Origin of the sequence: Sphingomonas sp. (genome assembly GCF_041661885.1) — a bacterium.
In the GTDB taxonomy this organism is placed as follows: Bacteria; Pseudomonadota; Alphaproteobacteria; order Sphingomonadales; family Sphingomonadaceae; genus Sphingomonas.
Map to the genome: position 1 here is coordinate 284,619 of NZ_JBAZTL010000003.1, position 113,573 is coordinate 398,191.

Below are 113,573 nucleotides of genomic sequence, written 5' to 3' on the forward strand. Positions count from 1 at the left end.
CAATCATGTGGATCGATGTCGCAGATCAACGGCGTAAGCCCTGCCCACAAGGCAGCCTGGGCGGTTGCGGCGAAAGTCAGTGCGGGCATCAGCGCATAGCGCCCCGCTGGTTGATCCCCCGCCGCTTCGCGCAGCGCGATCATCAGGCCGAGCGTGGCACTGCCAACCGCCAGACTGGCCCCGCGCCCGCCGAACAGCGTGGCGGTCGCTTCCGCTTCGAACGCGCGCACCTCCGGGCCGTTATTGCTGAACACACCCGATGCTTCGACGCGCCGCAATGCTTCGAGCTGGGTGCTCAGCCGGGGCGGGTTGGGGGCGATCAACGGATAGCGCATACGGGCGGGCCTGAATGGTGTGCGACCCCGCGGCTTGTGATGCACCGCCCCCTAAAATCTCGTTACGCCGACTGCACTTTTCAGGACGCTTGCGCCCGTGCGCCGCACCAATCAACCTTCGCGCGCCACCGCGAAACCGGCGAACGACTGGTTGACTGGCATCAGTTCCAGCGTGTTGATGTTGAGATGCGGCGGCAATTGCGCCACCCACAGCATCGTTTCGGCAATGTCGTCGCCGGTCATCGGGTTGACCCCGCCATAGAGCGCGTCGGACGCTGCCTGATTGCCGCCGGTGCGCACGACGGTGAATTCGGTTTCGACCATGCCGGGTTCGATCGAGGTGACGCGCACGCCCTTGCCGTGGAGGTCGGCGCGCAGTCCGAGGCTGAACTGGCGCACGAACGCCTTGGTTGCGGCATACACATTGCCGCCCGAATAAGGATAGGTCGCGGCGACCGACGACAGGTTGATGATCGCGCCCTTGCGCGCGATCAGCCCCGGCAGCAGCTTTCGCGTGAGCGTGACCAACGCCGAGACATTGGTGTCGATCATCGTCTGCCAATCGTCGAGGCTGGCCTCCTGCGCGGGCGCGGTGCCGAGCGCGAGCCCGGCATTGTTGATGAGCAGGTCGATATTGGCGAAGTCGGCGGGCAGGGAAGCGATGGCGGCGTCGAGCGCGGCACGATCGCGAATGTCGAAGGCAAGCGTGTGAACCGCATCCCCAAGCGATTCGGCCAAAGCGGCGAGCCGCTCGGCGCGGCGGCCGGTGGTGACGACGCGCCACCCGGCCCCGACAAAGGCGCGCACTGCGGCTTCGCCAATTCCGGCGGTTCCGCCCGTGATGAAGGCCGTGCGCATCACCATCTCTCCAACGCTGTGTGAGAAAATGGTGCCCGAGGGCGGATTCGAACCACCGACACTGCGATTTTCAGTCGCATGCTCTACCAACTGAGCTACTCGGGCACACCCGAAGTTGCTCGGGGAAGCGGCCTCTTAATCGCGCTCTGGCGTGCTGTCTAGCCCGTCTTGTTCTTCTCCGGGCGGTGTCGATACGGGAAGCGCGTAGCCTTCGCCCAGCCATTGCAGCAGGTCGCGGTCGCGGCAGCCCTGGCTGCAGAACGGCGCGTGCGCGGCCACCGGGGGCTTTCCGCACAGCGGACAGGGTTTGGAACGCGCCATCATGCCACCTCGAAGATCGGGGTCACGCCGGTACGCCGGGCAAGCTCGGCGATCCAGTGCGGATTGGCCGTCAGCACTTTTTGCACCACGACCGACACGCGGTTGTGTGCCGGAACCGGCGGCGGGGTGCGCTCGATTCGGCGGAGCAGCGCGCGCGCCTGCGCTGCAGCAGGATCGGCGCGGAGCAGTTCGGGCAGCGAGGCGCGCGGGCGGCGGCGGATGATCTGGACGAAGCCGAAGCCGTTCATCGCGGTGCGCTCGAACGGTTGTGGGAGGCCGGCGTCGAGTGCGGCATCGACGGCGGCGCGCGCGGCCTTGCCTTGCAGCGTCGGGAAATCGACCCCGATCGAGCCGCCAATGTCCATCCGCCCGATCGCGGCGGCAACGGCGCGGGCGGCGGCGAGCGCGAGCGGATCGAGCGGGGGGTAGCCATCGACATCGAACAGCGTCATCGCGGGCGTCGGGCTCATCCGGAGCGCGCCGCCGACGGGGCCGCTGAAGACGATGTCGCCGGTCAGCGCTTCTTCCAGCACCTCCGACCAGCCCGCCGCTTCGAGATGGTCGGGTTCATGCGCGTGGCAGATCCGTACCGGCACGCCGGTCGCGGTGATGCGCTCGAGCAGGGTCGGTCCGGCGCGTTCCGGCCCGTCGGCGGGGGCGCAGCGCGGGAGTTTGTGGCGGCCAGGCTCGGGGATCGCCTCGCGCACCAATTCGACCGTTAGCGCGGCGCCTTGGGTGATGCCGGGGGGCAGAGGCGAGAGCATCGCCTCGCCGCCGGGGAAGCTGACGCGGCCCTCGCGGCCCTTTGCGGTGATCTCGACCAGCCGCGCCGCCAGCACCGCGCCCAGCGCCGGGCCGGGGCGATCGGGGGCGAGTCGCGCTTCCAATATGGTGCCATGCTCGACCAAGGCGGCGCGCGCTTCGCCGATCCCGGCCTCATACAGCCATTCAGCCAAGCGCGAGTCCCGCCGCCAGCAACAGCGCGCGCGTTTCGAACAAGGGCAGGCCGATCACGCCCGAGTGCGAGCCCGACAGGAAGCGCACGAACGCCTCGGCGCGGCCCTGAATCGCATAGCCCCCGGCCTTGCCCAACCCCTCGCCGCTGGCGACATACGCCTCAATTTCGGCGGCGGACAAAGGCTTGAAGGCGAGGATCGTGTCCGACAGGCGCGTGCGCAGCGTGCCATCGGCGGCGATGACGCACACCGCGCTCAGGCAATGGTGGCGGCGGCCCGAGAGCATGCCGAGCATCGCGCGGACGGTGGCATCGTCCTCCGCCTTGCCGAGGATGCGGCGGCCAAGCGCGATGGTGGTGTCGCCCGCCAGCACGACTTCGCCCGGCGCACGCGCGACCGCCAGCGCCTTGGCGCGCGCGACCCGCTCGACATAAACGCGCGGCGGCTCGGCCTTGAGCGGCGCCTCGTCAACGTCGGGCGCGGCGATGCGGGCGGGCACTACCCCCAGCCGCGCGAGCAGATCGGCGCGGCGCGGGGAGGTGGAGGCGAGGACTAACTGCACGGTGTTCCTTCCCCGGCGTATTTCCTTTCCCCGGCGTAGGCCGGGGCCCAGTTGTACAGGTCGAGGTAACGGAGCGCAGCGGACGACTTCAAAGCGCTCGCGACTAGGCCCCGGCCTTCGCCGGGGAGGCGGATGAAATGGAAGTTCCCGCGCTTACTTAAACCGGTACGTGATCCGCCCCTTGGTAAGATCATAGGGCGTCAGTTCGACCAGCACTTCGTCGCCGACGAGCACGCGGATGCGGTTCTTGCGCATCTTGCCGGCGGTGTGACCGAGAATTTCATGATCGTTCTCAAGCTTCACGCGGAACATGGCGTTGGGCAGAAGCTCCACCACCTGGCCGCGCATTTCGAGCAGTTCTTCTTTTGCCAAACAAACCTCTGGGGATTTTGGGGGAATTCTTGAAGGGCGCGCCTTAGCCGATGATGCGCCAAAAGGGAAGCCGCGCGCAGGGTAGGCGGGTACGCGGCGCGTTTTACGCGTTACGGGCGGCCAGAGCGACCCGGGCGGCATCGGCGAGAAAGCCCGAACGATTGGGGGCGACACGATCGATGCGGGCGAGCAAACCTTCGTCGATCGACACTTGAACGCGTACCGATCGACCCGGCTGTTCACCCCGGACCAACATGCGCGCCGCCTCGACAATGTCCGGATCGGTGGGAATGGCGTCAAGGTCGCTCGGTACGGGGAAGACCGCGCCGTCCTCGGCCAACCCACTCAAATGCAGGTCGAGCGCTTCCTCGGCATTGCGCGCCGCGTCCTGGATCGTGGTGCCCGCCGACACGCAGCCGGGCAGATCGGGGAAGAACACGCCAAAGCCATGCTCCCCGCGCTCGATGATCGCCGGAAAATAGACAGCGGTCATCGCCGCGCCTTGCTCAGCGCAGTTTGACGCCCGATTGCCGCTCGATGCTCTTGAGCGTGCCGATCGGCAAATCGCTCTTGGGATGCGGCACGGTAACGCGCCCCGGCAAAGCGGGGTGCTTGAACTGCTTGTGGCTGCCGGCTTGGCGCACTTCGAACCATCCCGCCGCTTCGAGCCTCCGGATCACATCGCCGCTACGCATGGCGGCATCCGATGTGTATATAATACACAATGGCGGCGGTGCCAAGCATCCTCATTGACGCAACGACGTGGCCTTGATCCACTTGCCCCGGGTTTCGACCTCCCAGAAATTCCAGCCATTGGCATGTGTGCCGCCCGCAGCCTTCGCGGCGGGCGCGGGCTTCATGCGTCCGGTTTCTGCTGGGCGGCGTTTTTGCGAGCGACGCGCTTATTGGCTTTTACGCCGGTGGTGGCGAGCGGGTTTACCATTTTGGGATCCGAAGTCCTCGCCACGCTATTCCGGCAAAAAGCCAAGCCAGAAGACCAGGGGGCGAAGTTTTTCGGACAGCGCAGCGTAAGCCGCCTTCATTGGTTCGAAGTCGGTTAGTTCGGTATCTTGATACGCCTCAAGCGCGCGGCGGATTTGATACCAGCCAGCGTCGGGGCGGCCGAGCTTGAACTCGTCCCTGATCTTGCGCGGAAACTGCGTCGCGTGGAAACGCCGGAACAATGTGCGTCCTGCATCAAGCACGGCCTGCGCCTCGGGCGAGAACATCATGTCCGCCATGTAGCGGACCATAAAGTCGGACTCAAACCGCCCTTTCGCGCCGACTTCGCTTTCGGTAAAAGGGATAAAATGGTTGACGAGGCTCCAGTCGCGATCGTTCCAATGCAAGCCATCGGCACCGGCGGTGAGGTTGCTGCCGTTGAACAGCATCCAGACGAGGCAATCCGATTTGAAGTCGTCTGTTAGCGGTTGCGAGGGTTGGAGGAACTGATCACGGTCGTTAAGCCAAGTGGGCTTGATGAGCCTTCGGACGGCGAAGACGATCGCCGCTTTCCAAAGATTTTGGGGAAGAATATAAATTCCGCCACCGTTGCCTCCAGTGTAAATCGAAGATGTTATCAATGTTTCTATCGCGGAATGCTGAAGATCGTTGTTGCTTGCGTAAAGGTAACCGATCGATCCAGGATAGTCGCGCTTAGGTCTAGGATTTTTTGAAATTTTTAGAGAGTTAGATAAAGGTAGGGCTGGTCCGCCATTTGCCGGAGTTTTTGCGATCCATGTATTTAAAAGTAAAATTGTCGGGTGTGCTGCGTACCGTTTTTCCCCGATAAATACGCCATTGCGATTTAGGACCCCGACGTCTATCTCAGAAATAGATAATTTTTGACGGGTGTCCCAAATTAAGAAGCCAATCGGAAAATCTCCCTCTAAACTGTCGAACGCGCGACTATGCACGACGAATCCCTCAAGAAATTTCGCCTGCCAGACCCGACGAAAGGGCTCGAAGTTAGGAGCGTTTACATATTTAAGGGTGCTGAACATCGCTAGCGTAGCACTAGGCAATTCGCGCGCTATACGAACGAGAAACTGAACGAATAACTCCTTGCTGGCATATCCTACGTTCATCTCCCGCATCCAAGCGTTGATGCGGGTCTTCTCGACTCCAATCTTGTTCGTGTCACCTTTTGCGATTCCCGACCCGCTCTCCGCATAAGGAGGGTTGATCAGAACGAGGATAGACTTCGCGCCCTTCGTCCCTGATTTCGCGTCTGCGAGCGCCTGACGTAGGGCGGCAGGTAGCTTGTTCGACAGGCTGTAATCTATCTCTCCGAAATCGGTGACGTCGTCGTTCAGGTAATCGTACTGGAAAATCTCGGCACCTGCAAAGGCGGGATTGGACTTCATGATGGTCACGTCGGCCTGATCGAGAGTCGACATGAACACATTTCGCAAATTGCTGTGCTTTGCTTCGAGGTTGCCGACGCCCGCGCACATATCCCACACGATGTAGCGGTCCTGCCAATTGTCGCCGAGTGTTGCCTTAAGTTCATTATAGGCTTTGTCGACGATGTGCAGCGGGGTGTAATAGGCACCCTTAAATTTCTGCTCGTCGAGCGGGAGCAAGCTGTCGCGCCGTTCGAGCAGATAGTGGCGGTGCTTTACCTCGGGCGGGCGGTGATAGATCGCCCAGAAGTTGCGGTAGCCGCGTTGGCTCGCCAGTTCATATTGCTGGCCGTTCAGCAGGAACACTGGATTTTCGCCATTGAACAGCAACCGCGCGGGCAGGTTGGTCATCGCCTCATTGTGGCCGTCGTGCATGATGTCGGCGAAGAACAGCACGGCATAGTCTGATGGATTTACCGTGCCGAGTTCGCTGCCGATCATCTCAACCCAGCGATCGAACACCTGACGCAGATTGTCGGGCGTGATCGGCGTGCGGATGATTCGCCGTTCGCGGATCGCGTCTTTCACCGCCTTGATGAAGGCAGCCTCGTCGTGAGCGATCTCATATTCCACGATGTGGGTCTGGACATAGGGCGCGATCTGCGCGGCGAGCGGACGCCCCGCCGCCGACCCTGATTTGGGCCAAACGATGTTTTTGTCTTCGAGCAAGGGCAGCGCGCGCTCGGTTGGCATGATCGCGGCCTTCTCGCGATCGATCACGGCGAGAAAGGCCGGGATGGCTTCGCCACGCTTCTTCGCCGCGCGCACATAGACGAGCAGTTGCCCGAACATAACGATGGGCGGCGTTGGCGCGTCCTTCGCCTCGAACCACACTTCCTCGGTTTGGATGTCGACCAGTCCCTTGAAATAGGACTTCAGGCCGAGCGCCTTGATGTAGGCGTCCTTAACGTCCTCTTCGGTTCGCGTCCGCGCAAGGGCGTTTGCGAGGCTCATCGCGCTGGTTCCCAATAGTGGATGTGTCCTTCTTCACGAAAGAATTGAGAATGGACGCCGCTGGTGTCGTTGATGAGTGCCTTGCTGATGGTCCGTCCCCTGTCGGATCACGATGCGACAAGCGCTTGTGGGTGCGCAAGAAAAAAGGCCGAGGGGGCCAGTGCCGCAGCAAGGCCGCGTCCGTCGGCCAAGCTCACGCGCATCGCCGCCAGCGGTTGCTCCGTCAGCGACGGGCGCTCCTTCCGGGTTATACGTCTTTGTCGCCGATCGCCCATAAGGCGATGTGGGTATCCAGCAGCAGCCTCATTCGGGGCTCGGCACCGGCCAGAGCGGCCCCCCGTTGAACAAGGCGGCAGTCTCCGCATCGTCCTTGTTCCATTCCTCCAGCGAAGGGATGGCGTATTGGCCCTTGGCGAGCCCGAGCCGGATCGGTTTACGCGGGGCGACCGGAACCAGGCGCGCAACGGGCTTGCCGTTGCGGGCAATGACGATCTCGGTTTCGCTTCCGCTCTCGACGGCATCGACGAGCTGCGACAGCCGCGACTTGGCGTCATGCATGTTGACGGATTCCATAAGCGGCCTCCTGGCTAGACTTAGCTAAGGTAGCGTGTTGGGCGGTGGTCGGCAAGGAGGCCAGCGCCGCGGCGAAGCCGCGTCGTCGGTCGGATCGGGCGGGTAAGGCCCGCCCGTCCGCCGGCCGGGCTTGCGCTGATCCGCGACTAACGGCTGCGCCGTTAGCCTTGGGCGCTACGCCGGATTATGCTCCTTCAAAAACGCTTCCATCGCCTTCAGAAACTCCAGCCGGTCGGCCTGGCGGGTGAAATGGTGGTCGCCCAGCGGTTGCTCGATATAGACATAAGGCTTGCCCGCCGCCTTCAGCTTCGCCGCCATCTCGCGCGATTGCTTGACGGGGACGACGGTGTCCTTCTTGCCGTGCATGATGAGGATCGGCATCGAAAATTGCGCCGCGCCGTAAATGGGGGAAACGCCTTTCAGGTCGGGCGCCTGGTCGCGCAGATAATCCTTGCTGCGCCCGCCATTGAGGAAGGCACCGTCATAGCGCAGCATCGCCGGCATATCCGACACCCCGGCATAGGACACCGCGCAGCGATACACCGCGCCATCGCGCTGCGCCGCGCGGAACGCGGCATAGCCGCCATAGGAGCCGCCGATGATGCACACGCGCTTGGCATCGGCGATGCCGCTATCCGCCGCCCATTTGACCGCGTCGGTTAAATCATCCTGCATGGCCAGGCCCCATTGCCCGCGCCCCTTGTTGGTGAAGGCCTTGCCGAAGCCCGATGAGCCGCGATAATTGGGTTGCAGCACGGCATAGCCGCGGCTGGCGAGGAATTGCGTCCACCAGTCCCAGCTTTCATCGTCGCGGGCATAGGGGCCGCCATGCGGCAGCAGGATCAGCGGCAGGTTCTTAGGGTCCTTGCCGCGCGGCAGGGTGAGCACGGCGGAGATTTCGAGCCCGTCGCGCGCCTTGTATTTGATCGTGCGCACCGGGGCATAGGCCTTCAGCCCCAGCGTGTCGTTGACCATTGCGATCAGGTGCATCACGCCTTCTGCCGGGCGATACAGGTAATAGGCGCCGGGCCGGTCGGCACCACCGACCTGGAGGATCAGCACTTTGAAATCGCTGCTCCACGACACGATATGCGCGACGCGCGTACCGATGGCGGCATCGACCTTGGTCTGCACATCGGCGAGAACGGGGTCGATCCAGTGCGTGCGCAGGCGCGTGTCGGTATAGCGCACCCCGGCAAGGCGCGTGCCGCCATCGGTGGTGAGGATGCTGTCAATATCATAGCCCGGCACGCCGAACAGCTTTGGCCCGGTCTTGAGCGTCGCCAGATCGAGCGGATAGAGCGCGGTGACATCCTCGGCATCGTCATAAGCGAGCGCCTTGCCGGGTTCAGGCAGGAACATGGCGGGGGTGTTGCCGAGATCGGCATCCTTGCCGCGCGCGCGGCTGACGGTGCGGAAGGATTGGGCGGCGGTGTCGCGGTAGAGCAAGCGGTAGGAGCGCACGTCATCGTCATAAGCAATGCCGTAACGCACGGTGCCGGCCGGATCGGCATACCAGTTGAAGACATTTTCAGCCGAACTTTGTACGCGGACGTTCTTGCCGGTGGTAACATCGAAATCGCGTACCTCGGGCCAGAAACCGACATGGTCCGAATAGATCGAGGTTTGCAGCGCGATCAGGACGTGCGGGCGGCCATCGCGCGCAATCCACAAAATATCGTCGGCGGATTGCGCGGCAAGGTCGCGACCGAGAATGTTGATCTTCTTGCCATCGGCGCTGATGCCGAGCGTGCGGCGCAGATACCAGCTATCGCCCTCGACCGGTGCCGTCGTGCCGACAGTGGCCACCAACCAGTCATTATTGACCCACGCCCAACTGTTGAGATCGTTGGGGCCGGGGTCGACCTGCACGACCTTGTCGGGTGCATCGAGCGAGACGATGGCGAAGCGCTGTTGTCCGTTGATCGCGAGCTTGACCGCGACGCGCGTACCATCGGGCGACAATTCGGGGCCCTGCAGAAAGGGCAACGTGGCGAACGCCTCGGCGGGGATTTCGGCGGGCGTGGGAGCTGGGACGGGGGTTGAGGTGGGGGCCGGGGCAGGGGTTTGCGCGGACACAAAACTGCCGCACAGCGCGCCACCCAAAGCGAGTGCGCGCCAATAGCGTTGTAGTATCGTCATGATTTCCCCCAAAGATTGTGGGTACCATCATTGCTGGCGCTGGCGCTGGCAAGGGGACGGTGTAAAGAAAAAGGCGTCAACCGTCCGGCCGGTTATGAAGTAACGCAGCGGAAATGTCCCTTTGCCGGACCGATCACGCGGAAAGTCCGTGGGCGCGCTATCCTGTATTCGGTCGATCGGCCACCAACGGTGTTGCCGTTGGTGGCGGGCCTTCCGCTTACGCCGGGTTATGCTCCTTCAGGAACTTGATTGTTTCGGTCAGCACCTGGATGCGATCGGCCTCGCGCAGCAAATTGTGGGTGTTGAGCGGTTGTTCGATATAGACGAAGTCTTTGCCTTCGACCTTGCCCACTTTGCGCAGCCGCGCGACCAGATCGCGTGATTGGGCGGGAGGGACGCGTTTGTCGCGCGCGCCCTGGATGATGAGGATCGGCGTTGAATATTTCTCCGGATGGAGGCCTGGCGATGCATCGACCAAGTCGGCACTCGCGCTACCCAAGCCGGTCTTGGCGCCGTACCGGCCGAGATAATTTTTGTCGTAGCGGATCATCGCTGGAAGATCGTGGACGCCTGCGCCACTGATCGCGCAGCGATATTTGTCGCCGTCACGCTCGGCCGCTCGGCTCGCCGCATAGCCACCATAGGACCAGCCCATCATGCACACGCGCTTGGCATCGACGATGCCTTTGCCCGCCAAATATGGAATCGCATCGTTCAGGTCGTCCTGCATACGATAACCCCAATTACGATTCGCCGCCTTCGCCCAGCCGATGCCATAGCCGCCCGAGCCACGATAATTGGGCTGGATCACGACATAGCCTTGCTCGGCCAAAGCCTGAGCCCAGCCATAAGCATCCCAATCGGCGCTGTCGCGTACCCCCCACGGGCCACCATGCGGCAGGATGACGAGAGGCAGGTTCTTCTCGCTGGTGCGGTGGCGCGGCATCGTCAGCACCGCTTCGATCTCTTTGCCGTCGGAGGTCGGGTAGCGGATCACCGACACCGGGTTGAGCGGGGCGTCCTGTAGCGTATCGTTGGCATAAGCGATGCGCGCGATGCCGCCCTTGACCGTGTCGAACACATACCAGCTCTCAGCCTGGCCAGGCGCAGCAACCCTGAACACGATAGTTTCCCGCGCGGCGTCGGCGGTGGCGATATGGACATTACCCTTGCCGTAACTTTCCTCGAGCAGGCCCTGAATCTCCTTCATGCGCGGATCGAGAAAATGCTGTTCGGCACGGGCGCGAGTCACTTCGACCGCTTCGATCCTAGTGCGGTCGGGCGTCAGCGAAAGGCCGTCGATATCGTAGCCCGTGACGCCATAGACACGCTTGCCCAGCTTCATCGTGGAGAGATCGTATTCATAAACTGCGGTGAAACCGTCGGTGCGATTGGTGGTGTAAGCCTTGGAACTGCCGCTCAGGAACACCTCGGGCAGCGCCAACCCGGTCTCGCGGTCGGGCACTCCGCTGTAGATGGATTTAATCGGGCTATCGCGATCGGGACGGTAATAGACCTCGACCCTGCCCGTCTCACCATCGCGTTTCGAACCCATGCGGACGACACCGTCCTCGTCCGCAACCCAGCTTTCCACCTCCGCATTTGGGCGCATCACCGCGCGATATTTGCCGGTGTCCAGATCGACGTCGATTACTTCCGGCTTGTCCGCCAATTCGGTGCCATAATCGAGATTGCGGCGCTGGAGCAGAATGTGCGGCGGGCCGCTACGCGAATTCCACAGCGCCTCGGTGCCGGTAAACGCCTTGTCCCAACCGAGTGGAACCACCTTCCTGGTTGCGCGATTGTAGGCGGCGTAGCGGATGTTGTCGAACCACTCTCCGGCAAAATTGTCGCGCGAATCGATCTCGATCAGCAAATGATCCGAATCAACCCACCGATAACCGATAATTTGTTGTTCGCCCTGTTTGTCAGTGCTGAAATCGGCATCTCGAGCGATGATCTGCGGTGCGACGTTGGCCTGGCCAACGGCGAGAATCGCCAGTACTTGCTGTCCGTTTGCACGAACCTTAGTTGCAATCCACTTACCGTCCGGCGTAATGGTTGGGTCTGCGATCATCGGGAATTGTGCGAACACTTCAACGGGTACGGTCTTTGTCGTCCATGCACTGCTAGGCTTCCATTCAGCGGAGGCGGCGGTCGCCAGCATTGCGGTGCTGACGGCTAGAATCCTCAAATAATTATACAATTCCATCGTGATTTCCCCCCAAACCTTAACCGTAGTTTATTGTTCGTCGTTGCGCTGGCAAGGGGGCGTAAAGAAAAAGCCCTGCCCGGTGGTGCCGGGCAGGGCCATAAAGGTGTCTTTTAAATCGCCGCTATTATCCCGCCGCTGCCAGGGCCGCCAGCAACAGCAGTGCCACGATATTGGTGATCTTGATCATCGGGTTCACCGCCGGGCCCGCGGTATCCTTATACGGATCGCCCACGGTGTCGCCGGTGACCGCGGCCTTGTGCGCTTCGCTGCCCTTGCCGCCGTGATGGCCGTCCTCGATATATTTCTTGGCATTGTCCCACGCGCCGCCGCCAGACGTCATCGAAATCGCGACGAACAGGCCCGAGACGATCACGCCGAGCAACATCGCGCCCAAAGCGGCAAAGCCCTCGGCCTGGCCGGCGACCGCAGTGATGACGAAATAGACCAGGATCGGCGAGAGCACCGGCAGCAGGCTCGGCACGATCATTTCCTTGATCGCGGCTTGTGTGACGAGATCGACCGTGCGGGCATAGTTCGGGCGGCTGGTGCCCGCCATGATGCCGGGATTGTCGCGGAACTGCGCGCGCACTTCCTCGACCACTGCGCCCGCCGCGCGACCGACCGCCGTCATCCCCATCGCGCCGAACAGATAGGGGAGCAGCGCGCCGAGCAGCAGCCCGACGATGATATAGGGGTTGGAGAGCTGGAAATTGACCGTGAGATCGGGGAAATCGCGGCCCAAGTCCGAGGTATAAGCGTTGAACAGCACGAGGGCGGCGAGGGCTGCCGAGCCGATCGCATAGCCCTTGGTCACCGCCTTGGTGGTGTTGCCGACCGCGTCCAGCGCATCGGTGCGGTGGCGCACGTCATCGGGCAGGCCCGCCATTTCGGCGATGCCGCCGGCATTGTCGGTAACCGGGCCATAAGCGTCGAGCGCGACCACCATCCCGGCCTGCGCCAGCATTGCCGTCGCGGCAAAGGCGATGCCGATGACGCCCGCAAGCTGATAGGCCGCGATCACCGCGATGACGATGACGAGCGTGGGCAGAGCGGTTGATTCGAGGCTGATCGCCAGGCCCTGGATGACGTTGGTGCCGTGGCCCGTCTCCGACGCCTTGGCGATGCTGCGCACCGGGCGGAAGTTGGTGCCGGTATAATATTCGGTGATCCACACCAGCAGCCCGGTGACGGCGAGACCGATCATCATCGACCAGAACAACTTCATGCCGGTATAGGTGCCGGTATCGCCGAGAAAGGCGTTGCCGCCGATCGGCGCAGTCATGTCGCCCAGCGTATATTGGGTGGCGAAATAGATAGCGGGGATCGACAGGCCCACGCTGACCCAGAAGCCCTTGTACAGCGCGCCCATGATCGAGCCGCTGCTGCCCAGCCGCACGAAGAAGGTGCCGAGGATCGAGGTGAGGATGCACACCCCGCCGACGATGAGCGGCAATGTCATCACTTGCAGCAGATGATCGGCATTTTTGAGTGCGAGCGCGACCGAGATCATCGTCACGCCGATCGTCACCACATAGGTTTCGAACAGATCGGCGGCCATGCCGGCGCAATCGCCGACATTGTCGCCGACATTATCGGCGATGGTGGCGGGGTTGCGGGGGTCATCCTCGGGAATGCCCGCCTCGACTTTGCCGACCAGATCCGCCCCGACATCGGCGGCCTTAGTGAAGATGCCGCCACCCAGGCGCGCGAAGATCGAGATGAGCGACGCGCCGAACGCGAGCGCCGTCAGCGCCTTGACCACGACGGGTCCGCCCGCGCCGACGCCGTTCGCGCCCGCCAGATACCAGAAGGTGCCCGAAATCGCGAGCAGGCCGAGCCCCGCCACCAGCAAGCCGGTGACCGCGCCCGAGCGGAACGCCATCGTCAGCCCGCCTTGCAGCGACGTGCGCGCGGCCTCCGCCGTGCGGACATTGGCGCGCACCGAGATGTTCATGCCGACATAGCCCGCCACGCCCGACAGCACCGCGCCGAGCGCGAAGCTGACGGCGGAGATGGGCGTGCGCATCCCGTCGAGGAAGACCCACACCAAAGCGAGCACGATCAGCCCGACAATGGCGATGGTGCGATATTGGCGGCCGAGATAGGCCTTGGCGCCTTCCTGAATGGCGGCGGCGATGTCCTGCATCTTTTCGTTGCCGGGCGGCGCGCGGAGGACTTGGGCGCTGGTGATGATGCCGTAGGCGACGGCAATCAGGCCACAGATGATGGCGGCATAGACGATCGTCATGCATATCCTTTCCCATAGTTTCCGGTGGGATGGTCGCCCGGACTCACACGCCTTGCGCCCCCACGCTTGGCCGTCAGACTAACGCCGGGGAACGGCTTGGCAAGCGGCGGTTGTTATCCGTGCTGAAAGCCGAGCCGGGGCGGCAGTTCGACCGGCGTGCCGCCGTCGCTGAGGGTGAGGCCCTCCCCATGCGCGAAGGTGCCGATGCGCGTGGCGGGGACGGGGGGAGTCTGGTCGGGGGCAAGCGCGAACAGCAATTGATAATCGTCGCCTGCGGTGGCGGCGGCGAGGCGCGTGGGCAGCGTGTCGCCGCTGAAGGTGCGGTAAGAGTCGGAGAGCGGCACGGTGGCGAGGTCGATGGTAACGGCGAGGCCGCTCGCTTGGGCCATGCGGTGCGCATCGATCAGCAGGCCGTCCGACACGTCCATCATCGCGCTAACCAGCGGCGCGAGCGCTTGCCCCTCGGCGAGGCGCGGCTGCGGACGGCGATAGGCGGCGAGCAAATTGGCCGGGCCGGTTTCCCCGCGCGCGATGGCGAGCCCGGCCCCGGCATCGCCGATCGTCCCGGTGACGTACAGCGCATCCCCCGCCTGCGCGCCGCTGCGCGAGGGCGCGTGCGCGCTGTCGCCGAGCGCAGTGAGCGTGAGCACGCGCGGGGCGTGCGGCGGGAGCGAGACCGTGTCGCCGCCGAGGATGGGCGCGGCGAAGCGGGTGAGGGCGTCGGCGAGGCCGGTGAGGAAGGCGGTGTCCCAGTTTTCGACGGGTTCCTCCCCCCATTTCTCCTTCCCCTCATTTCCCTTCCCCGGCGCAGGCCGGGGCCCAGTGGCGACGGTGGTGATGGTCGCGCGCTGGCCTTCGCCATCAGCCGCCCACGACTGGGCCCCGGCCTGCGCCGGGGAAGGAGTAGGATTTCGCAGCGGATAATTCAGCATCACCCCGACCGGCACCGCACCCTTGGCAGCGAGATCGGACAGGTTGGTCGCGACCAGCTTCCACGCAACATCCGCCGCCGGATCGCTGGCGAGATAATGCACGCCCTCGACCAAGGTATCGCTGGTCAGCACCAACCGCCCGAGCCGCGCGGCATCGTCGCGCAAATCCTGCGCACCCGAATGCAGCGGCAGCGCGCGCAAGGCAGCGAGGAAATCGGCTTCGGTCATGTGGGACGGTTTAGCGGGGGCGGGGGCGGATGTCTGCCATGCGCTTGGCCACCTGCCATTCATGCCGGATCGACAGTCACCGCGCGGGTGGATGTCTGCGAGTGGTGGTTAGCTGCCACAACCAACCCTAGGGTCGCGTACCCCTGTTTCTTCTCACGCTTTCAGTAATTGCGACCACGATTGCGCTGATAATACCAGTAATGAACAGATACATTATAATCGCTATCGAATAGGTAGAGCCATGACGAAGCTCCGGGTAAAATATATAAAAAACTAGATGTGTCAATATGTTAGATGTAGCTATTGATGCTAGTATCGATGCCGTGGGACGAAGCCGCAGTCCGAGCGAAAAAACCAACGGAGTTGCCGCCGATGAAGCCAAAGCCGTATACATCTGTAAAGGTTCTATCATCCCGCGCCTCTTAAAATGGTTATTTACGCTATCCCGGCGACGTCGGCTATTGGGCGAGAGCGGACAATCGTCCTCGCTCATTCCCCCCGCTTCGCCCCGTCCAGTCCGCGCTCCAGCCGCGCTGCCTCCACCGCTGCCGCCTCGCGCTCGGCTTTGCTCCGCCCGAAGGCGGCGCGGTTGAGGGTGGCGGTGGCGTCCGCTGCTTTGCGGGTGTGCGCCTTGCGGGCGCGGCGGAGGTTGATGACCTCCGCCATCTCTACGCGCGCACGTCCTTGGCGATGGCGTCGAGCAGGCCGTTGACGAAACCCGCCTCGCGCTTGTCGAAGAAGGCGTGCGCGACATCGACATATTCGGTGATGACGGTGCCGACCGGCACGTCCGCGCGCGCCAGCAATTCATAGGTGCCAGCACGCAGGATCGCGCGCATCGCCTTGTCGAGCCGGGCGAGGTTCCAGCCCTTGGCGAGCTTTCCGGCGATGGCGGTGTCGATTTCGCCGAGGCGCGCCTCGGTGCCCTTTACGACATCGTCGAAGAAACCGACTTCGGCCTCGGCATATTCGGCATCCTCGATCGTCGCGCCGAGGCGGTGATTGTGGAATTCGTTGAGCAACTGCGCGACCGGCGTTGTTTCCATATCATGCTGATACAGCGCCTGGACGGCGGCGAGACGGGCGGCGGCGCGCGCTTTGGAGCGGGCGGCGGTGCGGGGGGTGGCGTGGGAAGACATTGCGCGGCCCTTAAGCGAAAAAGCGGAGAACGGGAAGTTGGGTGTTTTTGGGGGGCTTCTTGCCTCCCCTCCCTGGAAGGGAGGGGATTGAGGGGTGGGTTGGCCCGTAATTGGGCGTAACACTCGCCATCAGCCGACCCACCCCCAGCCCCTCCCTTCCAGGGAGGGGAGGAAGTGTGGAAGGGGAGGAATTTAGTCGAGCCGCAGCGCCACCGATCTGGCGTGCGCCGGGAGGCCCTCGGCTTCGGCGAGCGCCACCGCTGCCGGGCCGATCGCCGCCAGACCCTTGGGGTCCAATTGCAGGAAGCTCGTCCGCTTCATGAAATCGAGCACCGACAGGCCGCTGGCGAAGCGCGCGCGGCGGCCGGTGGGCAGCACGTGGTTGGGGCCGGCGACATAATCGCCGATCGCTTCCGGAGTATGTCGGCCAAGGAACACCGATCCGGCATGGCGCACCTTGTCGAACAAGGGTTGCGGATCATCACACGCCAGTTCGAGATGTTCGGGCGCGAGGCGGTCGACCAGCGGGAGCGCTTCCTCCAGCGACGCGGTGACGATGATCGCGCCGTTTGCATCCCACGCCGCGCGCGCGACCCTGGATGTGGCGAGCGTGGCGATCTGCGCGTCGACCTCAGCCGCGACAGCGTCGGCGAAAGCGGCGTCATCGGTGAACAGGATCGACTGGCTGGTCGGGTCATGTTCGGACTGCGAGAGCAGATCGGCGGCGATCCAGTCGGCGCGATTGTGGCCATCGGCGACGACGACGATTTCAGACGGACCCGCCACCATGTCGATGCCGACCACGCCGTAAAGCTGGCGCTTGGCTTCGGCGACCCAGGCGTTGCCAGGGCCGGTGATGACGTCGACGGGCGCGATGCGATCGGTGCCAAAGGCCAGCGCCGCGACGGCTTGCGCGCCGCCGATGCGCCACACTTCATCGACGCCGGCAATATGCGCGGCGGCGAGCACCAGCGGGTTGATCTCGCCATCGGGGGTGGGGGTGACCATGACGACGCGACCGACGCCCGCAACCTTGGCGGGGATGGCGTTCATCAGCACTGAGCTGGGATAGGCCGCGCGCCCGCCGGGGATATAAATCCCGGCATTTTCGATCGCGTTCCAGCGCGCACCCGTGCGGATGCCGTGCGCGTCGGTCAGGTCGCTGCCCTGTGGGCGCTGCTTCTCGTGATAGGTGGCGATGCGCTCAGCCGCGAGATCGAGCGCGGTGCGCAGATCGGGGGCGAGGCCGTCATAGGCGGCGCGCCATTCTTCGGGCGCGATCTGCCAGCCGGTCGAGTCGAGATCGTGGCGGTCGAAGCTTTGGGTGTAGGCGCGCACCGCTGCGTCGCCTTCGTCACGGACGCGGGCGATGATCGCGGTTACGTCGCGCGCGACATCGGCATCGGCTTCGCGGCGGGCATTGACCAACGCGGTGAAGTCGGCGGCGAAGCTTGGGGCGGTGGTGGTGAGCTTTAGCATTAGATCCTCCCCTCCCTGGAAGGGAGGGGCTGGGGGTGGGTTGGCTGATGGTGGAGGTTACGCCCGACTACGGGCCGACCCACCCCCGACCCCTCCCTTCCAGGGAGGGGAGGAATAGTCCCGCTCACGCCGCCACCTCCTGCGCAACCGCCCGCCTAAACGCCTCGACCAGCGGCACCACTTCACCGCGCGTCTTGAAGGCGGCGCGGTTGACGATCAGGCGGCTGGTGACCTCGCAAATCACTTCGACCTCGACCAGGCCATTTTCTTTGAGCGTGCGGCCCGACGACACCAGATCGACGATGCGCGGGGCAAGGCCGAGCAGGGGCGCGAGTTCCATCGCGCCGTTCAACTTGACGCATTCGGCTGAAACACCGCGCGCGGCGAAATGCGCTTCGGTGACGTGCGGATATTTGGTGGCGACGCGGACATGGCTCCAGCCGCGCGGATCGTCATTGGCGGCCATGTCGGCGGGCTCGGCGACCGACAGGCGGCAATGGCCGATGCCGAGATCGACCGGGGCGTAGAGTTCGGAATAATCGAATTCGGCCAGCACGTCCGACCCGACGATACCGAGCTGCGCGGCACCGTGCGCGACGAAGGTGGCGACGTCGAACGCGCGGACGCGGATCAGGTCGATGCCGGGATTGTTGGTCGAGAAGCGAAGCGCGCGCGAATCCTCGTCGCGGAAGGCGGCTTCGGGAACGATTCCGGCGCGTTCGAGCAGCGGAACAGCCTCGGCGAGGATGCGGCCCTTGGGCACGGCGATGATGATAGGATCGGCCATATCCGCGGGGCTTTACTTGCGGGCGGGGGTGGGCGCAACAACGGGGCCGACGATACCCCCGTTCGTTTCGCTCGAAACGAACGGACAGGAAAACGGAGATGGCAGATGGCGAGCGAGCAGAATAATCGCGGGGCGTTCCTGATCCAGCAGCATTATTGCGACGCCAATGCCGCGCCCATCTATGGCCGAATGTGCGCGGCGGTGGCGGCGGGGCTGACGCGCGACACCGCGATGGGCGCGCGCATCCTCGATTGGCCGGGTGAGCCGACGCGCGATGCGTTGCCGCTGCGCTTCTTTGGCGGGCTGCATGCGCTGGTGCAGGCGGGCAAGGATGACGGGCTGGCGGCGGTCTTTGCCGGCGTGGTGACCGAGCAGGCCGAGATCCTCGCCACGCTGGAGCGCGTGCTGGCCGAACACGAAGCGGCGCTGCTGCCGTGGCTCGACGGGCCGCCGCAGACCAATGAGCCGGGGCGATCGGCGGCGTTGCTGCTGGGGTTGATCGAGCTGGCGCGGCGGCATGGGCCGAGGATCGAGCTGCTCGAGATCGGGTCGAGCGCGGGGCTCAATGTGTTGATCGACCGCTATCGCTTCGATCTGGGCGGGAGCTTTTATGGGCCTGGCGACTCGCCGGTGACGATCACGCCGGTGTGGAGCGGGCCGCCGGCGCCGGTGGTGCCGCTGGAGATCGTGTCGGTGCGCGGATGTGATGTTCAACCACTCGATGCGACCGATCCCACGGTGGCGGCGCGGCTGGCGGCCTATGTCTGGCCCGAGACCCCCGAACGGCTGGTACGCGTGCGTGCGGCGGTCGCGATGCAGGTCGAACGCGGCGTCGATTTGGTGCAGGCCGATGCCGCCGACTGGATCGAGGCGCGGCTGGCCGAGCCGCAAGCGGCGGGCGTGACGCGCGTGCTGATGCATTCGGTGGTGTGGCAATATCTGCCCGAGCCGGTGGCCGAGCGTATCCGCGCCGCGATGAAGGCGGCGGGCGCGCGGGCGAGCGCGGAACGGCCACTCGGCTGGGTGATGATGGAGCCAGACCGGGCGCTGGGGCACCAGGTGGTGCGGGCGCGGTCGTGGCCGGGGACGGGCGAGTGGACCACGCTCGCGACCAGCCATGCGCATGGCACGTGGATCGATACGCGCGCGGAGACGGGCGATGCGGCGCCGCCGGTAGCGCTGCCCGAGGCGGCGGAGGTGCGGGTTTGATCCTCCCCGGCACGGGGAGGGTTTAGGCTTCCCACTCCCGGATTGCCGCTACGATCGCGTCAGGGTTTTCCCAGGGGACGAAATGCCCGGCATCGACCTTGACCAGCGTCAGGTCGGGCACGAGCGTGTCGAGCCCTTCGAGCTGGCTTGGCAGCAGTGCTGCGTCCTTCAGGCCCCACACCACCAGCGTCGGCTGCTGGATCGGCGGGAAGGGGCCGTCGAGAAAGGCGGGGCGCTCGGGCGTTTCATCCATTGCCGGGACGAGGATCGGGCTGGCACGATACCAGTTGAGCATCGCGGTGAGCGCGCCGGGCTGGCCCCATTGGTCAAGATAGATGGGCTTTTCCTCGGCCATCTTCGCCAGATCGGTGTGTGGGGCAAAGCTGCCGTCGAAGAACGCCGACAGGCCGATGCTGGCAACGTGCTTTTCGAAATCGGGATTGCGGAAGGCGCGGATATATTGGCTCGCCGCGCGCTGCGCCATGTCGTCGAACAGCGTGCGCTGAAAGACGAAGGGATGTGGCGCGTTGACGATGACGAGCCGCGTGATCCGCTTAGGGTTCTGCAGCGCCGCCATCCACGCGACCGCGCCGCCCCAGTCATGCCCGACCAGCGTGAAGGTGGTGAGGCCGAAATGATCGGCGAGCGCGAGCAGGTCGGCGACCATCTTGTCGGGGGTGTAATCGGACAGGTTCGCCGGCTTGGACGAGCGCGCGAAGCCGCGCTGGTCGGGCGCGATGACGAAATGATCGGCGCTGAGCTGCGGGATGACATGCCGCCAGGTGCGGTGCGATTCGGGGAAGCCGTGGAGCAGGAGGATCGGTGGGTGCGCCGGGTCGCCTGCGGTCGCGACGTCGAGCGTTACGCCGGTGGGGAGGGGGATATTGGTGAGGTTGAAATTGGGCATCTCTGTCTCCGTGTCCTCCCCTCCCTGGAAGGGAGGGGTTTGGGGTGGGTCGGTCTGAGGCTGGCGATTCGCCCTATTGCGGGCCGACCCACCCCTCGGTCCCCTCCCTTCCAGGGAGGGGAGGTACGTTACGGATAACTCACTGTCTTCGGCACGCCGGGGATCGGAATCCATTCCTTCTCATCCCCCGGCACCTTGGGAAATTCCCCGGCAGTCCAGGCGCGCTTGGCTTCTTCGATGCGGTCGCGGTTGGAGGAGACGAAATTCCACCAGACATGGCGCGGGGTGGTGAACGCCTCACCGCCGCACAGCATCGCGCGGGCACCGGTCGCCGAGCGCAGCGTCGCGGCGACGCCGGGTTTGAGTACATAGAGCGTCATCGGCTCCAGCGTCATGCCGTCGAGCGTCGCAGCGCCGATCGCGATGTAGATGGCGCGCTCGTCGGCCTCTGCGTCGATCGGCACCGCGCCGCCCGCATCGAGCACGATGTCGGCGTAGATGGTGCTGGCATAGGTGGTGGTCGGCGCGCTCTGCCCCCACAGGCTGCCCATCACGACGCGGGCGCGGGCGTTGGTGGCGTCGACCGTCGGCAGATCGGCCTTGGCGACATGTTCGAAGGCGGGATCGCGCTCTTCATCCGCCTCGGGCAAGGCAAGCCAGGTCTGGATGCCTGACAGTTCGGGGCCCGTCTCCCGCTCGGCGTTGGGCGAGCGTTCGGAATGGACGATGCCGTGCCCCGCCGTCATCAGATTGACCGCGCCGGGCTCGATCACCACGTCGCTGCCGATCGAATCGCGGTGGCCGAGCGCGCCCGCGAACAGATAGGTGACCGTGGCGAGATTGATGTGCGGGTGCGGGCGCACGTCGATGCCGGTGCCGACCTCCAGCCGTGCCGGGCCCATCTGATCGAAGAAGATGAACGGGCCGACCATCGTGCGCGGGCGCGACGGCAGCGTGCGATGCACCTTGAAGCCGCCGAGATCGTGGGTCGAGGGGGTGATCGTCTGCAGGATCAGATCGTCATTGGTCATGGCAGCACCTCCAGATCGGCGAGAAGGGCGAGCAGGTCGCTCGGGAAATAGGGTTCGCTCGCTTGCGTCAGTTCCGCGCGGGTGAACCAGCGCCAGCGCGTCATCACGCGCTGTTCGAGCGCGGTGTGACCGTGCGTCTCGATCCGGTCGTGCGGCGCACGGACGAGGAAATAGCGCTCGTCGGCGGTGACGGGAACGCCCTCGATCGTGATGAAATCGACTACGCGGCGTAGGATTTCCGGCCCGCAGTCGAGATCGAGCCCGGTTTCCTCCAGCAATTCGCGTCGGGCGGCGGCGGGGTAGTCCTCGCCCGGATCGAGCGCGCCGCCGGGCGTGCACCAAAAGGGCGGGCGATCGTCGGGATCGAAGCGGAACAAGAGGACGCGGCCCTCGGGATCGAGCAGCACGATGCGTGCGGCGGGACGCGGGGTGCGGGTCATGCGGCGTCGAGCTCGGGATAATGGCGGAAGATGCCGCTCTGCGAAAAGGGCAAGCGGCGCTCGCTCTTCAGATAGGCGCGGATGCCGGGCAGATCGGCGACGAGATCGTGGATGCGGATCAAGCCGGGATACGCAGACTCGAGCGCGGCCATGCGCTTGGGGAACATGTAGCGCAGCCCCTCGACCAACTGGAACAGCGAGGTGTCGGCATAGGTCCAGTGATGGTCGATCAGCCATTCGCCCGAACCGCTATTGGCCGCCTGTTCGAAGTGATCGAGGAATTTGGGCATACGCTCCTCGCGGAACACCCTGGCTACCGCGAGCGCGGTGTCCTTCTGCGCCTCATAGGTCAGCGACCCGGCGACCGGGTGGTGGACGCTGTGGACCTCGGTGACCATGTCGGCGATCGTCAATTGCAACTGGTTGAGCCACAACCGGTCGGCAATACGCGATGCGCCGACCTGGTGATGGTCGCCGAGAAAAAGCAGGATGTTGGCGACCTGCGCGATCACCATGCCGTCGAGTTCGAGATAGGGTGGAGCGAAGGGCCCGCGCTTGGTGGCATGTTCGGCCATATTGGCGACCAGGGCATCCGCACCTTTGACGCGTCCGCATTCGACATAGGCAACCCCTGCGGCCTCCAGCGCAAGCCGGATAAATTCGCCCCGGCCCTGGATTCCGGGCCAATACCACAGACCGTAGCGCATCGCTTATTCTCCCGGAGCCCGGGCGCGGATCGCGAGGGCGTGGATGCGGTCCCGCAGCAGGTCCGCCAGCGCCTGATTGACCAGACGCTGCCGCCCAACGCGCGACAGGCCGACAAAGGCCCCGGATTCAACCGTGACCGTGAAGTGCGATTCGCCCGTGCCGTCGTCGCCGAGATGTCCGGCATGTTGCGCGCTGTCGTTGGAGACATCGAGCGCGCTCGGGGAGAGGGCAGCGACGAGACGATCGCGAATCTCGTCGACGATCGGGCGCGGAATCGGATGGGGGGCGGTGGCAGGGTCTGTCATCGCGCCTATATAGACCGCTTTTGCATTTGAGGGAGCCGCGTGGCCCGCGACGACGACAAGAAAGATGGCGCGAGAGAGCGGCCTGCCCCGCGCTTCCACGGACGCGTGGAGGGAAGCGGGCGCGTGTGCGAGGAACCGGGCTGCGATGAGGCCGGTGAATTTCGCGCGCCGGCCGGCGACGGATCACGCTTCGGCGCGGATGGCCCGCGTGGCTATCGCTGGTTCTGCCTCGACCATGTCCGCGCCTTCAACGCGCGCTACAATTTCTTCAGCGGTATGAGCCCCGAGGAAATCCACGCGCAACAGCGCCCGTTCGCCGGATGGGAGCGCGAGACGCGCGCCTTCGCGCATTCGGGTGGCGACGTGCCGCCGAAATGGTCCGATTTCAGCGATCCGCTCGACGCGATCGGCGCGCGTTTCCGGCGCAAGATGGAGCCCGAGCGCAAGGACGGGCGGCCTTTGTCGGAGGTCGACCGGCGTTCGCTCAAGGTGTTGGGGCTCGCCCCCGATGTCGACCGGCGGGGTTTGCGCGAACGCTATGCCGAATTGGTGCGCAAATATCACCCCGATCGCAATGGCGGTGACCGTAGTTTCGAGAGCAAGCTGCAGGACGTGATCGCAGCCTACACGCAATTGAAGGGGGCTGCGGCGTTCGCGTGACGCGCCTCGCCCCGCGTCACGCGATCCGCCGGGCGACCTCCTCCAATTGCGCCGCGACCGTGCCCCAGCCTTCGGTAAAGCCCATCGCCTCGTGCTCCGCTTTGGCTTCGGCGCTCCAGTGACGCGCGCTGGCGGTGTAGCGCGTCTTGCCGTCCTCCTCGCTGAATTCCAGAATGCCGACGATGAACGGCCCGACCGGATGCCAGCCGTGGGTGAAGGCGTCGGTAAAGACGATCCGCTCCATCGGCACGATTTCGAGGAAGACGCCTTCCTGCGGCGATTTCTCGCCATTCGGCCCGCGCATGATCATCGCCGAGCGGCCACCGGGGCGCAGATCCTGTTCAACGATCTCGACCGTCCAGGGTTTGGGGCACCACCATTCGGCGAGATGATCGGTCCATGCCCGCCACACCGCCTCGCGCGGGGCATCGATCAGGCGGGTGATGCGCAACTCATGCAATGCGCTCGGGGGAGGGGGGCAACTCGCCATGCGTTTATCCTTGTATGGCCGCTTCGATGGCGGCGATGTCGATCTTGCGCATCGTCATCATCGCTTCAAAGCCGCGCTTTGCCGCCGCAGGATCGGGGTTGGACAGCGCCGCCATCAGCGTGCGCGGGGTGATTTGCCAGGACAGGCCCCATCTGTCCTGACACCAGCCGCACGCGTTTTCGCTGCCGCCATTGCCCACAATGGCGTCCCAATAGCGGTCGGTCTCTTCCTGCGTGTCGGTATAGACCATGAACGACACCGCGTTGCTGTGCGGATACCCCGGCCCGCCGTTGAGGCCGAGGAACGCCATGCCGCAGACGGTAAATTCCACCGTGAGCACGTCGCCCTTATGTCCGGCAGGATAATCGCCCGGCGCGCAGTGGACCGCATCGACGCGGCTGTCGGGAAAGGTCGCGGCGTAGAAGGTTGCGGCGTCCTCGGCGGTGCCGTCATACCAGATGCAGGGGACGATCTTGGTCATGCGCTTGCGGCCTCACCCGGTCCGACCACGCCGAAGACGACGCCGTGCGGATCGCTCGCGACGATGATGCGGTCGCCGCCGGGGACCTCGATCGGCCCCATCATCACGCTGCCGCTCGCCTCGGTCACCTTGGCTGCCGCTGCCTCGATATCGGGGGCGCGGAAATAGAAGCGCCAGCCGGGCGGCGGCCCCGAGCCGTCATGCCGCATCGTCGCACCGAAGGTCTGGTCGCCGACCGCGATGAAGCGATATTCGCCCATTGGCCCCATTGGCATCACGTCGGGATAATTCCAGCCGAAGACGCTGCGGTAAAAGGCGTCGCCGGAGTCCTGGTCGGGCGTAATCAACTCGTTCCAGTTGCACTTGCCCATGCCGGTGCGCTCATAGGCGGTGCTGCTCTCGTCGCTCTCGCCGCGCATGATGTAGAAGGGAATGCCTTGCGGATCGGTGATAACGGCCATGCGACCGACACCCGGCATGGTCCACGGGCCCATCAGCACCGTACCGCCCGCAGCCTTGATCGCTTCGGCGCTCGCGTCGGCGTCGTCCACGCCGATATAGAACAGCCAACCGGCTTTGGCCCCGCCAGCCTGCATTTCGGGGGTAAGCCGCATGATCCCGCCAACCGCGCCATGCCCGGTTTCGATGATACGGTAATCCATTGCAGGGGTGGGTTCGGCAATCGTCCAGCCAAGGACGTGATCGTAAAACGCCTTCGAGGCGACCGGATCGGCGCTCTGCAATTCATACCAGATCGGCGTGCCGTGGGGGTTGGTCATATCTCGCTCCTCTCGTGTCGGGTCAGGCGCTTGTCTCGGCAAGGGTTGGGTCCGTTTCCCCTCCGGCGTGCGTCGGGTCCATCCAGAACGGCCCGAGCCCGTGGCCGTCGGGATCCTCGATCCCGCGCGAATACAGGAAGCCCAGATCCTCGGCGCCGTGCGCCTCGTGTCCCCCGGCGGCGAGCGCCCTGGCCGCAAAGGCATCAACCTCTTCGCGCGTATCGAAAGGCAAAGCGAACAGCGCGCCGCTGGTCGTCTTTGCGTCGATAATCGTCTTGGGCGTGAAGCCTTGGTAGAAAGCATGGCCAAGCAGCATGAAGCTGATCGTATCCGACCAGATCATCGCCGAGGCGGCGTCGTTCGAGAAGCGCGCATCCCGGATGCAACCGATCGCTTCGTAAAAGGCAGTGGACGCCGCAACGTCGGCGACGGGCAAGTTGATGAAGACGGCCTTGGCCACGGCACACCTCTCTTTTTTTGCGACTCGCTGTTTGAGTTTGATGCCGCGTTAAGTTACATAAAACAACCATGAAGTTAGAAAAAGTGACCAATAGCGCGCCCGGCGTGACGAAGCGTTGGTATGACGATGCCTGTGGAACCGCGCTCGCGCTCGAATTTGTCGGGGAGCGCTGGTCACTGCTGATTATCCGTGAATTGCTGCTGGGGCCACGGCGCTTCGGCGAAATTCGAAGCGGCTTGCCGGGACTGAGCGCCAATGTGTTGACGCAGCGCCTGCAGGGGCTCGAAGCAGCGGGGGTGTTGACGCGCGAGACGCTGCCGCCGCCTGCCAATGTCCAGGTCTATGCGCTGACTCCGTGGGGGTATGAGGCCGAGCCGATCGTGATGGCGCTCGGGCGCTGGGCGTTGCGCTCGCCCGCGCATGATCCGTCGCTGCCCTTTTCGCGCGTCGCCCTGATGCTTGCGCTGCGAATGCTGTTTCACCCCGAGCGCGCCCACGCGTTCAGTGGCACGGTCGGCTTCGTGCTCGGTCGGGAACGCTACGGCGCGCGGATCGCGGATGGGGTGCTGTCGGTCTGCCGGGGCGAACGGGCGGATGCCGATGCGACGCTTGCCGGCGAACCCAACGCCTTTCTGCCCGCGCTGTTCGGCACGACGCCGCTCGAGGAGGTGGTGTCGTGGGGGCGGCTGGTGGTCAGCGGCGATGTTGCGCTCGCCGCGCGCTTCTGCACATTGTTCGAACTGCCGCCCAAGATCGGATGAAACTCACGTCTCGACTTCGCGCGATACGAACGGCTAGGGAGGGCGTAACCACCTTGCAGAGCATTCAGCAATGACCACGATTCCGAACACCCAGCCCGACAGTCGCGAGACCACGATCCTCGACGCGCCCGACCAGATGAAGAAGGTCCGCGACCTGTTCGGGATCGATTCGGACATGGAAGTCCCGGCGTTCAGCGAAGCCGATGAACGCGTGCCCGATCTCGACCCGACCTATGTGTTCGACAAGGACACTACGCTCGCGATTTGCGCAGGCTTTGCGCACAACCGCCGCGTGATGGTGCAGGGCTATCACGGCACCGGCAAATCGACGCATATCGAACAGGTTGCCGCGCGATTGAACTGGCCGTGCATCCGCATCAACCTCGACGCGCATATCAGCCGCATCGATTTGATCGGGCGCGATGCGATCGTGCTGAAGGATGGGCAGCAAGTCACCGAATTCCGCGAGGGGCTGCTGCCCTGGGCGTTGCAGACGCCGACGGCGTTGGTGTTCGACGAATATGATGCGGGCCGCCCCGACGTGATGTTCGTGATCCAGCGCGTGCTGGAAACCGAGGGCAAGTTGACGCTGCTCGACCAGAACCGCGTGATCCGCCCCAACCCCTATTTCCGCCTGTTCGCCACCGCCAATACGGTGGGGTTGGGTGATACCTCGGGCCTGTATCATGGCACGCAGCAGATCAACCAGGGCCAGATGGACCGCTGGAACATCGTCGTCACGCTCAACTATCTGCCCGCCGCGGTCGAGGCGCGGATCGTGCTCGCCAAATCGGGCGAATATGACCAGCCCGAGGGCAAGAAACAGGTCGAGAATATGGTGCGCGTGGCGGATTTGACGCGGCGCGGCTTCATCAACGGCGACATTTCGACCGTGATGAGCCCGCGCACCGTCATCACCTGGGCGCAGAACACGCTGATCTTCGGCGATGTCGGCTTTGCCTTCCGCCTGTCCTTCCTCAACAAGTGCGATGAAACCGAGCGTAGCCTGGTGGCGGAATATTATCAGCGCGTGTTCGGCAAGGATCTGCCCGAAAGCGTGGTGGCGCAGTGATGCTCGCGCTGCTCCTGCTCCAGGCGGCAGCGCCCGCCCCCGCCGCCGCGCCGGTCAGCGCACCCTGGGCGGTGCAGACTCACGCCAATGGCGGAAATACCTCAACGTCGAGTTCGGCGTGGTCGACCGACGCCAAGGCGCGTTTTGTCGTGCGCTGCGATGTGACCAACGAGAAGATCGTGTCGCTCCAGTTCATCCCCAAGCCCGGCTTTGCGGCGGCCTTGCCGCGCCCGGTGTCGATCAATGTCGATGATGGCGGCTGGCTTGGCACCAACTGGCAATTTCCCGGTACGGGTGCCTTCATCAGCAACGATGTGATCGTCAGCAATCTGGCGGTGACGATTGCGCACGGAAAGTCGATCCGTGTCCGCGTGATCGATCCCGAAGAAAAGGTGGTTGAGGCGCAGTTCGTCGGGCCGGGCGAAGCGCCGATCCGGCAAGTGTTGTCGGCCTGTGGCTATGAATTTGGCAAGGCCCCGCCGCGCGTGCCCGCCACCACCGCCACCGCAGCTCCGGCCAATCCCGACGCGACAGACGAATAACGCCGCCGTTCGAAAGGAACGATCGCCGATGACCGATTTCACGCTGGGGCGTCTCAACCATGTCGGGGTGGCGACCCCCTCGATCGAGCGTTCGATTGCGCTGTATCGCGATGTATTGGGCGCAACCCGTATCGGCGAGCCATTCGATTTGCCCGCACAGGGCGTGAAAGTGTGTTTCATCGACACGCCCAACACGCAGATCGAATTGATCGAGCCGTATGACGACAACTCGCCGATTGCGGGCTTTTTGCGCAAGAACCCGGCGGGTGGACAACATCATGTCTGTTTCGAAGTGCCCGAAATCCATGCGGCGGTCGCTGCGCTGAAGGCGAAGGGCGCGACGATTCTGGGCGAACCGCGCATCGGCGCGCACGGTACGCCGATCGTCTTCGTCCACCCCAAGGATATGGGCGGCGTGCTGGTCGAACTGATGGAGACGCCAAACAACGGCCATTGATACCTTGGCACCGCGTTGTGCCGGGGACAGGAGAGGAATGCCATGAGCTATACGATGATCGAGGCCGACCGGCGCGGCGATGTGCTGGTGCTGACGCTCAACCGGCCCGAGCGGCTGAACGCCGCTCCGCCTGAGATGTTCGTGGAATTGCGGAGCGCGCTCGGCACGCTCGACGGCGCCCGCGCGGTGCTCATCACGGCGGCAGGGCGAGGGTTTTGCTCGGGCGCGGATGTCGCGGGTGGCGCTTTGGGCAGCGAGGATCCGGGCAACGCCACCTTCAAGGCGCTGACCGAGGCGTATAACCCGACGATTGCGGCGCTTGCCGAACTCAGCGTTCCGGTGGTTAGCGCGGTACGCGGGCCGGCGGCAGGGATCGGGTGCAGCCTGGCGCTCGCCGCCGATTTCTGCGTGGGCTCCGAGACGGCCTATTTCCTGCAGGCGTTCGTCAATATCGGGCTGGTGCCCGACGGCGGCGCGAGCTGGATGTTGCCGCGCCTGATTGGGCGCGCGCGGGCGACCGAGATGATGCTGCTGGGCGAGCGCGTCACGGCAGCCAAGGCGCTCGACTGGGGCATGATCCACAAGGTTGTCGGCGACGACGCGCTCGAGGCGGAGGCGTTCGCGCTCGCCGAGCGGCTGGCGGCGGGGCCGACCGTTGCGCTGGGGTTGATGCGACGGCAAATCCGCCATGCCTATGAGGTCGATTATGCCACCGCGATGCTGCAAGAGGCCGAAAACCAGCGCACGGTGCGTGGTAGCGCGGATTCGATGGAGGGGGGCATCGCCTTTCTGCAAAAGCGCAAGCCGGTGTTCAAAGGGGCTTGAGTAAAGGGCGCTTCAGCCGGGTCTCGACTTGGCGGCCTGCCCGGGTCTAGGGGGAACGGCATGACCGAGAAACCGACGCTGGACGACTGGCAGGCGGCTGCCGCAAAAGAGGTTAAGGGAAAAGACCTTAGCTGGCACACGCCCGAGGGAATTGCGGTCAAGCCGCTCTATACCGCAGCCGATGTGGAAGGGATCGATCCGGGCCTGCCCGGCTTCGCCCCGTTCACGCGCGGCGTGCGTGCGAGCATGTATGCAGGCCGTCCGTGGACGATCCGCCAATATGCGGGGTTCTCGACCGCCGAGGCCTCCAACGCCTTTTACCGGCGCAATCTCGCCGCCGGGCAGAAGGGGCTGTCGGTCGCGTTCGATCTGGCGACGCATCGCGGGTACGATAGCGACCATCCGCGCGTGACCGGCGATGTCGGCAAAGCGGGCGTGGCGATCGACACGATCGACGACATGAAGATCCTGTTCGACGGCATTCCGCTCGACAAGATGTCGGTCTCGATGACGATGAACGGTGCGGTGATCCCGATCCTCGCTTTCTTCATCGTCGCGGGCGAGGAGCAGGGGGTGCGGCAGGATCAGCTCGACGGCACGATCCAGAACGATATCCTCAAGGAGTTCATGGTCCGCAACACCTATATCTATCCGCCTGCGCCCTCGATGCGGATCATTTCGGACATTATTGGCTACACCTCGGCGCATATGCCGAAGTTCAACTCGATCTCGATCTCCGGCTATCACATGCAGGAAGCCGGGGCGACGCAGTTGCAGGAACTCGCCTTCACCATTGCCGACGGGCGCGAATATGCGAAAGCCGCGATGGCAAGCGGGCTCGATCTCGACGTTTTCGCGGGCCGACTCTCGTTCTTTTTCGCGATCGGCATGAACTTCTTCATGGAAGTCGCCAAATTGCGCGCTGCGCGCAAACTCTGGCACCGCGTGATGACCGATCTTGGCGCGAAGGACGAGCGTTCGAAGATGCTGCGCACGCATTGCCAGACGTCGGGCGTGTCGCTGACCGAGCAGGACCCGTATAACAATGTGATCCGCACCACTGTCGAGGCGATGGCGGCGATGCTTGGGGGGACGCAGAGCCTTCACACCAATGCGCTGGACGAGGCGATCGCGCTGCCAACCGATTTTTCCGCGAGAATCGCGCGCAACACGCAGATCGTGCTGCAGGAAGAGACGGGGATGACCAAGGTCGTCGATCCGCTCGGCGGCAGTTATTATATCGAGAGCCTGACCGAGGAACTGGTCGATAAGGCGTGGGAGATCATCGAGCGCGTCGAGGCCGAGGGCGGCATGGCGCAAGCGGTCGCGGCGGGCTGGCCCAAGGCGATGATCGAGGAAGCGTCGGCTGCGCGCGCCGCGCGGGTCGACAAGGGCGAGGACGTCATTGTCGGGGTCAACAAGTATAAGCTCGCCGAGCAGGACCCGATCGACATTCTCGACGTCGATAACGTGGCGGTACGCGAGGCGCAGATCGCACGGATTGCGAAGGTGAAGGCCGGGCGCGATGAGGCGAAGTGCCAGGCGGCGCTCGACGCGTTGCGCGAGGGGGCGCGGGGCACGACGAATGTGCTCGCGCTCGCGGTCGAATGCGCGCGCCAGCGCGCGACACTTGGCGAGATTTCCTCGGCGATGGAGGATGTGTTCGGGCGCTACGACACCGTGCCGACGCCGGTTTCGGGCATTTACGGCGGCGCGCATGAATTTGACGCGGCGTGGCAGGGGCTGAAAGAGGGCGTCGTTTCGCTGGAGACGCGCAATGGCCGCAAGCCCCGGATGCTGGTCGCCAAGATGGGGCAGGACGGGCATGACCGGGGTGCGAATCTGGTGTCGTCGGCATTCGGCGATCTTGGTTTCGATGTCGTGCCGGGTCCGCTGTTCCAGACGCCGGCTGAGGCGGCTGCGCTGGCGATTGCGCGCGATGTCGATGTGGTCGGCGCCTCCAGCCTGGCTGCGGGACACAAGACGCTGATCCCCGAACTGATCGGCCATTTGCGGGGTGCCGGACGCGGCGACATCAAGGTCATCGCGGGCGGGGTGATCCCGGCGCAGGATTACCAGTTCCTGCGCGATGCAGGCGTACAGGGGATTTTCGGGCCCGGCACCAATCTGGTCGAGGCGGCGGGCGAGGTGCTCAGATTGCTGGGGCATAACATGCCCCCGGTTGAGGAAAGTGTGGAATGAACGAGACTTTGAATCTCCCCTCCCTGGAAGGGAGGGGCCGGGGGTGGGTTGCTCTCAATGAAGAGCCGACCGCGCCCAACGGGCCGACCCACCCCCAACCCCTCCCGCAAGCGGGAGGGGAGCAAGTCAGGAACGACTGGACCCGCGCGGAAATCGCGGCGCTTTATGACCTCCCCTTCGACGAACTGATGTTCCGTGCGCAGACCGTCCACCGCGCGCATCATGCGGCGGGGCAGGTGCAGCTTTGCACGCTACTGTCGATCAAGACCGGCGGTTGCCCCGAGGATTGCGGCTATTGCAACCAGTCGGCCAGTGCCGACACCGAGTTGAAGGCCAGCAAGCTGATGGACGTGCGCGCGGTGCTGCAATCGGCGGCGCAGGCGCGCGATGCGGGGTCGCAGCGCTTCTGCATGGGCGCGGCATGGCGCAACCCCAAGGACAAGGACATGCCCGCGATCATCGAGATGGTGCAGGGCGTGCGCCAAATGGGCATGGAAACCTGCATGACGCTGGGGATGTTGACGCCGACCCAGGCGGAGCAGCTCGCCGAGGCGGGGCTCGATTATTACAACCACAATATCGACACTTCGCCGGAAAAGTACGGCGAGGTTATCACCACGCGCACCTTCCAGGACCGGCTCGACACGCTCGATCATGTGCGGAGCGCAGGCATCAACGTGTGCTGCGGCGGTATCGTCGGCATGGGCGAGACGCGCGGCGACCGGGTCGGCTTCATCCATGCGCTGGCGACCTTGCCGCGCCACCCGGAGAGCGTGCCGGTCAATGCGCTGGTGCCGGTCAAGGGCACGGTACTCGGCAATATGCTGGCCGACACGCCGCTCGCCAAGATCGACGATATCGAGTTCGTCCGCACGGTGGCGGTGGCGCGCATCACCATGCCAATGAGCATGGTGCGGCTGTCGGCCGGGCGCGAGAGCATGTCCGAGGCGACGCAGGCCTTGTGCTTCTTGGGCGGCGCGAACTCGATCTTCACCGGCGACAAGTTGCTCACCACGGGCAATGCCGGGGACGACAAGGATGTGGCGCTTATAGCGAAGCTCGGGCTCGTGCCGATGACGGAGGCGGAACCGATGCGGGCGCTTGACGTAGTTACAGTTTTGTAGTTACATTTGTGGAGTGGGTCTGGGACGAGCGAAAGGCGACCGTGAATTATCGGAAGCATCGCGTTCGGTTCGAGACCGCGATGCTGGTATTCGACGATCCGATGTTCCTTAGTGTCCCGGACCCGCATCCCGATGACGACCGGTGGCGAACGATCGGGGTGGTCGGGTCGAGTGCTTTGTTTGTGGTCCACACGGTGATCGACGAGAACGGGGTGGGTCGGATCATCAGCGCGCGTCGGGCGACACCGATGGAAAGGGGAAAGGAGAGTGTATGAAGCGTCACGTGTCTAAGGGCATCACCCCCGAGATCGCCGCCAACCTTGCCGAAATCGAGGCGATGGATGACGCGAGCATCGACTTGTCCGACATGCCCGAGGTGACCGACTGGTCGAACGCCGTGCGCGGTAAATTCTATCGCCCGGTCAAGCAGCAACTGACGCTGCGGCTCGACGCCGATGTGGTGCATTGGTTCAAGACCCATGCCGACGGTGAGCGCGGCTACCAGACCAAGATCAACGCCGCGCTGCGCCGCTTCGTCGAGGACGAGATGGCGCGGGAGCGGGCGGCGTAATTCCCCTCTCATATGCGGGAAGGGGTTAAGGGAGGGGTGAACCCTTCCAAGCGAAATGACATCAACCCCCTTGCGGACAGGCCCTCCCCCCGGCCCCTCCCGCAAGCGGGAGGGGAGAGTAGAATGTTCAAGAAAATCCTCGTCGCCAACCGCGGCGAAATCGCCTGCCGGGTGATGCGCACCGCCAAGAAGATGGGGATCGCGACGGTTGCGGTCTATTCGGACGCCGATGCGCGCAGCCCGCATGTGCTGATGGCGGACGAGGCGGTGCGGCTCGGGCCGCCGCCGGCTGGGGAGAGCTATTTGCTCGCCGATCTGATCCTGCAGGCGGCGAAAGACACTGGCGCGGACTGCATCCATCCGGGCTATGGCTTCCTCTCCGAGCGCGAGAGCTTCGCCAAGGCGTGCGCCGAGGCGGGGATCGCCTTTGTCGGGCCACCGCCCGCCGCGATCGCCGCAATGGGTGACAAGATCGAATCGAAGAAGCTGGCCAAGCAGGCGGGGGTGAATGTCGTCCCCGGCTTCCTGGGCGAAATCGCCGATACCGAGGAAGCGGTGCGGATCGCGAGCGACATCGGCTATCCGGTGATGATGAAGGCGAGCGCGGGCGGCGGCGGCAAGGGGATGCGGCTCGCTTACTCCGAACAGGATGTGCGCGAGGGCTTTGAGGCGACCAAGCGCGAGGGCCTCGCGTCGTTCGGCGACGACCGCGTGTTCATCGAGAAGTTCATCGAAAGCCCGCGTCACATCGAAATCCAGGTGATGGGCGACCAGCACGGTAATATCGTCTATCTGGGCGAGCGCGAATGCTCGATCCAGCGGCGGCACCAAAAGGTGGTGGAAGAGGCCCCGTCGCCGTTCGTCACCCCGAAGATGCGCAAGGCGATGGGTGAGCAGGCGGTCGCGCTGGCGCGCGCGGTTGGTTATTATTCTGCCGGAACGGTCGAACTGATCGTGTCGGGCGCGGATACCAGCGGAGAGGGCTTCTACTTCCTCGAAATGAACACCCGCCTGCAAGTCGAACATCCCGTCACCGAGGCGGTGACCGGGCTTGATCTGGTTGAGTTGATGATCCGCGTTGCGGCGGGGGAGCCGCTAGGGTTTACGCAGGAGGACGTCACGCTCACCGGCTGGGCGGTGGAAAATCGCGTCTATGCCGAGGACCCGTATCGTGGGTTCCTGCCGAGCATCGGGCGGCTGGTTCGGTATAATCCGCCCGAGAGTAAGAGCACGCCGTACACGTTCCCCTCCCGCTTGCGAGTTTCAGGTCGGTCCGTCCCCCAGACGGACCTGAACGATGCGGGGCATCGTTCACCTGAAACTGGGCTAGGGGAGGGGCTGCTGATGAACTCTGCGTCTTCCGGAAATGCCCTCCCCCAACCCCTCCCGCAAGCGGGAGGGGAGTCTTATGTCCGCGTCGATGATGGCGTGCGCGAGGGCGGTGAGGTCAGTATGTTTTATGACCCGATGATCGCCAAACTCATCACCTGGGCGCCGACGCGCGAGGAAGCGATCGATGCGCAGATCACGGCGCTCGACGCGTTCGAGATTGAGGGGCCGGGCAACAATATCGATTTCCTGTCGGCGCTGATGCAGCATCCGCGCTTCCGCTCGGGCAACATTACCACCGGCTTCATCGCCGAGGAATATGCGCAAGGCTTCCACGGCGCGCCTGCCTCGCCCGAATTGTCCGAAGCACTCGCCGCGATCGCGGCCTTTGCCGCCACCGCCGAGGCCGATCGTGCGCGGCGGATCGACGGGCAGCTTGGCAAACGGTTGCGGCCACCTTCGGACTGGTCGGTCAAGATTGGCGGTGCTGAGCATCTGGTGGCAATTTCGACGACCGGCATCACCGTCGACGACGCCGATCTCGACATTGCGCTCGAATATACGCCGGGCGACCGCGTGGTCGAGGCCGAGCTCGACGATGCCCCGCTGACGGTGAAGATCGCGCGCACGCGCACCGGCTTCAAGCTGACCACGCGCGGCGCGAGCCATATTGCGCGGGTGCTGCCCGCGCATGTCGCGCCTTATGCGCAGCATCTGATCGAGAAGATCCCGCCCGATCTGTCGAAGTTCCTGCTGTGCCCGATGCCGGGCCTGCTGATGCGGCTGGATGTCGCAGCGGGCGACAAGGTCGAAGTGGGCCAGCCGCTCGCCGTGGTCGAGGCGATGAAGATGGAGAACATCCTGCGCGCCGAAAAAGCGGGCATCGTCAAGGCCATCAACGCCAAAACTGGCGACAGTCTCGCGGTCGATGCGGTCATCTTGGAAATGGAATAGCGCAAGGCGTAGTTTCCGCGACAAATTGCGACCAAATTTCGGTGGACCGCGCGCGGTGTATTAGTCAAATAGGTCCCATGCGCTCCCCAATCGTCCTGCTGCTCGCCCTGACATTGCCGATTGCGGGGTGTTCCGTTGGGCCCGCTTATCATCCGGCGACCCCGGCTGCGCTGGGCGTGCCCGATGGCTATTCGGTCGCCGCCGACACGCGGCCAACGGCAGAGCTCACGACCTGGTGGACCCATTTCGACGATCCCGTGCTGGTCAGCATCGTCGAACGCGCGCGCGCCAATAATCTCGATATTGCGCAAGCGGTCGCGCGGTTGCGGCAGGCGCGCGAGGCATTGGTACAGTCGCGCGCCGAACTGCTGCCGACGGTGAGCGGATCGGGGGGCTATACGCGCTCGCAACGCATTGTCGGCGGCACCACCACCCTTCCGGGCGGGGCCACCATCATCACCGGGCGTGGATCGGGCGATACGCTGTCGCTGGGGTTGAACGCGTCCTATCAGGTCGGCTTGTTCGGCGAAATTCGCGGCGCGGTCGATGCCAACCGCGCGCAATATCAGGCGTCGGGCTTCAATTACGCGACAGTGCTGCTGTCGACCGAGGCGGAAACCGCGCGCAATTACATGCTGGCGCGGCTGTATCAGGCACAACTCGCCAACGCGAAGGGCTCGCTGGCGCTGCAGGATGACAATCTGGAGATTGCCGGGTTCCGCGTGCAAGCGGGGCTGGTGTCGTCGCTCGACGCCGAACAGGCGCGCTCGCAGCGCGCAAGCACCGCCGCGACCATTCCGACGCTCGAGCAGAATTACAATGCGGCGGTGTCGCGGCTCGGCGTGTTGACGGGACAGGCGCCGGGTGCGCTGAAGGCGGAGCTGGAGGCGGTCAAGCCGATTCCCGCCGGGCCGGATTCGGTCGCGGCTGGCATTCCGGTCGATACGCTGCGGCAGCGCCCGGATGTGCGCGCCGCTGAACGCACGCTGGCCGCCGCCACCGCGCAAATCGGCGTGGCCAAGGCGCAACTTTACCCGGCGTTGGCGATCAGCGGCAGCTTCTCGACCGACGCCTCCAAGATCGGCAATCTGTTTCAGACGATTGCGGGGCAGGCCTTTGCCGGGCTGACGCAGGCGATCTTCAACGGGGGGCGGCTGCGGTCGCAAGTGCGCGCCAATGAAGCCGCCGCCGATGGCGCGCTGGCTGCGTATAAATCGACCGTGCTGACCGGCCTGGAAGATGTCGAAAATGCCGTGGTCGCGCTCGACAGTGCCAAGCGCCGCGCGGCGGAGTTTACCATCGCGCTTGACGCCGCCAACAACACCGCGATCCTGTCGCGCAGCCAGTATCGCGCTGGGCTGACCGATTTTACCACGCTCAACACCGCTGAAAACAGCCTGTTGTCGGCGCGCAACGGCTTGTCGCAGGCGCAGTCCGATCGCGCCAACGCCTTGGTGCAACTGTATCTCGCGCTCGGCGGCGGTTGGGACAGTACCGCCGACCCGACGACGCTCCCGACCCCTCCTTCTCCCGCGCAGGTACGATAAATGGCTAATCCCGCCACCTCCACCGCTCGTCCCGATCTGGACGTCTTCCTGGGGGCCAAGCCGGTGCCTGCATGGCGGCGCTGGGCCAAATGGGGTGCGATCGCGATGGGCGTAATCCTACTGCTCTTGGCGTTGAAGAGCTGTTTTGCAGGGCCGGTCAAACCCGAATATGCCAGTGAAACCGTGGCGCGCGGGACGTTGTCCGTCAGCGTTTCGGCGACGGGCAAGCTTGCGCCCACCAATCAGGTGCAAGTCGGTTCGGAATTGTCGGGGCTGGTCACCAAAGTGCTGGTCGATGTCAACGATCGCGTAACGCAGGGGCAGCCGCTGGCGCTGGTCGATCCGTCGCGATTCCAGGATACGGTCAACCAAAGCCAAGCTGCACTCAACGCGGCGGAGGCAGCGGTCGCGCAAAACCAGGCGACGCTGGCGCAGTCGACAGCGCAGCTTGCGCGCTTGCAGGAAGTCAGTCGCCTGTCGGGCGGGCGCGTACCGGCCAAGACCGAGCTTGAACAGGGGATCGCCGATCGCGACCGCGCCATTGCCAATGTGAAGGCGGCTGAGGCCAATGTCGTGTCGGCGCGCGCAACGCTGTCGTCCAACGCCACGCAATTGGTGAAAACGGTGATCCGCTCGCCCGTCAACGGCGTGGTGCTGGCGCGCCAGATCGAGCCGGGCCAGACCGTTGCCGCCTCCTTCAGCACGCCGACCCTGTTCGTCATCGCGCAGGATTTGTCGGCGATGAAATTGCAGGTTGCCATCGACGAAGCCGATGTCGGATCGGTCAAGCAGGGGCAGAAGGCGACCTTCACCGTCGATGCATTTCCCGGCAAGACCTTTCCCGCCACGATCACCCGGGTCGATCTCGGCTCGAATCTGAGCACGGCGACCACGGCATCGACGACGACCAGCGCTGCAGGCCAGGTGGTCTCGTACAGCGCGACGTTGAGCGTTGGGAATGCCGACTTGCAATTGCGCCCCGGCATGACCGCGACCGCCGACATCGTCACCACCGCCAAGACCAATGTGTTGCTGGTGCCCAATGCCGCGCTCCGCTTCGCGCCCGCGTCTACGGCAGCGGATGCGAGCAAGGGTTTCCAGATCGGGCCGCGTCCACCCAAGCGCGGCGGGGCCGGAACGGGCAAGGGCGAAACGGTCAAGCGTGGCGGATCGCAGACGGTCTATGTCGCCGATGCGAGCGGCACCCCGCAGCCAGTGCAGATCACGACCGGGGAGAGCAACGGCACGATGACCGAGGTGATCGGCGGCGCGCTGAAACCTGGCGACAAGGTGATCACCGGGCAGCTCGCCACGGGCGCTACCGCGAAACGCAAGGCTGGCGAGCAGGGCAATGGCCAGTAACGCCGCCGACAGCGCCGGCACATCCTATGTGCCGGACGAAGGCGCGCCGATCATCGCGCTGCGCCGGGTAACCAAGAGCTATGGCGAAGGCGCGACCGCCTTCCTCGCGCTCAAGGGCATCGACCTTGATATTGCGGCTGGTGATTTTGTCGCGGTGATGGGGGCGAGTGGATCGGGCAAGTCGACGACGATGAACATTCTCGGCTGTCTCGACGTGCCGAGCGCGGGGACCTTCCAGTTCAAGGGGGTGCATGTCGAAACGCTCGACCGCGACCAGCGCGCCTTGCTGCGGCGGCGCTATCTCGGCTTCGTCTTCCAGGGCTTCAACTTGCTCGCGCGCACCACCGCGCTGGAGAATGTCGAGCTGCCGCTGCTTTATCGCGGCGATCCGCGCAAGGAGCGCCGCGCGGCGGCGATGGCGGCGCTCGACAAAGTCGGGCTGGCGGATTGGTGGGATCACACCCCGGCGGAGCTATCGGGCGGCCAGCAGCAGCGCGTCGCCATCGCGCGGGCGATCGTTACCAGCCCGGCAGTGTTGCTGGCGGATGAGCCGACCGGCAACCTCGATTCGGAGCGCTCGGTGGAGATCATGCGGTTACTGCAGGGGCTTAACCGCGACAATGGGATCACGGTGATCATGGTGACGCATGAGCCCGACATGGCGGCGTTCGCGCGCACGATCGTGCATTTCAAGGATGGGCTGGTGGAGCGCGTCGACACGCAGCACGCCGTCGGCGATGTTCCGGCGCTGATCTGATGCTTGGCACCACGCTCATCCTCGCATTGCGGTCGATCTCGCGGCATAAATTGCGTTCGTTCCTGACGACACTTGGCATCATCATTGGCGTGGCGGCGGTGGTGACGATGGTGACGCTCGGCCAGGCGACCACGATCGCGGCGCAAAAATCGGTCTCCGCGCTCGGCAGCAACATCCTGCAGGTGCGCCCGGGGCAGGGCTTCGGCCGCGGCGGCGGCGGACCGCGCCCGCCCGATTTCAAGCCGGCTGATGCGATCGCGATCCGCGACCAGATCGCCGGCGTCACCGCAGTCGCCGCGCAGGCCGGCACGAGCGGCACCGCGATCTACGAAGGGGCCAATTGGTCAACCACCGTCAACGGCACGACCAACGCCTATTTCCAAGTCCAGTCCTGGCCGCTCGCGCAGGGCCGCATCTTTACCGCAGCCGAGGAAGCGGCGGGCAAATCGGTCTGCATCATCGGCAACACCGTCAACGATAATCTTTATCGAGGCGGCTCGCCGATTGGCACGCGGCTGCGCATCGCGGGAATTTCGTGCGATGTGGTCGGGCTGCTGTCGAAGCGCGGTCAGGGCGGGTTCGGCGGTGACCAGGACGATGTTATCATTATGCCTTTGAAGACAGTGCAGCGCCGTTTTACCGGTTCGACCGACCTGAAGCTGATGCTGGTCGGCGTCGACCAAGCCTATGCCAGTTCGGCGGTGCAGGCATCGATCGAAAATCTCCTGCGCGAGCGCCGCAACATCAACGGCGGCAAGGACGATGATTTCAGCATCTTCGATGCAGCACAGATCGCGGCGACGCTGACGCAGTTGACGACCTTGCTCACCGGCATCGTCACCACGGTGGCGGCGATCAGCCTGATCGTGGGCGGGATCGGCATCATGAACATCATGCTGGTGTCGGTGACCGAGCGCACGCGCGAGATCGGTATCCGCTTGGCGATCGGCGCGGTGGCGAAGGAGGTGCTAATGCAGTTTCTGGTCGAGGCGATCGCCCTGTCGATGCTGGGCGGCGTGATCGGGCTGATCGTGGCGCAACTGGCGGTGTTCGGGCTGTCGGGTGTGATGAAGGTAGATTTCCTGTTCGTGCCGCAGATCAATTTGATCGCCTTTGGCATTTCCGCGTTGATCGGCGTGGTGTTCGGCTATTTCCCGGCGCGCCGCGCGGCCTCGCTCAACCCAATCGACGCGCTCCGCCACGAATAGGCGTGCAGCGCACTTCTCTCGCTCCTACTTCCTCTGCGTCCTCCGCGCCTCTGCGCGAACAGAATCTTCTTTTTTTCGCGCAGAGGCGCGGAGGACGCAGAGAAGAATATGATGCCCGCTTGCGCGGGGTAAAGGGGATGGGCAGGAGGCTGGCATGACCAGTTGGAAATTGAGCGTGCCGTGCACTCGCGCCGAAGCCGAGGCGATCGATGCTGCCGAGGATGTGGCGGAGGGCGTCGTGCTGATGACGACCGAAATCGAGGAAGATGACCGCGAGCATTGGCGGCTCGACGCCTATCTCGAGGCCGAACCCTCGCCCGAGACGATCGCCGCGATCTGTGCATTGGTGCCGAGTGCCGCCACCACGCCGCCCGTGATCGAGATGCTGGCGGACGAGGATTGGGTGACGCTCAGCCAGCAAGGGCTGGAACCGATCGCCGAGGGGCGCTTCGTCGTCCACACCAGCGCGCACCCGGTCGCGCCGCCACCGGGCGGGCGTGCTTTTCTGATCGAGGCTGGGCAGGCGTTCGGGACAGGGCATCATGCGACCACCTCTGGGTGTCTCGCAATGCTGGACGAGATGGCGGGGCAATCGTTCGCGCGGATCATCGATGTCGGCACTGGCACCGGCCTGCTGGCGTTTGCCGCGCGGCATTTGTGGCCCGAGGCTGAGATTGTCGCCACCGACATCGACCCCCGCGCGATCGTGGTAACGCGCGAGAATGCCGAACTGAACGCGATTCCGGCGATCGATTTGATCGTCGCCGATGGCGCGCTTGATGACAGCATCACCGCGCGTGCTCCGTATGATCTGCTGATCGCCAACATTCTGGCGGGTCCGCTAGTGTCGATGGCACCCGAGATTGCCGCAATCGCGGCGCCCGGCGCGACGATCGTGCTGGCGGGTTTGCTGGAAACGCAACGCGGCGATGTGGTCGCGGCGTTTGGCGAATGCGGTTGCACGCTGGACGCGGTCGACCGGCGCGGCGACTGGTCGATCCTGCGCTTGAGCGCGGGGGCGGTGCGCTATGTGCCGACCAAGCCGATCGACCCCAAGGGCCGCGACGGCTGGGCGCTCGACCTCTGACCGGCGGGCGGTTGCGTCGTGGCCGAGGCCCCGGTACGGCGCAGCAACCTTTTTTGACCGGAGACCATTTGTGAGCGAGCCCACCTACGACGTCGTCGCGATCGGCAATGCCATCGTCGACGTGTTGTCGCAGTCCGACGACGCCTTCCTCGCCGAGGCGGCGATGACCAAAGGCTCGATGCAATTGATGTTCTCGCCCGAGGAAGCCGACGCGCTCTACGCCAAGATGGGGCCGGGAATCGAGGCGAGCGGCGGGTCTGCCGCCAACACCGTGGCGGGCATCGCCGCGATGGGCGGCAAATGCGGCTTTATCGGCCAGGTCGCCAACGATGAACTGGGCGACATCTTCGCGCATGACATTCGCGCGGTCGGCATCGATTTCACCACCGCCGCGCGTGAAGGCGCACCGACGACGGCGCGCTGCCTGATCTTCGTCACGCCCGATGGCCAGCGCACGATGAACACCTTCCTCGGTGCCTCGCAATTCCTGCCCGAGGCCGCGCTCGACCGTGACCTGATCGCGAGCGCCGCGATCCTGTATCTCGAAGGCTATCTGTGGGACCCGGAAGAGCCGCGCCAGGCGATGCGCGCCGCGATCGAGGTCGCGCGCAAGGCGGGGCGCAAGGTCGCCTTTACGCTCAGCGACGTGTTCTGCATTTCGCGCCACGGTGGCGATTTCCGCAAGCTGATGGCCGATGGTCTGATCGATATCATGTTCGCCAATGCAGCCGAGATCACCGCCTTGATGGGCACCGAGGATTTCGACGCGGCGGTAGCAGCGGCTGCTACCGAAGTACCGATGCTGGTGGTGACGCGCAGCGAGCATGGCGCGATCGCGGTCTCGGGCGGGGAAACCGTCGCGGTTCCAGCCGAGCCGATCGAGCGTGTGGTCGACACCACCGGTGCGGGCGACCTATTCGCCGCCGGTTTCCTGCGCGGCCAGGCGCAGGGCAAGAGCATCGAAGCCTCGCTCAAGATGGGCGCGATCTGCGCCGCCGAAATCATCTCGCATTACGGCGCGCGCGCGCAGGTCGATTTGCAGGCGCTGATCGCAAGCAAGCTCGGCTGAACGCGCGCCTCCCCTCCCTTGAAGGGAGGGGAGGCGCGACAGTCGGTTCGCCACACAAACAAAAAAGGCCGGGGAGTGATCCCCGGCCTTTTTCCTGTGTAATGGATCCAGGCTCAGATCGAACCCGGCGGATATGGCAGGATGTCCGGTTCCGGCCCATCGACGATGCCGCGACCGACATGGCTGCGCGAGCGGCTGTAGAGGAAATAGACGATCAGGCCGATCCCGCCCCAGCCAACCAGCACCAGTTTCGATGTCGTATCCAATGCCGCGTAAAGCACGATGCAGCCGATGATCGCCAGCGGCGCGACCAGCCACACCGCAGGTGTGCGGAAGCTACGCTTGCGTGACGGGTCCTTGATCCGCAGCACCAACACGGCGAGAGCGACCATCGCGAACGCAAACAGCGTGCCCGAGTTCGAATAATCCGCAAGACTGCCGACCGGCAGCAGCCCTGCAAACACCAGCGCGAATACGCCGGTCACGGCGGTCACGACATAGGGCGTCTTGAACTTCGGGTGGACCTTCGCGAACGAAGACGGAAGCAAGCCGTCGCGCGCCATCGTGAAGAACACGCGCGTCTGGCCGAACATCATCATGAGCACGACCGACGGCAAAGCCACGATTGCCGCAAGCCCGACCAGCCAACCGATATAGGGGTAGCCAATGGTCTGCAGCACGTGGACCAACGCGTGTTTCGAACACACCAGCGGCTCGGTCGCGCCACTGGCGACGATTGCGGCGCACCGCCCGGCCATTTCGGGCGAGCCGGGTGCCAGAAACGCGCCAGCCGCAGATGTTACGGGTTGCGCCCCCATCGTGCCGATCGCGCCAGCCGCGACCAGCAAATAAATGACCGTGCAAATCACCAGACTACCGATCAACCCGATCGGCACATTGCGCTGCGGATTGCGCGTTTCCTCGGCCGCGGTCGAAACGGCGTCGAAGCCGACATAGGCGAAGAAGATCGACGCGGCGGCACCGACATAGCCGGTTCCGCTGGTGAGATTCCCAAAGCCGGTTGGCGTGAACGGGTGGAAATTGGCCGGATGCATCTGCGGCAGGGTGATGATGATGAAGGCGGTGAGCGCGACGAGCTTCACGACCACCAACACCGCATTGAAGATTGCGCTCTCGGTTGTGCCCTTGATCAGCAAGGCCGTCACGGCGAAGACGATGAGGACAGCGGGCACGTTGATGTAGCCCCCATTATGCGCAGCCGCCAGCAAATCGGGCGTTGGCGCACTGCCGAACGCGAGCGCGACCTTGGCCATCAGGCCGTCCGCATTGCTTATCAAGGCGGGAAAATGGATTCCCCCATCCGCGAGTGCGCCGACAAGATGGTTCGACCACCCCACCGCGACCGCACTGGCACCCAGCGCATATTCGAGGACGAGCGCCCAGCCGACCATCCATGCCAGCAGTTCGCCCATGACCGCGTAGGTATAGGTGTAGGCTGATCCGGCGACCGGAACCATCGAAGCAAGTTCGGAATAACATAGCGCGGCAACCGCGCAAACGAACCCTGCGATGCAGAAGCTCAGCATCATGCCCGGTCCGGCCTTTTGCGCGGCAACGGCTGTCAGCACGAAGATACCCGTGCCGATCACCGCGCCAACGCCGAGCATCGTCAACTGGAACGCGCCCAGCGATCGATGCAGACCCTTCTTTTCGGCGGTCGCGAGAATCGCGTCCAGAGATTTCACCCTGTCAAAAATCATGCAGTTGGATCCCCACGTGTGTGCTGCGCGATCCAGCGATACGCGCGCTTGATATACGAGCCTAAAGCCAAAACGGGCGCGCGCAATCCCCTTAGCGTGCGAGCAGCGGCCCAAGCGCGCGTCCGGCGAAAATATGGACGTGAAGGTGCGGTACTTCCTGATGCGAATCGGTGCCGCTATTGGCGAGCAGCCGATATCCGGGCGCGACCAGCCCGGCATCACGCGCGACCTTGCCGACCGCGCGGACAAAGCCGGTGATTTCGGCATCGGACGCGTTCGCGCTGAAATCATCCCACGACACGTAGCGCCCCTTGGGGATCACCAGGATGTGCGTGGGGGATTGCGGGTTGATGTCGGGAAAGGCGAGGGCGTAGTCGTCCTCGTACAGCCGCGCCGCGGGAATTTCGCCGCGCAGGATTTTGGCGAAGACGTTCTGGTCGTCATAGGGCAAAGTGGCGTCGACGGGCATAAATTCCCCTCCCGCTTGCGGGAGGGGTTAGGGGAGGGGCTGTCCTCCTGGAGCTCCCGGCGGTGCTGGAGGTTCATGCCCTCCCCCAGCCCCTCCCGCAAGCGGGAGGGGAGATTTACGCGGTGCGCGCGGCCTTTTCGTCGATTCCCGATACGCCTTCGCGCCGTGCGATTTCGGCACGGATGTCGTCGAGCGTGACGTCGCACTCGGCCAGCAGCACGAGCAGGTGGAAGACGAGATCGGTCGCTTCACCCACCAATGCCGCCTTGTCCTCCACCAAAGCGGCGATGACGGTCTCGACTGCTTCCTCGCCAACCTTCTGCGCGATCTTGCGGCGGCCGCGCGCGAACAGCTTGGCGGTGTAGGAGGTTGCGGGATCGGCACCCTTGCGGGCGTGGATCGTGCGCTCGAGCTGATCGATCGGGTCTTGGGCCATGCGCCACGGCTGGCGCAAGTGCTGCCGCGCGTCAATCCTTGGGCGGGCGCTTCATAAAGCGTTTGCGAAGCGCGCGGCGCACCACGAACACGCCGATTGCGGCGACCACGAACAAAGCGACGTCCGACAGTTCGGGCCCGGTACGCGGGGTGACGACGCCGCTATGCGGGGCGGCGAGGGCGGGGGTGGCGAGCAACAGAGCGAAGAGGAAGCGCATGCGATGCGTATAGGGCGCGGCGTGGCGTCTTGCCTCTCTTTTCTTTCCTGCTTCTTCCGCATTTTCCTTCCCCGGCCTGCGCCGGGGAAGGATGGACCTCAGCCCGAAACCGGCCGCCGCACCGGGATGCCCGCTGCCGCCAGCGCGGCATGGGCGTCGGCAATGCTTGCTTCGCCGAAATGGAAGATCGAGGCGGCGAGCACCGCGCTGGCATGGCCCTCGCTGATCCCCGCGACGAGATCGGACAAACCACCGACCCCGCCTGAGGCGACCACCGGCACGCGCACCTGATCGGCAATGGTGCGGGTGAGCGCGAGGTCGAAGCCTTGCCGCGTGCCGTCGCGGTCCATCGAGGTGACGAGCAATTCGCCCGCGCCGAGTTCGGCCAGGCGCAGCGCGTGGGCGACGGCGTCGATGCCGGTCGCGCGCCGGCCGCCATGCGTGAACACTTCCCAACCGCCCTCCACCCGCCGCGCATCGACCGAGGCGACGACGCATTGGCTGCCGAAGCGATCGGCAAGATCGGCGACGAGGTCGGGCCGCGCCACCGCCGCGCTGTTGATCGCAACCTTGTCCGCGCCCGCCAGCAGCAGCGCGCGCGCATCCTCGACCGAGCGCACCCCGCCGCCGACGGTCAGCGGCATGAAGCACACTTCGGCGGTGCGGCGCACGACATCGAGGATCGTGCCGCGCGCTTCATGGCTGGCGGTGATGTCGAGGAAGCACAGTTCGTCCGCCCCCGCCGCATCATAAGCGCGCGCTTGCTCGACCGGGTCGCCGGCATCGCGCAGTTCGACGAAGTTGACGCCCTTGACGACGCGGCCATTGGCGACGTCGAGACAGGGGATGACGCGCGCGCGGACGGTCATATGTTCCTCCCCTCCCGCTTGCGGGAGGGGCTGGGGGTGGGCGCGCGCTCACCACGAAAGATACCGCTTGTTGTGGCCGGGAGCCCACCCCCGACCCCTCCCGCAAGCGGGAGGGGAGAAAGAAGAGCGCTCACGCCGCCGCCGCCGCCGCCACAGCCAGCGCCGTCGCCAGATCGAGCCGCCCGTCATACAGCGCGCGGCCCGTAATTACGCCTTCCACGCCATCGCGGTTATGCAGCGCGAGCACGTGGATTTCGGCAATGCCCTTCACGCCGCCACTGGCGATAACCGGAATGCGCACCGCGCGCGCCAGATCGACCGTTGCCTCGACATTGCAGCCTTTCAGCAAACCGTCGCGCCCGACATCGGTGAAGAGGAGGGCTGCGACGCCCGCATCCTCGAAGCGGCGCGCCATGTCGATCACTTCGACGGTCGAGACATCGGCCCAGCCCTTGGTCGCGACGAAGCCGTCGCGCGCATCGACCGCGACGACGATGCCGCCGGGAAAATCGCGTGCCGCTTCGCGCACCAAATCGGGGTTTTCGAGCGCGGCGGTGCCGATCACCACGCGCGACACGCCGAGGTCGAACCAGCGCTCTATCCCGGCGCGGTCGCGGATGCCGCCGCCCAATTGCACATGGCCGGGGAAGCGCTCGACGATCGCGCGCACCGCTTCGCCATTGACCGATTCGCCCGCGAACGCGCCGTCGAGATCGACGACGTGGAGATGCTCCGCGCCCGCTTGTGCGAACAGCATCGCCTGCGCGGCGGGATCGTCGCCATAGACGGTCGCGCGGTCCATATCGCCTTCGGCCAGGCGGACGACCTGGCCGCCCTTCAGATCAATGGCGGGGAAAACGATAAGGCTCATGGTTTCCAGCTCAAGAATCGCGTGAGAAGATCGAGCCCGTAACGCTGGCTCTTTTCGGGGTGGAATTGCACGCCCAGCATGTTGTCGCGGCCAATGGCGGCGGTGACCGGGCCGGCATGATCGGTGCCGGCGATTACATCGTCGCCCTCGAACGCGTAGGAATGCAGGAAATACGCCTCGCCGGGCACGATCAGCGGGTGCGCGACGCTCGGCACGACATCGTTCCAGCCCATGTGCGGCACCTTGGCGGATGGGTCGGCGGGGGTGAGGTGGCGGACCGTACCACGCATCCAGCCGAGCCCCTGATGCGTGCCCAGTTCCTCGCCGGTGTCGGCCATCAACTGCATCCCGACGCAAATGCCGAGAAAGGGCACGGCGTTCCGCCGCACGCGCTGTTCGAGCGCCTCGACCATGCCCGGCACCGCGCGCAGAGCCGCCGCGCACGCGCCGAACGCACCGACGCCGGGCAGGACGATGCGGTCGGCGGTTGTTACGGCGGCGGCATCGGCGGTGATGAGCACGTCGCGCGCGCCCGCTGCTTTCAGGGCATTGGCGACCGAATGCAGGTTGCCCGCGCCATAATCGATCAGGGCGAGGGTCACATTCCCCTCCCGCTTGCGAGCGCCGGGTCGGTCATGCCCCCGGCATGACCTGAAGAGCGCGGGGCGCTCTTCACCCGGCACTGGGTTAGGGGAGGGGATGGCAAGATAGCGGGCCGGGAGGACAGGCCCTCCCCCAGCCCCTCCCGCAAGCGGGAGGGGAGTTTCACAACGTCCCCTTGGTGCTGGGGATCACGCCTGCCTTGCGCGGGTCGATTTCGACCGCTTCGCGCAATGCCCGCGCGACGCCCTTGAAGGCGGCTTCGGCGATGTGGTGGTTGTTGGTGCCGTACAGCGTTTCGATGTGCAGCGTGATGCCTGCGGTCTGCGCGAAGGAATGGAAGAAATGCTCGAACATTTCGGTGTCCATTTCACCGAGGCGTTTTTGCGAAAATGCGGTTTTCCACACCAGATAGGGCCGCCCCGAAATATCGATCGCGACGCGGGTGAGCGTTTCGTCCATCGGTGACAGCGCATCGGCATAACGGCGGATGCCGCGCTTCTCGCCCAGCGCCTTCAGCACCGCTTCGCCGATCGCAAGGCCGGTATCCTCGACCGTGTGATGCTGGTCGATATGCAGATCGCCCACCGTCTTGATGTCCATGTCGATCAGCGAATGGCGGCTGAGCTGTTCGAGCATGTGATCGAAAAAGCCGATGCCGGTGGAGACGGTGTACGCCCCCGTGCCATCGAGGTTGACGGTGACGTCGATCGACGTCTCGCTGGTGTGGCGGCTGATCGTGGCGGTGCGCATGGTTTCCCCATAACGCGCTTGGGAACTCATGCAATCTTGCTGCCTATGTTGACTCCCCAATCTTGACGACGACGCAAAGCCCGCTACCCAAGGGCGCATGAGCGATGGCCTTCCCGATAGTCTGATTCCCTATGACGAGATCGTCCAGGAGGCGTTGCGTGCCGTGGTTGGCCGCGTGCTCGGTTCGGTTGCCAGCAATGGCGGCCTGCCGGGGGAGCATCACTTCTACATCACCTTCAAAACGCAGGCACCCGGCGTGGACATTCCGCAGCGCCTGATCGAGCGGTTTCCCGATGAAATGACGATCGTGATGCAGAATCGCTATTGGGATCTGCTGGTCGACGACACCAAATTCTCGGTTGGGCTGAGCTTCAGCCAGGTGCCCTCCAAGCTGGTCATTCCCTATTCGGCGATCACCGGCTTTCATGATCCCGCAGTCAATTTCGAATTGCGCTTCCAGGCAGCAGAGGGTCCCGAAGGGCCCGAGCCGCATGAGGAGGCGGAAAATGACGGCCCGACGATCAAGCCGGTCGAGGATGGATCGAACGTTGTCGCGGTGGATTTCAAGCGGAAGAAATAAGCCGGTCGGATAGGCGGCTCTCAGTTACACGACCATTTTCGTCACCCCGGGCTTGTCCCGGGGTCCACCGTGCCGCACATCGCACCCGATCGGCTTTGCAGCCCGGTGGATGCCGGGACAAGCCCGGCATGACGGAGTTGGCATGGTTCAGAACACCCGCACCGAAACCGATTCGCTCGGGAGCATCCAAGTCCCCGCATCCGCTTATTGGGGCGCGCAGACGCAGCGTTCGATCGAAAATTTCCCGTTTCCCGCGACCGAGCGGATGCCGATCGCGATCATCCATGCGCTCGCCATCGTCAAGCAGGCGGCGGCACGGGTGAACCGCCAGCATGGCCTGCCCGCCGAGATTGCCGATGCGATCGAGACGGCGGCGGCGGAGGTAGCGGCGGGCAAGCTCGACGATCAATTTCCTTTGGTCATCTGGCAGACCGGCAGCGGCACCCAGTCCAACATGAACGTCAATGAAGTGATCGCCGGGCGCGCCAATGAGCTGCTGACCGGGACGCGCGGCGGCAAGGTGCCGGTCCACCCCAACGATCACGTCAATATGAGCCAGTCGTCGAACGACAGCTTCCCGACCGCTTTGCACATTGCGGCCTCGTTGGGCGTGACCGAGCGGCTCTATCCGGCGCTCGACCGGCTTTATGCGGCGCTCGACAGCAAGGCGCGCGACTGGACCGAGATCGTCAAGATTGGCCGCACGCATTTGCAGGATGCGACACCGGTCACGCTCGGGCAGGAATTTTCGGGATACGCCAACCAGGTCTATCGCTGCCGCCGACGGATCGACCCGGCAATCACGCATGGCACTAACCGGCTGGCGCAGGGCGGCACCGCGGTCGGCACCGGGCTGAATGCCCCGGTCGGTTTTGCCGAAGATGTCTGCCGCGCGATTGCCGAGATTACCGGCCTGCCGTTCCACCCGGCCGAGAATGCGTTCGAGGCGCTCGCCTCGAACGATCCGATCGTGCATGTGTCGGGCACGCTCAACACGCTGGCGGTCGCGCTGACCAAGATCGCCAACGACATTCGCTTGCTGGGTTCAGGCCCGCGTTCGGGGTTGGGCGAGTTGCATTTGCCGGAGAATGAACCCGGTAGCTCGATCATGCCGGGCAAGATCAATCCGACGCAGTGCGAAATGCTGACGATGGTGGCGGCGCAAGTCATCGGCAATCATCAGGCGATCACCATTGGCGGCCTACAGGGGCATCTCGAACTCAACGTGTTCAAGCCGATGCTAGGGGCGGCGCTGCTGCGCTCGATCGATTTGCTGAGCGTCGGGATGGCGAGTTTCGCCGAACGCTGTGTCGAGGGGATCGAACCGAATCGCGCGCGGATCGCCGAACTGGTCGAGCGCTCGCTGATGCTGGTCACCGCACTCGCGCCCGAAATCGGCTATGACAATGCCGCCAAGATCGCCAAACACGCGCACCATGAAGGGCTGACCCTCAAGGAAGCAGGACTAGCGCTCGGACTGGTCGATGCCGAGACGTTCGATCGCTTAGTCCGCCCCGAAACGATGGTCTAAAGCGCCGCAGGCATTCTCTCTCCTTCTGCTCCGCGTCCTCTGCGCCTCTGCGCGAATCATTCTTCCTTTTGTTCGCGCAGAGGCACGGAGGACGCAGAGGCGCAGAGGGGGGACGGGATGTAGCGCGGGCGCGCGATTTGTGGAGGAGATGTGTTTCGCTTCGCTGGCTTTGACCTTCGCCACTGGCTGGCTGGTGCTGCACGGGATCGGCAAAGTGAAGGATCAGGTGTTCGGCCCGAGCGCGCGCGAACGCTGATCGGCGACGCCACGCCTTGACGAGAGGGTCACGCCCGCGCCAAAGGCGCGCATGGTCGACCATCGCGCTTCTCAACCCAAGAACTTCAAACGCCGCGGGCTGATGTTCGTGTTGTCCTCTCCCTCGGGGGCAGGCAAGTCGACCATCGCCAACCGGTTGCTGAAGGAAGAGCGCAACAAGCTCAAAATGTCAGTGTCTTACACCACCCGCGCGCCGCGTAAGGGCGAGGTTGAGGGCAAGGATTATCACTTCGTCGACAAGGAAACCTTCCGCGCGATGGCGGAGGACGACCAGTTCCTCGAATGGGCGCGCGTGTTCGACGAACGCTACGGCACGCCGCGCGACACCGTGTTCAAGGATCTGGAACACGGCCAGGACATTCTGTTCGACATCGATTGGCAGGGCGCGCAGCAGCTTTTCCAATTGGCGGGCGGCGATGTCGTGCGCGTGTTTATCTTGCCGCCAGGCCTCAAGACGTTGCGCGAACGGCTCGAAAAGCGCGCCACCGACACGCAGGACGTGATCGACCGGCGCATGGACCGCGCGCTCGCCGAGGTGAGCCATTGGGACGGCTATGATTACGTGCTGGTCAATGACGATCTCGACGATTGTTATGACTGCGTGCAGACGATCCTGACCGCCGAGCGGCTCAAGCGCTCACGCCAGCGCGGGATGATCGGCTTCATCCGCCGCCTGCCCGAGCGTTAAGAAGCGCACGCCGGCGCCGAAATCGCGACGCCGTGCTGCGATTCCGGCGGCGGCGAGCGGATCGCGGCCCCAACGTTCGGCCTGATACTCTTCATCGAGCGTAACAGCGTCCCACACCTGTTCGGCACTCGCCGCGCCCTCCGCGAGTGCCAGCGCCGCGATCAGCGATCCGCCAATGGTGACGATCGGCGAAAGGGCGGCGAGCGCGAACGCGTCGCGTGCGGCAATCGCAGACCCCAGTCGCGTAAGCGTGGCGGCGGGTTGCGCGCGGTGGAGGATGCCGGTGGCGACCTCGATTTGCACGTCATAGCGTCTCCGCGCCCAGTCGAGCAGCGGATCCCACAGTGCGGCTTGCCGGGCGACGAGATCGTCGGGCGAATCCGTGCGGTAACAAAGCAGGTCACTCTCCGCATAAGTGGCGAGGCCACGCGCGAACAGCGCAGGATCAGGGCCGACCCGGTCGATCGCGGCATTGGCAAGGCCGGTCAACGGCATTGCGAGCGGGTTGATCTCCCCTTCCACATCGCGCCACTCGGCGGCAATCGCTTCGGCCAGCGCCAGCGTCGGCACCGCCAGCGGCACACGCCCGGGGGTGCGCACGGGCTTACCATCGAGATGGACGATGCGATTTTGATCGAGCGTAACGTCGGTCCAGAAGCGTTTCATGCTGTTCTCCATACAGCGGCTTCGCGCTGTGTCGAACGCAACCGGTTTGGCTCCAACCGCTATTGCGCGGGCGGCGAGCGCCAGCGTTTGGCCAGCGCGCGCGGGACGATGGCGATCATCAGCAGCGCCGACAGCACCAGCGCGGTGCCGATGATCTTCGGGATTGGCGCATCGGCGCGCGCGATCAGCACCAGGCCAAGCAAGGCCCCGGCCGACCCGCCGATGCGCGTTGCGGTGATTGCGAGATAGCGGTTGCGGACGGTCGCATCAGGATCGGTCACCGCTGCGTCTCCTGAAAAGTAACTAGCCGGGGCAGCGCCGCCACCGTCGATGCGATGGCATGCGCGCCCGCAGCCGTCAGCTCGTCCACAGGGTGATAGCCCCAGGCGACGCCGAGCGCGCGTGCCCCCGCCGCGCGCGCCATGAGAATGTCATAGCTCGTATCGCCGATCATCACCGTTGTTTCGGGGATTGCGCCCGAATCGGCCATCGCTGTCTCAATCATGGACGGATGTGGCTTTGACGGGTGGCGATCGGCGGTCTGCAACGTCACGAATCGGTCGGCAATGCCGTGATGGGCGAGGATATGGGCAAGCCCGCGATCGGATTTGCCAGTGGCAACGCCCAGCATCCAGCCATCGCCGCGCAACAGATCGAGTACCTCGACAATCCCGTCGTACAGCGGCTCCTCGGTCATCGCGCCCGCTGTCCGCATCTTGAAGAAGGCGGCTTTATAGTCGGCGGCGAGGCTCTGGTGCAGCGCATCCTCGCCTTCGGGCAGCAAATGCCGCATCGCCTCGACCAGGCTCAGCCCGACGATTCGCCGAATCGTGGGCCGCTCGGGCGGGGCGAGCTTCGCCGCCGCAAAGGCTTGCTCGACCGACCGACAAATATTGTCCTGACTGTCGACCAGCGTGCCGTCACAATCGAAGAGCGCGAGGCGTGTGGCGCTCAAGACGCCGCGCCCCGACGCCGCCGTTCGCCCTTGCGGTCCTTGCGGACGGTCTTGGCGTGCTGGCGCGCCTGTTGTTTCTTGACCGCGCGGCTTGGCGGCGGCGGCGATTCGAGCGGCATTGTGTTGCCGAGCATCTCGTCGAAACCGAGCTGCTTGAGGCTCTCGGCGAAGTGCGTCGGCAATTCGGCCTGCACATCGATCGCGCCGCCATCGGGATGGTCGATGCGGATCCGCCTGGAATGCAGGTGCATTTTGCGCGAGATATTGCCGGTCAGGAACGCGGTCTGCCCGCCATATTTGCCGTCGCCGACAATGGGATGGCCGATCGCCGCCAGATGTACGCGTAACTGATGCGTGCGACCGGTATAGGGGATCAGCTCAAGCCAGGCGGTGGTGGTGCCCGCCATTTCGATGACGCGGTAACGCGTCCGTGCCGGGCTGCCTTCCTTCTCATCGACGTGCATCTTTTCGCCGCCCGAGCCAGGCTGTTTGGCGATCGGCAGTTCGATCATCCCGTCCTCGATCGACGGCACGCCGACGACCAGCGCCCAATAGGTTTTGCGCGCGGTGCGCGAGGAGAAGGACTTGGAGAAATAGGCAGCCGCGCGCGCCGTCCGCGCGATCAGCAACGCGCCAGACGTATCCTTGTCGAGCCGGTGGACCAGCTTGGGGCGACCTTCCAGATCATCCTGCAAGGCATCGAGCAGGCCATCGACATGCTCGATCGTCTTGGTGCCGCCTTGGGTGGCAAGACCGGGCGGCTTGTTGAGCACGATCGCCTGCGCATCGCGGTGGATGACCATCTCGCGCGCGAAGGTGATTTCATCGTCGCTGAGCGGCGGTCGTTCGCGCTTGACCGGGGCATCGACCCGGACCGGTTCCGCAGGCGGTACGCGGATCGATTGGCCGGTGGTGACATGATCGCCGGGCTTGGCGCGCGCGCCGTCGACGCGGAGTTGCCCGGTGCGTGCCCATTTGGCGACGGTGGTGTAGCTGGTGTCGGGCAAATGCCGCTTGAACCAGCGGTCGAGCCGGATGCCGTCATCATCCACGCCGACAGTGAACTGACGGACGTCGGAGGTTGCTTTGGTGGGGCCGTCGCTCATGCCGCCACCCGCACGCTGGTGAGGCCGACGAACACGGCAAGGATCGAACCGATTACCGAGACCAGCACATAGCCCAAAGCGGTTCCGACACTACCGCGCTCGATCAGCGCGATGGTATCGAGCGAGAAGGACGAGAAGGTGGTGAACCCGCCCAGCACGCCGACGCCGAGCAGCAAGCGCCACGCCTCGCCATTGGTGTGGCGCGCGAGAAGGCCCGCGAGCACCCCCATTGCCAGCCCGCCGACCAGATTGACCGTCAGCGTGCCATAAGGAAAATTGGGGCCGAACCCGGCGAGCGTGGCGCGCCCGACGAGAAAGCGCGCGGCAGACCCGAGCGCGCCGCCCGCCATGACGAGGATAAGTTGGTACATGGGGGTGCGTTAGCGCGGATTGACACAAAAATGAACCTTTTCCCCAGCGATGCCGCGCGGGGGATGGATTGGCGGTGGCGTGGCGATCGTTTCACGCTGCGTAAAGGCGGCTTAATTGCCGTTATTGGCGATCAAATCGACATCGGTGCCGCCATCGCGGCGCGGGCTGAGGAACAGCACATAGGCCCCGCCATCCCGGTCGCGCGTACCGCCGAGCGTATGCTGGGTGCCGTCCGACTGATGTTCGGCAGTGAAGCCGGTGTTGGTGACGCGGGTATAATACCAATCGACCACGGTTTGCAGCCGCGCATTGGTTGAAAAGCTGACCGCGCGCAGCGCGCAGGCATTGGTGTTTGCGCCCGCCGCTTCGATCACGCGTGCGCCAGGGTAAAGCGGAACGTCCACCGGCAGGCGATCGGCCCAGCTCGCCGAATAGCGCATCGCGCCCGCACAGGCGCTGGTACGGCGGTCCTTCTGGCGCGAGGCGAGCGCCCCCAGCGTCAGCGATTCGCGCGCCGCAGTGCAGGCGGGGCAATCCGCGCCCGGGGCCGGTGTGGATTTGATCGTTTCGCTGGTGGAGGCTCCGGCGGTGCCGGGCGTGCTGCCCGGTGGCTGCGCGATGCCGGTTGGCGGCACCCCGCCCGAATAAGGCTGCGCCGGCGGGCGCACGCTGTCGGCATTGGCATGTTGCGCAAGCGCGGGATCGACCATGATCTGATCGTGCAGCGCCGCGGTCATCGCCGGGTCGCTGGCATTGGCGCTGCCCGAACCCGCCTCGACCAGTTCGTTATCGAGCGAATCGAGATTGCGGTCTTCCTCGCGCGTGCCGCACGCGAGCAGAGCGAGCGGCAAAGCCACGACGCTCAGAATGCGGAGGCGGTTGCGGACCATCGATGGAAAGCTCCAATAACAGTCTGCGCTCTTGCACCGGGTTCGGTTAAAAAAACGTTGGGTATGGCAATCGCGACACCATCACCGGTTGCGCGCCGCGACGGGGAAGGTCATGGTCCGCGCATGGGCTTGGTCGTCAATCTCCTCTCGATTCTGGTGGGCCTGCTGGCATTGCCGGTGGCCCTGGTTGGCCTGGTGCCGTTTTTCGGGATCGCCAACTATCTCGCGATACCGATTGCCGTGGTCGGCGCGGCGATCGGCATTTTGTCGGGGCACAAGACCGGTCGTAATTTCAATATTTTCGTTATCGTGGTCGCGGTGGTTCGCCTGATCCTGGGCGGCGGCCTGCTGTAACGGCAAACGGCCCGACGCTTGCGCGCCGGGCCCTCCGTTCCGCCCTTAACCAGGCATTAGCGGCAGATGACCTTGCCGCGATCGATCGACTGGCCGAGCAACGCGCCCGCACCGCCGCCGAGCAAAGTGCCGAGCGTGCGCGAGCCGCCACCCGCCAGCGTATTGCCGAGCAAACCGCCGGTCAGGCCGCCGATGATGAGCCCGGTGGTGCCATCGCTGCGGCGGCAATAATAACGGTTGTCGCTGCCGCGATAGATGCGGTCGTTGCGGCCGAGGCGGCGCGGCTGGTAATAACGGCCATCGCGATAATAACGGTCGGCATAATAGGTGCGCTGGCCGGGCTCGTAGCGATTATAGTCATAGCCGCGATATTGCTGCCAATTGCGCTGGCCCGCATTTTGCCGGTAGTCGCGACGGTCATCTCGGCGGTCATCCCGATGGTCGCGGCGCTCGGCTCGGTCATCGCGACGCTGGTCCTGGCGGTCGCCCCGATAGTCCTGGGCGACGGCCGGAATGGCGGTCAGCGTGGTCGCGGCCATTGCGGCGGCGAGAAAAAACGTGCGCATGGGAAATGCTCCTTGGGTAATCCGTGGTGGATCACCAACAGAACCCACGGCCACGCGCGAGGTTGCGTGAATGTAAAACTACAATGCGTTCACACACCCGCAAGCCGCGTGTGGCGACCAACATGGCCGATGCGCCGCGTGTCGCTACCGCCATTTTTCACGAAAAAAGGCACGGACCGTGATGGGTCCGCGCCTGATATAGTACTGCTGTTTAACGCTGCTTAGTTGCAGCGACGATCGGCGGTGCTGGCGCGATCGATGGCACGGCCGCCAAACGCTCCGGCGACACCGCCAAGCACCGTGCCGAGCGTCTTGTCGCCATGCCCCGCAATCGAATTGCCGAGCAACGCGCCGCCGACGCCACCGACGATCAGCCCGGTCGTTCCGTCGGAATGGCGGCAATAGCGGCGTCCATCGCGACCCTGATATTCGCGCGGCTGATAATAATGGCGCTTGCGCGCTTCGGCCTGGCTGATGGGGACCGCCATCGTAGCGGGGATGACGACAGCGGCGGCGCTGAGCGCGAGGATGAAGGTACGCATGACAATTCTCCCGTGAGGTTACGACTTGCTTTGAATCAATCTCGAAGACGTAACGATCTCGATTCTACTTAAGTTTCATGAACCTGAAACAACCGCATGTTCAGGTAAGGATCGGTCGAACGGGCGGGAGATGCCGGGCGCGAAAGTCTATCCCCGTTATCCACATTATCCACAGGCACGATTCGGTATTTTCGGCTTGGTGCGACTCGCCGATCATGACAGCATCACATCTGTAAGCAGCGGGTGAAAATTCGGGAAACTGAAGATACATCAACTGCTTATGCTGCAAGAGATGGTATGGTGCCTCACGGAAACCTGCGATCGATCGGTAGCGGAGGGATGGCAAGGATCATCGGGTGGGCTTTGTGCGAGCAAGGTATTCGACCGGTGGTTGCGAGGCGCCCTTCCAGAGATGTTCTGGCCCGGTTGTTCCGCGACGAAGGGGCAGGACATGGGTGATGGACGATCGGAACGCTTCTTCCACGAGGAGAGTGCTGCGGTCGGAAGATCGCCGAAACGCGTCGGTCGTGTCCTTTGGGCGCGGTCGGGGCGAGCCGCCACGGCTGGACGGCGCGGGCGCTTCCCTGCGGGGCAGTGTCGAGTGCATTCGGGTGAGGCGACAGGGGGTCGGCAGCGATGCCGGCCCCTTTTGCGTTTCGCGCTCTAGCGTGGTTCCGCTGCCAGGATGGCGCGCGCCTGCGCACAATCCTGCTCCATCTGCGCCGTGAGCGCGTCGAGCGTGTCGAATTTTGCTTCGGGCCGCAGATACTCGATAAGCGCGACTTCGATCGTCTGGCCATACAGATTTTCGGAAAAATCGAAGAAGAACGGCTCCAGCAATTCCTTGGGTGGATCGAAACTCGGGCGAATGCCGAGATTGGCTGCGCCATCGAGCACGCGCCCGTCGGGTAAGCGCCCGCGCACCGCGTAGATTCCATAGGCCGGGCGCAAATAGCTGCCCATGTCGAGATTGGCGGTGGGATAACCAATCGTGCGGCCGAGCTTGTCGCCATGCTGCACCGTGCCCGCTACCGCGAATGGGCGCGTCAGCAGCCGCGCCGCGCCGCGCGGGTCGCCCGCCTCGAGCCGGGTGCGGATTCGGCTGGAGGAGACGGGCTCTCCGTCGCGCAGGACCGGGCCGACGGTATCGACCGAAAAGCCGTTCTTGCGACCGAGATTGGCCAGCACCTCCACTGTCCCGCTCTTGGCCTTGCCGAAGGTGAAGTCCTCGCCCGTTACGACGCCGCCAATACCGATCTTGTCGAGCAACCGGTCGCCGACGAACTCGAGCGCGCTCAGCGCGGCGAGCGCCGCATCGAACCGGAAGACGACCATCGCATCGGCCCCGGCTTCGGCGAAGAGCCGCTCGCGTTGGTCGAGCGTGGTCAGGCGGAAGGGGGCGGTGTCGGGGCGGAAATGGCGCACGGGATGCGGATCGAAGGTGGCGACCAATGCCGGGCGTCCCTCGGCGCGCGCGCGCTCCACCGCGCGACCCACCACCGCCTGGTGGCCAAGGTGAAATCCATCGAAATTGCCAAGCGCGACGATGCCCGCGCGCAAGGCCGCGGGAACCACCGAGCCGCCGTCGAGCCGCTGCATCCGCGCGCTATACGGCCCGCTTTGCGGCGGCGCTAGGGGCGATCCCGGCCTTCAGGACGCGCAGAACGTTGCCACCCATCACCTTGGCGATGTCGGTGTCGCTGAAGCCGCGATCGATCAGCGCCTGCGTCACGGCGGCCAATTGGCTGGCGTCGAAACCTGTGGTCACCGCGCCATCGAAATCCGATCCGAGCCCGACATGGTCGATCCCCACGACATCGCGCACATGCGCGATTGCGGCGGCAGCGGCGGCGGGCGTTGTCGAGCAGATCGCGGCATCCCAATAGCCGATGCCGATCACGCCGCCGGTGCGGGCGATGCCGCGAATTTCGTCATCGGTCAGGTTGCGGTTGACCTTGCAGGTCGCCTGCACGCCGCCGTGGCTGGCGACGATCGGGCGCTGCGCCATCGCCAGCACCTCGGCAATCGTCGCATGGCTGGAATGCGCGACATCGACGACCATGCCGAGCGCCTCCATCCGCCGCACCACTTGGCGACCGAGTGGGGTAAGCCCGCCTTTGGCTTCGCCGTGCATCGAGCCCGCCACTTCATTATCGAAAAAGTGCGCGAGCCCCGCCATGCGGAAACCGGCGCGATACAGGACATCGAGATTGGCCAGCTTGCCCTCAAGATCCTGCAAACCTTCGATCGAGAGCATCCCGCCGACGACCTTTTGCCCGGCCGTGCGATCCGCCAGCAGCCGGTCGAGATCGGCGGGCGAGCGGATCACCCGCAACTGTCCGCGCGAGGCGGCGGCGTAGCGATCGAGCTTCTGCGCGTGCCAGAGCGAACGTTGCAGCAGCGAGCCCCAGGTACGTGGGGGTTGCAGATCGGCGATGGTGAGCGCGGTGATATTGTCGGTATCGGATGGGTTCGCCTCGTAATTCTGGCCCTTGGGCGTCTTGGTCACCGAGGAGAACACTTGCAGCGCATAATTGCCCGCCAGCAGGCGTGGCAGATCGATTTGCCCGCGCTCCGACCGGTCGAGCAGGCTACGCTGCCACAGCAAGGTGTCGGCGTGCATGTCGGCGATTTGCAGCGTCGCGTGCAGCGCACGGGCGCGCGGGCTGATCTTGAGCGGGATCGCGACGACCTGATTCATCCCGCGCTCGACGATGCCGGGGGCGAGCGTGAAGAAGAGGATCGCGGCAATGAGAATGAGGGCGAGGCCGCCCAGCAGGATTTTGCGCATCGCTTCATCACCCTCCGTCATGCCGGACTTGTTCCGGCATCCACCGCGCCGCAATCCCCGCGCGTGATGTGTGCGGCACGGTGGACCCCGGCACAAGGCCGGGGCGACGGTTAGGGAGTCCAGCCCACCGGTCGTCGCAGCGTGAAGAACGTGAATGCAGGAGCATCGCCGCTAGCAGAAATGTCCTCTCGGTTTTCTTCGACCCAATCATCGGCTTGGTCCAAGCTAAAGAAAGCGTCCCCTTGGTACGCCCGCCAAATAACAGTCACTTCCGCGCGATCGGCAATATCGCGGAAAAGTTCGAACACCTCCGCCCCGCCGATCACCGCAACGTCGCCGTCCCCGGCCAGCGCCAGCGCTCTGTCGACCGAGTGCGCGACCTCTGCCCCCGGCGCGCTCCAGCCAACATCGCGCGTCAGCACGATATGTCGACGCCCCGGCAAGGTCGCGGGAAAGCTCTCGAACGTCTTGCGGCCCATCACCATCGGCTTGCCCATCGTCAGCGCCTTGAAGCGCTTGAGGTCGGTGGGGAGGTGCCACGGCAATTTCCCGTTGCGACCGATGACGCCGTTTTCGGCCCGCGCCAGAATAAGCGTAATCACACCGCCACCGCCGCCTTGATATGCGGTTGCGCTGTGTAATCGTGCAGGACGAAATCCTCATAGGCATAGCCATCGATTCCGTCGGCCTTGCGCAGGATTTCCAGACGCGGCAGTGGACCCGGCGTCCGCGTCAATTGCTCGCGCGCTTGCTCCAGATGGTTGGCGTAAAGGTGGCAATCGCCGCCGGTCCAGATGAACTCGCCCGGCTCCAGATCGCATTGCTGGGCAAGGAGCATCGTCAGCAGTGCATAGCTCGCGATGTTGAAGGGTACGCCCAGGAAGATGTCGGCGCTGCGTTGATACAGTTGCAGCGACAGCTTGCCGTTCGCGACATGCGTCTGGAACAGGCAGTGGCATGGTGCGAGCGCCATCGCGTGCAAGTCGCCCGGATTCCACGCACTGACGATCTGACGGCGCGAACCGGGGGTGTTCCTGATCTGGTCGATCAATTCGGCGATCTGGTCGATATGGCGGCCATCGGTGGTCTCCCAGTCGCGCCACTGTTTGCCATAGACCGGGCCAAGATCGCCGCTCTCATCGGCCCATTCGTCCCAAATGCTCACGCGGCGTTCGCGGAGCCACTCGACATTGGTGTCGCCGCGCAAGAACCACAGCAATTCGATCACGATTGAACGCACGTGCAGTTTTTTGGTGGTGAGCAGGGGAAAACCCTTGCCGAGATCGAAGCGCATCTGGTGGCCGAACACCGACAGCGTGCCGGTGCCGGTGCGGTCCATCTGGGGCGTGCCGTGGTCGAGCACGCGTTGCATCAGGTCGAGATAGGCTTGCATAAAGTGGGTGTAGCGCGCTGACGGAGGCAGCGGTAGGGGCGAATGGCCGCGTCAGATGCGGATCAGGCAACCCGGCACGGTTTGATCGCGCTTGGTTCGGGCCGTGGCCCCTCCGCGCGAAACGCGGCGAGATAACCACCCGCCGAAGGCATGTCGTAGCGTGCGACCTGAGTGTAGCCGACCGCAGCAAATTCGCATTTGAGCAAGGCGGGCGGGGTGCCGTGGTTTTGCGTCAAGCGGTTGGCATCGACGACGATGACCAACCCATCATGCTTGAGCGACGGGCGCAACCGCCACAGAAACTCATAAGGTTGCGCGATTTCGTGGTACATATGCACCATCAGCACGCGATCGAAACTGGCGTCGGGCAAGCGCGGATCGTTGGGCGTGCCGAGACGCACGCTGACATTCTCCAGCCGCTCGCGCGACACACGCACCGCCAGCGCATCGCGCACGTCGGCAACGATGTCCTCGGCGAGTACGCGCCCGGTCTTACCGACGCGGTTGGCGGCGCGGATCGTGTAATAGCCCTCGCCTGCACCGATATCGGCGACGGTCATGCCGCGCTTGATCCCGGCCTTGGCCATCACTTCGCCGGCCTCGTTCAGCCGGTCGCGATCCTCCTCGGTCGACCAGCGCGGCGAGCTGATCTTGGCAACCGGGCGATCGGCAGCAGGGAAGGGGCCTGCCTCCTGCGTATGATCGGGCACGCGCGGCTGCCCGCCATCGCACGCGGCGAGCAGCAGGATAATGGCCAGTGCGACTTTACCCTTTCTCGCTTCCCCGGTGAAGGCCGGGGCCCAGCAGCGCAGCGAAGTTTGGACAGGCTCAGCGCCCGTTCCCCTCGACCGTCGCCACTGGGCCCCGGCCTTCGCCGGGGAAGGAAAGAAAGAGAAGGCGCGCACTAGTCCACGTCCTCCACCTCGACCGTCTCACCCGTCACGCGCTGTGAGAGCGCGGCGGCCATGAACGCGTCGAGATCGCCATCGAGCACGTCCGACGGGCTTGACGAGGTCACGCCGGTGCGCAGGTCCTTCACCATCTGATACGGCTGGAGGACATAGGACCGGATCTGGTGGCCCCAGCCGATATCGGTCTTGCCCGCATTTTCGGCATTGGCCGCGGCTTCGCGAATCGCGAGCTCGCGCTCGTACAGCCGCGCGCGGAGCTGGTTATAGGCTTCGGCCTTGTTCTTGTGCTGGCTGCGCTGGTTCTGGCATTGCACGACGATGCCAGTCGGGATGTGCGTGATGCGCACCGCCGAATCGGTGGTGTTGATGTGCTGCCCGCCCGCGCCCGACGCGCGATAGGTGTCGATGCGCAGGTCGCTCTCATTGTATTCGACCTCGATATTGTCATCGACGACCGGGTACACCCAAACGCTGGCAAACGAGGTGTGGCGGCGCGCGGCGCTGTCATACGGGCTGATGCGCACCAGGCGGTGAACACCGCTTTCGGTCTTGGCATAGCCGTAGGCGTTCTCGCCCTTCAGCAGCAGCGTCGCCGACTTGATCCCGGCCTGTTCGCCCGAATGCTGGTCGATCAGCTCGACCTTCAGGCCGTGGCGCTCACCCCAGCGCGAATACATGCGGCTGAGCATCCCGGCCCAGTCCTGGCTCTCGGTCCCGCCTGCACCGGCATTGACCTCGATATAAGTGTCGTTGCCATCGGCTTCACCCGCCAGCAGCGCCTTGATCTTGTCGCTTTCGGCGCGGCGCGCGAGATCGGCGAGCGCGGCAAGGCCGTCGGTCTCCATCTCGGTATCGCCCTCGGCCTCGGCCATTTCGATCAACTCTGCCGTGTCGTCGAGTTCGCTCTGAATCGCGCGCGTTGCGGTGATCGCCTCATCGAGACGACGCCGCTCGCGCATAACCGCCTGCGCGGCCTTGGGATCGTTCCACAGCGCCTGGTCCTCGACGCGCGCGTTGAGTTCATCGAGCCGACGCAGCGCGCGGTCCCAGTCGAGAAACCGGCGGAGCAGCGCGAGCGCGTCCTTGATCGAGTCGATATGAGCCTGCGCTTCAGCGCGCATGGGAGAACCTTCCAGAAAAATATCGTGTCGTGTCTCCCCGCTTTGGGAGAACGATAATGTGCCTGCCGTATATGAGGTTGGCGCGCCGCTAGTAAATACCGCCCTGTCGTTGCAGGAAATCGCTGTCGCGGCGCGTGTCCTTCTGCGCCTGCGCATCGGCGCGCGCTTTGGCGGCCGCCGCTGCCGCAGCCGGGTCGGGCACGATCACGTCGCGGTGGACAACGCGGCGCGGCTCGCTTTCGGGTTTGAAGGCTTCCCAGATGACCGGCGCCTTGGGGTCGTCGGTCGGCCAGGTGCCGAAAACGGGCTTGCCACTCGCGCGGTCGATGCGGACCATGCGGATGCCAGCGGGCGCGCGGAACGGAATTTTGGGCAGCCCCTCATACGCCTTCTGCGCGAACGCCTTGAAGATCGGCGCAGCCACGGTGCCGCCCTGCGCCGCGCCGCCCAGCGAATGCGGCTGGTCATAGCCTATATACAGGCCGCCGATCATTTGCGGGGTGCCGCCGATGAACCACACGTCGGTCGGCCCCGAATTGGTGCCGGTCTTGCCGAACATCGGCCGGTCGAGATCGCGCAGTACGGTCGCGGTGCCACGCTGAATCACGCCCTCGGCGATGTGGACCATTTGATAGGCGCTCATGGCATCGACGATCTGCTTGCCGCGCGAGACCGGGCGCGGCATCGGCTTGCCGTTCCAGTCGGGTGCGTTGCAGCGGTCGCATGGATGCCAGTTTTCGGGCAAGATCACCTTGCCGTGGCGATCCTGCACAAAATCGATCAGCGTCGCCGGATGCGAGCGACCCTGATTGGCGAGGATCGCATAGGCATTGACCATGCGCGACACCGTCGTTTCCCCCGCGCCCAGCGCGTAGGAGAGATAGGGCTGATATTTGCCGACGCCGATCCGGTCCATCAGCGAGACGATGCGCGGCATCCCCGTCGTGGCGGCGGCGCGCACCGTCATCAGGTTGCGCGACTGCTCGACGCCCCAGCGCATCGTATGCGCGCCCGATCCGCCGACATTGCCGAAATTCTTGAAGCATTTCTGCCCGAGCCGCGCACCCTGATAGACGCAGAACGGACCATCGACGATGATCGAGGCAGGGGTCATCCCGCCCTCCAGCGCTGCGGCATAGACGATCGGCTTGATCGTCGAGCCCGGCTGCCGCATCGCCTGCGTCGCGCGATTGAAGGCTTGCGCGCGGAAATCGAACCCGCCCTGCATGGCCAGCACACGCCCGGTCTGCGGCTCCTCGACCACGAACGCGCCCGAGATTTTGGGCACCGAGCGCAGAGCAAACGCCGCGCCTTCGGGCGCAACCGCGATGATGTCTCCGGCTTTCAGCGCGGCGAAAGCGGTGCCACCTTCGCCGCGCACCGGCATTTGCGCGGCGTCGCGCGGCAACAGGCCGGTGCTGCCATCGGAAAAGCCGATCGTTGCTTCGCTCGCGCCGACTGCCGTGACGATCGCCGCGCGCCAATTATCGTAATCGAGCCCGATATTGGTGTTGAGCAGCGTTGTCTGCCACGTATCGCCGACGATGTCCTTATGTACGATCGGCCCGGACCAGCCACGGCCATGATCGAAGCGCAGCAGCCCCTCGCGCAGCGCGGTCTGCGCATAGTCCTGTAGCCGGTTGTCGAGCGAGGTGCGCACCCACAGGCCACCAGCATAGATGCTGTACGGCCCGTCCTTTTCGTCCTCACCGAACTTGTCCTTCAACTGGCGGCGGACTTCCTCGACGAAATAGCCGCTGCCCGCAGTTTCGGTCTTGGGCGTCTGGCGCGGCACGGTGCCGAGCGGTTCGGCCATTGCCTCGTCATGCTGCGCCTGGGTGATGAAGCCGTTCTTGAGCATCTCGCGCAGTACGTAAGCACGCCGTCCGAGCGCGCGATCCTTGTGGCGGACCGGGTCGTAATTGGACGGACCCTTGGGCAGGATCGCCAGATACGCCATTTGCGCAAGATCGAGCTGGTTCAAATCCTTGCCGAAATAGGCATAGCTCGCCGCCTCGACCCCGAACGCGTTGCGGCCGAGCGCAATCTGATTGAGATACAGTTCCAGGATCTGTTGCTTGGTCAGCGTGTCCTCGATCCGATAAGCGAGGATCGCTTCCTTGATCTTGCGGCTGTAACTTGTTTCGTTGCCGATCAGCAGGTTCTTGGCGACTTGCTGGGTTATGGTCGAGGCCCCAGCCGGGCGTTTGTGGCTGCTCAGATTGTTGATCGCCGCGCTGGCGATGCCGAGATAGTCGACGCCGTGATGCTCGAAAAAGGTCTTGTCCTCGGCGGCCAGAAACGCGCGCACCAGCAGCGGGGGATATTCGTCGTAACTCAGTTCGACGCGGCGTTCGCGCGCATAGCTGTGGATCGGCGTGCCATCGACGCCGCGTACATTGGTCGGCAGCGGCGGCTCATAGGTGCGCAATTTGTCGACCGAGGGCAGGTCGGCGGCGAACAGGAAGTAGAACACCGTATAGCCGATGACGAACAGCACGGCGAACGCGGCGAGCGCCTTGACCCACCACCGGTCCCAGGCGTTTTGGACGAACCCCCGGAAGCCGCCAATGTCGCGGCGGATGCGGAAATTCACGGTGGAATCAGAAGCGGCCATATAGGGGCTAGGCTCTAGCAACTTTCCGGCGCGTTGCCAGCCGCCTTAACTGCGCGCGGTGCGGCGCCGGGAAAGGTCAGTTGGACGCCATCCGCCGCGCGAAGTGGACCTCGACTGCACGTTCGATGCTTTGCGCGATCTTGCGGCGCCCCTCGCCGCTGTCGATAAAGTCGGCGTCGCGCGGGTTGGAGATATAGCCGGTTTCGAACAGGATCGAGGGCATGTCGGGCGCTTTCAGCACCATGAGCGAGGCCATGCGGTGGAAATTGGGCTTCACCGGGATCAACGGCTGCGCCTCACGACCGAGCAACCGGGCGAAATTGGCCGAGGAGTTCATCGTCTCGCGCTGGGTGAGGTCGATCAGGATCGAGGAGATGTCGGCGGACGTGGCGGCGAGATTGACGCCGGCGATGACGTCTGCCTTGTTCTCGCGCGCGGCCAGCTTGGCCGATTCCTTATCGGAGGCGACTTCGGACAGGGTGTAAACCGATGCCCCGCTGGCGCTGCCGGAGCCGACGCTGTCGCAATGGATCGAGATGAACAGGTCGCCGCGCAATTTGCGCGCGATGCCATAGCGTTCCTGCAGCACGAGGAAGCGGTCGTCCTCGCGCGTCAGCGCCACACGGACCCGGCCCGATTTGACCAGTTCGTCGCGGATCGCCTTGGCGATTTTCAGCGTCACGTCCTTCTCGCGCCGACCATCGATCGGCGAAATCGCGCCGGGATCGACTCCGCCGTGCCCCGCGTCGATCACCACCAAGGGGCGGCTGTCATCCTCGCCATAGATGCGCGGTAATCCGGGCGTGCGCGGCGCGGGCGGGATCGGCACCGACACCGCATAGCTTGCGGGGGCTTGCACGATCCCCATGTTGAAGGGCGGCAGGAAATGTAGCCGCCGTTCGCCCGCCGCGCGCGCAAAGGTTGCATCGTCGACGGTCTGCAGTTCGAGCGTCAGCTCGCGTCCGTCGCGACCGAACACGCCTTCGGTAATGAGAGCCGGGCGCGCAAGGTCGAACACCACGCGCGTGCCGTTGGGGCCGTGTATCCCCTGGCGCACGCCGGACACCGGTCCGCCCGCTGCGATCTTGCCGCCGGGCGTGGCCCCTTGCAGGTCGAGCGCGATGCGCTGCGGTGCCGCCAGCACAAAGCTTGTCGCGTCGGCGATCGGCTGGTCGAACCGTAGGACGATCCGGTCGTGCTGGACCTCGACGCGCTCGACCGACGCCGCCCAACCGGGAGCGCCGAGGAACCAACAGGCCAGCAAGGCGAAAACGAACGACACCCGCGCGTAATGCCGCCGCGACCGCGGCGCGGTAAAGCGAAAAGGCTTTGCAAAAGGGCGGAACGTCGCGCTCATTCGCTTGGACTAGGCCGAAGGCGACAAAACCACCTTTCCGGGCGCGGTTAATTTGGCCGTAGGCATAGAATTGCCGGTCGGGCGGCAAAAACGTGCCGGTTGCTGCGCGCGAGCGGGGGTGCTAGGCATGAAACAGTTCCGGATCGCGGCCTAGTATCGACCGCGGCGAGGGCCACTTGGCCGCCCCTCAAGTTCCCTGGGCGCGGCTTATCCAGGTTGACGTTCGCATGATGTATGTATTCCGCCCCTCGCACCGCCCGGTTTCTACCGGCGGGATCGCGAGCGCGCGGAATGCCCAAGGCCGGAAGGCGGGGCGTGCAGGGCGAGCAGAGGCAGTTTTCGTAACCCACCATGTGTGCGAGCCGGGCGATGTTTTCGCCGGACCGCGCACTTTCATTGATCGCGCGCGGCCAGCGCCACGGCGCGCAGCGCCCTTTGGCTCTGCGCCGCGCGACCGGAGAATAATACATGACCACGCGTATGCTGATCGACGCACGGCACCGGGAGGAAACCCGCGTTGCTGTCGTCAAGGGAAACCGAATCGAAGAGTTTGATTTCGAATCCGCCGAGCGCAAGCAGCTCAAAGGCAATATCTATCTGGCCAAGGTGACGCGCGTCGAGCCGTCGCTGCAGGCGGCGTTCATCGATTACGGTGGCAACCGTCATGGCTTTTTGGCGTTCAGCGAAATCCACCCCGATTATTATCAGATCCCCAAGGAAGACCGCGACGCGCTGTTGCGCGAAGAGGCCGAACATGCAGCGGAAGAAGCTGCATTGCGCGCCCAGCAAGAGGCCGAGGACGACCTCCACGATGACGAGCATGAAGATGACGGGTTCGAACGCGATTCGGCGGCGGATGATGGCTCGACCGAGCGATTCGACGATGATGGCGGCGCGGAACCCGATGTCGAAGTTGTAGCCGAGGGCGAAAGCCGCGGCGGCGAGGGGCGTGGCCGGCGTCGCAAGCGCACCGCATCGGACGACGCCGCCGACGATCTGCGCGAGCGCCGCACCAATTTGCGCCATCGCTACAAGATCCAGGATGTCATTCGTCGTCGTCAGGTGTTGCTCGTTCAGGTCGTCAAGGAAGAGCGCGGCAATAAAGGCGCGGCACTGACCACCTATCTGTCGCTCGCCGGGCGGTACTGCGTGCTGATGCCCAATACGTCGCATGGCGGCGGGATCAGCCGCAAAATTTCGAATGCGGGCGACCGCAAGCGGCTGAAGTCGATCATGGCCGACATGAAGCTGCCCCCCTCGATGGGCTGCATCGTGCGCACCGCCGGGCTGCAGCGCACCCGCGTCGAGATCAAGCGCGACTTCGATTATCTGGCGCGGCTGTGGGACGGGATTCGCGAGACGACGCTGTCGTCCTCGGCACCGGCGCTCGTCTATGGTGACAGCGACCTGATGAAGCGCGCGATCCGCGACATCTACAATCGCGACATCGACGAAGTGATCGTCGAGGGCGAGGAAGGCTATCGCCACGCCAAGGACTTCATGAAGCTGCTGATGCCGAGCCATGCGCGCAAGGTGAAGCATTACAGCGACCCCGTGCCGCTGTTCCAGCGTGCGGGCGTCGAGGAGCAATTGTCGGCGATGTACCACCCGGTGGTGCAGCTCAAATCGGGCGGGTATCTGGTCATCAACCCGACCGAAGCCTTGGTGTCGATCGACATCAACTCAGGCCGTTCGACGCGCGAACATTCGATCGAGCAGACCGCGACCGCGACCAATCTCGAAGCCGCAGCCGAAATCGCGCGCCAGTTGCGCTTGCGCGACATGGCCGGGCTGGTCGTGATCGACTTTATCGACATGGACAACGGCTCGAACGTCCGTAAGGTCGAGAAGGCGATGAAGGAAGCGCTCAAGAACGATCGCGCGCGCATCCAGATCGGCCGCATTTCGTCCTTCGGCTTGATGGAAATGAGCCGTCAGCGCTTGCGTACCGGCGTACTCGAAGCCTCGACCCGACCGTGCCCGCATTGCGAGGGGACGGGCTTCGTCCGCACCGCCTCGTCGTCGGGTCTGTCGGCATTGCGCCTGCTGGAAGATGAAGCCGCACAGGGGCGCGGGTCGCAGCTTCTGCTCCGCGCCAGCCAGGAAGCGGCTTTCTACCTGCTCAACCGCAAGCGTGCGGAACTGGCCGAGATCGAGGAACGCTATGGCGTAATGATCGAAGTCGCACCCGATGGCGAGCAGGAAGGTGCGCGCATGTCGGTCGAGGTTTCGGGGCCGCCGCCGGCTTACACGCCGCGCTTCGAAGCGCCGATCCAGGAAATCGAGGAAGAGTTCGTCGAGGACGAGATCGAAGACGAAATCGAGGACGAGGTCGAGGAAGAGGAGCAGCCGCGCGCTGCCCGAGAACCGCGCGAGCGCGGCGAACGGCCCGAGCGTAGCGAGGAGGATGGCGGCTCGCGTCGTCGTCGGCGCCGTCGCGGTCGTCGCGGTCGCAACCGGCCTGAGGGTGAGGGGGCCGCGGAGGGCGAAACCGTCGTTGACGGCGGTGGCGATGAGGAAGCGCCGGAGCAGGATGCCGAGCGCGAAGACGCCGAAGCCCCGGTTGCGGCTTCGTCCGAAGAGGGTGAGGCGAGCGAAGGCGGGCGTCGCCGTCGTGGCCGTCGCGGTCGCCGTGGCGGTCGTCGCAGCGAGGGCGAGCAGGCGGTCGTGGAAGCCACTGATGGCGAAGCTCCGGTAGCCGAGGCAGCAGTGGTCGAAGCCGAACCGGTTGCGGTCGAAACCGAAGCCGAGCCTGAGGTCGAGGCACCCAAGAAGGGGCGCCGTCGTCCGCGCGCCCGCGATGCCGCGCCAAAGGCCGCTTCGGTGGCTGAAGCCGCAGCAGTCGAGGCCGAACCGGCTGTCGAACCCGTAAGCGATGCCGAGCCTGCCGCGAAGCCGAAGCGCGCCCGGCGCGCCAAGGCGGTGGAAGCGGTCGATGCGGCGGTGGAGGTCGCACCCGTTGCGGAAGCTGCGGTGGAGGATGCGCCCAAGCCCAAGGCAAAGCGCACTCGCAAGCCCAAGGCGGCAGCCGTAGAAGCGGCTGAAGTCGAAACGGCTCCGGTGAAAGCAGCCCCGGTAGCGCAGAACGAGGCACCAGAGGCCGAACCTGCAACGCCAGAACCCGCCGTGCTGGCGAACGAAACCTCGCCCGCAGCCGCAGCGAGCGACACCGCACCGCGCGCGATCGATCCCGATCCGGGCGAAGCCGGCAGCCCGCGTCGCGGCTGGTGGCAGCGCACCTTCGGGGCGTAAGATAGTGATCGGCCCCTCGTTTCTAGGCGAGGGGCCGGTTGGTTTGCCTTACCGCTCCGCCGTTTCACCGCACCGCAAGCCCGGTTGCCCCGGCTGGGAAACTCGGCGATAGGTTGGGCATGAAGCGGCTCTTCGCGGGACTCGCGGCCTCCCTCCTGATCTGGGCGCAGCCGGCTGCGGCGCAGTCGATTCTGCGCGATGCCGAAACCGAAGCGATGTTCAACGACATGTCGCGACCGCTGATCCTGGCGGCGGGCCTATCGCCCAATAATGTGCGGGTCGTGCTGATCAACGACGATTCGATCAACGCCTTCACCGCCGGCGGGCAGACGGTTTACATCAATTCGGGGCTAATTCAGGCGGCGGACAACGCCAATCAGGTGCAGGGCGTTATCGCGCATGAGCTGGGCCATGTCGCCGATGGCCATGTCGTGTTGCAGGACGCTGGGGCGCGTCCGGCGCTTGGGATTTCGATTCTCAGCTTGGTGATTGGTGTCGCGGCGATTGCGGCGGGCGCACCCGAAGCTGGCGCGGGCATCCTCTCGGCGGGTACGACGGCGGCACAGGGAAAATTTCTTGCTTTCTCGCGCGTGCAGGAATCGACTGCGGATGCGACGGGTGCCAAATTTTTGCGCGAATCCGGCATTAGCGGCAGGGGCCTGCTCAGCTTCTTCAAGAAGCTGGCCAATGAAGAATATGCCTATGGATTGAAGAATATCGATCCGTTCGCGCAGAGCCATCCGCTGTCGGGCGAGCGCATCGCCAATTTGACCGCCGACGTGACGTCGTCCCCCTTCTACAACGCGAGGCCCGACCCTGCGCTGGAGGATCGGTTCAAGCGCGTGAAGGCCAAATTGCTGGGTTATGTCGCCGACCCCAAAACGACGCTCAACGTGTATCCGGAGGAAGACCAGAGCGTGTACGCGCATTATGCACGGGCCTATGCCTGGCATAAGTCGGGTTATCCCGAAAAGGCTGATGCCGAGGCGGCAGCCTTGCTGAAAGCGGCACCGCACGACCCCTATTTCCTGGAAATCCAGGGCCAGATCCTGCTCGAGGCGGGCAAGCCCCGGCAGGCACTGGCTCCGTTGCGCGAGGCAACCGACCTGTCGCGCAACGCCCCGTTGATCGCGACCACCTTCGGCCACGCGCTGATCGCGACCGAGGACAAAGCGAACTACCCCGAGGCGATCAAGGTGCTGCGCCAGGCGGTGGCGCGCGACGATGACAATCCCTTTGCCTGGTATCAATTGGGCACGGTCTATGAAGCCTCGGGCGACCAGCCGCGTGCCTTGCTGGCCAGTGCCGAACAAGCGAGCTTGATTGGCGATCAACGCAATGCTGCTTATAGAGCGCGCGGCGCAATGCAGGGATTGCCACCCAACAGTATCGACTGGATTCGCGCGCAGGACATTGCCCTGTCGGCGCAGAACGACATCGACGACAACCCCAAGAAATATAAGAAGCGACGCTGATGCGCCTGAACTGGACTGTTTTTGCAACCGCGCTGATCGCGGCGCTTTTGGGCGCGGCGGCGTTTGCCGGGATCGAGCGCCTCGTACCGGGCACGGGCGGGGAGCGTGCGCGCGTCGAAGGCGTGGTGCGCGATTATGTGCTGTCGCACCCCGAGATCATTCCGCAAGCGCTCGACCGGTTGCGCGACCAAGCCCATGCCGAGACGATCGCGAGCAACCGCGATGCGATCCTGAAGCCATTCGGCAGTGCCTGGGCGGGCAATCCGGCGGCGGATGTCACCCTGGTCGAATATTTCGATTATAATTGCGGCTATTGCCGCAACAGCTTGCCCGCGATCGCGGCCTTGCTGAAAAAAGACCCCAAGATCCGCATCGTCTATCGCGATTTCCCGATCCTGGCGGAGAGCAGCGTCGATGCCGCGCGGATGAGCCTGGCCGCCGCAGACCAGGGCAAGTTCCAGCAATTCCACGATGCGCTCTATGCCGGTGGGCAAGTGTCGGCGCAGACGATCGCGGCGGCGGCGAAGGCCGCTGGCGTCGATCAGGCGCGCGCGGCGGCCTTTGCCCCCAAGGCGGACGCCGAAATCGCGCAAAATCAAACGATCGCGCGCGCGCTCGGGCTAACGGGCACGCCAAGCTGGGTGATCGGCAGCAAGGTCGTCTCGTCCGCCTTGCCGTTGGAGGAATTGCAGAAAGCGGTCGCCGAGGCGCGCGCCGCGAAATAACCGCCTGCCGCTTGTTGCAACGCAACCGGCCCCCTACCTAGCGCGCAGGAACGGGGGCTTCATGGACGTTGTTTTATCGGTTGCCGGGGTCTCGAAGGTCTATGCCTCGGGCCAGCGCGCGCTCGATCCGGTCAGTCTCGACATTCGGCGCGGCGAAATCTTCGCGCTGCTCGGGCCCAATGGCGCGGGCAAGACTACGCTGATCTCGATCATCTGCGGTATCGTCACGCCCTCCACCGGCACGGTGACCGTGCTTGGCCACGACGCGCAGAAGGATTTCCGCAGTGCGCGCCGCGCGATCGGGCTGGTGCCGCAGGAATTGTCGGTCGACATGTTCGAAACGGTGCTTGCCACCGTCAAGTTCAGCCGTCGCCTGTTCGGTCGCGCGCCCGACAATGCCTATGTCGAGCAAGTGCTGCGCGACCTGTCGCTATGGGACAAGCGCGACGCCAAGATCCGCGAACTGTCGGGCGGCATGAAGCGCCGCGTGCTGATCGCCAAGGCGCTGGCCCATGAACCCGATATCCTGTTTCTCGATGAGCCTACCGCCGGGGTCGATGTCGCGTTGCGGCGCGACATGTGGAAGCTCGTTCACCGCCTGCGCGCCAAGGGCACCACAATCATCCTGACCACGCACTATATCGAGGAGGCCGAGGAAATGGCCGACCGTGTCGGGGTGATCGACAAGGGCCGTATCATCCTGGTCGAGGACAAGGCCGCGCTGATGAAGAAGCTCGGCAAGCGCCGCATGGCGATTACGCTGCAAACCCCGATGGGGACGGTGCCATCGGATCTGGCTGGGTGGCCGGTGGCGCTGGAGGATGAGGGCAAGACGCTGGTTTATACCTTCGATTCCGAGAATGAGCATATCCCGATCCTGCTCGCCAAGCTGGGCGAGCTTGGCATCGGGTATAGCGACCTTGAAACGCACAAGAGCTCGCTCGAGGACATTTTCGTCGATCTCGTCGAGCGGAAGGACGCGGCATGAGGTTTCCGCATCGTTCTCCCGCGAAGGCGGGAGTCCAGGGCAACATGGCCTGCGCTGCGTGGCTCTGGCCCCCCGCTTTCGCGGGGGAACAGGCAGACAATGAAGGGCTCGCGCGCCAATGACCACGCACACCGCTACCAAAGCCCCCGCGATAAACTTCCACGGCATCTGGGCGATCTACCGCTTTGAAATGGCGCGCGCGCTGCGCACCTTGTGGCAGAGCCTGGTCACCCCGGTCATCACAACCTCGCTCTATTTCGTGGTGTTCGGCGGCGCGATTGGTTCCAAGATCAGCACCGTCGGGGGTGTCGGCTATGGCAGCTTCATCGTACCCGGCCTCGTCATGCTGTCGCTGCTGACGCAAAGCATCTCGAACGCCTCGATCGGCATCTATTTTCCGAAATTTACCGGCACGGTGTTCGAGCTGCTCTCGGCTCCGGTGTCGGCGATGGAGATGGTGGTCGGCTATGTCGGCGCGGCGGCGACCAAGTCGATCGTGCTCGGGCTTATCATCCTGGCGACGGCGGCGTTGTTCGTGCCGCTCCAGATCGTCCACCCCTTTGCGATGCTCGCCTTTTTGGTGCTGACCAGCGTGGCGTTCAGCCTGTTCGGCTTCATTATCGGGGTGTGGGCCAAGGGGTTCGAACAGCTATCGTTCGTGCCCGCCTTGCTCATTACCCCGCTCACCTTCCTCGGCGGGGCGTTCTACTCGATCGACATGCTGCCGCAGCCGTGGCGCACCGTCAGCCTGTTCAACCCGGTCGTGTATCTGGTCAGCGGCTTTCGCTGGGCGTTCTTCGACAAGGGGGACGTTTCGGTCGGGCTGAGTCTGGGCGTGACGGCGACGTTTTTGGTCGCCTGTCTCGCGGTGATCTCCTGGATCTTCAAGACCGGCTGGCGGATGAAGAACTGATCGACCTCGCCACCGGCGGAAGCGGGATTACCGCATCACCGGCAGCACGATTTTCGATCCCGCGCACACTTGCTGCGTCGCCTTGATGAAATCGGCGGGTTTGGCGCGGGCGATGTTGGGGACGAAGCTTTGCGGGTTGCGGTCGATCACCGGAAACCAGCTCGATTGCACCTGCACCATGATGCGGTGGCCCTTCACGAAGACATGGTCGTGTTCGCGCAAGGGCACGTCCCAGCGGGTGACCTTGTTCGGCACTAGCGGTTGGGGCGCGGTGTCGCTGGCGAGGAAGCGGCCGCGGCGCACGTCCATTGCGATCGGCAATTGGTAGCCGTTCAGTGACTTGGCATAGTCACCCGGCTTCGGCCGTTCGGGCGCCTCCACTGCATCTTCGGGATAAACGTCGATCAGCTTGACGACGAAATCGCTGTCGGTGCCGCTGGTCGCGGCGGCGAGTTCGGCGAGGACGCCGCCGGTTACGGTGAGATCGGCATCGAGCGGGGCGCTGGTGTAGCTCAGTACGTCGGGGCGCCCCTGCAGGAAGCGCTGGTCGGCGGCTTCCCACCACGACCAATCGGGCGAAAGATAAGTGCCCGACATCGGGCGCGGGCGGAACGGCACGGGGTTGGCCGGGTCCGACACATAATCGCGGCAGCCTTCGCTGGCGGCGGGCGCGGTGAAGGAGAGCGAGCCATCGGCATGGAGATAGAGGTCGGTCGCCTTCGCGCCCGCGACTGGCCAGGCGCTATAATTCTTCCACGTCCAGCTACCGCTTTGGAAGCTCTTGATTCCGCCGGTCGGGCGAGGGCCGGTGCCGTGCAGCCAATAGGCAAAGAACGGCGCCTGGATTTGTTCCTGGAATTGCGGGCCGCTTGGCACGCCATAGGGGATGGGGCCCAGCGCGTCGGTCGGGCGCTGCCACCAGCCATGCGCCCACGGCCCCGCCACCATCGTCGCCAGATGATCGGGGTCGTTCTGTGCCTGCTTGAAGTAAATCTGCCAGGAGCCCCACGGGTCTTCCTGATCCCAATAGCCCGCGACGTTGAGCGTCGGCACCGTCGTCTTGCCGAGTTTGTCGCTCCAGCGCTGGTCGGTGTAGAAGCGGTCGTGATTGGGATGGTCGAGCAGTGCGGTGAACATCGGCACCTTGCCCTTGAACACTTGTTGGTCGATCTGCTCGACCGGGCCCTTGCTCAGGAACCAGTCATAGGTGTCGTAGCGGTCATAGTGAAAGTCGGTGTCCTTGGTCTTGTCGAGCTGCAGCAGCGCCAGCCAGTCGGTCGCATAGCTGAGGCGGAGCGCGCCGCCCCGGTGGAGATCGTCGGACTTCCAATAATCGATCCACGCCGCTTGCGGGCTGACTGCCTTGAGCGCGGGGTGCGGGCCGATCAGCGCGACGGCGGCGGCGAAGCCCGGATAGGACACGCCCCACATACCGACCTTGCCGGTATTGTCCTTCACATGCTTCACCAGCCAGTCGATGCTGTCATAGGCATCGGTCGATTCATCGGTGATCTTGGGCTTATCCGGATGAACTGCGGTCGACAGCGTGAACACGCCGTCCGATTTGAAGCGCCCGCGCATCGACTGGAAGACGTAGATATAGCCGTCCTTGTCGAGCGAGACCTGGTTGCCGGGCACCTTGGCCGGGGCGGCATCGGGGACGCCATAAGGGGTCCGCTGGAACAGGATCGGCAACGGGCCGGTTTTGTCACGCGGGCGCAGGATGACGGTTTGCAGCCGTGCGCCATCGCGCATCGGGATCATCACTTCTTCGAAGGTATAGGGGGATTGCGCCTGCGCCGTGGGGGTGGGGGCGGCTTGCGGGCGCGCGACGAGCGCAACCGGGAGCAGCGCGGCGCTGGCCGCGAGCAGAATTTTCAGTGTTTGCATAACGCCCCCAACTAAACCCGTCACCCCGGCCTTGTGGCGGGGTCCACGGTGCCGCGAATCTCTACGTTCGGAATGTGCGGCACGGTGGATGCCGGGACAAGCCCGGCATGACGGATTTTGCGAGGTGACGGGATCGGAAATCAGATGCGGTGTTCACCCTTGACCCAGCGCACCGTGCCCGAACTGGCGCGCATCACCACGCTTTCGGTGGTCATCACGTGGCCCTTGCGCTTGACCCCGGCGAGCAGCGACCCGTCGGTAACGCCCGTTGCCGCGAAGATGCAGTCGCCGCGTGCCAGCTCGGTCAAATCATATTGCTTGTCGAGATCGGTCACGCCCCATTTGGCGGCGCGCGCGCGCTCGTCATCGTTGCGGAACAGCAATCGGCCCTTGAACTGCCCGCCGACGCAGCGAAGGGCGGCTGCCGCCAGCACGCCCTCCGGCGCGCCGCCCGCACCCATATAGATGTCGATCGTCGTGTCGGGGTTGGTGGTCGCGATCACACCCGCCACATCGCCATCGCCGATCAGCATGATGCCGCAGCCCACTTCGCGCAGTTCCGCGATCAGTTTCTGGTGGCGCGGGCGATCGAGCACGCAGGCGATGATCTCGCGCGGTTCCACGCCCTTGGCGGCGGCGAGCGCGCGGACATTTTCGGTCGGCGATTTGTCGAGATCGATAATGCCTTCAGGATAGCCCGGGCCGCACGCAATCTTGTCCATATAGACGTCGGGGGCGTTGAGCAGGCCGCCTTCCTCGGCAATCGCCAGCACCGCCAGGCTGTTGGGGCCGGCGGTCGCGCAAATCGTGGTCCCTTCGAGCGGATCGAGCGCGATGTCGATCTTGGGGCCCTTGCCGATCGCCGAGCCTACTTTCTCGCCGATGAACAGCATCGGCGCTTCGTCGCGCTCGCCCTCGCCGATCACCACGGTGCCGTCCATATACAGCTCGTTGAGTGCGGCGCGCATTGCCTCGACTGCGGCGGCATCCGCCGCCTTTTCGTCCCCCCGCCCGGTCAGCGTGGACGCAGCGATTGCGGCGGCCTCGGTAACGCGAACCATTTCAAGCACGAGCACGCGGTCGAGCGTCTTGGAGCGGGTGGTGGTCATCGGGAATCCTCTTGTCGTTTGCGTGGCGGTTAGCAGAGCCTTTGCGTGTGTCGAGCCGGATTCCCCCTCCCGCTTGCGGGAGGGGAGAAGGTTAGTCCCGCAGCAGTTCGTTGATGCTGGTCTTGCTGCGCGTTTGCGCGTCGACGCGCTTGACGATGACCGCACAGTAAAGCGCGGGCTTGCCGTCGCCGCCGCCCATGCTGCCGGGTACGACCACCGCATAAGGCGGCACTTCGCCGCGAAACACTTCGCCGGTCGCGCGATCGACGATCTTGGTCGAGGCCCCGAGATAGACGCCCATCGACAGCACCGCGCCTTCACCAACGCGAACACCCTCGGCGACTTCGGCGCGCGCGCCGATAAAGGCACCGTCGCCGATAATGACCGGATCGGCCTGCAGCGGCTCGAGCACCCCGCCGATCCCGGCACCGCCCGACAGATGCACGTTCTTGCCGATTTGCGCGCACGACCCGACCGTCGCCCAGGTGTCGACCATCGTGCCTTCGCCGACGTAAGCGCCGATATTGACGAAGCTCGGCATTAGGATCGCGCCCTTGCCGATGAAGCTGCCGCGCCGTGCGACCGCACCCGACACCACGCGGAAGCCGCCCGCGCGGAACTCGGCCTCGCCCCAGCCGGCGAATTTGGAGGGCACCTTGTCGAACGCGGGCGCACCGCCAGCGCCGCCCTCGACCAGGCTATTGTCGTTGAGGCGGAAGGAGAGGAGCACCGCTTTCTTTAGCCACTGATTGACCTTCCAGCCCGCGCCATCGGGCTCGGCGACGCGGACCGTGCCTGCGCCTAACTGGTCGAGCGCCGTCTCGACCGCGTCGCGCACCGCTCCGCTGGTGCCAAACCCGATCGTGTCGCGCGCGTCCCACGCGGCTTCGATCGTGTGCTGTAGATCGCTCATGCTTCCCCCATATGGTCGTGGAGCCACGCCGTCACATCGGCGCAGGTAAAATCGATATAGCTGCGGTCTTCGCCCGGCCCCTGTTCGGAGCCATTGTCGACCCACACCGTCGTCATGCCGATTGCCTTGGCGGGCGCGAGGTTGCGCGCCATGTCTTCAAAGAAGATCGCCTCAGCGGGCACGATGTCGAACGCCGCGCACAGCCCGGCATAGGCCGAGGCTTGCGGCTTGGGCAGCAAGTCCATCGCATGGATGTCGTGGATCGCCTCGAAACTTTCGCCGAGGCCCAGCCGCCCGAGCACGCGCGTGGCATACGGCGTGTCGGCATTGGTGAAGACGATCTTGCGCCCCGGCAGCCGCGCGATGGCAGCGGCAAGCGGGGCATTTTCTTCGAGCACGTCCATTTCGATGTCGTGGACGAAATCGAGAAAGGCGTGCGGATCGACGTCGTGTTCGGCCATCAGCCCGGCAAGCGTGGTGCCGTGGCCGTGAAAATAGCCCTTCTGGATGCGGCGCGCCTCGACCAGATCGACCGAGAATTTGTCGGCGATATAGGCGCCCATCCTGGCGTCGATCTGGTCGAACAGCCGCACGCTCGCCGGATAGAGCGTATTGTCCAGATCGAAGATCCAGGTGCGGAGATGGGTGAGACGGGGGTCCATGTCGCGCAGGCTCTAAGCGGGGAGGGCGAGGGGGGCAAGGCGTGTGGGGATTCCGGTCTTCTTATCCTCACTTCCCCGGCGAAGGCCGGGGCCCAGTCGCGACCGGTGGATTGTGCGGCGGTATGCGTCATTAATCCCGTTCTACTCCTGGGCCCCAGCCTTCGCCGGGGAAGAAAGGGGAAGGGGGTGGCGCGCGCGCAATCGCCTCCCCACATCCCTCTTATGACCCACTATTCCCTGCTCGATCTCGTCCCCGTCATCGAAGGCGGCAGTGTGGCGCAAGCCCTGGCCAATGCGGCTGACATTGCCGCGCATGTCGAACGGCTCGGTTTCACGCGCTATTGGACCGCCGAGCATCACGGCATGACCGGCATCGCCAGCGCCGCGACATCGGTGGTGCTGGCGCATATCGGCAATGCGACCTCCACGATCCGCATCGGCGCGGGCGGGATCATGCTGCCCAACCATGCGCCGCTCGCCATTGCCGAACAGTTCGGCACGCTCGATGCGCTGTTTCCGGGGCGGATCGACCTGGGGCTCGGTCGTGCGCCGGGATCGGACCAGATCGTCGCGCGCGCGATGCGCCGCAACCTCGACAGCGACGCCAATGCCTTTCCGCAGGATGTGGTGGAACTGCAAAGCTATTTCGCCGATGATGGCCAGACCGGCATTCGCGCCACGCCCGGCGCGGGGGCCGCTGTCGCGCTGTGGATTTTGGGGTCGAGCACGTTCGGCGCGCAACTCGCAGCGATGCTGGGCTTGCCCTATGCCTTTGCCTCGCACTTCGCGCCCGATGCGCTGATGGCGGCGATCGACCTTTATCGCCGCACCTTCCGGCCGTCCGCAGCGCTGGCCAAGCCCTATGTGATGGCGGGCTTCAACGTGTTCGCCGCCGACACCGATGACGAAGCGGAATTGCTGGCGAGTTCGCAGCAACAGGCGTTCGTTGCCTTGCGCACCGGCAACCCGCGACAATTGCCGCCGCCGGTGGCGGGTTACCGAGCGAGCCTGGGCGCGCAGGGCGCGGCGATCCTCGACCATGTGCTGTCGTGCTCGGCGGTGGGCGGCCCGGCCAAGGTCGCACGCGAGATCGCCGCGTTCGTCGCGCGCACCGGGGTGGACGAACTGATGATCGCAAGCGCGATCTACGACCATGAAGCACGCAAGCGTAGCCTGGAGATTACGGCGCAGGCGATGCGCGAGCTGGCGCTGGCGGCGTAGGCTCAGAATCCTGCTACAATCGACGCCGATCCTGAACCTAGCCGAGGAAATCGCGCGGTATTTGCCTGGCACCGAAGCGCACGATGCGCACGTAGAGCCGGTTGTTGGGGAAGACGTGATCAAAATTTAGCATACGATGATGTTGATATACTTTGGATCGGCTGCGGCAATTTGCTGGATGATGCCGTCACGCGTGACCAGTGAGAGTTTGCGCACCCGGGCCGTCGCCATCAAAAAGCAGTCGCCAGGGTCCCGGTGCCCTGTCGCGATGACCACTTGTGCCGCTTCGCATGAAATGCGCTGTTTGATCGGAATGACCTTCGCTTCCGTGGCGGCCACCGCGTCCCGAAACCACCGCGCGGGAGCCTCGTCCCCCAAATGGGGGCGACCCGCGACCCGATTTTTCTGCGTGGCGATCGACAGTTCCCAAGACGTGATGGGCGAAACGAACAGCGTTCCCGCTTCCTGATTTTCACCAATGGCGACCAACGTCTGTTCGGTCAGTGCTTCTTCACCACTGACAAGCCAAAATAGCGCATGCGTGTCGAGGAGTATCCCCGACAAGATCAGCGCTTGGCTTCGGTTCGATCAGTTGCGGGGCGGGTGGGCGACCATTTCCCGCCCGAAGCCGGAACGGAAATGGGCTTTGTGAGATCGACCTTTTTGCTGATCGTCATTTTGCCCTTGAGCGCGCCAGCACCCTTGACGGTTACGAACCGGCCAGACCGGGAATCCCGCACCATAGTGATGGGCGTGCTGGAGGAGGCCTTTGACATGCGCCCTATATAGCGAATCGTATGCGATTCGTCATCTTCAATTCGCCGCTGGAAGCCTCAGTCGCACCAACAACCCGCCGAGATCTTCGCTCTCTTCCAGCGACACCGTGCCCTCGTAAATCTCCGCCACGTCGCGGACGATCGCCATGCCGAGGCCGGTGCCGGGCTTGCCCGAATCGAGCCGCACGCCGCGATCGAAGATGCGGATGCGTTGTTCCTCGGGGATGCCGACGCCGTCATCCTCGATCAGGAATTCGACGAAGCCCGAATGCTTCGACACGGTGACGAACACGCTGCCGCCGCCATATTTTGCGGCATTCTCGATCAGATTGCCGAGCATTTCGTCGAGGTCCTGCCGCTCGACATGGACTTGCAAATCCTTGGGACCGGAGGTGTCGATGCGGACGTGGCGATAGAGCACGCCGACCGCGCGCTCGACCGATTCAAGGCTGGGCCACACGTCCGCCCGGCTATGCGCGGAGCCCCGCCTGCCAACCGCGCGCGCGCGCGCGAGGTGGTGGTCGACCTGGCGGCGCATCGTGCGCGCCTCGCGCACCACCGTCTCGCCTAGATCGTCGGCCTGGGCGGTGGCGGCGTTCATGATGACGGTGAGCGGCGTCTTCAGCGCGTGCGCCAGATTGCCGGCGTGGCGGCGCGCTTCCTCGGCCTGGCGTTCGTTATGCGCGATCAGGCCGTTCAATTCCTCGACCATCGGCGCGACTTCGATCGGCATCGGTCGTTCGATCTGGCGCGATTTGCCCGCGCGCATCCGGGCGATTTCCTCGCGCACCTTGCGCAGCGGCCACAGCCCGTAAAAGGTCTGGAGCGCGGCCATTGCGATTAGGCCGAAGCCGAGCAGCGCGAAGCTGCGCACCAGCGTCTTGCGCAACACCTTGATCTGCGCGTCTAACCCCTCGCGATTCTGCGCGACCTGGAAGCGCCAGCGCACCTTGGAGCCGGGCAGCGTCGCGTCGCGCTCGACAATGCGCAGCCGCTCGGGATTTTCCGTGCTGGGATCGACGAACTGGTCGCTGTCATAGGCATGGATGCCGAGATCGTTATGCTTCCCGCCATAAGCGAGGTGGCGGTCCCATAAGGAGCGCGACGGATAGGGCTCCTGCCCCGGCGCGCTGATCTGGTAATAGAGGCCCGAATTGGGTTCGAGGAAGCGCTGATCGGCAAGTTCGCGATTGTTGAACACTTCGCCTTGTGGCCCGATTTCCGCCGAAACGATCAGCGCGTTCAGCACATATTCGAGCTGATCGTCGAAATTCTGGGTGATCGCGGTGGTCAGCACGCGATCGAGCGCGAAGCCGCCGCCGGTCAGCAACAACAAAATCCAGCCCGCCGCGATCAGGATCATGCGACGGCTGAGCGATCCGGTCGTGCGCGTCGGGATCGTCGCCCGCGGCTCGGTGTCGAGTGGTGGCAGCGGCGCGGGGACAGGCTCGTACGCCACCGCGCTTTCGCTCGCCGGGACGGCGACGCCCTCCGTGCCCGGCGCGTCAGCCATTATGCATCCGGATCTTCAAGGCTGTAGCCAAGGCCGCGGATCGTAGTGATGACGTCCTGCCCGAGCTTTTTGCGGATGCGGGTGACGAACACTTCGATCGTGTTCGAATCGCGGTCGAAATCCTGATCGTAAATATGCTCGATCAGCTCGGTGCGGCTGACCACCTTGCCCTTGTGGTGGAGCAGGTAGCTCAGCAACTTATATTCCTGCGCGGTCATCTTGACCGGCTCGCCCGCCAGCGTGACCTTGCCGCTCCGCGTGTCGAGCCGCACATCGCCTGCGGTCAGTTCCGACGAGGCATTGCCCGAAGCGCGGCGGATGAGCGCGCGCAGGCGGGCAATCAATTCCTCCGACTGGAACGGCTTGGCGACATAATCATCGGCCCCGGCGTCGAGCCCGGCGACCTTGTCCGACCAGCTATCGCGCGCCGTCAGCACCAAAACCGGCGCGGTGCGCCCTTCCTTGCGCCAGCGGTCGAGCACGGTGAGGCCGTCGATTTCAGGGAGGCCGAGATCGAGGATGATCGCGTCATAATTCTCGGTCGAGCCCATGAAATGCCCTTCCTCGCCATCGGTGGCGAGATCGATCGCATAACCGGCACCTTCCAGCGTCGCCTTCAATTGCTGGCCGAGATTGGGTTCGTCCTCGACGATCAGAACACGCATGAAAGTTCCCCTTGAACGGCGTTGGCCGCGATCAGTTGCTGGTGCGGCCGAGAATCTGGCCGGAACGCCCGTCCACCTCGACCCAGATGACGGTTCCATCGCGCAGGAACTTGAGCGTGTAAATCCCGCGATCGGGTTCGAAATCGAAGCCGAGATACTGGCTGCCGCGCATCGTCGGCAACACGCGCCCCTCGATTTCGCGCAGGGGCAGAATGCGGCCTTCCTGGCGCGCGCGCCACGCCTCGCGCTGATCGCCGCGCTGGAGTTGCGCGCCGTCGGCCGGCAGCGGTGCCGTCGCGGTGGCCAGTTCAAACAGCATGGGGAGAAACATCGTCATGGGATTGGCATAGGGAGGGAGCGTTGAACAGCCTGTGAATGAGCGGGGCGGGGGTTGGCTATGCCCGACGGACTCGCCTGAGGCCGGGCGGCAGGTTGGGTCAAGCGAATCTGGCCGACGATACGGGGTTTATCTCCGTGTCGGCGCGTTTGGGGTATAGGTGCGCCGTGGCAAAGCCACGTCGTCGGACCTCGCTGGAGCGAGGCCGGCCGAGCGTGCGCTTTAGCCTCGATTTAGCTGCGCTAAATCGTTAGGCGCACACGCTATGGCTGCACCAATTCTTGCGTATGAAAATCTCGGCGTCATTCAAGGCTCGGGCTGGTTGTTCCGTGGGCTCGATATTCATATCGGGCCGCGTGACCGGCTGGCGCTGATCGGGCGTAATGGCGCGGGCAAGACGACCTTGCTCAAATTGCTCGGCGGCAAGATCGATTCGGACGAGGGCCGCCGCACGATCGTGCCCGGCACGCGCGTGATCCAGTTGGAGCAGGAACCGGCGATGACGGGCTTTGCGACGCTCGCCGATTATGTGCTGGCGGGCGACGATGCGCCGCAGCGGCATGAGGCGGAGGCGATTGCCGACCAGCTCGGCATCGATCTCTCGCGCGAGGCCGCCAAGGCCTCGGGCGGCGAGCGGCGCCGTGCCGCGATCGTGCGTGCCTTTGCGCAGAACCCCGATGTGTTGCTGCTGGACGAGCCGACCAACCATCTCGACATCGGCGCGATCGAATGGATCGAGGAATGGCTCCAGCGTTTCCGTGGCGCCTTCGTCGTCATCAGCCATGACCGCACCTTCCTGACCAAGCTGACCAAGCAGACGCTGTGGATGGACCGGGGCAATTTGCGGCGCGCCGAAATCGGCTTTGGCGGGTTCGATGCGTGGACCGAGCAAGTCTATGCCGACGAGCAGCGCAATGCCGAGAAGCTCGATGCCAAGCTGAAGCTGGAGGAGCATTGGCTGCTGCGCGGCGTCACCGGGCGGCGCAAGCGCAACCAGGGGCGGCTGACCAAGCTGGTCGAGATGCGCGCCGAACGCGCGGCGATGGTCGGGCCGCAGGGTTCGGCCAACCTCACCATCGGCAGCGATGATGCGCGCTCCAAGGTGGTGATCGACGCCAAGCACATCTCCAAGGCGTTTGGCGACCGCACGATCATCCGCGACCTGTCGCTGCGCGTGACGCGCAAGGATCGCATCGGCATTGTCGGCGCGAATGGCGCGGGCAAATCGACCTTGCTCAAGCTGCTCACCGGCGAGCTGGAGCCCGATAGCGGCACGATCCGCTTCGCCAAGACAATCGAGCGCATCGTGATCGACCAGCAGCGCAGCAAGATGGAACCCGACAAGACGATCCGCGACGTGCTCGCCGATGGCGGCGACTGGATCGAGGTGCAGGGCGTGCGCAAGCATGTCGTCGGCTATTTGAAGGAATTCCTGTTCGAGCCGGGCGTGCTGGATGCCAAGATCGGCACGCTGTCGGGTGGCGAGCGCTCGCGCCTGTTGCTGGCGCGCGAATTCGCCAAGCCATCCAACCTGTTGGTGCTGGACGAGCCGACCAACGATCTCGACCTCGAAACGCTCGATCTGCTGCAGGATGTGATCGGCGATTATGATGGCACGGTGCTGATCGTCAGCCATGACCGCGACTTTCTCGATCGCACGGTGACGATCACGCTCGGGCTCGATGGCTCGGGCACGGTCGATGTCGTGGCGGGCGGCTATGAGGATTGGGAACGTCGCCGCAAGGCCAATGCGCCGACCAAGCGCGGGGCGATCGCCAAGAATGCGACCTCCGCCGCTGCGGCACCGCCGCCGGGCAGCAAGGCCAAGCTGACGTACAAGGACCAGCGCGATTACGAGCTGCTGCCCAAGCGGATCGAGGCGCTTGATGCCGCGATCGCGCGTGACCAGGCGTTGCTGGAAGACCCCGATCTCTACACGCGCGATCCGGCTTTGTTCGAGCGGCTGATGGAAGCGATCGGCCAGGCGCAGGAAGACAAAAACGCGGCGGAATTGCGCTGGCTGGAACTGGCCGAGATGGTTGAGGCGCTGGGGTAGTGCCCGTGCTCCTGCGGAGGCAGGAGCCCAGAGTTATGACGCGCAACGCGAGTGGCCCTGGGTTCCTGCTTTCGCAGGAAAACGCTTACGCCTGATTCAGCGACCGCCCTTCGCGCCCCGCCAGATCGACGATGTAATGCCACGCCACGCGGCCCGAGCGTGCGCCGCGCCGCGTTGCCCAGCCGACCGCATCGACCGGATCGAACGGCAAATCATAGGCGCGCGTATAGCCGGCGACGATGGCGAGATAGCCATCCTGATCGACGACGTGGAAACCGAGGCTCAATCCGAAACGATCGGCGAGCGCCAGCGCATCGTCGGCGGCATCGCGCGGGTTCACGGCGGTGGGTTGGTCGATCATCTCACGCGGGACCAGATGGCGGCGGTTGGAGGTGACGACAAGCCGCGCATTGGCCGGCCGCGCCTCGGCGCCGCCATCGAGCATCGAGCGTAGCGCGCGCCCGTCGGCGGCGGCGTCAAAACCGAGATCGTCGAGAAACAGCAGGAAGGCGCGCGGCACATCAGCGATTTGCGCGAACAAGCCGGGCAGGGTGTCGAGCTGTGCAGTGACGACCTCGATCAGCGCGAGCGCGCCGCCTTCGTGCTGCACCGCGCCGGTTACGGCTTTGACCAGCGCCGATTTTCCGGTTCCGCGCGCCCCCCATAGCAGCACGTCATGCGCCGCCGCCCCGTCCGCCAGATGGCGGGCATTGGCGTGCATCGCCGCCTTTTGCGCCTCGATCCCGTGCAGCCGGTCAAGCGGCAAGGGCCGAAAATCGCGCACTGGCTCCAGCACCGCACCACGCCAGACATAAGCGGGGTGCGCCAGCGGATCGGCGCTGGCGGGCGGCGGCGGGGCCAGCCGTTCGAGCGCGGCGGCGATGCGGAGCAGCGGAGCGTGGTCGGGGTCGGTCATGCGCGTAGTGTTAGCCGCGCGCGCCCTCCGCTTGCAAACGCGGTGCTCGTGGCGGCTTGGCTACTCCCCTCCCTTCCAGGGAGGGGAGGAAGGAGGGCAAACTTACCCCAGCGCCTTGAGCGCCGCTGCGGCTGCGACGCGGTCGCCAAAACCGGGATCGGCGAGCGCCGCGCGGATTTGTGTGGCGGCTTCGGCGGTGCGGTCGAGATCGGCATAGGCCTGCCCCAAATGCCAGCGCAGATCGGCACGACCGGGCGCGATCGACGCCGCTTTTTCCAGCAATTGCAGCGCGGGTTCGCTCTTGCCCTGTTGATACAGCGCCCAGCCATAAGCGTCGCTGGCGGCGGGGTTCATCGGCGCGAGCGCATAGGCGGCCTTGCCATAGACCATGCCGGTGTCGGCATCCCCATCTCCGGTATAGGCATAGGACAATTCGGCCAGCAGCGCGGCATCGCGGTCACCGATGCGCCCGCGCAGTTCCTCCAGCGTGTCGATCGCGGCATCCCAATCCTGCGCCGCGATCTGCCAATGGCCGATCAAGCGCCGTGCCGTGATGTTTTGCGGGTTTTGCGACGCGAACAGCGCGAGGACCTTGCTCGCTTCGGCGCGCCGGTCGGCATGGTCGAGCGCATCGACCACGCGCAACAGGGTCGGTTCGTCAAAGCGCAGGTCGGCGGCATGGCGATAGGCATCGGCGGCGTCACCATAGCGGTTCACCGCCATCAACGTATCGCCAAGCGCGAGATAGGCAGGCGGGGCCCCCGGTGTCAGCCGTACCAGCGCCTGCGCCTTGGCCAGCGCCGCGCCGGTATCCCCCGCCTCGATCAGCCCGCGGATCAGCGCGAGTTGCGCGACCGGTTCCGCGGGTGCGGCGCTGGCGGCGTCGCTGAGTGCAGACAAGCCGTCATCGATGCCGAACGGCGCGGAGCCGGTTGCGCTGGGCATAGCCGAACGATCGAGATATTTCGCGGCCCAATCACGCTCGCCCGTCTGTTCGAACGCGCGCGCGACCAACGCCAGCGTATAGCTGTCGGCATCGGCGCGCAGCGCGACCGGGCGCAACACATCGAGCGCGCCTTGCGGATCGCCCGAGCGCAGCAACGCCGTGCCCAACAGGCGGCGCGCGGTGATGTTGGTCGGCTGTTGTCCAACCAGCCCGCGCCAATCATCGATCGCTTGCTGATAGGCACCGGCTTTATAGGCCAACGTCCCGGACAACAGCCGCGCGCCGGGCATGGCGTTCAGTCGCCCACCGGTGCGCGCGAGCAGCGTGCGGGCGAGATCGTCCTTGCCCGCGCGTGCCGCCAGCACCGCCTGGAGGTACAAGGCTTGCGGGCTGTCCGGTCGCGCGGCCAGGGCCCGGCGCGTTGCCGCCAGCATATCGGTGTAGCGCCCGACATCACCGAGTGTGGCGGCATATTCGATCAACGCAGGATGATAATAAGCGTCATGCCCCAGCGCATTTTCAAACCACGGCAACGCGGCGATCAAGCCATATTGGCCGCGCACCAATTCGCCGCGCAGCGTGATCGCCTCGACATTGTTGGCATCGAGATCGACCGCGCGCTGCGCCGATTCGATTGCGCCCGCAATGTCCCCCGCTTGATATTTGATGCGCCCGAGGTCGGACCAGGCGAAGCTGTCCTTCGGCGCATCGGCGAGCAAGGTGCCGAGCGCGGCTTGTGCGCCTGCGACATCGCCTTGCGCCGCCAGCGCGCGCGCGCCGATGCGGATGGCATAACCGCTATAAGGCGCGCTTGCCTTGGCGGCTTCGGTCAGCGCACGGTTCGCGTCGCCCTGTAGCAACCACGCATGGGCGTAAAGCTGGTGTGCCCGTGCCGGATCGAACCCGGCATCGCGCGCGCGACCAAGCTCACCCTCTGCTGCCACCCCATCGCCAATCGCCAGGAAGCTGCGCGCGAGCATCGCATGGGCGAGGCCCCAGCTTGGATCGGCCTTGATCGCGGCTTGGGCGTGGCTGCGCGCGGCGCTGTAATTGCCCGCCTTCAGCAAGCGCACGCTGAGTGCGAGCTCGGTGCGCGCGGTCGCGGCATCGGCATGGGCCGGGCCAGTCGCCGCGACCGCGATCAGTGCGGCGCTGGTCATCGCGGCGAGGGTGCCGATCGCGATCGAAAGGGATTTACGCATGGAGATCGTAGCTCTTCAGCAAATCGTACAGGGTCGGTCGGCTGACCCCTAGCAGCTTGGCGGTATTCGAAATGTTACCCTCGGCGCGGGCGAGCGCCTGCGCGATCGCCGAGCGATCGGCGCTTTCGCGCGCGGCGCGCAGGTTGAGCGGCAATTCGGCGGCTCCTTCTGCCAGATCGAGATCGGCGGCGGTGACGAGCTTGCCCTCGGCCATGATGACCGCGCGCTTCATGCGGTTTTCCAGCTCGCGGACATTGCCCGGCCAACTCCACGCGGCAATCGCGGCACGCGCATCGGGCGACAGGCCGGTAACGGCGGCGTGCATCGATTTGGCGTAGCTCTTCAGGAAATGCTGCGCCAGCAACACCGCGTCACCGCTGCGTTCCGCCAGCGACGGGATGCGCACGACGATTTCGGCGAGACGGTAATACAGATCTTCGCGAAAGCTGCCGGAGGCAACCATTGCATCGACGTCCTGATGCGTGGCGCAGACGATCCGGGTATCGACGGCAATCGCCTTGCGCCCGCCGATCCGCTCGATCGTGCGTTCCTGCAGGAAGCGGAGCAATTTCACTTGCAGCGGCAGCGGAACGTCGCCGATTTCGTCGAGGAACAGCGTGCCGCCCTGCGCTTGCTCGATCTTGCCTTCGGTGGTTTTGATCGCGCCGGTAAATGCCCCTTTCTCGTGCCCGAACAATTCGCTTTCCAGCAGCGTCTCGGGGATCGCGGCGCAATTGATCGCAACGAACGCGCCACCGTGGCGCGGGCTGCTGTCATGAAGGCCGCGCGCGAGCAATTCCTTGCCCGTTCCGCTCGCGCCGAGCAGCATGACCGAGACATCGGCCCCGGCGACGCGTTCGATCGTGCGGGTGACTTTCAGCATTTCCGGGCTGGCGGTAATCATGCCGCCGAGCGCCGTGCCGGTCGCGCGCGTGGCGAGGCGGCGATTTTCGGCCTCCAGCGCATGGACGTGAAAGGCGCGCGCGACGATCAGGCCGAGCGCATCGATGTCGATCGGTTTGGCGTAAAAGTCCCATGCACCATCGGCAATCGCTTGCAGCGCGCTTTCGCGCGCGCCGTGGCCCGAGGCGACGATTACCTTGGTATCCGGCTTCAACCGCAGGATTTCAGCGAGCGTGGCGAACCCCTCGCTCGTGCCGTCCGGATCGGGCGGCAGGCCGAGGTCGAGCGTCACCACGGCAGGTTCGGCTGCGCGCACCGCATCGAGTGCGGTGGCACGGTCGATCGCGGTCAGCACCTCATACCCCTCATACGCCCAGCGAAGCTGGCGCTGGAGACCGAGATCGTCCTCGACGATCAGGAGCTTGGGCTTGTCGGTCATGCGGCTTGTTCCAACCGGGGGGTGTCTGCCGCGGGCAGAATAACGCGGAAGGTGGTTCCGACGCCTTCGTGGCTTTCAACCAGGACGCTGCCCCCCATCGCTTCGGCCAGTTGTTTGGCCTCAAAAGCGCCGATGCCGAAGCCGCCGCGCTTGGTCGAGACGAAGGGCTTGAACAATTGATCGCGCACGAAGGCGGGGCTCATGCCGCTACCGTGGTCGATCACCGTCAGCGCCACCGTAGCTTCCGTCGCGGACGCCGCGATGGTGACGGGTTCGGTCGGCGGGCTTGCGTCGATCGCGTTCTGGACGAGATGGCCGAGCAATTGTTCGACCCGCGCCGGATCGGCTTGCGCGAACAGGCCCTGTGGGCCGATCACCACAACCGGATGCTGGACGCGCTTGCCGCGCGCGACGGTTTCGGCCAGCGGCAGCAGCTCAACCGGGCGCAGCACCTCGGCGCGCGCGCGGTGTTGCTGCGATAATCGGGCGAGCAAATCGTTCATGCGCGCGGCTGAATCCTGCAACGTGGCGACCATGTCGACGCGAAAGTCGGGATTGTCGGCATGGCGTTCGGCATTGCGCGCGACCAGCGTCAACTGGCTGACCAGATTCTTGATATCATGCAGGATGAAGGCGAAGCGCCGGTTGAACTCATCGAAACGCTCGGCTTCCGCCAGCGCCTCCTGCGCGCGCGCTTCGGCGAGATAGCTCGCCACTTGCCGCCCGGCGATGCGCAACAAATCGAAATCTTCCCAGTCGAGCGCACGGTCCAGCGGCGGGCGCGCCAGCACGATCGCTCCTTGCAAACGATCGAGATGGGTCAGCGGCACCACCGCCCAGGCATCGCAATCGAGCATCCACATCGGGATGCTCGCGGCTTCGACCGGGTCGGCGGTTTCACCGCGCACGGTATCCAGCTCGACGATTCGGCCGCTACCCGACAAATGGGCGACCAGTCGCGCATCGGCGGTGCCGGTGGCGGCATCCCAATGCCATCCGGCCCCAACCCCGAGCCCATCGCCTTCCGGCACCAGCAAGAGGCCTGCGGGCGAATCGGTCAAGTCGGCGACCGCCTTGACGATACGCTGGTCGAGCGGGGCCGCACCGTCCGGTTTGCCGAGCGTATCGGTAAAGCGCACCCATTCCGCCCGATAATCGTACCGGTGGCGGAAGAAGTGTTTGGACACCTTCACCTTGGCCCAGGCGCGCAACCAGGGGGAGGACAGGATGGTCAGCCCCGCCGTGGTCGATCCGAACACGAAGGCGGTTTGCCACAGCCGTGCATTGTCGCCGCTGATGCTGGCAATCGCGCTGGTCGCCAGCAGCATACCAGTCGTGTAGAGCAGCATGACGGCAAAGGTCAGCGTTTGCCAGGTGACGGTGCGCGAAAGCTGCAAGGTCCAGTCGCCGTTGCGCTGCACCGCGATCGCAAACATCGGGGCCGCCAGCACCATGACGATGCCGCGCGCGGCGATCAGGCCGCCATACCATGTGCTGAAGGCATAAGCGGCGGCGGACAGGACCAGGTCGATGCTCCACATCGCCGCAAGGGCAAGCACGGCCAGGCGGATGCCGCCGCGTGCGTGCGGCGTCACCGCCGAATAAAGATGGTGGAGCAGCAGCAAGGCACCGATTGCGATCATCATCCGCCACACGGCCCGCACCGCCGCCACGTGCGGAACACTCTCCGCGCCAATGGCGGGCTCGATCACCGTCAGCGCGGCCCCGGCCAGCACCAGCAAGGCGACAAGGCCATAAATGACCGAAATCGCAGTGTGTTCGGGTCCTGTACTGCCGCGCCGGACCAGCGCGTACATGAAGCCGAGCCATGCGAGGTTGCGCCCCGCTTCGGCCAGGCGCGTGACGATGTCGGTCGCATCGACGCCCGCGACCGCCAATGCCCATAAAGCGGTGCTGCCCAGCGCGATCACGAAGGTCAACCGTGGCAGCGCCGTGCCGGCATCGTGCAGCCGTGACAGCGCCACGCCCGCAAACAGCAAGGCCGCCAGCGCGTGACTCCACAGGATCAGGGTGGCGAGTGCGGTCACGGGATCAGCGCGCGCCTTCGGGCCACAACACGACGCGCACCGTTTGCAGCAGGATCAACAGGTCGAGAAAGGGCGAATAATTCTTGGCGTAATACAGATCATATTCGAGCTTTTGCCGCGAATCCTCGATCGAGGCTCCATAGGGATAATTGATTTGCGCCCAGCCGGTAATGCCGGGCTTCACCATGTGCCGTTCGGCATAATAAGGAAGCTGCTGTTCAAGGTCCTCGACGAATTGCGGCCGTTCGGGCCGGGGCCCGACAAAGCTCATTTCGCCCTTCAGGACCGACCATGTCTGCGGGAGTTCGTCGATGCGCAGCTTGCGGATGATGCGCCCGATCCGGGTGATCCGCGGATCGTCCTTTTCGGCCCATACCGCCTGACCGGCAACCTCGGCATCCTGCCGCATCGAGCGCAATTTCACGCAATCGAAGCCGACACCATACAGCCCGACGCGGCGTTGACGGTAGAATGCCGGCCCCTTGCTCTCAAGTTTGATGACCAGCGCCGTCATCAGGATCAGCGGCAGCGTAAGCGTCAGCAGCACCGCGCTGGCCGTGATGTCGAACAGCCGCTTGAACATGCTGGACAGCATCCGGCCCGAGGAAAATCCGTCGGAAAAGATCAGCCAGCTCGGGCTTACACTCTGCAAATCGACGCGGCCCGTTTCCCGCTCGAGAAAGGTCGAGATTTCATTGACATGGACGCCAGTCGTCTTGATCCGCAGTAAATCTTTCAACGGCAAGGCATTGCGGCGCTCCTCAAGCGCCAGCACCACTTCGCTTGCGTTGAGCAATACGACATGGTCGGCAAGGTTATAGATTGCATCGCGTGCGATCGCCTCGGGGATGACGCGCGCCGATTCGTTCATCGAAACATAGCCGACGACGGCAAAGCCCGCGCCGGGTGCCTGCGCCAGCGCTTTCAGGCGCGCCGCACGCGGGCCCGCGCCGAGGACGACGATGCGCCGCTTGAACACCTGTCCGCCCAAGGTCTTGCCGAGCAGGATACGCAGCGCGATCAGCAGGACCGCGGCAATGCCCATCGCGTACAGCAAGTTGGAGCGCCAGAACGTCGCTGCCGGTATGATGAAATAGATGACGCTGAGGAAAATGACGCCCAGCGAAATCGCCACCAACAGGCGCGCGGTCGCGTATCGCAGCGATTGCAGCGCACCGGTGCCATAAACCCCGACCGCGATCATCGCCACGCCGAGCGACCCGGCAAAGGTCAGCAATTGCGGAATGCGCGCCTGCATCGGCGTTACTGGCAGCGCAAGCTGGTTCATCCGCAGCGAATATCCCGATTCCCCCGCCACGATCAGCAGGACAAGGTCAAACAGGCCCAGCAAGAGCACCGCATTGGGAATATAATGCTTGAACAGCCTGATCATCGACGCGGTACCTCGTCCGTCTCACCCCCAAGGTGGTGTAAATAATTCCGACATGGGCAGGCTGCTGTCGCAGAAATTGGCAAAGAAAGGTTGAACGTGATGGATCGAGCTTGATTCAGGGCAGTTACCAACCCCGGCAGGACTCGCTATGGGTCCGACAGCAGGAGGATTCTACATGCCGCAGTCCAAGCCGATCGTGCCTGTTATCCTGTCGGGCGGTTCGGGAACGCGGTTGTGGCCGATGTCGACATCCGAAATGCCCAAGCAAATGCTGTCGCTGACGGCGGACGAAACGATGCTGCAATTGACGGCACAACGCGCGCGCGGGGAGCGCTTCGCCCCGCCGATCGTCGTCGCCAACGCGCGCCACGCAGGAATGGTGGAGGCGCAGCTCGATGCCGTTGGCGCCACTCCACAAGCGTTGATCCTGGAGCCGGTCGGTCGCAACACCGCCCCCGCGATCGCGCTGGCGGCGATTGCTGCGGGCAGCGGCGATGCGCCGTTGCTGGTCATGCCTTCGGATCATGTCATTGCCGATGTCGCCGCATTCCATGCCGCGATCGCAGTCGCGTTGCCGCTGGTTGAAGACGGGTGGCTCGTTACGTTTGGGATCGATCCGCTTGCCCCCGAAACCGGCTATGGCTGGATTCGCCTTGGCGAAGAGATTTCCGGGGGTGTCCACCGCGTCGCCAAGTTCGTCGAGAAACCACCGCTCGATGTCGCCGAGGCGATGCTCGCGGCGGGCAACCATGCGTGGAACGGTGGCATCTTCCTGTTTCGTGCCGATGCCTATCTTACCGCGCTGGCGATTCATGCGCCGGGCATTCTCGCGGCGTCGCAGCGCGCGATGGATGGATTGCGCGCGGACGGGACCCGGACGTATCCCGATGCGGAGGCCTTTGCTGCGGCCCCTTCGGATTCAATCGATTATGCCGTTATGGAAAAGGCTGACCGTGTCGCAGTCGTGCCGGTATCGATGGGCTGGAGCGATCTTGGTAGCTGGGATGCGCTCCACGAAATCAGCGATCGCGACCAGGATGGCAACGTCCATGCCAGCCGCGAAGGCGGCGAGGTGATTGCGATCGATACGGCGAATTGCCTGGTGCGCAGCGATGGCGCGCGCATCGCGATGGTCGGGGTGCAGGACTTGATCGTGGTCGCCAGCGGCAAAGACATCTTGATCCTGCCGCGGGGTCGCAGCCAGGAAGTGAAGGCGCTGATCGAGGCGATGAAGCGCTGAAGCTGCCGGGGAGCATCTGATGGATGGATTGACGATTCACGATTATCGCGATGATTTGGCGCAGGCGTTCCATGACATCAACGCGCAGTGGATTTCGGCCATGTACCGGCTCGAACCGACCGACCGCGACGTGCTTGAAAACCCGCGCGCGCGGATCATCGATCGCGGCGGTGACATTCTGTTCGTCGAGGCGGCGGGGCTGGGCATTGTCGGTGCCTGCGCGCTGCAGAAAACCGGTGATCAGCAGTTCGAACTGACCAAGATGGGCGTGCTCGAATCGGCGCGTGGCCGCAAGGCCGGGGAATTCCTGCTGCACGCCATCATCGCGCGCGCCCGCACGCTGGGGGCGGAGCGGCTCTATTTGCTCAGCAACAGCAAGAGCGCGGCTGCCATCCATCTCTATGAGAAGCTCGGTTTCGTCCATGATCCGGGGATCATGGACGAATTCGGTAAGCGCTACGAACGGTGCAATGTCGCGATGCGGTATCCGCTGGATTAGCCGATCAAGGCCTCGGCCTGATCGAGCGTTTCCTTGAAGGTCGCGATCACCGCGCGATACGGGGCAGGACTGGCCATATCGAGACCGGCGCGCTGGAGAATTTCGGTGGGATAAGCCGATCCGCCCGCCTTCAGCACGGTCAGATAGGTGTCGCGCTCCTTCGCGCCACCGGTCAGGATGGCGTGCGCGAAATAGGATGCCGCCGAAATGCAGGTGGCATATTGGTACACGTAGAAGCTGTTGTAGAAATGCGGGATATAGGCCCATTCGACGGCATAAGCCGGGTCGATGGCCACCTTTGGCCCATGATAGCGCTTGAGCAGATCGAGATAGAGCGCGTTGAAGCGCTCGCCCGACAAGCCCTCGCCCGCTTCGGCCTTGTCATGCGCGGCGAGTTCGAATTCGGCGAGCATCGTCTGGCGGAAGAAGGTTCCGCGAATGCTCTCCAACTGCTGGCCGAGGTAGAACAGCTTTTCCTGCTTGGTCTTGGCCTTCGCCACCATATAAGCGGCAAGCAGCAGTTCGTTGCAGGTGGAGGCGATTTCGGCGAGGAACAGCGGGTAATCCGATTTCTCATAGACCTGCGCCTTGTTCGACAGCAGCGAGTGCATCGCATGGCCCCATTCGTGCGCGAAGGTGCTCATGCCCTCATAGTTTTCGCCCAGATTGAGCAGCAGATACGGGTGCACGTCATAGGCGCCGGGGTTCATATACGCCCCCGATTTCTTGCCGGGGCGGGGCAGGGGGTCCATCCATTTTTTCGCGGTGGCGGCACCGAGCAACGCGACATAATCGGGCCCGAGCGGCTTGACCGCCTCCAGCACCGTGCTGCGCATTTCGGGGATGGTGACCTTGCGGTCGAGCGACACCAGCGGCGGATAGATGTCGTAATACGCCATGTCGGGCAGGCCGAGCAGCTTCCGCCGTAGCTCGAAATAGCGATGCAGTTGCGGCAGACCGGCGTTCGCTTCGGCCACCAGCGTGCGATACACCCCTTCGGGGATGTTGTTGCCCGATAATGCGGCGGCAAGCGAGGTTGGATATTTGCGCGCCTTGGCCCGGAAAAGGTCGGCTTTGACATGGCTGAGATAGGCGGCCCCAAGCGAACTCTTGAAGCGCGCATATTCGCCCCAGAAGGTGTCGAACACCGCCTTGCGATCGGCACGCACAGGCGCATCGCGAGTCAGGGTATAGGCCTGGTCGTCGAGCCGCACCTGTTTGCCGGTCGACAGCGTAATCGTCGGCCAGGGAATATCCGATCCGACGAGTTGTTCGCGAATCGTGCCCGGCCCCGAAAGCGGCGCTCCCGCACCTGCGAGCAGGACTTCGCCTTCGGGGGACAGCGTGTGGGGTGCCTGCCGCAGCGTGTCGGCAAGATACAGGTCGAAGCGGGTGGCGAGGGTCCGGTTCGCGGCAATGAAGCCGTCGATTTTGGCTTTGCCCAGCATCAGGAGCTCGGGCGCCATCCACGAGGTCGCTTCGCCGAACGCGGTGAACATATCGCCGACCAAAGCGAGCTTTTCCTGATTGGCGGAAATGCGCAGGTCCGCGTCGCTCTTCAGCCCGGCATAGGTGTAAACGCGCGCCGCCTCGCGCGAGAGGTCGGACTGCGCCACCAAAGCGGCGGCGAGCACCTCCGCGCCGGTGCCGAGCTTGCCCCTGTAGCTGGCCAGACCTGGGATTTTGGCGAGCACGCTCTTGCGGGCGGCGTCCCACGCCGCATCATCGGGGTAGATTTCGGAAAGGTCCCATTGCGCCGCATCGACCGGGGCTGATCGATCTTGCGCCCATGCTGGCAAGGCGGTGACAAGCGCCGCGAAAGCGGTCGCGGCCAGCGCGTCGCGGCGGGTGAGATCGGTCATGATGGTGGTTCCTCTGGCAGGCGTAATGGCGACATTCTGTCGCATCACGCCTGCCGTGGGAAGCGTCGCCTTAGAAAGCGAGCTGAACGCCGATGCGGAAGGTCTGGCGGTAACGTTCGTTCTCGATCAGTTGCGTCTTCACCGCCTGATAGCGGCGCCACGGCGAGTCGAGCAGATTGCTGGCTTCGGCGAACAACGTGTATTGTTTCACCGGCGAATAAGCGATCCGCGCGTCGAGCGAATTGTTCTCGGCGGTATATTGGTCGGTCGCCGCCGACCCACCCAGCGTATCGAGATAGGCCGAGCGATAGGTGTAGGCTAAGCGCCCGGTGAGGCCATATTTCTCATAGAAGAGCTGGGCGGTGCCGGTGTATTTCGATTGCAGGAAATTCGGTACGTTGCCCGCGCGATTGGGCACGCCGGTGGCCGAGCCGTCGGTATAGGTGAAGTTGCCCGACACGCCGAACCCCGACAGCGCGCCCGGCAGGAACAGCAACTGCGCCTGCAGGTTTGCTTCGACGCCGTAAAGTTCGGCGCTGCGCGCATTGATCGGCTGGGTGACCAGCGCATTGGTCAGAACGGTGCCGCCAAAGGTGCCCGATTGCGTCTGGCCCGCCGTGAAAATCGGATCATCGAGATGTTTGTAGAAGGCGGCGACCGACAGGATGCCCTGGCCCTTCAAATAATATTCCGCCGACAGATCCCCCGCGACCGCCTTGTACGGCTTGAGGTTGGGGTTGCCGAGCGTGACCGTGTTTCCGACCGGATCGAGGTTTTGATACGGGGCCAGATCGGCATAGTTTGGCCGCCCGATCGCGGTTGTCGCGGCGGCGCGCAGCACCAGTCGCTCGGTCGCGTCGAAGCGCACGTTCAGATCGGGGAAGACATCGGTATATTTCTTGGTGTTGGTGACATTGAACCCCTGCGTCGCGGTTGAGGCAGCGGTGAAGGACTTGCCGCTGTAGCGCCCGTCGGTGTGTTCGACGCGGACGCCCGGTATGATGGTGACCGATCCCAGCTTGGCGGTAGCCATCACATAGCCGGCATAGACCTTCTCGCTCAGATCATAATCGTTGATCAGCGAGTTGGCGAGGCTGGCGGCGGCGTCCAGCGTGCGTGCGCCCGGGTTGGTCACGGTGTAATAGGTCTGCGCAAGGTCATAGTTGATGCGCGGACCGAAGACGTAGCGACTGCCATACACCGTGCTGCCGTCGTTATAGGCGGCACCGGTACTGGCGAGCGTGCTGCCGCTGAGGTTATATTGCTGGAAGTCGCGATTGTTGGTCTTGTCGGTCTGCTGATATTTGCCGCCGACCTTCAGCGTAAAGGCGTCGCCCGTGCCGAGCGGCACCGTCAGATCGACGCGGCCCTGATAGAGATTTTCGGCAGCGCGGCGGCGATCGTAATTGACGCGAAAGCCCGAATAGAGCGCCGGATTATACGGGGTGCCGTTGGCGGTGTTGACCTTGAACAGCGTGTCGCTGAGGTCGAGCGACAGGCCGGTCAATGCCGTGCTGCCGGTACGGAACGAAAATTCGGAGCGCAGCGGATCCTTTTTCAGCGCCTTGCTGTACGTCCCCTCAACCTGCAATTCGGCGGTGCCGAAGTGGAAGTTGCCGCCAAGCTCGCCGGTAAAGGTGGAGTCGTCTTCGTTGCGCAGACGCAGGAAGCGCGTGCCGCGCGCGCTGAAGGTGCCGCCATTCGCGATATTGGCATCGGCGTTGGTAGCATTGGTCAAAGCGGTGTTGTACGCCGCGATCTGCGCCGGGGTGGCGGTTGCCGAAGGCGGCGTCGGCGGTGCAACGACGGGAATTTCGATCCGCGACTGGTCGCGCGTTTCATGGTCCTTGAAGGTCGAATAGAGCGTGCGCAAGTACAGGCTGACATTCGAGTTTGGCCGCCAGTCGAAATTGCCGACCAGGCCATAGCGCTCGCGCGTCAGGTTATAATCGCGCAGGCGGAAGTCGTCGGGCAGCGCCTTGCTCGATCCCGGATAATCGCTGCGCCAGTTGGACGAGCCTTGCAGATTTTCGGATTCGATCGGGCGCTTCGAATAATTGCCCGACAGCACGACGCCGAAGGTCTTGTCCGCACCGAAACGTGAGCCGACGGTGAGATCGCCTTCATAGGGGCTGCGACCGTTGAGGTTGCTATAGCCATTGGCGATGCGCGCATTGGCGAAGGCCCCCTTGCGATCGAAGGCGGTGAGCGTGTCGATATCGACCTGACCGGCAATGGCGTTGGCGTCGCGATCGGCGGTGAGCGATTTCACCACCGTGACCGAGCCGATCAACGAGGAGGGGATATCGTCGAGCTTGACCTGGCGGCCCTCCGGTTCGGGTGCGGGCGCGGTCTGGCCGTTGATGGTGACGTTGGCGAGGTTGGGGTTGGCACCCCGGATGATGACATAGCGTCCTTCGCCCTGGTCGTTGGCGACCGAAATGCCGGGCAGGCGGCGTACCGCTTCGGCGACATTTTGGTCGGGCAGCTTGCCGACGTCGTTGGCGTTGAGCGTTTCCTGGATGAAGTTGGACGATCGCTTCGCCTGCAAGGCGCGGCGTTCGGCGGCGCGCTGGCCGGTGACGACGATGTCCCCGCCGCTCGTGTCGCCCACGGGAGGATCGAGTCTGAATTCGGCGATTTGCGGAGCATCGCTCGATGTCGCGTTGCGGGTCGTCGTGGGGTAGCCGACATACGTGAAAGTGAGCTGGACCGGGCCGGCCGGAAGATCGTGGATCACGAACACGCCGTCACTGTCCGACACGGCGGTGCGCCCGCCGACCGAGACCGATGCGCCGGGCAACGACGCGCCCGTTGCCGGATCAACCACCCGACCCGCAACATCCGCCGCGAAAGCGGGCATGGCGGTGGAGCCGAGCAGTGCGGCACACAAGCCTGCCTTGGACGCGGCAACGCGCGCCCGGACACGTCCGAACATGATGATTTCCCCCATCGAAATGTACGTTGGGAATCCCCAACCTTCCCGCTTGGCGAGCGCTACGCTGCTTTCATGACGAGTCCGTGACGAGCGAAGCGATATGAACAAATTGGGTATGTTGGACAGTGTCGGTCCTATGCGGGAACAAAGAGGTTCGCATGGGCGTCATGCGGCTAAGGCAACAGGCAAGGACATGTCGAAAATGCGTCGGACACACGCCCTCAGTGGATTGGCCCTCAGCGGCTTGGGATCGATTGCCTTGCTGCTTGCGCCGGTCGCGGTGCAGGCCGCCGGACCGCAGGATGACAGCGTCGGCAAGGCCGTTACCCAGCCGCTGCGCGACGTGCGCATTGCGGACAAGAAGATTCCTCCGGTCCTGCAACTGGCGGCGTCCGCACCTTATTCTTCGGTGAACACGCGCTCCTGCGCCGCGATTGCGGGCGAAGTACGGCGGCTTAATGCCGCGCTGGGCACCGATGTCGATGCGCCCGGCCAACCCAAGGGCGAAGGGTCCGCGCTCGCAGCCGTGGCGGCGCGGGCTGCGGTCAACACGCTGATTCCGGGGCTTGGCATCGTGCGTGTCATCACCGGGGCGGACAAGCAGCAGCGCCGCGTGGAAGCGGCGGTCTATGCCGGATCGACGCGGCGTGCCTATCTCAAGGGCATCGGCCTTGCGCGCGGTTGCCCGGCACCGGCGGCGCCGACCCGCGCTGCCGTGGCGGATCGCCCGGAGCTGCCGTAAATTTTACGCCTGCTGGTTGAGCGCGACACAGAAAAAGGGCCGGGGTTTGCACCCCGGCCCTTTTCTTTGGTCCAGCCTGGGCTGGGAGGTTCGGATCGTCGGACGGGTTCGCCGTCCGTCTTCGGGGCGAGTCCGTGGCCGGTATGGCCACGGCCGCCCTTCGGCTCAGAAATCCATACCGCCCATGCCGCCCATGCCGCCGCCGCCGCCCATTGGCATGGCGGGCTTGTCTTCCGGCAGTTCGCTGATCGCCGCTTCGGTGGTGATCAACAGGCCTGCGACCGATGCCGCGTCCTGCAGTGCCGTGCGAACGACCTTGGTCGGGTCGATCACGCCGCTCTCGACGAGGTTTTCATACTTGTCGGTCTGCGCGTTGAAGCCCTGGGTCGGGTCGTTGCCCTCGAGCAGCTTGCCCGAGATCACCGCACCGTCATGGCCCGCATTCGCCGCAATCTGGCGAACCGGCGCGTAAAGCGCCTTGCGGACGATATCGATGCCGCGAGTCTGGTCGTCGTTGAAGCCCTTCATGCCCTCAAGGGCCTTGGTGGCATAGAGGAGCGCCGTGCCGCCGCCGGGGACGATGCCTTCTTCGACGGCTGCGCGGGTTGCGTGGAGGGCGTCGTCGACGCGATCCTTGCGCTCTTTGACTTCGACTTCGGTCGAACCGCCGACCTTGATGACCGCAACGCCACCAGCCAGCTTGGCCAGACGCTCCTGCAGCTTTTCCTTGTCGTAATCCGACGTCGTGTTCTCGATCTGCTGACGGATCGCATCGGTGCGGCCCTTGATCGCGTCATGGTCGCCAGCACCATCGACGATGGTGGTGTTGTCCTTGTCGATCGTGACGCGCTTGGCGGTGCCGAGCATACCGATCGTGACGCTCTCGAGCTTGATGCCGAGGTCTTCCGAAATCATCTCGCCCTTGGTCAGGATCGCGATGTCTTCGAGCATCGCCTTGCGACGATCGCCGAAGCCCGGTGCCTTGACCGCTGCGACCTTCAGGCCGCCGCGCAGCTTGTTGACGACGAGCGTGGCCAGAGCCTCGCCCTCAATGTCCTCGGCGATGATGAGGAGCGGACGGCCCGACTGGACAACCGCTTCCAGGATAGGGAGCAGCGCCTGCAGGTTCGACAGCTTCTTCTCGTGGATCAGGATGTAGGGATCCGCGAGCTCGACGTTCATCTTTTCCGGGTTGGTGATGAAGTAAGGCGAGAGATAGCCACGGTCGAACTGCATACCTTCGACGACGTCAAGCTCGAATTCGAGACCCTTGGCTTCCTCGACGGTGATGACGCCTTCCTTGCCGACCTTTTCCATCGCTTCGGCGATCTTCTCGCCGACGACGGTGTCGCCATTGGCCGAGATGATGCCGACCTGGGCGATTTCCTTGGTGCCGGCGACGGGCTTGGAGCGCGCCTGCAGGTCCTTGACGACTTCGATGACCGCGAGGTCGATACCGCGCTTCAGGTCCATCGGGTTCATGCCGGCCGCAACCGACTTCATGCCTTCACGGACGATCGCCTGCGCCAGAACGGTCGCGGTGGTCGTGCCGTCGCCGGCGATGTCGTTGGTCTTCGAGGCCACTTCGCGCAGCATCTGCGCACCCATGTTCTCGAACTTGTCCTTGAGCTCGATTTCCTTGGCGACGGTGACGCCGTCCTTGGTGATGCGCGGCGCGCCATAGCTCTTGTCGATCACGACGTTGCGGCCCTTCGGCCCCAGCGTAACCTTCACCGCGTCGGCGAGGATGTCCACGCCGCGCAGAATGCGCTCGCGTGCGTCACGCGAAAATTTTACGTCCTTGGCTGCCATGATGGCTACCCTTTCAAAATTGATGGAACGTTGGAAGAAATCAAAGGTCGATCAGGCCGAAACCGGCAGGATCAGCCGACGATCCCGAGGATGTCGCTTTCCTTCATGATCAACAGGTCTTCGCCGTTGATCTTGACTTCGGTGCCCGACCACTTGCCGAACAGAATCTTGTCGCCAGCCTTGACTTCGAGCGGGTGAATTTCACCGGACTCGCTGCGGGCCCCGGTGCCGACCGAGACGACTTCGCCTTCCTGCGGCTTTTCCTTGGCGGTTTCCGGGATGATGATCCCGCCTGCGGTCTTCTCTTCAGCCTCTACCCGGCGGACGAGGACGCGGTCATGCAATGGACGAAAGGTCATGCGTGAAGTCCCTTATATTGAACAGGTGTTAGCACTCGCACGGAGTGAGTGCCAGCACGGCGCATATGATGTCGCGACCGGGCATCGTCAACCGGTCGTGATGAGCCCACGCCCACAAAAATATGCGTGTTGGTCGTGCAACACGCATTTACTCGACGGCGGCGTTGCCCTAGCCAAGGGCGATATTTCCGCCAAACAGGGAGCGGCCAAGTGAAACTCGTACGCGGCGCGTGGAAGATTCTCGTCGGTATCAAGGACGGTCTCGTCCTGATTGCGATGCTGCTGTTCTTTGGCCTGCTCTTCGGTGCGCTCTCCGCGCGTCCGGGCAAAACCGCGATCGGGGACGGCGCCTTGCTGCTCAAGCTCGATGGCGCGATCGTCGAACAGCCAGCCGAAGCGGATCCGTTCGCCAGCCTGGGCGGTGGCCGCGCGCCGCATCAATTCCGTCTGCGCGATGTCGTGCGCAGCTTGGATGCGGCGGGCAAGGACAGCCGCGTCAAGGCGGTGGTGCTCGATCTCGACTCGTTCGGCGGCGGCTATCCGGCGGCGCTGAATGAAGTCGCCGATGCGGTCCGTCGCGTGCGCGACGGCGGCAAGCCCGTGCTGGCTTATGCCACCGCTTATACCGACAGCGGCTATCGCCTCGCCGCCAATGCCAGCGAAGTGTGGATGAGCCCGATGGGCGGCACCTTGTTTGCGGGCCCCGGCGGCAGCCAGCTTTATTATAAGGGTTTGATCGACAAGCTCGGTATCAACGCGCACGTCTACCGTGTCGGCAAGTACAAGTCGTTCGTCGAGCCCTATACCCGTACCGCCGCCTCGCCCGAGGCAAAGGAAGAGGTGGTCAAGCTTTATCAGGTGCTGTTCGCCAATTGGCAGGAGGCGGTGGCCAAGGCGCGACCCAAGGCGAAATTCGCGCCATTCCTGACGACACCGGGCGCGGTCATCACCGCCGCCAAGGGCAATATCGCGCAAGCCAATCTCGATGCCGGCATCGTTGACAAACTCGGCAGCCGCCTCGACTTCGGCAAGCGCGTCGCCGAACTGGCGGGTGGGGAGTCGAACAAGGCTGCGGGCACCTTCAAGACCATCAAATATGAAGCCTATGTCGCGGCCAACCCGCTGCCGACCGGGGGCGCCAAGATTGGCGTGTTGACGATCGCTGGCGACATCATCGATGGCAAGTCGAAGGCGGGTAGCGTCGGCTCCGATACCATTTCCAAGGCGGTGCTCGATGCGCTGGCCAAGAAGGACCTGAAGGCGCTGGTCGTGCGGGTCGATTCGCCGGGTGGTTCGGCGCTTGCGTCCGAGGATATGCGGCGCGCGATCCTGGAGGCCAAGGCGCAGAAGCTGCCGGTCGTCATCTCGATGGGTTCGCTGGCGGCTTCGGGCGGTTATTGGGTGTCGACGGCGGGCGATGTGATTTTCGCCGAACCGACCACCATTACCGGATCGATCGGCATTTTCGGCATCATCCCGACCTTCGAGAACACGCTCAAGAAGATTGGGCTCACCACCGATGGCGTGCGCACCACGCCGCTGTCCGGGCAGCCGGACATCTACGGCGGTACGAATGCCGAGACCGACACGATCTTCCAGGCGGGGATCGAGCACGGCTATCAGCAGTTCATCACGCGCGTCGCGACCGCGCGCAAGCTGACCCCGGCGCGCGTTGACGAGATCGGGCAGGGCCGGGTCTGGGATGGTGGCACCGCGCATCAGATCGGGTTGGTCGATCGCTTCGGTGGCTTGCAGGATGCGATCACCGAGGCAGCCAAACGCGCCGGGTTGAAGCCCGAGGATGTCCATGCCGAATATCTGGAGAAGAAGCCGAGCGCGTTCCTGCGCCTGATCGAGCAGATCCTCGATTCGAACAAGGATGACGATGCTGCAGCGGGCGATGCCTTCACGCGGATGGCGACCGAGCGGCGCGCGGTGTTCGCGCGCGCGCTGGGCGATGTGAAGCGGATCGGCACCGGTGCTGCGATCCAGGCGCGCTGCCTCGAATGCGACGGGTTGGGCGGCGCGCAGCCGCAACCGGGCGACACCACCTTGCTGGCGCTTGTGCTCGCGCGGTTTGGCTTGTGAGTGTCGATCCCGCACCGCGCCCAATCGCGGTTCGGCCAGCGACACCTGACGATGCGGGCGCGATTGCCGAAATCTACCGGCCCTATGTCGAGGGCGGAACCGTCTCGTTCGAACTGACCGCGCCCGATGCCGGCACGATGCGCCAGCGCATAACCGCGTCGGGCGGCTTGTTCCCGTGGCTGGTGGTGACCGAAGGCGAGGGTGGCGCGGTGCGCGGTTACGCTTATGCCTCGGCGTTCCGTGATCGCCCGGCCTATCGCTACACGGTTGAGACCTCAATCTATCTGGAGGCGGGTACGCAAGGGCGCGGCAACGGGCGGCATTTGTACGATGCGTTGATCGATACGCTGCGCGCGCAAGGCTTTACCCAGGCGCTCAGCGTGATTTCCCTGCCCAACGAGCATTCGATCCGGCTGCATGAATCGGTCGGCTTCCGGCGTGCGGGGGTGTTGCGCGAAGTGGGCTATAAGGAAGGGCGCTGGGTCGATGTCGGCCTGTGGCAGTGCGAACTCAACGACGCCACCATGCCGCCGCTGGAGCCCAAGCCGTTCAGCGAGACCGGCATGGTGTGGCATTGGTGACGGGGTAAGCAAGCAATAAGCCCCGCGCAGCGGCTCCTCCTCCCTTTTTTCTGCGTCCTCTGCGCCTCTGCGCGCAAAAAGAAGATCGGTTCGCGCAGAGGCGCGGAGGACGCAGAGAGAATGCGCTCGGGCGCGACCGCCTGCTTTCGGGAGAGGGGCTTTATAGAGCGGTGCCGCTCGGCTAAGGCCGCATCCAATGACCGACACTTCAGACACCGCCGCCCGCGACGCCCAACGAGATTGGCGCGACACCGTCTTCCTGCCGAAGACCGACTTTCCGATGAAAGCCGGCCTGCCCGCCAAGGAGCCGGGCATTCTCGCGCGGTGGCAGGCGATGAACCTCTACGAGAAAACGCGGGAGGCCCGTCGCGGCCGCGAGAAGTTCATCCTCCATGACGGCCCGCCTTATGCGAATGGCGACATGCATATCGGCCATGCGCTCAACCATATCCTGAAGGACACGGTGTGCCGCACGCAAGGCCTGCTTGGCAAGGACGCGCCCTATGTGCCCGGCTGGGATTGCCACGGCTTGCCGATCGAATGGAAGGTCGAGGAGCAATATCGCGCCAAGAAGCGCAACAAGGATGACGTTCCGGCGAACGAATTCCGCGCCGAGTGCCGCGCTTATGCGCAGCATTGGGTGGACGTGCAGCGCGAGCAGTTGAAACGGCTCGGCATCAATGGCGATTGGGACCATCCCTATCTGACGATGGATTTCGCCGCCGAAGCGACGATCGTCACCGAGCTGATGAAGTTCGCCGAGAGCGGCCAGCTCTATCGCGGCGCCAAGCCGGTGATGTGGTCGCCCGTTGAAAAGACCGCGCTCGCCGAGGCCGAGGTCGAATATGAGGACGTCGTGTCGACGCAGATCGACGTGGCGTTCGAGATCGTGGATGCGCCGAACGCGCCCATAATTCAGGGGTATATCGATCACGGCCAGAAAGTATTCGCAGTCATCTGGACTACGACACCTTGGACAATTCCGGTCAACCAAGCGTTGGCCTATGGCGAAACGATCGAATACGGTCTTTACCGAGATGCGGCGAATGACGCGCTCTATCTTGTTGCGACAAATCTAGCGACGCGATTTTTCGAGCGTACTGGGCTCAAACCTCAAGTTCTGAACGACCCAGCGTTCCCCCCGCGGAATTTCGACACGAACGACCACTGTGTTTGGCAATTCAATGGTCGAGATCTTGCTGGTGCCACTGCGCGCCATCCGATGTGGCGGCTCGACAATCCTCCCCGGCACGGGGAGGGGGACCATGAGCATTCAGCGAATGGTGGAGGGGGCTCGCCTACGCGAGACGGTGTGCTGGAGGCGAGCCCCCTCCGTCAGCCTGCGGCTGCCACCTCCCCGTACCGGGGAGGATTTTTCAGCAAGCCCCGCCCGTTCCTGCCCGGCGATTTTGTCACCACCGAGGCGGGCACCGGGCTCGTCCATATGGCCCCGGACCACGGCGAGGACGATTTCCTGCTGTGCAAGCACTACGGCATCGATCCGGTGTTCGCGGTTGATGGCGCGGGCATGTATCGCGCCGATTGGGCGTGGCTCGGCGGGCAGGGGTCGGTCATCAACAAGAAGTTCGTCTCCGCCGAGGGGCCGATCTGTGAGGATTTGCGCGCAGTGGGCGCGTTGCTCGCGGCGAGCGATGATTTCGCGCATAGCTATCCGCATTCGTGGCGGTCGAAGGCGAAGGTGATTTTCCGCGCGACCCCGCAATGGTTTATTCCGATGGACCAAAAGCTCCCCTCCCGCTTGCGGGAGGGGCTGGGGGAGGGCGGTGCCGGGAATTCTGCGCTCGCTGCTGATTTCCCTCCCCCAACCCCTCTCGCGAGCGGGAGGGGAGCAGAAGGGGAAACTTTGCGTTCCACCGCGCTCGCTGCCATCGAAGCGACCACCTGGTATCCGCCCAAGGGCCAGAACCGCATCACCGCGATGGTCGCCGGGCGGCCCGATTGGGTCATCAGCCGCCAGCGCGCGTGGGGCGTGCCAATCACCTTGTTCGTCAACCGCGTGACCGGCCAGTATCTGGTTGACCCGGAGGTCAACGCCCGCATCGTCGCCGCAGTGCGCGAGCAGGGCGTCGATGCGTGGTCGGAAGAAGCGGCGCAGGATCTGCTCGGGGCCGATTACACGCTCGCCGATTATGAGCGCGTCACCGACATTCTCGACGTGTGGTTCGACAGCGGCTGCACCCATGCCTTTGTGCTGGAAAGCGGGCGCTGGCCCGATCTGCAATGGCCCGCCAACCTTTATCTCGAAGGCTCGGATCAGCATCGCGGCTGGTTCCAGTCGTCGTTGATGGAGGCGTGCGGCACGCGTGGGCGTGCGCCCTATGATGCGGTGCTGACGCACGGCTTCACGATGGACGCCAAGGGCATGAAAATGTCCAAGTCGCTCGGCAATACGATCAACCCGCTCGACCTGATGAAGGAATCGGGCGCGGACATCCTGCGGTTGTGGGCGCTGTCGGTCGATTTCACCGAGGATCACCGCATCGGCAAGGAAATCCTCGCCGGGGTGTCGGACCAATATCGCAAGCTGCGTAACACCTTCCGTTATCTGCTGGGCGCGCTCGAAGGGTTTGACGAGGGTGAGCGCCTGCCGGTGGCGGAGATGCCCGAGCTGGAGCGCTATATGCTCCATCTGCTCGCCGAGTTGGATGCGAAGTTGCGCGCGGCGGTCGCAGTGTATGACTTCAACAGCTATGTCCGGCTGCTGACCGAATTCGCGCAGGAAGATCTGTCGGCCTTTTACTTCGATATCCGCAAGGATTCGCTCTATTGCGACGGGGTCGATGATCCCAAGCGGCGCGGCTGCCGCACGGTGTTCGACACGCTGTTCCATGGGCTGGTGCGCTATGCCGCGCCGGTTTTGTGCTTCACCGCCGAGGAAGTGTGGCAGGATCGCTTCCCGAGCGAGGACGGATCGGTGCATTTGCTGGAATGGCCGGAAGTGCTCGCTGTGGCGGATGTTGACGCTGCGCATTGGGTCGCGGTGCGTGCACTCCGCTCGCAAGTGACCGAAGCGATCGAGCCGCTGCGACGTGAGAAGATCGTGCGCTCCAGCCTGGAGGCCGAAGTCGTGGTGCACGAGGCACCGCTCTCGCCCGCGGCATTGGCCGAACTGTTCATCGTCGCCAAGGTGACGACGGGCGAGGAGATTGCTGTCGCCCGCACCGATTTCCATAAATGCGGCCGTTGCTGGCGGCACCTGCCCGAAGTTACGGCGGATGGCGATCTGTGCGATCGTTGCGAGGGAGTGGTCGCATGAAGCTGCCTGCCGCTGGTTTTGCCACCGCCGCCGCCCTGTTCGTGGTCGATCAGGCCGTGAAATACGGCATTACCGATGTGCTAAAGCTCAATTTCCTGAGCGATGCGTATTATGTCACGTCGTTCTTCAACCTGCGCTTCGTCGCCAATCAGGGCGTGTCGCTCGGCCTGCTCCATGCCGATACCGCGACGATGCGCTGGCTGCTCGTCGCGATGACCGGGGCGATTGCGCTCGGCGTGCTGGTGTGGTTGCTGCGCGAAAAGAACCGGGCCGACCAGATGGCGCTGGGCCTGGTGCTGGGGGGCGCTGCGGGCAATATCGTTGACCGCATCCGCTTGGGCTATGTCGTCGATTGGGCGGATTTCCATATCGGTGCGTGGCAGCCGTTTTTGGTCTTCAATGTCGCCGATGCCGCGATTACCATCGGCGTCCTCATCTTGTTCGCGCGCGCGCTTCTGGTACGGGATAAGCCGACCGGGGATTCGGGCAAAAATTCTGGGGCGGAACAGGGCCCAACGGAGAATATCCATGCGTAAGTCGATTCTTCTCTCCGCCACTGGCCTGGCGATTGTCGCGCTGGCGTCGGGCTGTGCGCACAACCGCGTTGGGCGCAGCGGCCCGGACGAATTTGCGGTGGCGCGTCAGGCTCCTCTGGTGATTCCGCCCGATTTCGCGCTGACCCCGCCCAAGCCCGGCGCAGCCCGCGCCAATGACACCAGCGCGAACGCGCAAGCGCTCGATGCGCTGTTCGGCGGTGCGGCGCCACGCAGCGCGGGCGAAGCCGCGACGGTGGCGGCGGCGGGTGCCGATAGCGACGATCCCGGCATTCGTTCGGCGGTGGGCGATCCCGCCACCACCGTGGTCGATAAGGGTGCTACGACGCGCGATATCGTCGCGGCCCCGGAGGGCGATGGCCAGGCAGCCAAGGCCGCCACGCCGAAATAACACCGATTTCAACAAAAAGGCCGCGTACCGGGCAATCCGGTACGCGGCCATTTTTGTTTGGGTTAGCTGTGGTTAGAAGCTGGCGGTCAGCGTCGCGACGACACCGCTCTTGCTCACATTCTTGGTCGCCGACAGGAACTTCGCGTCGGTATCGACATAGGAAACGCCCAGCGTCAGCACCTTATAGGTTGCCGTCGCGCCCAGCGCCCAGTCGGTATAGCCCTTCTTGCCGGTAGAATCGGTGGCGAGCCAGCTCGGGCCGAAGCTATGGGCGACATGAGCGGTCAAGCCGAACGGCGTCTTGGGGATCGCGACGGTGAAATCGCCGGCGGTATAGACGTTGTCACGCTTCTTGAGCGTGCCGCTCGCGCCCTGATCGAGCGCCAGCGCCTTTTGCGTCGGAGCGTAGTTGACCGTGGCCTTGGCGGTCACCGGCCCCAGCGTGGTCGACACATCGACATAAGGCTCGAAAAAGTCCGAGCTGCTCCTGTCGCCCGCGAGCTTCGTCTTGGGATAGAAATAATACAGGACACCGCCATCCAGCTTGATACCGCCGAAGGTGTGGCTGTAGCCGCCGATAATATCGATTTCCTGGTGGCCGGTTCCGGCAACCGTTACATAATCATCGACCGACGAACCCCAGACGGACACGTAAAAGCCCGACTTGTGGGTCAACGTGATCGATCCCTGGATCGCCGCGTTATTGTCGGTCTGCGAAATGCCCCGGAAGCGATAGTCGGTGACAACCGCCGCAGTGGCGTTGACCGTAATCGGTGGTGGTGGAGCGGTTTCCTGCGCAAAGGCAGGGGTAGCGGAAGCGGCGATCAAGAGCGCGCCGAGCGTGGTTGTGGAGAAGCGCATCGTTTCCCTTTCGAAAATGCGACTGTCCCCGCCTGCTTCTACCGGTGCCTGCGTCTGTCAGAAGCATGAAATGCTTCCCGCGTTGCTAGCCGGTAACACCGAATCATTGGCGGTTCGCGCGGCGCTGCACAACTCAAATTTTGGGTATTACGACCGGTTCGGCACCGGTTGTTGTAACTCAGCAACAGTCGAGCAATGTTTTGGCAACATAAAATTTCAGCGGGCGGCGCGAAACCGGTCGAGTCCCGCCGCCAGATCCGCGATCAAATCAGCCGGATCCTCGAGGCCGATCTGCAAGCGGACGATCGGGCCGGCGAAGGCGCGATGGGTGACGCTGCGATAGCGTTGCGGGTCGACCGGCAAGGCCAGACTTTCGAAGCCACCCCAACTGTAGCCGATTCCGAAATGCTCCAGCCCGTCGATCAAGGCGGCGCGTGCGGCTTCGTTGCCGCCATCGAGCACGAACGAGAACAAACCGGATGAGCCCTTGAAATCGCGCAGGAAGGTTTCGTGGCCCGGGCAATCGGGCAAAGCGGGATGCAGCACCGCCGCCACTTCGGGCCGCCCCTTCAACCACTGCGCGATTTCGAGCGCGCTCGCCTGATGCTGCTTCAGCCGCACCGCCATTGTGCGAAGCCCGCGCGAGCCGAGCCAGGAATCGTCGGGGCTGGCAATCTGGCCGAGCTGGAAACTGGTGTCGCGCAAGCGGGCGAAGTGCCCCGGCGCGGCGGTGACCGAGCCGAGCATCACATCGCTATGGCCGACGATATATTTGGTGCAGGCAAGGATGGAGAGATCGATACCGTGCGCGATTGCGGGAAAGAACAACGGCGTCGCCCAGGTGTTGTCGAGCACGGTCGTCACGCCGCGCGCCTTGGCCGCAGCGACGATCGCGGGCACGTCCTGCACCTCGAACGTCAGGCTGCCCGGGCTTTCCAGCAGGATGGCGCGGGTATTGTCGGCGATGAGGTCGGCAATCCCTGCGCCGATCATCGGATCGTAGAAGCGCGTCGTGATGCCCATCCGCTTGAGCAGGCCGGTGCCCATCGACCGTGTCGGATCGTAGGCCGAATCGGGCAACAGCAGGTCGTCGCCGGGCGAAAGTACCGACAGCAACGCCGCCGCGATCGCCGCGACGCCCGAGGGATAAAGGAAGGTGCCCTCCGCGCCGGGTTCAAGCTCAGTCAGCGCGTCGGCGAGGCTCCACTGCGTCGGCGTGCCCTTGCGCCCGTAGAACAGCCGGTGGTGGGTGTCGCGCCCGCCCGCCGCTCGCAGGTCGGCAACGCTATCATAGAGGATCGTCGATGCGCGCCACACCGGCGTGCTGACGATCCCCTGCGTCCATTCCTTGCGCCGCCCCGCCGCGACGACGCGGGTGGCATCGCCCTTGGGGCGGTCGCTATGGTCGTTCACGCCGCGCCGGTCGCCTTGGGCGTGGTGCGGTCGGCACCCCATTCGGACCAGCTTCCGTCATAAACGGCGGCTTCATTGCCGAGCAGGTGCGCGCCAAACGCCAGCGCCGAGGCGGTGATGCCCGAGCCGCAGGTGGTGACCAGCGGCTTGGCGAGGTCGATCCCGGCGCCTGCGAACGCCGCCTTCAGCGCGTCGCCCGTCTTCCACGTGCCATCTGCGTTGAAGATCTGGCCAACCGGCAAGTTCTTCGAGCCCGGAATATGGCCGGGATGCGTCGCCGGGCGCGGATCGGCCTCTTCGCCGGTGAAACGGGCGACGGAGCGCGCATCGAGCACTTGCTCGGCACCGCTTTCGACATTGGCCTTCATCTGGCCGAGCGTGCGCACGCCCTTGTCATCGGCCCAGACGGTGAAATGACGGTGGCGAAGCTGCTCCTTGCCCGAGTTGGTCTCGCGCCCTTCGGCCTGCCACTTGGCGAGGCCGCCATCAAGGATCGCGACATCATGCGCGCCGAAGGTACGCAGCATGAACCAGGCGCGTGCCGCGGTGTGATAAGGCGAGTTGTCGTAAAGGACGATGCGGCTGCCGTCGCCCAGGCCCAGCGACTGCATCCGGCTGGCGAATTTCTCGGCGCTCGGCAGCATCGAGGGCAGATCGCTCGACGTATCGGCGATCTCGGCCAAATCCATGAACACCGCGCCGGGAATGTGCGCCGCCTCATATTCCGCCGCCGCATCACGGTCACCAAAGCCCGCGAAATAGGTCGCATCGACGATGCGCAGATCGTTCGCGCCGAGCTCATTTGCGAGCCATTCCGTCGTCACCAGCGAGTCCATCAGTCGTCTCCTTGTTTTGATCGTCCCTAGCTCGCTGCGCGCGCGCCGTCGAGCACTTGGGATGACGAAGACGCCTTGTGTACCTATATCGCGCGCATGACCCCGAAACATCTTGGCCAGACCAGCGCACTTCCTGCCACTCCCGAAGAGGCCGTTCTCGATTACGTTCCCAATCCGCGTCCGGGTCGGGCGTATCTGGTGCGTTTCGCGGTGCCGGAATTTACCTCGCTTTGCCCGGTGACGGGGCAGCCCGATTTCGCGCATCTGGTGATCGATTACGCAC

109 protein-coding genes and 1 tRNA gene (2 of these 110 cut by a window edge) are annotated in these 113,573 nt (G+C 64.4%); 38 read left to right on the top strand and 72 right to left on the bottom strand.

Annotated elements, in window-relative coordinates; genetic code table 11:
• From WC704_RS07790 to hisG, 19 genes are all read right to left on the bottom strand, one after another.
• Positions 1 to 335 carry the beginning of a DegT/DnrJ/EryC1/StrS family aminotransferase gene (locus WC704_RS07790; RefSeq protein ID WP_372889347.1) on the bottom strand. 2,137 nt of this gene lie to the left of the window's left edge, so only the first 335 of its 2,472 coding nucleotides appear in the window; the start codon lies at positions 333 to 335; its stop codon lies off the left edge, out of view.
• 111 nt (positions 336 to 446) lie between these two features.
• On the bottom strand, positions 447 to 1,193 hold the full coding sequence (locus WC704_RS07795) for an SDR family NAD(P)-dependent oxidoreductase (protein WP_372889348.1): 747 nt from the start codon (positions 1,191 to 1,193) through the stop codon (positions 447 to 449).
• A 29-nt stretch (positions 1,194 to 1,222) separates the two neighbouring features.
• Positions 1,223 to 1,298, bottom strand: a tRNA-Phe gene (locus tag WC704_RS07800).
• Between the two features lie 30 nt (positions 1,299 to 1,328).
• Positions 1,329 to 1,514, bottom strand: a complete 186-nt coding sequence (locus WC704_RS07805; RefSeq protein ID WP_029622962.1) for a DNA gyrase inhibitor YacG — start codon at positions 1,512 to 1,514, stop codon at positions 1,329 to 1,331.
• Positions 1,514 to 2,470, bottom strand: a complete 957-nt coding sequence (locus WC704_RS07810) for a ribonuclease (RefSeq protein ID WP_372889349.1) — start codon at positions 2,468 to 2,470, stop codon at positions 1,514 to 1,516. The genes WC704_RS07805 and WC704_RS07810 overlap by 1 nt, the downstream gene beginning before the upstream one ends.
• On the bottom strand, positions 2,463 to 3,032 hold the full coding sequence (locus WC704_RS07815; RefSeq protein ID WP_372889350.1) for a nucleoside triphosphate pyrophosphatase: 570 nt from the start codon (positions 3,030 to 3,032) through the stop codon (positions 2,463 to 2,465). Before WC704_RS07815 ends, WC704_RS07810 begins: the two co-directional genes overlap by 8 nt.
• 153 nt (positions 3,033 to 3,185) lie before the next feature.
• A complete protein-coding gene (infA, locus tag WC704_RS07820) occupies positions 3,186 to 3,404 on the bottom strand; it encodes a translation initiation factor IF-1 (RefSeq protein WP_010162480.1) in 219 nt (72 codons plus the stop codon).
• Between the two features lie 103 nt (positions 3,405 to 3,507).
• Complete coding sequence (locus WC704_RS07825; protein WP_372889351.1) at positions 3,508 to 3,897, bottom strand: type II toxin-antitoxin system HicB family antitoxin; 390 nt, start codon at positions 3,895 to 3,897, stop codon at positions 3,508 to 3,510.
• A 13-nt stretch (positions 3,898 to 3,910) separates the two neighbouring features.
• Positions 3,911 to 4,099 carry a type II toxin-antitoxin system HicA family toxin gene (locus WC704_RS07830; protein WP_372889352.1) on the bottom strand — a complete coding sequence of 63 codons (189 nt, stop codon included), beginning with the start codon at positions 4,097 to 4,099 and terminating at the stop codon, positions 3,911 to 3,913.
• Between the two features lie 273 nt (positions 4,100 to 4,372).
• Entirely contained in the window at positions 4,373 to 6,763 is a 2,391-nt protein-coding gene (locus WC704_RS07835; protein ID WP_372889353.1) for a hypothetical protein, read from the bottom strand.
• A 303-nt stretch (positions 6,764 to 7,066) separates the two neighbouring features.
• The gene (locus tag WC704_RS07840) at positions 7,067 to 7,336 is read right to left on the bottom strand and encodes a type II toxin-antitoxin system Phd/YefM family antitoxin (protein ID WP_372889354.1); all 270 of its coding nucleotides are present in this window, start codon (positions 7,334 to 7,336) and stop codon (positions 7,067 to 7,069) included.
• Positions 7,337 to 7,510: 174 nt separating this feature from the next.
• Positions 7,511 to 9,478, bottom strand: coding sequence for an alpha/beta hydrolase family protein (locus tag WC704_RS07845; protein WP_372889355.1), 1,968 nt, complete (start codon positions 9,476 to 9,478; stop codon positions 7,511 to 7,513).
• 217 nt (positions 9,479 to 9,695) lie between these two features.
• Positions 9,696 to 11,690 carry an alpha/beta hydrolase family protein gene (locus WC704_RS07850; RefSeq protein ID WP_372889356.1) on the bottom strand — a complete coding sequence of 665 codons (1,995 nt, stop codon included), beginning with the start codon at positions 11,688 to 11,690 and terminating at the stop codon, positions 9,696 to 9,698.
• Between the two features lie 127 nt (positions 11,691 to 11,817).
• Positions 11,818 to 13,941: a sodium-translocating pyrophosphatase gene (locus WC704_RS07855; RefSeq protein ID WP_372889357.1), complete on the bottom strand. Its 2,124-nt coding sequence runs from the start codon at positions 13,939 to 13,941 to the stop codon at positions 11,818 to 11,820.
• Between the two features lie 113 nt (positions 13,942 to 14,054).
• On the bottom strand, positions 14,055 to 15,101 hold the full coding sequence (locus WC704_RS07860; protein ID WP_372889358.1) for a thiamine-monophosphate kinase: 1,047 nt from the start codon (positions 15,099 to 15,101) through the stop codon (positions 14,055 to 14,057).
• Between the two features lie 489 nt (positions 15,102 to 15,590).
• The gene (locus WC704_RS07865; RefSeq protein WP_372889359.1) at positions 15,591 to 15,767 is read right to left on the bottom strand and encodes a DUF4169 family protein; all 177 of its coding nucleotides are present in this window, start codon (positions 15,765 to 15,767) and stop codon (positions 15,591 to 15,593) included.
• Between the two features lie 2 nt (positions 15,768 to 15,769).
• A complete protein-coding gene (nusB, locus tag WC704_RS07870; protein ID WP_372889360.1) occupies positions 15,770 to 16,240 on the bottom strand; it encodes a transcription antitermination factor NusB in 471 nt (156 codons plus the stop codon).
• Between the two features lie 192 nt (positions 16,241 to 16,432).
• Complete coding sequence (gene hisD / locus WC704_RS07875; protein WP_372889361.1) at positions 16,433 to 17,719, bottom strand: histidinol dehydrogenase; 1,287 nt, start codon at positions 17,717 to 17,719, stop codon at positions 16,433 to 16,435.
• Between the two features lie 124 nt (positions 17,720 to 17,843).
• Positions 17,844 to 18,506, bottom strand: coding sequence for an ATP phosphoribosyltransferase (hisG, locus tag WC704_RS07880; RefSeq protein WP_126848877.1), 663 nt, complete (start codon positions 18,504 to 18,506; stop codon positions 17,844 to 17,846).
• A 105-nt stretch (positions 18,507 to 18,611) separates the two neighbouring features.
• Between hisG and WC704_RS07885 the strand changes: the two genes are divergently transcribed.
• Positions 18,612 to 19,715 carry a DUF2332 domain-containing protein gene (locus tag WC704_RS07885; protein ID WP_372889362.1) on the top strand — a complete coding sequence of 368 codons (1,104 nt, stop codon included), beginning with the start codon at positions 18,612 to 18,614 and terminating at the stop codon, positions 19,713 to 19,715.
• Positions 19,716 to 19,737: 22 nt separating this feature from the next.
• Here WC704_RS07885 and WC704_RS07890 read toward each other — a convergent pair whose 3' ends face one another.
• From WC704_RS07890 to WC704_RS07910, 5 genes are all read right to left on the bottom strand, one after another.
• Positions 19,738 to 20,622, bottom strand: a complete 885-nt coding sequence (locus tag WC704_RS07890) for an alpha/beta fold hydrolase (protein ID WP_372889363.1) — start codon at positions 20,620 to 20,622, stop codon at positions 19,738 to 19,740.
• A 128-nt stretch (positions 20,623 to 20,750) separates the two neighbouring features.
• Positions 20,751 to 21,653 (bottom strand): pirin family protein, encoded by a 903-nt coding sequence (locus WC704_RS07895; RefSeq protein ID WP_372889364.1) that lies wholly within the window; start codon positions 21,651 to 21,653, stop codon positions 20,751 to 20,753.
• Positions 21,650 to 22,093 (bottom strand): NUDIX hydrolase, encoded by a 444-nt coding sequence (locus WC704_RS07900; RefSeq protein ID WP_372889365.1) that lies wholly within the window; start codon positions 22,091 to 22,093, stop codon positions 21,650 to 21,652. Before WC704_RS07900 ends, WC704_RS07895 begins: the two co-directional genes overlap by 4 nt.
• On the bottom strand, positions 22,090 to 22,800 hold the full coding sequence (locus WC704_RS07905; RefSeq protein ID WP_372889366.1) for a glutathione S-transferase: 711 nt from the start codon (positions 22,798 to 22,800) through the stop codon (positions 22,090 to 22,092). Before WC704_RS07905 ends, WC704_RS07900 begins: the two co-directional genes overlap by 4 nt.
• A 3-nt stretch (positions 22,801 to 22,803) precedes the next feature.
• The gene (locus WC704_RS07910; protein WP_372889367.1) at positions 22,804 to 23,106 is read right to left on the bottom strand and encodes a BolA family protein; all 303 of its coding nucleotides are present in this window, start codon (positions 23,104 to 23,106) and stop codon (positions 22,804 to 22,806) included.
• A gap of 39 nt (positions 23,107 to 23,145) precedes the next feature.
• Here WC704_RS07910 and WC704_RS07915 point away from each other — a divergent pair, with 39 nt between their 5' ends.
• Positions 23,146 to 23,766: a J domain-containing protein gene (locus WC704_RS07915; RefSeq protein WP_372889368.1), complete on the top strand. Its 621-nt coding sequence runs from the start codon at positions 23,146 to 23,148 to the stop codon at positions 23,764 to 23,766.
• A gap of 16 nt (positions 23,767 to 23,782) precedes the next feature.
• Here WC704_RS07915 and WC704_RS07920 read toward each other — a convergent pair whose 3' ends face one another.
• The 4 genes from WC704_RS07920 to WC704_RS07935 are packed head-to-tail and all read right to left on the bottom strand — an operon-like array spanning position 23,783 to position 25,976.
• The gene (locus WC704_RS07920; RefSeq protein ID WP_372889369.1) at positions 23,783 to 24,256 is read right to left on the bottom strand and encodes an SRPBCC family protein; all 474 of its coding nucleotides are present in this window, start codon (positions 24,254 to 24,256) and stop codon (positions 23,783 to 23,785) included.
• 4 nt (positions 24,257 to 24,260) lie between these two features.
• On the bottom strand, positions 24,261 to 24,737 hold the full coding sequence (locus WC704_RS07925) for a VOC family protein (RefSeq protein ID WP_372889370.1): 477 nt from the start codon (positions 24,735 to 24,737) through the stop codon (positions 24,261 to 24,263).
• Positions 24,734 to 25,516, bottom strand: a complete 783-nt coding sequence (locus WC704_RS07930) for a VOC family protein (RefSeq protein WP_372889371.1) — start codon at positions 25,514 to 25,516, stop codon at positions 24,734 to 24,736. Before WC704_RS07930 ends, WC704_RS07925 begins: the two co-directional genes overlap by 4 nt.
• Before the next feature lie 22 nt (positions 25,517 to 25,538).
• Positions 25,539 to 25,976: a VOC family protein gene (locus tag WC704_RS07935; RefSeq protein ID WP_372889372.1), complete on the bottom strand. Its 438-nt coding sequence runs from the start codon at positions 25,974 to 25,976 to the stop codon at positions 25,539 to 25,541.
• 68 nt (positions 25,977 to 26,044) lie between these two features.
• Here WC704_RS07935 and WC704_RS07940 point away from each other — a divergent pair, with 68 nt between their 5' ends.
• The 16 genes from WC704_RS07940 to WC704_RS08015 all read left to right on the top strand — a co-directional run bounded on the left by WC704_RS07940 (position 26,045) and on the right by WC704_RS08015 (position 42,843).
• The gene (locus WC704_RS07940; protein WP_372889373.1) at positions 26,045 to 26,737 is read left to right on the top strand and encodes a winged helix-turn-helix transcriptional regulator; all 693 of its coding nucleotides are present in this window, start codon (positions 26,045 to 26,047) and stop codon (positions 26,735 to 26,737) included.
• A 70-nt stretch (positions 26,738 to 26,807) separates the two neighbouring features.
• Positions 26,808 to 27,809: a cobaltochelatase subunit CobS gene (cobS, locus tag WC704_RS07945; RefSeq protein ID WP_372889374.1), complete on the top strand. Its 1,002-nt coding sequence runs from the start codon at positions 26,808 to 26,810 to the stop codon at positions 27,807 to 27,809.
• The gene (locus tag WC704_RS07950; RefSeq protein ID WP_372889375.1) at positions 27,809 to 28,351 is read left to right on the top strand and encodes a hypothetical protein; all 543 of its coding nucleotides are present in this window, start codon (positions 27,809 to 27,811) and stop codon (positions 28,349 to 28,351) included. Before cobS ends, WC704_RS07950 begins: the two co-directional genes overlap by 1 nt.
• 28 nt (positions 28,352 to 28,379) lie before the next feature.
• Entirely contained in the window at positions 28,380 to 28,808 is a 429-nt protein-coding gene (mce, locus tag WC704_RS07955; protein ID WP_372889376.1) for a methylmalonyl-CoA epimerase, read from the top strand.
• Between the two features lie 42 nt (positions 28,809 to 28,850).
• A complete protein-coding gene (locus WC704_RS07960; protein WP_372889377.1) occupies positions 28,851 to 29,633 on the top strand; it encodes an enoyl-CoA hydratase-related protein in 783 nt (260 codons plus the stop codon).
• A gap of 60 nt (positions 29,634 to 29,693) precedes the next feature.
• Positions 29,694 to 31,835, top strand: a complete 2,142-nt coding sequence (gene scpA, locus WC704_RS07965; protein ID WP_372889378.1) for a methylmalonyl-CoA mutase — start codon at positions 29,694 to 29,696, stop codon at positions 31,833 to 31,835.
• A complete protein-coding gene (gene bioB, locus WC704_RS07970) occupies positions 31,832 to 32,959 on the top strand; it encodes a biotin synthase BioB (protein WP_372889379.1) in 1,128 nt (375 codons plus the stop codon). Before scpA ends, bioB begins: the two co-directional genes overlap by 4 nt.
• 80 nt (positions 32,960 to 33,039) lie before the next feature.
• Positions 33,040 to 33,234: a BrnT family toxin gene (locus tag WC704_RS07975; protein WP_372889380.1), complete on the top strand. Its 195-nt coding sequence runs from the start codon at positions 33,040 to 33,042 to the stop codon at positions 33,232 to 33,234.
• Positions 33,231 to 33,530 carry a BrnA antitoxin family protein gene (locus WC704_RS07980; protein WP_372889381.1) on the top strand — a complete coding sequence of 100 codons (300 nt, stop codon included), beginning with the start codon at positions 33,231 to 33,233 and terminating at the stop codon, positions 33,528 to 33,530. Before WC704_RS07975 ends, WC704_RS07980 begins: the two co-directional genes overlap by 4 nt.
• A gap of 123 nt (positions 33,531 to 33,653) precedes the next feature.
• The gene (locus WC704_RS07985) at positions 33,654 to 35,813 is read left to right on the top strand and encodes a biotin carboxylase N-terminal domain-containing protein (protein ID WP_372889382.1); all 2,160 of its coding nucleotides are present in this window, start codon (positions 33,654 to 33,656) and stop codon (positions 35,811 to 35,813) included.
• 77 nt (positions 35,814 to 35,890) lie between these two features.
• On the top strand, positions 35,891 to 37,360 hold the full coding sequence (locus WC704_RS07990) for an efflux transporter outer membrane subunit (protein ID WP_372889383.1): 1,470 nt from the start codon (positions 35,891 to 35,893) through the stop codon (positions 37,358 to 37,360).
• Positions 37,361 to 38,722, top strand: a complete 1,362-nt coding sequence (locus tag WC704_RS07995; RefSeq protein WP_372889384.1) for an efflux RND transporter periplasmic adaptor subunit — start codon at positions 37,361 to 37,363, stop codon at positions 38,720 to 38,722.
• On the top strand, positions 38,712 to 39,479 hold the full coding sequence (locus tag WC704_RS08000; RefSeq protein WP_372889385.1) for an ABC transporter ATP-binding protein: 768 nt from the start codon (positions 38,712 to 38,714) through the stop codon (positions 39,477 to 39,479). The genes WC704_RS07995 and WC704_RS08000 overlap by 11 nt, the downstream gene beginning before the upstream one ends.
• Entirely contained in the window at positions 39,479 to 40,687 is a 1,209-nt protein-coding gene (locus tag WC704_RS08005; RefSeq protein WP_372889386.1) for an ABC transporter permease, read from the top strand. Before WC704_RS08000 ends, WC704_RS08005 begins: the two co-directional genes overlap by 1 nt.
• Positions 40,688 to 40,841: 154 nt before the next feature.
• A complete protein-coding gene (locus WC704_RS08010; protein ID WP_372889387.1) occupies positions 40,842 to 41,774 on the top strand; it encodes a 50S ribosomal protein L11 methyltransferase in 933 nt (310 codons plus the stop codon).
• Positions 41,775 to 41,844: 70 nt separating this feature from the next.
• Complete coding sequence (locus WC704_RS08015; protein WP_372889388.1) at positions 41,845 to 42,843, top strand: adenosine kinase; 999 nt, start codon at positions 41,845 to 41,847, stop codon at positions 42,841 to 42,843.
• 113 nt (positions 42,844 to 42,956) lie between these two features.
• Here WC704_RS08015 and WC704_RS08020 read toward each other — a convergent pair whose 3' ends face one another.
• The 8 genes from WC704_RS08020 to hisB form a co-directional block, all read right to left on the bottom strand.
• Positions 42,957 to 44,564 (bottom strand): amino acid permease, encoded by a 1,608-nt coding sequence (locus WC704_RS08020; RefSeq protein ID WP_372889389.1) that lies wholly within the window; start codon positions 44,562 to 44,564, stop codon positions 42,957 to 42,959.
• A 91-nt stretch (positions 44,565 to 44,655) separates the two neighbouring features.
• Entirely contained in the window at positions 44,656 to 45,033 is a 378-nt protein-coding gene (locus tag WC704_RS08025; RefSeq protein WP_372889390.1) for a histidine triad nucleotide-binding protein, read from the bottom strand.
• Positions 45,034 to 45,148: 115 nt separating this feature from the next.
• Entirely contained in the window at positions 45,149 to 45,469 is a 321-nt protein-coding gene (locus WC704_RS08030; RefSeq protein WP_372889391.1) for a phosphoribosyl-ATP diphosphatase, read from the bottom strand.
• Between the two features lie 31 nt (positions 45,470 to 45,500).
• Complete coding sequence (locus WC704_RS08035) at positions 45,501 to 45,686, bottom strand: hypothetical protein (RefSeq protein WP_372889392.1); 186 nt, start codon at positions 45,684 to 45,686, stop codon at positions 45,501 to 45,503.
• A gap of 98 nt (positions 45,687 to 45,784) precedes the next feature.
• Positions 45,785 to 46,555, bottom strand: coding sequence for an imidazole glycerol phosphate synthase subunit HisF (gene hisF, locus WC704_RS08040; protein WP_372889393.1), 771 nt, complete (start codon positions 46,553 to 46,555; stop codon positions 45,785 to 45,787).
• 130 nt (positions 46,556 to 46,685) lie between these two features.
• The gene (gene hisA, locus WC704_RS08045) at positions 46,686 to 47,426 is read right to left on the bottom strand and encodes a 1-(5-phosphoribosyl)-5-[(5-phosphoribosylamino)methylideneamino]imidazole-4-carboxamide isomerase (RefSeq protein ID WP_372889394.1); all 741 of its coding nucleotides are present in this window, start codon (positions 47,424 to 47,426) and stop codon (positions 46,686 to 46,688) included.
• The gene (gene hisH / locus WC704_RS08050; protein ID WP_372889395.1) at positions 47,423 to 48,028 is read right to left on the bottom strand and encodes an imidazole glycerol phosphate synthase subunit HisH; all 606 of its coding nucleotides are present in this window, start codon (positions 48,026 to 48,028) and stop codon (positions 47,423 to 47,425) included. The genes hisA and hisH overlap by 4 nt, the downstream gene beginning before the upstream one ends.
• A 163-nt stretch (positions 48,029 to 48,191) precedes the next feature.
• Positions 48,192 to 48,779: an imidazoleglycerol-phosphate dehydratase HisB gene (gene hisB, locus WC704_RS08055; protein ID WP_372889396.1), complete on the bottom strand. Its 588-nt coding sequence runs from the start codon at positions 48,777 to 48,779 to the stop codon at positions 48,192 to 48,194.
• A gap of 97 nt (positions 48,780 to 48,876) precedes the next feature.
• Here hisB and WC704_RS08060 point away from each other — a divergent pair, with 97 nt between their 5' ends.
• The 3 genes from WC704_RS08060 to gmk all read left to right on the top strand — a co-directional run bounded on the left by WC704_RS08060 (position 48,877) and on the right by gmk (position 51,854).
• Entirely contained in the window at positions 48,877 to 49,359 is a 483-nt protein-coding gene (locus WC704_RS08060) for an SspB family protein (RefSeq protein ID WP_372889397.1), read from the top strand.
• Between the two features lie 142 nt (positions 49,360 to 49,501).
• Positions 49,502 to 50,890: a class II fumarate hydratase gene (gene fumC, locus WC704_RS08065; protein ID WP_372889398.1), complete on the top strand. Its 1,389-nt coding sequence runs from the start codon at positions 49,502 to 49,504 to the stop codon at positions 50,888 to 50,890.
• A gap of 307 nt (positions 50,891 to 51,197) precedes the next feature.
• Complete coding sequence (gmk, locus tag WC704_RS08070) at positions 51,198 to 51,854, top strand: guanylate kinase (protein WP_341204673.1); 657 nt, start codon at positions 51,198 to 51,200, stop codon at positions 51,852 to 51,854.
• Here the strand turns inward: gmk and WC704_RS08075 are convergent.
• The 6 genes from WC704_RS08075 to WC704_RS08100 all read right to left on the bottom strand — a co-directional run bounded on the left by WC704_RS08075 (position 51,804) and on the right by WC704_RS08100 (position 55,843).
• Positions 51,804 to 52,520 (bottom strand): ATP12 family protein, encoded by a 717-nt coding sequence (locus WC704_RS08075; protein ID WP_372889399.1) that lies wholly within the window; start codon positions 52,518 to 52,520, stop codon positions 51,804 to 51,806. The genes gmk and WC704_RS08075 overlap by 51 nt on opposite strands.
• Before the next feature lie 59 nt (positions 52,521 to 52,579).
• Positions 52,580 to 52,801, bottom strand: a complete 222-nt coding sequence (locus WC704_RS08080) for a hypothetical protein (protein WP_372889400.1) — start codon at positions 52,799 to 52,801, stop codon at positions 52,580 to 52,582.
• A complete protein-coding gene (locus WC704_RS08085) occupies positions 52,798 to 53,475 on the bottom strand; it encodes an HAD-IA family hydrolase (RefSeq protein ID WP_372889401.1) in 678 nt (225 codons plus the stop codon). The genes WC704_RS08080 and WC704_RS08085 overlap by 4 nt, the downstream gene beginning before the upstream one ends.
• Positions 53,472 to 54,581, bottom strand: a complete 1,110-nt coding sequence (locus WC704_RS08090) for an RluA family pseudouridine synthase (RefSeq protein ID WP_372889402.1) — start codon at positions 54,579 to 54,581, stop codon at positions 53,472 to 53,474. The genes WC704_RS08085 and WC704_RS08090 overlap by 4 nt, the downstream gene beginning before the upstream one ends.
• Positions 54,578 to 54,952, bottom strand: a complete 375-nt coding sequence (crcB, locus tag WC704_RS08095) for a fluoride efflux transporter CrcB (RefSeq protein WP_372889403.1) — start codon at positions 54,950 to 54,952, stop codon at positions 54,578 to 54,580. Before crcB ends, WC704_RS08090 begins: the two co-directional genes overlap by 4 nt.
• 111 nt (positions 54,953 to 55,063) lie before the next feature.
• Positions 55,064 to 55,843: a hypothetical protein gene (locus tag WC704_RS08100; protein ID WP_372889404.1), complete on the bottom strand. Its 780-nt coding sequence runs from the start codon at positions 55,841 to 55,843 to the stop codon at positions 55,064 to 55,066.
• A 63-nt stretch (positions 55,844 to 55,906) separates the two neighbouring features.
• On the opposite strand from WC704_RS08100, the gene WC704_RS08105 reads away from it, so the two are divergent.
• Positions 55,907 to 56,197 (top strand): hypothetical protein, encoded by a 291-nt coding sequence (locus tag WC704_RS08105; RefSeq protein ID WP_372889405.1) that lies wholly within the window; start codon positions 55,907 to 55,909, stop codon positions 56,195 to 56,197.
• A 56-nt stretch (positions 56,198 to 56,253) separates the two neighbouring features.
• Here the strand turns inward: WC704_RS08105 and WC704_RS08110 are convergent, their stop codons facing one another.
• The 10 genes from WC704_RS08110 to WC704_RS08155 form a co-directional block, all read right to left on the bottom strand.
• Positions 56,254 to 56,763, bottom strand: a complete 510-nt coding sequence (locus WC704_RS08110) for a glycine zipper 2TM domain-containing protein (RefSeq protein ID WP_372889406.1) — start codon at positions 56,761 to 56,763, stop codon at positions 56,254 to 56,256.
• A 221-nt stretch (positions 56,764 to 56,984) separates the two neighbouring features.
• Positions 56,985 to 57,305: a glycine zipper 2TM domain-containing protein gene (locus tag WC704_RS08115; protein ID WP_372889407.1), complete on the bottom strand. Its 321-nt coding sequence runs from the start codon at positions 57,303 to 57,305 to the stop codon at positions 56,985 to 56,987.
• Positions 57,306 to 57,968: 663 nt separating this feature from the next.
• Entirely contained in the window at positions 57,969 to 58,904 is a 936-nt protein-coding gene (locus WC704_RS08120) for a bifunctional riboflavin kinase/FAD synthetase (RefSeq protein ID WP_372889408.1), read from the bottom strand.
• A 7-nt stretch (positions 58,905 to 58,911) separates the two neighbouring features.
• Entirely contained in the window at positions 58,912 to 60,096 is a 1,185-nt protein-coding gene (locus WC704_RS08125) for a dipeptidase (protein ID WP_372889551.1), read from the bottom strand.
• Positions 60,097 to 60,206: 110 nt separating this feature from the next.
• Complete coding sequence (locus tag WC704_RS08130) at positions 60,207 to 60,698, bottom strand: dihydrofolate reductase (protein ID WP_372889409.1); 492 nt, start codon at positions 60,696 to 60,698, stop codon at positions 60,207 to 60,209.
• On the bottom strand, positions 60,695 to 61,489 hold the full coding sequence (locus tag WC704_RS08135; protein ID WP_372889410.1) for a thymidylate synthase: 795 nt from the start codon (positions 61,487 to 61,489) through the stop codon (positions 60,695 to 60,697). Before WC704_RS08135 ends, WC704_RS08130 begins: the two co-directional genes overlap by 4 nt.
• Before the next feature lie 62 nt (positions 61,490 to 61,551).
• Positions 61,552 to 62,247: a class I SAM-dependent methyltransferase gene (locus WC704_RS08140; RefSeq protein ID WP_372889552.1), complete on the bottom strand. Its 696-nt coding sequence runs from the start codon at positions 62,245 to 62,247 to the stop codon at positions 61,552 to 61,554.
• A 146-nt stretch (positions 62,248 to 62,393) separates the two neighbouring features.
• Positions 62,394 to 63,521: a peptide chain release factor 2 gene (gene prfB / locus WC704_RS08145; protein WP_372889411.1), complete on the bottom strand. Its 1,128-nt coding sequence runs from the start codon at positions 63,519 to 63,521 to the stop codon at positions 62,394 to 62,396.
• 88 nt (positions 63,522 to 63,609) lie between these two features.
• Positions 63,610 to 66,138 carry a penicillin-binding protein 1A gene (locus WC704_RS08150; protein WP_372889412.1) on the bottom strand — a complete coding sequence of 843 codons (2,529 nt, stop codon included), beginning with the start codon at positions 66,136 to 66,138 and terminating at the stop codon, positions 63,610 to 63,612.
• Between the two features lie 76 nt (positions 66,139 to 66,214).
• Entirely contained in the window at positions 66,215 to 67,420 is a 1,206-nt protein-coding gene (locus WC704_RS08155) for an N-acetylmuramoyl-L-alanine amidase (protein ID WP_372889413.1), read from the bottom strand.
• Between the two features lie 543 nt (positions 67,421 to 67,963).
• Between WC704_RS08155 and WC704_RS08160 the strand changes: the two genes are divergently transcribed.
• From WC704_RS08160 to WC704_RS08180, 5 genes are all read left to right on the top strand, one after another.
• A complete protein-coding gene (locus WC704_RS08160) occupies positions 67,964 to 70,747 on the top strand; it encodes an Rne/Rng family ribonuclease (RefSeq protein ID WP_372889414.1) in 2,784 nt (927 codons plus the stop codon).
• Between the two features lie 119 nt (positions 70,748 to 70,866).
• Positions 70,867 to 72,222, top strand: a complete 1,356-nt coding sequence (locus WC704_RS08165) for a M48 family metalloprotease (RefSeq protein WP_372889415.1) — start codon at positions 70,867 to 70,869, stop codon at positions 72,220 to 72,222.
• Positions 72,222 to 72,947 (top strand): DsbA family protein, encoded by a 726-nt coding sequence (locus tag WC704_RS08170; RefSeq protein ID WP_372889416.1) that lies wholly within the window; start codon positions 72,222 to 72,224, stop codon positions 72,945 to 72,947. Before WC704_RS08165 ends, WC704_RS08170 begins: the two co-directional genes overlap by 1 nt.
• A 61-nt stretch (positions 72,948 to 73,008) precedes the next feature.
• Positions 73,009 to 73,935 (top strand): ABC transporter ATP-binding protein, encoded by a 927-nt coding sequence (locus tag WC704_RS08175; protein WP_372889417.1) that lies wholly within the window; start codon positions 73,009 to 73,011, stop codon positions 73,933 to 73,935.
• 118 nt (positions 73,936 to 74,053) lie between these two features.
• Entirely contained in the window at positions 74,054 to 74,848 is a 795-nt protein-coding gene (locus tag WC704_RS08180) for an ABC transporter permease (protein WP_372889418.1), read from the top strand.
• Positions 74,849 to 74,875: 27 nt separating this feature from the next.
• Here WC704_RS08180 and WC704_RS08185 read toward each other — a convergent pair whose 3' ends face one another.
• The 4 genes from WC704_RS08185 to WC704_RS08200 form a co-directional block, all read right to left on the bottom strand.
• Positions 74,876 to 76,738 carry a CocE/NonD family hydrolase gene (locus WC704_RS08185; RefSeq protein ID WP_372889419.1) on the bottom strand — a complete coding sequence of 621 codons (1,863 nt, stop codon included), beginning with the start codon at positions 76,736 to 76,738 and terminating at the stop codon, positions 74,876 to 74,878.
• 140 nt (positions 76,739 to 76,878) lie between these two features.
• Positions 76,879 to 77,847, bottom strand: a complete 969-nt coding sequence (glpX, locus tag WC704_RS08190) for a class II fructose-bisphosphatase (RefSeq protein ID WP_372889420.1) — start codon at positions 77,845 to 77,847, stop codon at positions 76,879 to 76,881.
• A 91-nt stretch (positions 77,848 to 77,938) separates the two neighbouring features.
• A complete protein-coding gene (gene dapD, locus WC704_RS08195) occupies positions 77,939 to 78,760 on the bottom strand; it encodes a 2,3,4,5-tetrahydropyridine-2,6-dicarboxylate N-succinyltransferase (RefSeq protein WP_372889421.1) in 822 nt (273 codons plus the stop codon).
• Positions 78,757 to 79,422, bottom strand: coding sequence for a pyrimidine 5'-nucleotidase (locus WC704_RS08200; protein WP_372889422.1), 666 nt, complete (start codon positions 79,420 to 79,422; stop codon positions 78,757 to 78,759). Before WC704_RS08200 ends, dapD begins: the two co-directional genes overlap by 4 nt.
• A gap of 222 nt (positions 79,423 to 79,644) precedes the next feature.
• Between WC704_RS08200 and WC704_RS08205 the strand changes: the two genes are divergently transcribed.
• Positions 79,645 to 80,643, top strand: coding sequence for an LLM class flavin-dependent oxidoreductase (locus WC704_RS08205; protein ID WP_372889423.1), 999 nt, complete (start codon positions 79,645 to 79,647; stop codon positions 80,641 to 80,643).
• Between the two features lie 126 nt (positions 80,644 to 80,769).
• Here WC704_RS08205 and WC704_RS08210 read toward each other — a convergent pair whose 3' ends face one another.
• The 4 genes from WC704_RS08210 to WC704_RS08225 form a co-directional block, all read right to left on the bottom strand.
• Positions 80,770 to 81,207, bottom strand: a complete 438-nt coding sequence (locus WC704_RS08210) for a type II toxin-antitoxin system VapC family toxin (protein ID WP_372889424.1) — start codon at positions 81,205 to 81,207, stop codon at positions 80,770 to 80,772.
• A 249-nt stretch (positions 81,208 to 81,456) separates the two neighbouring features.
• A complete protein-coding gene (locus tag WC704_RS08215; RefSeq protein WP_372889425.1) occupies positions 81,457 to 82,932 on the bottom strand; it encodes a sensor histidine kinase in 1,476 nt (491 codons plus the stop codon).
• Complete coding sequence (locus tag WC704_RS08220) at positions 82,932 to 83,597, bottom strand: response regulator transcription factor (protein WP_010404476.1); 666 nt, start codon at positions 83,595 to 83,597, stop codon at positions 82,932 to 82,934. The genes WC704_RS08215 and WC704_RS08220 overlap by 1 nt, the downstream gene beginning before the upstream one ends.
• A gap of 31 nt (positions 83,598 to 83,628) precedes the next feature.
• Complete coding sequence (locus WC704_RS08225) at positions 83,629 to 83,928, bottom strand: hypothetical protein (RefSeq protein ID WP_372889553.1); 300 nt, start codon at positions 83,926 to 83,928, stop codon at positions 83,629 to 83,631.
• Positions 83,929 to 84,199: 271 nt separating this feature from the next.
• Here WC704_RS08225 and WC704_RS08230 point away from each other — a divergent pair, with 271 nt between their 5' ends.
• Entirely contained in the window at positions 84,200 to 85,990 is a 1,791-nt protein-coding gene (locus tag WC704_RS08230; protein WP_372889426.1) for an ABC-F family ATP-binding cassette domain-containing protein, read from the top strand.
• 85 nt (positions 85,991 to 86,075) lie between these two features.
• Here WC704_RS08230 and WC704_RS08235 read toward each other — a convergent pair whose 3' ends face one another.
• The 5 genes from WC704_RS08235 to WC704_RS08255 form a co-directional block, all read right to left on the bottom strand.
• A complete protein-coding gene (locus WC704_RS08235; RefSeq protein ID WP_372889427.1) occupies positions 86,076 to 86,906 on the bottom strand; it encodes a DUF815 domain-containing protein in 831 nt (276 codons plus the stop codon).
• A gap of 102 nt (positions 86,907 to 87,008) precedes the next feature.
• On the bottom strand, positions 87,009 to 89,054 hold the full coding sequence (locus WC704_RS08240; RefSeq protein ID WP_372889428.1) for a tetratricopeptide repeat protein: 2,046 nt from the start codon (positions 89,052 to 89,054) through the stop codon (positions 87,009 to 87,011).
• Positions 89,047 to 90,396 (bottom strand): PEP-CTERM-box response regulator transcription factor, encoded by a 1,350-nt coding sequence (gene prsR, locus WC704_RS08245; RefSeq protein WP_372889429.1) that lies wholly within the window; start codon positions 90,394 to 90,396, stop codon positions 89,047 to 89,049. The genes WC704_RS08240 and prsR overlap by 8 nt, the downstream gene beginning before the upstream one ends.
• Positions 90,393 to 92,444, bottom strand: a complete 2,052-nt coding sequence (prsK, locus tag WC704_RS08250) for an XrtA/PEP-CTERM system histidine kinase PrsK (RefSeq protein WP_372889430.1) — start codon at positions 92,442 to 92,444, stop codon at positions 90,393 to 90,395. The genes prsR and prsK overlap by 4 nt, the downstream gene beginning before the upstream one ends.
• 4 nt (positions 92,445 to 92,448) lie before the next feature.
• A complete protein-coding gene (locus WC704_RS08255) occupies positions 92,449 to 93,837 on the bottom strand; it encodes a TIGR03013 family XrtA/PEP-CTERM system glycosyltransferase (protein ID WP_372889431.1) in 1,389 nt (462 codons plus the stop codon).
• 175 nt (positions 93,838 to 94,012) lie between these two features.
• On the opposite strand from WC704_RS08255, the gene WC704_RS08260 reads away from it, so the two are divergent.
• Together WC704_RS08260 and WC704_RS08265 are read left to right on the top strand one after the other, a co-directional pair.
• Positions 94,013 to 95,077 (top strand): mannose-1-phosphate guanylyltransferase/mannose-6-phosphate isomerase, encoded by a 1,065-nt coding sequence (locus tag WC704_RS08260; protein WP_372889432.1) that lies wholly within the window; start codon positions 94,013 to 94,015, stop codon positions 95,075 to 95,077.
• 19 nt (positions 95,078 to 95,096) lie between these two features.
• Entirely contained in the window at positions 95,097 to 95,576 is a 480-nt protein-coding gene (locus WC704_RS08265) for a GNAT family N-acetyltransferase (protein WP_372889433.1), read from the top strand.
• Here WC704_RS08265 and WC704_RS08270 read toward each other — a convergent pair.
• Together WC704_RS08270 and WC704_RS08275 are read right to left on the bottom strand one after the other, a co-directional pair.
• Positions 95,573 to 97,438, bottom strand: coding sequence for a M3 family oligoendopeptidase (locus tag WC704_RS08270; protein WP_372889434.1), 1,866 nt, complete (start codon positions 97,436 to 97,438; stop codon positions 95,573 to 95,575). The two genes, WC704_RS08265 and WC704_RS08270, sit on opposite strands and share 4 nt — an antisense overlap.
• A 70-nt stretch (positions 97,439 to 97,508) precedes the next feature.
• Complete coding sequence (locus WC704_RS08275; protein ID WP_372889435.1) at positions 97,509 to 100,376, bottom strand: TonB-dependent receptor; 2,868 nt, start codon at positions 100,374 to 100,376, stop codon at positions 97,509 to 97,511.
• A 202-nt stretch (positions 100,377 to 100,578) separates the two neighbouring features.
• On the opposite strand from WC704_RS08275, the gene WC704_RS08280 reads away from it, so the two are divergent.
• Entirely contained in the window at positions 100,579 to 101,118 is a 540-nt protein-coding gene (locus WC704_RS08280) for a hypothetical protein (RefSeq protein WP_372889436.1), read from the top strand.
• Positions 101,119 to 101,283: 165 nt separating this feature from the next.
• Here WC704_RS08280 and groL read toward each other — a convergent pair whose 3' ends face one another.
• Together groL and groES are read right to left on the bottom strand one after the other, a co-directional pair.
• A complete protein-coding gene (gene groL / locus WC704_RS08285; protein ID WP_372889437.1) occupies positions 101,284 to 102,930 on the bottom strand; it encodes a chaperonin GroEL in 1,647 nt (548 codons plus the stop codon).
• A 71-nt stretch (positions 102,931 to 103,001) separates the two neighbouring features.
• Positions 103,002 to 103,289, bottom strand: coding sequence for a co-chaperone GroES (gene groES / locus WC704_RS08290; protein WP_372889438.1), 288 nt, complete (start codon positions 103,287 to 103,289; stop codon positions 103,002 to 103,004).
• A gap of 210 nt (positions 103,290 to 103,499) precedes the next feature.
• On the opposite strand from groES, the gene sppA reads away from it, so the two are divergent.
• The 5 genes from sppA to WC704_RS08315 all read left to right on the top strand — a co-directional run bounded on the left by sppA (position 103,500) and on the right by WC704_RS08315 (position 110,180).
• Positions 103,500 to 105,377 (top strand): signal peptide peptidase SppA, encoded by a 1,878-nt coding sequence (sppA, locus tag WC704_RS08295; RefSeq protein ID WP_372889439.1) that lies wholly within the window; start codon positions 103,500 to 103,502, stop codon positions 105,375 to 105,377.
• Positions 105,374 to 105,958 carry an N-acetyltransferase family protein gene (locus WC704_RS08300; RefSeq protein ID WP_372889440.1) on the top strand — a complete coding sequence of 195 codons (585 nt, stop codon included), beginning with the start codon at positions 105,374 to 105,376 and terminating at the stop codon, positions 105,956 to 105,958. The genes sppA and WC704_RS08300 overlap by 4 nt, the downstream gene beginning before the upstream one ends.
• 196 nt (positions 105,959 to 106,154) lie before the next feature.
• Entirely contained in the window at positions 106,155 to 109,235 is a 3,081-nt protein-coding gene (ileS, locus tag WC704_RS08305) for an isoleucine--tRNA ligase (protein ID WP_372889441.1), read from the top strand.
• On the top strand, positions 109,232 to 109,771 hold the full coding sequence (lspA, locus tag WC704_RS08310; protein WP_372889442.1) for a signal peptidase II: 540 nt from the start codon (positions 109,232 to 109,234) through the stop codon (positions 109,769 to 109,771). Before ileS ends, lspA begins: the two co-directional genes overlap by 4 nt.
• Complete coding sequence (locus tag WC704_RS08315; RefSeq protein ID WP_372889443.1) at positions 109,764 to 110,180, top strand: DUF3035 domain-containing protein; 417 nt, start codon at positions 109,764 to 109,766, stop codon at positions 110,178 to 110,180. Before lspA ends, WC704_RS08315 begins: the two co-directional genes overlap by 8 nt.
• A 72-nt stretch (positions 110,181 to 110,252) precedes the next feature.
• Here WC704_RS08315 and WC704_RS08320 read toward each other — a convergent pair whose 3' ends face one another.
• The 3 genes from WC704_RS08320 to sseA all read right to left on the bottom strand — a co-directional run bounded on the left by WC704_RS08320 (position 110,253) and on the right by sseA (position 113,290).
• The gene (locus tag WC704_RS08320) at positions 110,253 to 111,041 is read right to left on the bottom strand and encodes a TorF family putative porin (protein ID WP_372889444.1); all 789 of its coding nucleotides are present in this window, start codon (positions 111,039 to 111,041) and stop codon (positions 110,253 to 110,255) included.
• Positions 111,042 to 111,257: 216 nt separating this feature from the next.
• Entirely contained in the window at positions 111,258 to 112,496 is a 1,239-nt protein-coding gene (gene metC, locus WC704_RS08325; RefSeq protein WP_372889445.1) for a cystathionine beta-lyase, read from the bottom strand.
• On the bottom strand, positions 112,451 to 113,290 hold the full coding sequence (gene sseA / locus WC704_RS08330) for a 3-mercaptopyruvate sulfurtransferase (protein WP_372889446.1): 840 nt from the start codon (positions 113,288 to 113,290) through the stop codon (positions 112,451 to 112,453). The genes metC and sseA overlap by 46 nt, the downstream gene beginning before the upstream one ends.
• Positions 113,291 to 113,386: 96 nt before the next feature.
• On the opposite strand from sseA, the gene queF reads away from it, so the two are divergent.
• Positions 113,387 to 113,573: the 5' end (the start) of a preQ(1) synthase gene (queF, locus tag WC704_RS08335; RefSeq protein ID WP_372889447.1), read on the top strand. Its footprint extends 260 nt past the window's final position; only the first 187 of its 447 coding nucleotides appear in the window; the start codon lies at positions 113,387 to 113,389; the stop codon falls past the right edge of the window.

Bases quoted from the DNA above. Each gene is read 5' to 3' on its own strand.
- WC704_RS07795 (WP_372889348.1), bottom strand. From the start codon at position 1,193: ATGCGCACGGCCTTCATCACGGGCGGAACCGCCGGAATTGGCGAAGCC.
- WC704_RS07805 (WP_029622962.1), bottom strand. From the start codon at position 1,514: ATGGCGCGTTCCAAACCCTGTCCGCTGTGCGGAAAGCCCCCGGTGGCC.
- WC704_RS07825 (WP_372889351.1), bottom strand. From the start codon at position 3,897: ATGACCGCTGTCTATTTTCCGGCGATCATCGAGCGCGGGGAGCATGGC.
- WC704_RS07830 (WP_372889352.1), bottom strand. From the start codon at position 4,099: ATGCGTAGCGGCGATGTGATCCGGAGGCTCGAAGCGGCGGGATGGTTC.
- WC704_RS07835 (WP_372889353.1), bottom strand. From the start codon at position 6,763: ATGAGCCTCGCAAACGCCCTTGCGCGGACGCGAACCGAAGAGGACGTT.
- WC704_RS07840 (WP_372889354.1), bottom strand. From the start codon at position 7,336: ATGGAATCCGTCAACATGCATGACGCCAAGTCGCGGCTGTCGCAGCTC.
- WC704_RS07845 (WP_372889355.1), bottom strand. From the start codon at position 9,478: ATGACGATACTACAACGCTATTGGCGCGCACTCGCTTTGGGTGGCGCG.
- WC704_RS07850 (WP_372889356.1), bottom strand. From the start codon at position 11,690: ATGGAATTGTATAATTATTTGAGGATTCTAGCCGTCAGCACCGCAATG.
- WC704_RS07855 (WP_372889357.1), bottom strand. From the start codon at position 13,941: ATGACGATCGTCTATGCCGCCATCATCTGTGGCCTGATTGCCGTCGCC.
- WC704_RS07860 (WP_372889358.1), bottom strand. From the start codon at position 15,101: ATGACCGAAGCCGATTTCCTCGCTGCCTTGCGCGCGCTGCCGCTGCAT.
- WC704_RS07865 (WP_372889359.1), bottom strand. From the start codon at position 15,767: ATGGCGGAGGTCATCAACCTCCGCCGCGCCCGCAAGGCGCACACCCGC.
- nusB (WP_372889360.1), bottom strand. From the start codon at position 16,240: ATGTCTTCCCACGCCACCCCCCGCACCGCCGCCCGCTCCAAAGCGCGC.
- hisD (WP_372889361.1), bottom strand. From the start codon at position 17,719: ATGCTAAAGCTCACCACCACCGCCCCAAGCTTCGCCGCCGACTTCACC.
- hisG (WP_126848877.1), bottom strand. From the start codon at position 18,506: ATGGCCGATCCTATCATCATCGCCGTGCCCAAGGGCCGCATCCTCGCC.
- WC704_RS07885 (WP_372889362.1), top strand. From the start codon at position 18,612: ATGGCGAGCGAGCAGAATAATCGCGGGGCGTTCCTGATCCAGCAGCAT.
- WC704_RS07890 (WP_372889363.1), bottom strand. From the start codon at position 20,622: ATGCCCAATTTCAACCTCACCAATATCCCCCTCCCCACCGGCGTAACG.
- WC704_RS07895 (WP_372889364.1), bottom strand. From the start codon at position 21,653: ATGACCAATGACGATCTGATCCTGCAGACGATCACCCCCTCGACCCAC.
- WC704_RS07900 (WP_372889365.1), bottom strand. From the start codon at position 22,093: ATGACCCGCACCCCGCGTCCCGCCGCACGCATCGTGCTGCTCGATCCC.
- WC704_RS07905 (WP_372889366.1), bottom strand. From the start codon at position 22,800: ATGCGCTACGGTCTGTGGTATTGGCCCGGAATCCAGGGCCGGGGCGAA.
- WC704_RS07910 (WP_372889367.1), bottom strand. From the start codon at position 23,106: ATGACAGACCCTGCCACCGCCCCCCATCCGATTCCGCGCCCGATCGTC.
- WC704_RS07920 (WP_372889369.1), bottom strand. From the start codon at position 24,256: ATGGCGAGTTGCCCCCCTCCCCCGAGCGCATTGCATGAGTTGCGCATC.
- WC704_RS07925 (WP_372889370.1), bottom strand. From the start codon at position 24,737: ATGACCAAGATCGTCCCCTGCATCTGGTATGACGGCACCGCCGAGGAC.
- WC704_RS07930 (WP_372889371.1), bottom strand. From the start codon at position 25,516: ATGACCAACCCCCACGGCACGCCGATCTGGTATGAATTGCAGAGCGCC.
- WC704_RS07940 (WP_372889373.1), top strand. From the start codon at position 26,045: ATGAAGTTAGAAAAAGTGACCAATAGCGCGCCCGGCGTGACGAAGCGT.
- cobS (WP_372889374.1), top strand. From the start codon at position 26,808: ATGACCACGATTCCGAACACCCAGCCCGACAGTCGCGAGACCACGATC.
- WC704_RS07950 (WP_372889375.1), top strand. From the start codon at position 27,809: ATGCTCGCGCTGCTCCTGCTCCAGGCGGCAGCGCCCGCCCCCGCCGCC.
- mce (WP_372889376.1), top strand. From the start codon at position 28,380: ATGACCGATTTCACGCTGGGGCGTCTCAACCATGTCGGGGTGGCGACC.
- WC704_RS07960 (WP_372889377.1), top strand. From the start codon at position 28,851: ATGAGCTATACGATGATCGAGGCCGACCGGCGCGGCGATGTGCTGGTG.
- scpA (WP_372889378.1), top strand. From the start codon at position 29,694: ATGACCGAGAAACCGACGCTGGACGACTGGCAGGCGGCTGCCGCAAAA.
- bioB (WP_372889379.1), top strand. From the start codon at position 31,832: ATGAACGAGACTTTGAATCTCCCCTCCCTGGAAGGGAGGGGCCGGGGG.
- WC704_RS07975 (WP_372889380.1), top strand. From the start codon at position 33,040: ATGCTGGTATTCGACGATCCGATGTTCCTTAGTGTCCCGGACCCGCAT.
- WC704_RS07980 (WP_372889381.1), top strand. From the start codon at position 33,231: ATGAAGCGTCACGTGTCTAAGGGCATCACCCCCGAGATCGCCGCCAAC.
- WC704_RS07985 (WP_372889382.1), top strand. From the start codon at position 33,654: ATGTTCAAGAAAATCCTCGTCGCCAACCGCGGCGAAATCGCCTGCCGG.
- WC704_RS07990 (WP_372889383.1), top strand. From the start codon at position 35,891: ATGCGCTCCCCAATCGTCCTGCTGCTCGCCCTGACATTGCCGATTGCG.
- WC704_RS07995 (WP_372889384.1), top strand. From the start codon at position 37,361: ATGGCTAATCCCGCCACCTCCACCGCTCGTCCCGATCTGGACGTCTTC.
- WC704_RS08000 (WP_372889385.1), top strand. From the start codon at position 38,712: ATGGCCAGTAACGCCGCCGACAGCGCCGGCACATCCTATGTGCCGGAC.
- WC704_RS08005 (WP_372889386.1), top strand. From the start codon at position 39,479: ATGCTTGGCACCACGCTCATCCTCGCATTGCGGTCGATCTCGCGGCAT.
- WC704_RS08010 (WP_372889387.1), top strand. From the start codon at position 40,842: ATGACCAGTTGGAAATTGAGCGTGCCGTGCACTCGCGCCGAAGCCGAG.
- WC704_RS08020 (WP_372889389.1), bottom strand. From the start codon at position 44,564: ATGATTTTTGACAGGGTGAAATCTCTGGACGCGATTCTCGCGACCGCC.
- WC704_RS08025 (WP_372889390.1), bottom strand. From the start codon at position 45,033: ATGCCCGTCGACGCCACTTTGCCCTATGACGACCAGAACGTCTTCGCC.
- WC704_RS08030 (WP_372889391.1), bottom strand. From the start codon at position 45,469: ATGGCCCAAGACCCGATCGATCAGCTCGAGCGCACGATCCACGCCCGC.
- WC704_RS08035 (WP_372889392.1), bottom strand. From the start codon at position 45,686: ATGCGCTTCCTCTTCGCTCTGTTGCTCGCCACCCCCGCCCTCGCCGCC.
- hisF (WP_372889393.1), bottom strand. From the start codon at position 46,555: ATGACCGTCCGCGCGCGCGTCATCCCCTGTCTCGACGTCGCCAATGGC.
- hisA (WP_372889394.1), bottom strand. From the start codon at position 47,426: ATGAGCCTTATCGTTTTCCCCGCCATTGATCTGAAGGGCGGCCAGGTC.
- hisB (WP_372889396.1), bottom strand. From the start codon at position 48,779: ATGCGCACCGCCACGATCAGCCGCCACACCAGCGAGACGTCGATCGAC.
- WC704_RS08060 (WP_372889397.1), top strand. From the start codon at position 48,877: ATGAGCGATGGCCTTCCCGATAGTCTGATTCCCTATGACGAGATCGTC.
- fumC (WP_372889398.1), top strand. From the start codon at position 49,502: ATGGTTCAGAACACCCGCACCGAAACCGATTCGCTCGGGAGCATCCAA.
- gmk (WP_341204673.1), top strand. From the start codon at position 51,198: ATGGTCGACCATCGCGCTTCTCAACCCAAGAACTTCAAACGCCGCGGG.
- WC704_RS08075 (WP_372889399.1), bottom strand. From the start codon at position 52,520: ATGAAACGCTTCTGGACCGACGTTACGCTCGATCAAAATCGCATCGTC.
- WC704_RS08090 (WP_372889402.1), bottom strand. From the start codon at position 54,581: ATGAGCGACGGCCCCACCAAAGCAACCTCCGACGTCCGTCAGTTCACT.
- crcB (WP_372889403.1), bottom strand. From the start codon at position 54,952: ATGTACCAACTTATCCTCGTCATGGCGGGCGGCGCGCTCGGGTCTGCC.
- WC704_RS08100 (WP_372889404.1), bottom strand. From the start codon at position 55,843: ATGGTCCGCAACCGCCTCCGCATTCTGAGCGTCGTGGCTTTGCCGCTC.
- WC704_RS08105 (WP_372889405.1), top strand. From the start codon at position 55,907: ATGGCAATCGCGACACCATCACCGGTTGCGCGCCGCGACGGGGAAGGT.
- WC704_RS08110 (WP_372889406.1), bottom strand. From the start codon at position 56,763: ATGCGCACGTTTTTTCTCGCCGCCGCAATGGCCGCGACCACGCTGACC.
- WC704_RS08115 (WP_372889407.1), bottom strand. From the start codon at position 57,305: ATGCGTACCTTCATCCTCGCGCTCAGCGCCGCCGCTGTCGTCATCCCC.
- WC704_RS08120 (WP_372889408.1), bottom strand. From the start codon at position 58,904: ATGCAGCGGCTCGACGGCGGCTCGGTGGTTCCCGCGGCCTTGCGCGCG.
- WC704_RS08125 (WP_372889551.1), bottom strand. From the start codon at position 60,096: ATGCGCAAAATCCTGCTGGGCGGCCTCGCCCTCATTCTCATTGCCGCG.
- WC704_RS08135 (WP_372889410.1), bottom strand. From the start codon at position 61,489: ATGCAAGCCTATCTCGACCTGATGCAACGCGTGCTCGACCACGGCACG.
- prfB (WP_372889411.1), bottom strand. From the start codon at position 63,521: ATGCGCGCTGAAGCGCAGGCTCATATCGACTCGATCAAGGACGCGCTC.
- WC704_RS08150 (WP_372889412.1), bottom strand. From the start codon at position 66,138: ATGGCCGCTTCTGATTCCACCGTGAATTTCCGCATCCGCCGCGACATT.
- WC704_RS08160 (WP_372889414.1), top strand. From the start codon at position 67,964: ATGACCACGCGTATGCTGATCGACGCACGGCACCGGGAGGAAACCCGC.
- WC704_RS08165 (WP_372889415.1), top strand. From the start codon at position 70,867: ATGAAGCGGCTCTTCGCGGGACTCGCGGCCTCCCTCCTGATCTGGGCG.
- WC704_RS08170 (WP_372889416.1), top strand. From the start codon at position 72,222: ATGCGCCTGAACTGGACTGTTTTTGCAACCGCGCTGATCGCGGCGCTT.
- WC704_RS08175 (WP_372889417.1), top strand. From the start codon at position 73,009: ATGGACGTTGTTTTATCGGTTGCCGGGGTCTCGAAGGTCTATGCCTCG.
- WC704_RS08180 (WP_372889418.1), top strand. From the start codon at position 74,054: ATGACCACGCACACCGCTACCAAAGCCCCCGCGATAAACTTCCACGGC.
- WC704_RS08185 (WP_372889419.1), bottom strand. From the start codon at position 76,738: ATGCAAACACTGAAAATTCTGCTCGCGGCCAGCGCCGCGCTGCTCCCG.
- glpX (WP_372889420.1), bottom strand. From the start codon at position 77,847: ATGACCACCACCCGCTCCAAGACGCTCGACCGCGTGCTCGTGCTTGAA.
- dapD (WP_372889421.1), bottom strand. From the start codon at position 78,760: ATGAGCGATCTACAGCACACGATCGAAGCCGCGTGGGACGCGCGCGAC.
- WC704_RS08200 (WP_372889422.1), bottom strand. From the start codon at position 79,422: ATGGACCCCCGTCTCACCCATCTCCGCACCTGGATCTTCGATCTGGAC.
- WC704_RS08205 (WP_372889423.1), top strand. From the start codon at position 79,645: ATGACCCACTATTCCCTGCTCGATCTCGTCCCCGTCATCGAAGGCGGC.
- WC704_RS08215 (WP_372889425.1), bottom strand. From the start codon at position 82,932: ATGGCTGACGCGCCGGGCACGGAGGGCGTCGCCGTCCCGGCGAGCGAA.
- WC704_RS08220 (WP_010404476.1), bottom strand. From the start codon at position 83,597: ATGCGTGTTCTGATCGTCGAGGACGAACCCAATCTCGGCCAGCAATTG.
- WC704_RS08225 (WP_372889553.1), bottom strand. From the start codon at position 83,928: ATGTTTCTCCCCATGCTGTTTGAACTGGCCACCGCGACGGCACCGCTG.
- WC704_RS08230 (WP_372889426.1), top strand. From the start codon at position 84,200: ATGGCTGCACCAATTCTTGCGTATGAAAATCTCGGCGTCATTCAAGGC.
- WC704_RS08235 (WP_372889427.1), bottom strand. From the start codon at position 86,906: ATGACCGACCCCGACCACGCTCCGCTGCTCCGCATCGCCGCCGCGCTC.
- WC704_RS08240 (WP_372889428.1), bottom strand. From the start codon at position 89,054: ATGCGTAAATCCCTTTCGATCGCGATCGGCACCCTCGCCGCGATGACC.
- prsR (WP_372889429.1), bottom strand. From the start codon at position 90,396: ATGACCGACAAGCCCAAGCTCCTGATCGTCGAGGACGATCTCGGTCTC.
- WC704_RS08255 (WP_372889431.1), bottom strand. From the start codon at position 93,837: ATGATCAGGCTGTTCAAGCATTATATTCCCAATGCGGTGCTCTTGCTG.
- WC704_RS08260 (WP_372889432.1), top strand. From the start codon at position 94,013: ATGCCGCAGTCCAAGCCGATCGTGCCTGTTATCCTGTCGGGCGGTTCG.
- WC704_RS08265 (WP_372889433.1), top strand. From the start codon at position 95,097: ATGGATGGATTGACGATTCACGATTATCGCGATGATTTGGCGCAGGCG.
- WC704_RS08270 (WP_372889434.1), bottom strand. From the start codon at position 97,438: ATGACCGATCTCACCCGCCGCGACGCGCTGGCCGCGACCGCTTTCGCG.
- WC704_RS08275 (WP_372889435.1), bottom strand. From the start codon at position 100,376: ATGTTCGGACGTGTCCGGGCGCGCGTTGCCGCGTCCAAGGCAGGCTTG.
- WC704_RS08280 (WP_372889436.1), top strand. From the start codon at position 100,579: ATGCGTCGGACACACGCCCTCAGTGGATTGGCCCTCAGCGGCTTGGGA.
- groL (WP_372889437.1), bottom strand. From the start codon at position 102,930: ATGGCAGCCAAGGACGTAAAATTTTCGCGTGACGCACGCGAGCGCATT.
- groES (WP_372889438.1), bottom strand. From the start codon at position 103,289: ATGACCTTTCGTCCATTGCATGACCGCGTCCTCGTCCGCCGGGTAGAG.
- ileS (WP_372889441.1), top strand. From the start codon at position 106,155: ATGACCGACACTTCAGACACCGCCGCCCGCGACGCCCAACGAGATTGG.
- lspA (WP_372889442.1), top strand. From the start codon at position 109,232: ATGAAGCTGCCTGCCGCTGGTTTTGCCACCGCCGCCGCCCTGTTCGTG.
- WC704_RS08315 (WP_372889443.1), top strand. From the start codon at position 109,764: ATGCGTAAGTCGATTCTTCTCTCCGCCACTGGCCTGGCGATTGTCGCG.
- WC704_RS08320 (WP_372889444.1), bottom strand. From the start codon at position 111,041: ATGCGCTTCTCCACAACCACGCTCGGCGCGCTCTTGATCGCCGCTTCC.
- metC (WP_372889445.1), bottom strand. From the start codon at position 112,496: ATGGGGTGCCGACCGCACCACGCCCAAGGCGACCGGCGCGGCGTGAAC.
- sseA (WP_372889446.1), bottom strand. From the start codon at position 113,290: ATGGACTCGCTGGTGACGACGGAATGGCTCGCAAATGAGCTCGGCGCG.